The organism is Bradyrhizobium sp. I71, assembly GCF_022354745.1.
In the GTDB taxonomy this organism is placed as follows: Bacteria; Pseudomonadota; Alphaproteobacteria; order Rhizobiales; family Xanthobacteraceae; genus Bradyrhizobium; species Bradyrhizobium liaoningense.
This window is the reverse complement of record NZ_CP059398.1, coordinates 622,469-732,117: the sequence shown is the minus strand read 5'-3', so window position 1 is coordinate 732,117 and position 109,649 is coordinate 622,469. Positions and strand designations below refer to the sequence as shown.

Genomic DNA, 109,649 nt, shown 5'->3' with positions numbered 1-109,649 from the left:
TGAGGATTTCACGAAGAAATTCCCGCGGGGCCGGCCGGATCTCTCCGTCGTTGCGAGGTGCGCGCCCGTTTTCGATCCGCGAGACGGCGCGCAATCGCGATCCAATCGGTCCACCTGGCTGGCGTCACCAAACCCGGTGTTGCAGCTGATGGACTACATCACCGAGGCGGACGGGGGTATGGGGGAGGAGTTCGACGTCCTGTTTCCGCCCGACGTGCTGGCGCAATGGATGGTCGAGGCGGAGCTCTGCGACAACGATGTCGGCGGCCGTCTGCGCTACAAGTCGGCCGGATTTTACCAGTTCGATAATTCGCCGGAGAACGTCGTCAACAAGATCCTCGCGACCTGCGACGGATGGATGGTGGAGAATGGCGACGGCAGCCTGGCGCTGACGGTCGGCGTCTACCGGGATCCGGTCGAGCCGCCGCTGACGTCGGATCATATTCTGGGATGGAGCTGGCGGCGCGGCCAGGCCGACGAGGAGTCGGTCAATCAACTCGACGTCACCTATACCAATCCGGATCTTGCCTACACGACCGACCAGATTGATTCGGTCAGGGATGAGGCGGCGATCGCACGTGCCGGTATCGTGCGTGCCAAGCCGCTCGACCTGTCCTGGGTGCAGGATGCCGACCAGGCGGCGACACTTGCGGGGCGCGCGCTGCTGCGCCTCAATTCGGCGATGGCTGGAACATTCGTGACGACGCTCTATGGCCTCCGCTATCTGGGTCAGCGCTGGGTCCGGGTGCAGCTTCCCGCGGTGCGGGGGCTTGAGGATTGCGTCGTCGAGATCCAGGACCGCGGCGCGATCGATCTGGTGAACGGCCGCGTGACCTTCTCATGGAATCTGGTCGATCCCGACGCGTTGCTAGCCCTGCAATAGCAATCTGCTTTTTCCTGTAATCAAAGAAGGCCTGCCCGATGGCGTTGCTCAAGACTGCCGCTGAAATCTTTCGCCGCTACGTGACCGCCGGCGTGCCCGCGTCAGGGCCGAATCCGGTCGTCAAGGACGATGTCATCGCCTGGGGAACATTCCTCGAGACGATGCTCAATGCCGGTGCGGGCGCCGCTGGCCTTGCTTACGCCACGCTGTCCGCACTCAGCGCGGATCTGACCCACGGCGCCAATACGTCGGCTATCGTCTATAACGACGTGAGCCCGGGCAACAATGGCTTCTACGTCAAGTCCGGCGCCTCCGGTGCGGGATCATGGTCGCGCGTCGGCGATCTTCCCAGCGTGATCGTGCCACTGACGGTGACGGGCGGCACGGCGAACGCGATCGTTGCGACCGGGCCGGAGACGCCGCTGCAGCCGGGCCGCAAGCTGTTCCTGTTGACGCCGATTGCCAACAACACCGATGCGACCACGCTGAACTACAACAATCAGGGTGCGCTGCCGGTTCGCTCGGCGTTCGGGACCGCCCTGATCGGCGGCGAGCTGCTGATCAATTCGCCGATCCTGATGCTTGGCGCGGCCGATCACTTCACGCTGCTGTTGTCGACCAATGTCGACGCCGACGGCATCCTCGCCTCGGCTCAGGCAGCGCAGGTGGCAGCTGCGGATTCCGCGTCGGATTCCGCGGACAGCGCCACCCTCGCGCAAGGCTATGCGTTGGCGGCGGATCCAATCATCCGGCCGGCTTATGGGCCGGTGGCTTCGCCCTGGCCTTACTTCATCGGTGACAGCCTGTTCACCAATGCCCATGCATCGCCGGCGCTACCGGCATTGATTCAGGCGGCGAAGGGCTGGGGAACGATCGTCTCCAATGCCGTGTCCGGCGCGACCGTCGCCGACCAGGCCTCGATCTACGGCTGGCAACGGTCGCCGTCGGTCGCCAACCCGTCGTTCGTCTGGCTGCTCACCAACGATTGCATCCTCGACGCGAGCGATAACCGCAAGACCGAGCAGACGTCGCTGGAAGGCCTGCGGGCGCTGCTGTGCCATCTCGCCATTCCAACGGCAAAGCGCGTCACCGGCCAGGCTATGAGCGTGGCCGCCGGTGCATGGGGCAACATCGGCAGTACGCTGGATCCGGGCGGGACGACGACCACCACCAACGGCGCCGTCAAGCGCGCGACGGTCTTCGGCCGGCATGTCGTCGTCGCCGGTTGGGCCAATACGACATCTAACGGCATCGGCGCGGTGACTATCGGCAACTCCGACCACTCGGCGCCGATCGTCGAGAATACCATCTCCTTCAAGCGGCCTGCGATCCTGTCCAATTCGCCGGGCGGCTTCCCGACGCAGACGATCCCGTTCGTGCGGATCTACAAGAACGTCGGGATCGACGACAACTCGAAGCTGGAGGTCTCGGTCGCCAATCTTGCCCCTACCGGCGCCGGCAACGACATCTTCATCAGCTATGTGGCTGGCCTGTCCGGCGCGCAGAACGAGGCCATGCCGCTGGTGAACGTGTTCAACCTGCACCACTTCTCAGGGGTGGGCGAGTCGGCTCAGGGCACCAACGCGACGCGGCGCGATCGTTTGAACGTCGGCATAGCGAACATCGTCGACGAACTCGTCGGGCTCGGCTTGTGGGTCGTGCCGGTCGATGCCAAGAGCGTGCTGTGGGACACATCGCTGCTCGATACCGATGGCGTGCACCCGATCAATTCCGGCAACGCGGCGCTATCTACCGAAGCGGTGACCGCGCTCGACAGCGCGCAGAGCTACTACAAGAAGCGTCTGTCACAGCGAAATGCTGCCGACGTGATCGACACAATCGGTTCGAGCTTGGTCGTCCGCGGCGCGATGGTTGTCGAGGAGTTTCGCCGTGTCCTCAAGTCAGCGAATGCGGTCGGGTCGGGCTTTTCCGCTCACAACAACAACACCAACCAGGGCGTTGCGGCATCGACGTTGACGACACTGTCGTTCGGGACCGAGTTCTATGACATTGCCGGCGACTTTGCCTCGAGCACCTGGACGCCGGGGGCCCGCAAGATCGAGATTCGCGCGGCAGCGACATTCCAGGTGACTGTCGATCAGGCGCGATACGAGCTTTGGGTTTACAAGAACGGCGTCGCGCTTCATCGCCTGGATGCGAAGCACGCCTCTGGCACCAGCGAGCTGCAGGTTGGCGGCGTCGCGTTCGACATGGCAGACGAGGGCGATACGTATATCATTCGCGCCTATCAAACGTCAGGCGTTGGCGCCACGGTCGATGGGCAGAGTACCAAGACCTATTTCATGGGAACGAGCGCTCATTGACGCGCGCGACGGCTACTAGAAAAAGTGAATTCGTCCCGTCGCCTGGAGATATCCGACTATCGTCGCAGCCAGCGCGACAAGGATGCCAACGTCGAACAGGAACTCCTTAACGGCCTTGTTAATCTCCTCCTCAGTCGGTTCTGGCTCGTCCGGGTCGGGCGGCGTTTCCATCGAAGACATGGTGAGGAGTGGCCTTCTTGCCTCGCATGGCGGGAAGCTTCCCGCTGATATTTGTCGCACCGATTGCGGGGTGTGCGGCGCTCGACTTTTAGCTGCCGCAACCTACCCGGGCAATACGGAATAGCGCGCTGCTCGCTCTTCTTCGGCCATCCCTCAGAAAGGATTTCCCATGCCGCAATCGATCACGGCTGCGCAACTGAAGGCGATCGCCGGCGCCGGCGCGCGGTCCGACTTGGTCGCGGCGATCGTGCGTGGCTGGCCCAATGCAGTCGCCAAGGCCGGGCTGACGACGCGCCTGCGCGCGGCGCATTTCCTGGCGCAGATCATGACCGAGACCGGTGGCCTTCAGATCCTCGAGGAGAGCGGGGCCTATCGGGCCGCGCGGATCATGGAGATCTTCGGCGTCGGCGAGCACAGCGCGGCGGTGACCGCGACGGAGGCGAAGCGCATCGCGGCGCTGCCGGTCGCACAACGTGGTCCCGTGCTGTTCAACCGGGTCTATGGCGTCGGCAATCCGACCAAGATGCGGGAGTTCAACAACACCGGGCCGAATGACGGCTGGCTCTACCGCGGCGGCGGCATGATGCAGGCCACGGGCAAGAGCAACTACGCGAAGATGGCGAAGAAGACCGGACTGCCCCTGGTCGAGCATCCGGAGCTACTTCACCAGCCGGATTCGGCGTTCATGGCCGCCTATCTCGAATGGGCGCAGGATGGCCGCTGCAACGCGGCCGCCGATCGCGACGACGTTGTCGAGGTCCGGTGGATCATCAATGGCGGCAGGAACGGCCTTGCCGAATGCCGCAAGTACCTCGCCAAGGCCAAGCAGGCGCTGGCGGATTATTCGGCGGCGCCGGTCGCGTCTTTCGTCGCCATGGATCCGGCGGCCGAGCAGGACGCGGTCGCGGTCGAGACGCAGGACGATCCGGCGTCTGCACCGCCGAATGTGCAGCCGCTCGATCCTGACGTGCGCGGCGATCCTGTGCTCTATGACGTGCAGAAGCGTCTCAAGGCGCGCCGCTACTCGCCCGGCGTGCTCGACGGCCGCTGGGGCAGCGGCACCTCCGGCGCGCTCAGCGGCTTCATGAATGACCGCGGCCTGGCGCTGCCGCTGCCGACGTCGGTCGAGACGTTCCATGGCATTGCCGATCAGGTGCGCGATGAACTGACCGAGGCCGAGGCCGAGAACTGGTACCGGCCGGTCAGCGAAGCACGCGCCGCGGCGGACCCGAAGGTGGTGACGCAGCTCGCGCCAGAGGTGGTGCCGGCCAAGCGCAACTTCCTCACGGCGCTGTGGGGCTCGATCGTGGCCGCCGCGACGGCTGTCGTCCAGTGGGTGAGCAGCACCATCTCGGACGCATGGGACTTCTTCACCGATCATCGCGACATCGTCGACGATCACCCGGGCCTGGTGTCGACGATATGGGGACATGTGACGGCGTTGCCGGTCGAGATCTGGTGGCTGCTCGGGGCCGGCGGGCTCGCCTTTATCGCCTACAATTCCTGGCGCGCGATCAAGACCTCGACGCTCGCCGTGCAAACCGGAGAACGGCAATGATCTATCTCAGGGGCGCAATGGCCCTGCTTCGGGCCTCAGGCCTGGTGACAAAGCTTCTCGTCGCCGGCGGGCTGCTGCTGGCGGTCGTGACCGCATATGGCGTCTGGCATCACAAGGTTTACCGCTCCGGCTACGTTCGCGCGCTCGCTGACATTGCGGCCGAGGATAAGCGGGCGATCGGCGCCGCGACCGAGCTGCGCAAGACCTGGCGCGAATGCCGCGACCGCGGCGGACACTGGATCCAGAGCGAGGGGAGGTGCTCATGATCAGGATGATCCCGATCGTGCTGCTCGGCCTTCTGCTGGCGGCGTGCGGCCACGGCGGGCCGGCCTCGATTGCCGGCGGCGAGTGCAAGATCTTCGAGGCGCCGCAATACGAGGTGCGCGGCAAGCGGCAGTATGACCAGGACTGGATCGACAGCCAGGTCGAAGGCGGCGTCGGCGGCTGCCGCTGGAAGCGTCCGCAGCCGCGGCCGGCCTCGATCGACGCGGCGCCGGCGCCGCGGCCGGCAGTCGCAAAACCGGCGAAGCGCCGCGGCATCGTCGCGCGGATCCGCGATCGCGTGATGCCGGCGAAGGAATGGCCAGCAGCTGCGCCGCCGATCGAGCCGGCGCCGGTGGTCGTGCCTCCGCCTGCGCCGGCGCCGCGGCCGCCGCGCAGCGCGATCGACCGGCTGCTGTCTCCGCGCGACGACGATTGAAAGGTTAAGACGCAATGGACGCTGGTAGCTGGGCCATCCTCATCGCCGCGGGAGCTCTCATGTTGAACTTCGTCGACAAGATCTTTGGTGGCGGCTGGAAGCTTTCCAACCGTATTACCAAGCTGGAAACCGGCGTCGACGGTATCCAGGCCGAGATCCGTAAGCTGGTCGAGGCCATCGGCAAGATCGCCGACATGCGCGGCGACATCCGCGTGCTCGACACCCGTCTGCTAACAGCCGAGAAGGACATTCGCGAGCTCAGGCACGGTGATGGCTTCGTCCGCAACCGATCGCCGTCAGATCCTGGAATCAACCGGGAATATTGAGGCCGTGAACACCGCGACAGCGGCCGACGGCGGCCAACCCTAGAGAGCCCTGACATCAACGGATTGACCACATGCTTCGCCTCATTCTGGCGGCGCTTTGCTGCGCCCTGTTCGTCTCTCAGGCCGACGCTCGCCCGCGCCATGTGCGCGCCGCAACGCTTGATGCCGGCTGCAACGTCATTTTTCCGTGCGAGGTCGCTTCGGTCGCTGCACCGGCCCGGCCGGCGCGGCCCGGCGCGCGCATGGCAGCCCGGCCGGCGCAGATCCTGCCGCATCCCGCCGGCTGCCCGCGGCGTGCGTTCTGCGGCTGCGGCGCGGCGGTCCGGCTGTTCGGCAGCCCGGTCCGGTCGCTGTGGCTGGCGGCGGCCTGGTTCAAGTTTCCACGCGCGGCCCCGGCGCCGGGCACGGTCGCGGTGAGGCGGCATCATGTGTTCGTGCTCGAGTCCCATCTCGGCGGTGCGACCTGGCTGGCCTATGACGCCAACTCCGGCGGTCATGCCACGCGGCTGCATGCCCGCTCGATCGCCGGTTACGTGATCGTCAATCCGCGCGCGTCGCAGAGCGCATCAAGGCTTGCGGGCAGGGCGCTGTGAACGGTCCGGGGCAACGCATCCTGGTCGACGCGGCATCGATGCGAGGCGAGCTGCACAACGTGCTGCTGGCCGTGATCGTCATCGCTGCGCTCGCGTTCGTGCTGGTGGCGATCGAGTGGTTCGGATGGCGCGCGCTGGTGATGACGTTGTTGATCGCGGCGCCGGTCCTGATGTGTCTCGTCGTCGCCGGCATCGCCGTGCTCGGCCCGGTTTGAAAGTGGGGGATCCATGTCGATAGCAGCAATCGTTCTGTTCGTGCTCGCCGCCCTGATTACGGCGCTCGGCCTCGTGATGGCGCGGCGCGCACGTACCGGACCGCAATCGACGCTGGCCTCGCTGCTGGTGGCAGTCGGGATCCTGCTGGCCTTCGCGGGCGCGGCGTTCGCGCGCGACGGGTCGATGACGTGACCACGTCGATCCGCAAGCGCGTGTTCGGCTATCTCGACGCCGCGCGCGGACAAGGCGCCTTTCTCGTCTCCGGAATCTTCTGCGGTGACGCCGACGACATCGCTGACGAGATCGCGCGGGATTGGGATGCCGGCGATCGCGGCAAGCTGCAATGGTCTCCGGGCGAGAGCGCCCCGGAAGTTTCCGACATCGTGCCGCATGTCGAGGCGTGGTTGCTCGATGAGCGTGGTGACGCGTAACCCTGCGTTCGCCGCCGGACGATATCCGGCAATCCAGCCGAGAAAGGATCAGGCCATGGCCATCCGATGTAAGATGCGTCTCGACAACGTGTTTCGCCAGAACTGGGGAGGGATCAAGGCCTTCTTCAGCTGTGCCTATGACGAGAAGCTCGCCAAGGAAGATGCGTCGTTCCAGAAGGCGACGCCCACGGGCAATGCCGAGTACGTGATCGACAATCCGAAAGCCGCCGAGCAGCTCGTGATCGGCGAATACTACTACGTCGACTTCCATCCGGTCCCGAAGGACAAGGCCGCGGCGGAGGCAGTCAGTTCCTGAAGGGTGAGGGGCCTCGACGCTCCTCGCCTTCGATGTGATACCTCCAAAGACTTCAGCCCGGCGCGGGGTGCCCCTCGCGCCGGGCTTTTTATTTGAACGCGTCGGCGACCCGCGTCATCGCCGGGTGCGTCCGGTTCTTGATCTTGATCCAGTCTTTCGAGCGTCCGGCGTCGTAGCGCCGATCGCGCCGCTTGGAGACCAGGCCCTCGAGGCCCATCCGGACCGCCGCTCGGAACAGGTCGGGCCCGATCTCGCCGGCTTCGAACGGCGCGACGAACACGCCCTCCGGCCGCCCGCGCAGCAGCCGCGCCAGATTGGTCTTGCGCATCGTCAGCGGAAGGGCCCGCAGATCCTCGCCGCCGAGCGCGAGGATGTCGAAGGCGTAGAGCTGCACCTCCTCGTCGTGCCGGCGCGAGTGCAGGGCGTTGAAGTCGGAGACGCCGTCGACGCCGAGCACCACGGCCTCGCCATCGATGACGAACTGCTGCTCGCGGTTCTTCAGCGCGGCCTCGACGATCCACGGGAAGCGGGAGGTCCAGTCGTGGCCGTTGCGTGTGAATAGCCGGACGGTCTTGCCCTTGCGCTCGACGCGCAAGCGATAGCCGTCATACTTGATTTCGTGGATCCAGTCGGGGCCGATGGGAACGGTTTTGGCGGCCGTCGGCAGGCAGAATTCAAGCGCAGGAAGCATGCAGCCGATATAGGTGCAGCGGTCAGAAAAGCGAATCGGAAAAGAAGAAAGGGCCCCCTTGCGAGCGGCCCTCTCCATGAGTCTTTCGGCGGTTCAAAGGATTAGGTTTCACAAGGCCAGCCCCGGGAATGAAAATACCTAAGGATACAAACATCGCGCCCGGATAGTGCAATGAGAACATCGGTTTGTTTCAGGAGTATGTCGTCGTACGTTCAATGGCTGTTCCGAGAAAGGAACTGGCTGCATTCAGTGCAGCTTGGTCTCCTCGTCCACCTCGACAATGAAGCCTGGCGGCATGCGAGGCGCCTCGCCAGCGTCTGGAACGTTGCAGTGGGGGCATGGTGCGCCGGCCGCACCGCAGGGGCAGGAGCGAGGACCGTCCCACGGCAAGTCCGGATGCGCCTCGCAAACCCAGCCGACGTCATCGCAAGTCTTGCAAGCCATGATCAATGCACCCGGTGGTTCCTCCTCGATCTGCTTCCCGTGCAAGTGGTCGAGGATCTGGCCGAGATCGCGCATGTCTAGCATCTCGCCGCAAGTCGGGCACCGTATGAAGTGGTCGCGCTCGTTTTCAGGCGACCAGCCAAGCGGCTTTCCTTCGCGAAACATCATGCGGCACCCTGCAGCGGCAATGCGAGCTGCCTATCAAACCGCCTTGTGGCGTTGGCAGCAACGAAGTCCTGCAATGGGGACGAAACTTCCACATCTGTGTCCACAGCGCGCTGGGCCAGCGCGTCGGCCACGTCGGAAGTGGCATCACGCGACCATCCTTCGCCCGGATTGAAGCACACGATGCGGAGCGGGTAGGCGTAATGGCCAGAGAGCAGGCCTTGCAGCACGGTTTCGAGATCTGTGTCGGCTTCGTCGGTCTCTCGCCAGGCGCAGCCTGCGCGGGCGCCGAAATCCTCGAGCACCAGGTAGATGTCGCGATCGAGGCGGTCGGCCGGCACGATCGAGGGTGAGGAACGCATACGCTTACTCCGGTACAACAGGCGGAGAGCCGGCCCCGGCTAGGGGGGCGTTTGAGGGTAGGCCGGGGCCGCTCCGCCAGCTCGGCGGCGAGCCGGCGAATCACTCAAGCTGCTCCCCGCTCCCTGGTTCCAGATTTCTATGCCCTGCTAAGTTAAAGGTCCTGGTTTCCTTCCCGGAACTGAAATTGCGGCATCCTCGTTGAAGCCTCGTCGCTATCGATGACTCCAAGAGGTTTGCGATGACCCAGCGCCGATATCGAAGCAAGCAGACGCGCTCGCTTGAAGAGCGGATGGCCGAGCAGGCCGCTCGACTTAAGGACCAAGCCAGTCAGTTGCCTGCAGGCGCAGAGCGGGAAGCTATGCTTAAGCGGGCTCGAATTGCCGAAACGGGCGCCCATTTGTCCGACTGGATCACGTCGCCCGGCCTGCGGCCTCCGAAATAGCCCTAGGAACCTTCGCGCACTTTGGTACTTAGGAACCGCGCTCGCGCGGGGTGATTCGATGCTGGCAATGATCTTGCTCATGTCCACTCTGGGCGTCGTCACCATCGCTGTCGTGGTTGTGGTCTTCGAATGGCGCGCACTCATTGGATTTTGGCGCGCAAGGAAGAGCACCCGTAGTTCATGACGGACGGTGAGCCTATTCGCGCCTCACCCGGCGTGAGCAGATTCACATAGGGCTGGCCGAAAATCCGGCCGGACGTCGGCGCCTCGCCGGCCGCATTTGCTGCGGGATGATTGAGGGCGAGGTCAGACGCGCTACACCACTGACCAGTCTCGACATGGGTGGTTGTGGGGATGGATGGCGATCGGGCTCCCATGCAGAGGAGACGGCCCCGGCTCGGGAGGCGACAGATGTGGGCCGGGGCCGCTCCGCCGGCTCGCGGCGAGCCGGCGAATGGCAATCAACTAGCGGTTCCTCGGTTCCTATCAGTGGCCGAGCAGGTCGTTACCGGGCTGCAGCAGCCGCACCAAGGTGCCGCTTTCGTGCAGCTCGAGCCAACCCTTCTCGACGGCGTAATGCAGGCCGGCAATGAACTCGGTACCGCGGCCCTTTAGCGTGAACAGAAAGGGCGCGTTGATCTTCTCGATGTGGATGCGGCCGTCCTGGACCGGCTCGATGCTGGCCGCGATCTGGACGAGCTGGCGCGCGGCCGCTTCCGGGTCGGCATAGGGGCGGGCCTCGACGTGCTTCATGCGCCGATTCCTCGGTGAGCGCGCTGGATGTGCGCCTCGACGTCCGCATTGCTGATGGCCTCACCGCAGAAGCAGCGCGCTTGGCCGTTGCGGCTTTGGGTCGGCAGCTGGCAACCCGTGTCCCACATGCGATATTTCCACGCGGTAAAGTCGCGGTCCCGCCGCCAGATCTCGAACTGCTCCTCGGTCAGCGTCGGCGCGAGCCTGGCCCAGGCGGTCTCGAACTGTGCCCGAGCCTCCTCGAGGGAGGTCGCGCTGCCGGCCTGCAGGCTCGAGGTTCCCGGGTGAAAGCCAAGGGTCCAACCCCATTGATCGACGTTGTTTGGGACGCCGGAGCGCTTACCGATCTGGCCGATGCGGATGTCGCCGAAATAGACGTGCCAACTGTGGCGCTCATACGTATCGGGGCGGCGGGTGAGAGCGGGCATGGCGCCCCTTTATTGCACGTGAACGCAGAGAGAAACAAACAGGGTTTGTTGAACCCGCTAGTGCCTGCTGATTGGCTCAAACCGGACGATCTTTGTCGCGCCATCCCAGAGCTCCAGCATGCTTGTCTACAAGGCTGTTCTGCTTTTTGGCGGGTAGCCGTTCATCCTGTAAATCGAGGTCAAACCCGCCGGGTGATGTGTCCGTCGGGATCGATGAGATAAGCTCAAATGCGGACATGATCCCCGGCTCCAAAAACCTCGCCCTGCGCCGAGGCAGGAGCGAGATTAAGCCCGGTCTAGGTCGGTTGCTACCATCGTTGGCGGCTTGGACGCCATGCGTCGCGCAAGGGCATGTGACCCACCGGCGCTCCCTAGAAAACTCCCAGCATCTCCCGAGTGAATCTATCCTATCGAGATACAGCGGTAGGATGGTCCCTGCCGTAACTGTATCTCGAGAAATCTCCCGCCCATGTCCTTGCGAATTTGAGCAGAAGAATGTCGAGGCAGTGTGAGGCGTCCGGCACTGTGAACGATTATGCTTGCGACAATCTTCTTGAGCAGGACGGAGATGTTCACTCTTCTGACGTAGCGTCGGGCTTGGTCTGCCGAGAGGCCCTCGATTTCCACGACGAGACCTAGCAGGTCACTTCTTTGCCCCTCATTCACTTTGTCGAGCAATACCGGGTGAGCCATAAAGGCGAGAACCGTGATCTCGAAGTCTTTGTATGTCCAGGCCGAACGGCTGCAAGCGCCATTCAGCACGCGCTCGCAGACGAGAACCTGCACATTCGAAATGCTATGAAATATGACCTCGCTGCCGCAGTAGGCGCACGTGCACAGACCACCGAAGATGCTGGCAAGGTTATTTCCTTTGCGGCCGCGACGCGCGAGATTCTGCTGACGCGCAGCCTGCGCAGCGTCAAAAGTCGCCTTGTCTATGACGGCTGGGTAATAGTCGGAGATGGGAGCGCCGCTCGGGATTCCCTTCTTATGACCTGCCGCAAATGATTTCGGCTGATACTCACCGTAGGTGGCGCGGTTCCTGAGCATGTAGTCGATGGTGGTGTGGTCCCACTGTAGTGACTGGGTGAAGGTCGGCACCCTTTGCTCGTCGAGATAATTAGCGATGGCGTAGCTTCCCATTCCTCCGATCGCGAGCTCGAAGATCTTTTTCACTGTCTCGGCCCGGTCCGGCAAGAACACAAACGACAAGCGGTCGTCAGTGAGGCCAAGCCAGCTCGGAGCTGCTGAGATCTTCTTCTTGCTCTGTTTGGGCATTCTGGCCGTCGCTCTCGATTCGCTTCCCCGAGCATAGTGTCTTCTCGGTTCGACGGCGTTCGGCCCTGATGTCACCGTCGAGAGTTCCACTCCATTTCAAAAACTGATCACAGGGCTGTGAGGCCAAAACTACTAATCTTTTCTGCTAGTTGCGTCGCTTTTCGTGTTTGGAGGTTGCGTGATTTTTGTGCAACACCGGACGGAAAACGCGTTTCATAGGCCCGTTTTGGCGCGTTCTCTTGTTGTGTGTGCATGGGGCATCGATCATGTTGGCTGAGCGACGGAGGGGGGCATCCCGAGGTCGTCCCGTTTAGGTCTTTCGCTTAAGTCCCTCGCGTTCATGCGGGTGTGTCCGAAGGCGCGAAGGGACTCGGAGCGGTGATTTAGAGGGGGTTTGGGAATTGGCCGTCCGGTCAGTGACCTTCCCTGAAGAGCAACTTGGAGGTTTAACATGAAGTTGGTTAAGAGCCTTTTGCTCGGCTCAGCGGCGGGTCTGATCGCCGTGGGCGGAGCGCAGGCAGCCGATCTCCCCGTGAAGGCCAAGGCGGTCGAATACGTGAAGATCTGCTCCCTGTACGGAGCCGGGTTCTACTACATCCCGGGCACTGACACCTGCATCAAGCTGGGTGGTTATCTGCGCGCTGAAGTCGGTCTGAACACGAACAGCATCTACGGCATTCAGAACGGCGCACCCGCCGGCGCTCACAATCGCCTGAGCAACTACTACACGATGCGCGCTCGTCAGGATCTCAACATCGACACGCGCACCGCGACTGAATACGGCGTCGTCCGCACCTTCTTCGATGCGACGTTCTCCTGGACCACCGCTGGCTACGTCGGAACCGGCTCGCCCACGGGCGCGACCGCCGGCACCTTCACGTCGGCTGGTACCACCACCATCAACCCGACCGATGGCGGCACTTCGGGCGGCTCGCTCGGCGTGTACTACGCCTTCATCCAGTTCGCCGGCTTCACGATGGGTAAGGCCGTGTCGCAGTTCGACGCGCCCTGGACCAACTATCCCGGCAACAACATCGACAGCCTCGTCGGCGGCAGCGGCACGGTCACTGGTGTCAACCAGTTCACCTACACCGCTGACTTCGGTCAGGGCATTACGGCGTCGTTCTCGGCGGAAGATGCGACGGCTTACTATCAGGCTGGCAATCTCAACCTTGCCGGTATCACAGCGGCCGGCGTGCTCGGTGGTTCGTACGGCTCCAACGCCATCGGCGGCTCGCGTTCGCCGAACCTGGTTGCTATGGTCCGCGTTGATCAGGCTTGGGGTCTGTTCCAGGCGTCGGTCGCGGCGCACGACAACCACGTCGCTTACTACGGCGCAGACGAAACCACTGGCCACCCCGACGACAAGTGGGGTTGGGCGGTTCAGCTCGCTCTGTCGATCAAGAACATCCCGACCGGCGCGGGTGACACGATCAACATTTCGGGCGTCTACACCGACGGTGCGACCCGCTACAACTTCCAGAACCTCGCGGGTAGCTCATACTCCATGTACGGCGGCTCGAACGTCGCCTACCAGAGCATCGGCTTCGCCAATGCGCCGGACACCGTGTTTGTCGGCTCTGCAGCGACGGGCTTCAGCTCGCAGGAAACCGTCAAGACCTGGGGCTTCCGTGGTGCGTACACCCATAACTGGGATCCGTACTGGAACACCGCGCTCTACGGTGCTTATGCGCATGCGTCCTTCGGATCGCTTGCCAAGAACTTCCTCTGCGGCGGTGGCGGCTTCGCCGGCGTCTTGTTAACGCCGGGCGTTACCTCGTGTAACCCTGACTTCAACATCGGCCAGGTCGGTTTGATCACCCGCTGGACTCCGGTCAAGAACCTGACGTTCTCGGCCGACTTCAACTGGACCCGACTGGATCAGAAGTACGCAGGCGTGACCGGGCTGGTTACACCGGCTGCTAATGTCGCCAAGCCGACCGCGTCGTATGAGCTCAAGGACCAGGACTCGTTCACCCTGCTCCTCCGCGCTCAGCGCAACTGGTAACAACGACCTAAGCTTTAGAGCTCTCGGTGGGAGACTGCCGAGAGTTCTCCAGAGCCCTCGACGGGAGACCGCCGAGGGCTCTTGCATTTATGGATCACAAGGTCACGGTCAGGGCGAAGCATTCGGGCGAAGGCATCGCGGATCTATCAAGCAATGAAAGAGGCCGCCAACTGAGGCGGCCTTACTGCAACTTGCGGCGTCGCTTTTCGATAAGGGCGCGCTGCTCCTCGATGTCCTCTCGGACAACCTTCTTAAGGTCCTCCGTCGCCTTGTCCTCGTTGGCGTTCGGGTCCTTTGGTTCGTTCTGGGTTTCCTTGCCCATGCATCAATCGCAGCCTGTTGTGGTCGACAACGATTGATGCACATCAACGGTTCGGTTCCCGGTTGCGAATTAGGACACCTCCGGATTCAACTTAGGACACTAGGGGTTAAATACGGACAGTACCCGCTTATCGCACCGGAACGGCCAGTGAACAAATTCCCCCGTTTTTCCCCGTGTCGGTGTGTCACGTTTGGGGAATGTTCCGTGTCAAGGCGTCTCGAAATGCCTTCACCGGCCCCGCTAGATCGTTTTGATTCCAAAGGAATTTGGCGATTTTCGCGGGGCCGGCGAAGTTGCGCCCAGCCATTGGGGGATGGCTGGCCGCGCGCGAACCGGTCTGGGACGGGGAGGGGTGGGGATGTGACCGGGCCGCGTAACTCGTTGTCTCGTTCCTACTGATCTTTCGCGCTGGCGGTGGAGACCGCCGGCTTGGTATCGCCGAGCGAGACCCAGACGTTGGGATCGCTCTGCGACTGGCGCTTGACGAAGCGGTAGCCGGTCTCCGTCCAGGCAACGACGTTCTCGTTCTGATTGTCGAGAACGAACTCGCCCTTGTCGGTCTTCACCGTCAGCACCGCGTGGCCTTCGCCCTTCTTGTCGCGCACGACGGTGATCAGCAGGGCCTGGCGCGGCCATCCGGCGTCGATCAGCATCTTGCGCTTCAACAGCACGTAGTCTTCACAGTCGCCGTAGCCGTCTGATGGCAGCGACCACTTCTCGATCACGCCCCAGTGCTCCTGGTCGGTCAAAGGCTTGACGGTCTCGTTGACCCAGCGATTGACCTTGACGAGGTCGCGCCATGCGGCCTGCGACATCACGATGTCGCGCGGCTGCACCGGTGCGCCCTGGCATTGGGCGGCGTTGTCCGCGCAGAACTCGACCCAGCCGATCGGCGCACGCGTGGTGTCGCCGAGGCTCGCGTAGAGCAGACGGCTTTCGCCGGCCTGCGCCGCCGCGCTGATCCCGAAGAGCATGGCGACCAGCGCCAGCCTCTTCCCCTGTCCCCTGAAGTCAAACATTGCGGTCCCCGTTTCTTGTTGGGACCACATTTCGCACGGAGCTTTTGAGTTGCCGCTAAGTCAGTCAAGTCAAGTCGAGACGAATGCAAGTAAAAGGCGCGGCGAATTCGATCTATACTTGAATCGAATTCGAATAAAATTCGATATGACTGCAATCGATTCAAATTTTACCGATTAACTTGGAAACGCTGGCAGAACCGGCGTGCGCGCCGCTCCGCGACCGACGCGTTAACCGCAAGGCGGCGGCCGCGCGACGTGAAAAAGGCGGCGTCCGTATCCCGGAGGCCGCCTTCCAGCTTGGAAATAATGAGGTTTTCGCGTCCGCGCGCTTTACCGCGCGGTAACGCTCTCTTCGAGTGTCTCGATCGGCTGCTCGTGCAGGAACTCCAGCGCGAAGCCGTCTTCGAGATTTCGGACCACGCGGCCCTGGACCCGGCCGAGCAGAACCGTCGATTTCAGCGGCGGGCGGTTCTCCGCGGCGATCGCGGCGCCCGACAGCGAGAGGTCGATGATGCGGCACGTCATCTTGGTGCCGTCCTCGAGCGTCAGCACTGCGATGGGGTTGCGTGGCACGATACGGTCGTGGCGGCGGTCCTCCGGCAGATTGAGGATGTCGCGATTGGCGAGCCAGGTCAGCTGGGCCGCCAGCTTGTCGCGCTTCCTCGGTGTCGCACCGATCGTCATGGCGAAGCCGTTGTCGATGATGCGGGTGATCTTGCCCTCGACGCGGCCGATATGGTCGAGATAGGCGACGACGCGGTCGCCGACATTGCCGATGCCGGGCGCGAGCAAAGCGAGGCCGCCCGGCGACATGTTGATCACCTGGCAGGGGAATTCCCGTCGGTCCGGCAGCATGTAACGGCCGAGCAGGTGCACCTTCACCCGCTGGAAGCGCCTGCGCTCCTCGGCGGCCGGAAGAAATTTTTTGTTCGCCAACGCCATTTTCAACACCCGACCCCCCGCCCGGGCGGAGTCCGGGACGACCCTAAGGTGCGTAGGGTTAATGTCGCGTTAGGATTGGGCGCGGCGGCAACGGACAGACACGATGCGCTCGAAAAGCCACATCAGGGGCGGGCACGCCAGCACTGTCAGCGCGCCGAGGTCGAGCGCGACCGCGGCGGTCCCGGCCGATTTGGCGAGCCGCCCAGCCACCGCCGGCCCCAGCATCATGGTCGCATAGAAGAGGGTGTAGAACACGCCCATCCCGATCGCCCTGGTGTCCGGGGCGAGCACGCGGGCGGCGAGGCTCATGATCGGGCCGGCCGGATGGCCTCCGATCAGGCCGATCAGGATCAGGATGGTGATCACCGCGTCCGATCGCGGCAGCCAGGCCAGCAGTCCTGCCACGATGAGGCTGGCCCCGATCGCCAATATAAAGGGTCGCTTGAAGCGGTCGGCGAGATAGCCGCCTGCTGGCACAGAGATCACCGACAGCCACATCACGAGGCTGATCGCCGAGCCCGCCGCGGCGATGCTCCAGCCGCGCTCGGCCAATAGCGTCGGGCCGAACGAGAAGATCATGGCGAAGCCGACATTATAGAGGCCCCAGATGAGCCCTGCGACGATCACCGCCAGCAGCGCCAGCGGATCGAGCCGGCCCGAGCCGGCAGCGCCGGCGCCGGCTCCCGGCGGCGGCTGGTAGAACGTGATCAGCAGAATGCCGATCGCGGTCAGTGCGCCCACGGACAGGAATACGGCGCCCGCACCATGGGCGGTGCCGATCGCCGGCAGCACCAGCAGCGAGATCGCGACGCCGGCCGGCCAGGAATTGACGAAGATCGCCATCGCGGTGGCGATCTCCTTGCCCGCGAACCAGTCCGCGGCCATCTTGGTGAGCTGCACCGTCAGCAGCACGCCGCCGGCGCCGGAGGCGAGCCGGCCCGCCATCTGCCAGCCCCAGATGTCGGTGGTAGCCATCACGAGGCTGCCTGCCGTCATCAGCAGCAGCGCGGCGATGGTGGTCGGCTTGTCGCCGAGCGTGCGGCCGATCGCGCCGCCCGGCAGCGCCAGCACGACGCCCGGCGTGAAATACAGCCCGATCAGGATGCCGATATCGGCAAGGCCGACGCCGAAGGTCTGTTGCAGCAGCGGGGCGACCGCCGCGACACTCTGGAACTGGAACGCGATGGTGAGGCGCACGACGAACAGGATCGCAAGAATGCCCCAGCGATTGCGCAATGCCCCATCTCCCAAAAGTCTTGAGCGTGCGGTGAGGGGACGCCGGAGTCAATCGGCTGTGTCGTAACGCTGCGCCCTCACGCCGCCTTCGCCGCGCGCTGATACAGCAGGCACAGCAGCGCCAGCAGCACGGCGGCCGAGAGCCCGAGCGACCAATGGATCCCGATCGCCGCGCCTGCTACCCCGACCGTGATGCCGCTGAAGGCCCGCATGCCGAGCCCGGCCATGTTGTAAAGGCCGACGACGCGGCCGCGGATGTCGTGCGGCGCGTTCAGTTGCACCAGCGCCTGCGCCATGGTGTTGAAGGAGAGCTCGAAGAAGCCTGCAAAGAACAGCAGCGCAATCGCGACCGGATAGACCGGCACCAGTGCGAAGCCGAGCAGCGCCACGCTCCACAGCATCGCCAGCGTGATTGCGGTGCGCGGGGTGCCCTTCAGCCGTCCCCAGGATTCCAGTGCGATGCCGGCCAGCAGCGCGCCGGCCGCATCCGCCGCGAGCAGCACGCTGTAGGAGACGCCGGGATCGCCATGGCCGAGATCGCCGGCATAGCCCGGCATCTGGGCGTGATAGGCGTTGCCGATCATGAAGGAGGTGAGGCCGGCAAGCCACGTCATCGCCGACAGCACGGGCTGGGTGTCGATCGTGCGGATGGTGAGCACGATGTCGGCAAGGCCGCGCACCGCGAAGCGACGCGCCGCCACGCTCTTGTCCCTGACCGGGGCCCAGAACAGCCAAAGCAGCATCGGCAGATAGAACAGCGTGTTGAAGATGATGCCGTGCGAGGGACCGAGCGTCAGCATGATGATGCCGCCGACTGCGGGTCCGACCAGGATGCCGAGATAGCGCGCCATCGCATTCAGCCGCACCGCGCTCGGCAGATCGGCCGGGCCGACGAGGTCGTAGAGCAGAAGCTGGTTCGGCGTCTGCCAGAGCACGCCGGCGCAGCCATGGATCACCAGGAGCAGCATCGCGTGCCACATCTGGATCGTATCGGTCAGGAAGAAGAAGCCCCATCCGGCGGAGGCGACGATGAACAGCAGCATGCCGCACTGGATGATGCGGCGCGGATCGAACCGGTCGGCGAGGCCACCGACCGCGACGGAGAACAGCAGGAACGGCAGCCAGTGCGACAGCACGGCAAACCCGCCCAGCGTCGGCGAATGGAATTTCTGGAACACCACCCAATAGCTGATCACATGCTCGATATTGTCCGCCATCATCGCCAGCACGTAAGAGGCGAACTGGAGACGGTAGGGCACGGACTTCATCGCCGCAAACGATCCGGATGCGGCCATGGGATTTTGGGGGAGGGGGTTCACGGGATGACCAGAGTGGGACTCTTGGCGCCTTACACGTTCGCTGGCGACGGCTCAAGACTTTGCACGTGGACGAAGACCAGCCATGCCCTGCATGGTAGCCGTGACTTCGTCGCGCTATCGACCGTGCTCCGGCGCCGCAAATCGCGACGGGCGGACGAGCGACGTCCCGAACCTGAGCTCTCCTCACGTCTTGCGGCGGGTCCAGCTTTCCTGGGGTTCGTCGGCCCATGTGGTTCCAAGACCAAGCATCGTGATCCAGGTCTCGGCCAGCTTGCCGCCTTCGATACGATAGCTTTGCATGCCGGCGCGGCTGCGCTGCTCGCCGGTCGTGGGATCGGGCCAAACGAATGCAAATCGGAACCACGCGCGGTCAGTCGAGAAAGAGTGGTCATACACGACGACGCGGATTCCGGGCCGGTCTCGGTGCACGGTGTGCAATTCCGCAGCATACTCGTCCCGCGTGACGGTCCGGTCGCCTCTTTCGTCATGACGGATGTAATGCGATCCTACGCAGTCCGGGATGAGGTCAAATCGCCCCTCATGCCAAACCCGCTCCCAGCGATCGAAGAGCGCGCGTATATTGTCAGTCATGGGCTCCCCGAAATGGAATTGGTGCGGCACTGCTTGCGTCGTTGCAAGTATCTTGCCGAAATGCGGGCGCTTGCAGCGCAATGAGGGTGCGCCGGTCACATAGGGCACTTCCGCCTTCGCTGGCTGAGCTATGATAGCTTCGCGATACGCCCGCACCACAAATCACAACAGACGGGCAGCGAGGAAACAGCCATGGAATCCATCCGCGTCTGCACCCACGCAGGGCCGGGCTCAGAGCCCGTCATCCGCACCGTGCCGTGGCCGAAGGTCGGCCGCAAGGGCGCGCTGATCAAGGTCGGCGCCTGCGGGGTCTGCGGCACCGATTTGCATATTCTGAAAGGGCATTGGCCGAAGCCGCTGCCGTGGCCGTTCACGCTCGGCCACGAACTCGGCGGTGTCATCGTCGAATGCGGCGATGAATTCTCCGAGGATTTCATGAGCAAGCCGCTGACCGTCGGCTCGAAGGTGATGATCCCGCCGCTGATGCCCTGCGGCCGCTGCTACTACTGCATCCATTATCCGCAAGTAGCCAACAAGTGCCTGACTCCGGTCTATTACGGCCGCTATCTCGGCTTCGACAAGGCGCCGCACCTGTGGGGCGGCTGGGCCGAATACGTCTATGTCGATCTCGACATGCTGCCGGGCACCAAGATCTACAAGCTGCCCGACGACATGTCGTTGCGGTTAGGTGCGCTATCCGAGCCGCTGACCTCCTGCATCCGCGCCTTCAATCGCGCGACCCGCGCCGGTGGTTTCAGCTGGGGTGACACGGTGGTGATCCAGGGCTCCGGCCCGATCGGTATCTTGGCGGTCGCGGCCGCAAAGGAAATGGGAGCAGGGCGCGTCATCTGCGTCGGCGCGCCGGAGGAGCCGCGGCTCAAGCTCGCGCGTGAGTTCGGTGCGGAAGCCACGGTGAATATCGAGGAGCTCAAGTCGCCGCAGCAGCGCGTCGATCGCGTGAGGAAAATCGTCGGCGGCTTCGGCGCCGATCTCGTGATGGACTGCTCGGGCCATCCCACCGCCGGCCCCGAAGGCATCGAGATGCTGCGCGACGGCGGCACCTATGTCGAGATGGGCCAGTTCACCGACGCCGGCTCGATCGACACCTCCTGGCACCGCATCTGCACCAAGGATCTCAACGTGCTGGGATCCTGGGGTTTTACCGGCAACGATCTGCCGCTCGGTGTGGACATGCTGTATCGGACGCGCGACAAATACCCGTGGCTGAAGATGCAGACGATCTATCCGTTTACGGAAGAGGGCGTCGGACAGGCGGTGAGGGATGCGATGGCGATGAAGACGGTGAAATCGACCATCGTGCCGTGGCCGGAACTGGTGGAGTGAAGACGTGTAGCCCGGATGAGCGAAGCGATATCCGGGGCCTTGCTGATGATTCCCGCATCTCGCTTCGCTCATGCGGGCTACGCGTCGGAGTTTGGATTGCACGATGAAATGACAAACGAAGAGACTGACGACCCAAACCGACGCTCCCCCTTCAACGCCATCCGCGCGATCGACTACACCGTCATTTTCGTGCGCGACATGGCGGCGATGCGCCGCTTCTACGAAGACGTCCTCGCCTTCCCGCTGCTGCGCGAGCTGTCACCGAACTGGATCGAATACGGCTTGGGCGGCAACACGCTGGCCTTGGCGAGGCCGAGCCGGACTGCCTCCGATGCGCCGATCCCGGCGGGCAGCGCCTCGCTGCAACTGGCCTTCAAGGTCTCCGCCGCCGAAGTCGATCAATGCGCCGATGAACTCCTGCGGCAAGGCGTGGCGCTGCTGTCGCCGCCGACGGACCAGTCGTTCGGCCATCGCACGCTGTTCTTCCGCGATCCCGACGGCAATCTGCTCGAGGTGTACGCGGAGATCTGAGCGCACTACCGATGACGCCGAGCAAGTGGCCCGCTATGCGAGCTTGCGCGCCGCTGCGGTTGCCTTGTCGCCGGTGTTCGGCGTCCCGGTCGGCTCGATCAGCAGAAGATGAACCTCCTCGCGGGCTACCGGGCGATGTTCGACGCCTTTGGGCACGACGTAGAGTTCGCCCGGACCGAGGGTCACCGTCCGATCCCGCAGTTCGATGTCCAGATTGCCTTTGAGGACGAGAAAGAAATCGTCAGTGTCGTCGTGCTTGTGCCAGGTGAACTCGCCCTTCACCTTCACCACCATCACGTCGCAATCGTTGAAGGTCGTGACCGTGCGCGGCGACCAATAGTCCTGAAAAGTCGCGAGCTTGTCGGCAAGCGATATGCTATTTGTCATGTTTCACCCGTTGCTCTCTGGTGGGGCACGATTTGGGATTGCGAGGCGGGCGCGACAACACCGTCATTGCGGGGCGATCTTGCTGCCGTCGCGTATGCGGAGATCTCGGGTGCAACCGGCTATTTGACGCTCCCGGTCAGCATGGCCTGCGCCCAATCGGGGCGGTTGTTGGCGAGCGCGCGCGCCGATGCGGCGTCCCAATCATATTCGAGCGCCAGGAGTTCGACCTGCCAGCGCTTGTTTCGCTTCGCGAGTATCGCGTAGCGGGCGTGAGGCGAGCGATGTTCGAGTCTTGCGGCGATGGGAAGGTCCGCGAAGACCGGGCAGCCAACGCTTCCCGGATTGAGGACCAGACGGTCGCCGGGACCCTGAACGACCGCCTGCCGGTGGCTATGACCGCACAGCACCACGCGCGCTGCCAGTTCGCTCGCGAGGCGTGCCTCCAGAACGTCCCGGCGCGCCGGCACAAAACGGCCGTCGTCGAGCGATTCCTCCAGCAGGCACGTCGTGTCGTTCTCGGGCGTGCCATGGCAGGCCAGGATTCCGTCGTCCAGCCGCAACTGGGTGGGCAGGCCGTGCAGCGCGCGACGCTGCTCCGCTGTCAATGCGTTGCGGGCGAACAGGCCTGCCGGGGAGAGCTCGTCGTCCGGAAACTCCTCGATCCAGCGGTCATGGTTTCCGCGCACGGTCGGCAACGACAGCGCTTGCAGCGCTTCGAAGGTCTCTTTCGGCCACAACGGGCTGGTGACGCAATCGCCGAGGTTCACAATCCGATCGACGGCGCGCGCCTTGATGTCGGCCAGCACGGCCTCCAACGCAGCAAGGTTGCCGTGGATATCGGAAATGACTGCCAATCGCATCGTTGTGCTCTCCATCCCTTAGGGTCCGATCTCGGCTCAGTCGCCGCCAGATCCGGTTGCGCCGATGTTAATCAAGGTGGCCGCAAGAATCCGCTGCAACCTTCGGGCGCGGTGCTTTCCGTCAAGCCATGCAACATAGGCATGGCGATTTGCCGGCGCTTGGCGTAAAGAGCGCCCAGATCAAATCGCCAGCGTGCGGCCGGGCCGTTCGCCGCGCATGCAGCTCAGGTTCGCCGGATCACCGTTCCGCGCCTGAATCAACCAAGGTTCTCCATCTCGTGTCCCTTCCGGCCCTGACCCCGCCGCTCGCCCGCGCTTTGGCCGAGCGGAACTATGATTCACTGACCCCCGTCCAGCTCGCCGTGCTCGCTCACGAAGCCACCGGCCGTGACCTTCTGGTGTCGGCCCAGACCGGCTCCGGCAAGACTGTCGCCTACGGATTGGCCATCGCGAAGAATCTTCTTGATGACGCCGAGCAGTTCGGGCCCGCGGCAGCGCCGCTCGCCCTGATCGTGGCGCCGACCCGCGAGCTTGCACTTCAGGTTCAGCGCGAGCTGGCCTGGCTCTACGGGCATGCCGGCGGGCGCGTCGTCTCCTGTGTCGGCGGCATGGATCCGCGGCGCGAGCAGCGCGAGCTGGCCGCAGGCGCGCACATCGTCGTCGGCACGCCCGGGCGGCTCTGCGATCATTTGCGCCGTGGCCGTCTCGACATCTCCGAGCTCGCCGCCGTCGTGCTCGACGAGGCCGACGAGATGCTCAATCTCGGCTTTCGCGAGGACATGGAGTTCATTCTCGAGACCACGCCGGAGACGCGTCGCACCCTGCTGTTCTCGGCGACGTTTCCGCGCGGCATCGTCGCGCTGGCGAGGCAATATCAGCGCGACGCGTTCCGGATCGAGGTCGCCGGTGACGAGGGCGGTCACGCCGACATCGAGTATCGCGCGATCCGCATCGCGCCCGCCGACGTCGAGCACGCCGTCGTCAACGTGCTGCGCTTCTACGAGGCGCCGAGCGCGCTGGTGTTCTGCAGCACGCGCGATGCCGTCAGGCATTTGCAGGCGGCGCTGCTGGAGCGCGGCTTTTCCGTCGTCGCTCTCTCCGGCGAATTGACGCAGAACGAGCGCACCCTGGCGCTCCAGTCGCTGCGCGACGGGCGCGCCCGCGTCTGCGTCGCCACCGACGTCGCCGCCCGCGGCATCGATCTGCCGAGCCTCGACCTCGTCATTCATGCCGATCTGCCCAACGACGCCGAAGTGATGCAGCATCGCTCGGGCCGCACGGGGCGCGCGGGCCGCAAGGGCACGAGCGTCCTCCTGGTGCCGCCCGCACGTCGGCGGCGCGCGGAGCTGCTGCTCAATGTCTCCGGCATCGATGCGGCCTGGGGGACGGCGCCGCAGGCGGAGGAAATCCGCAAGCTCGATCACGCGCGCATGAAGGACGTGCTGTTCACCGAGGAGACGACGGCCGACGATCTGGTGCTGGCGCAGGCGCTACTGGCCGAACGCTCGGCGGAGGACATCGCCGCCGCGCTCGCGCGACTTTACCGCGCGCGGCTGCCGTCGCCCGAGGATATCATCGATCCCGGCGAGCGAGGTAGCCGGACGCGCGATGATCGCGGTCGCGACAAATCTCAAGGCGCGGATGGCGAGGATCGCCCAGCGCGGCTCCGACCGAAGTCTGGTAAAGCATCGTCGAAACACGGCATGGCGGAAGGCAGCGTCTGGTTCCGCGCCGCCATCGGACGACGCAAGAATGCGGAGGCGCGCTGGCTGCTGCCGATGATCTGCCGCCGCGGCGGCATCGACAAGAGCGACATCGGCGCCATCAAGATCATGGACACCACCACCGAGTTCGAGATTTCCGAGCGGGCCGCGGAGTCGTTCGCCGCCAAGATCAAGCGTCCGGACAAGGAAGACAGCATCCGCATCGAGCCGATGGCGGAGGCGCCGCGCCGGCCGGAAGCTTCGGAGGAGCGCTCTCACGCGCCCCGGCGCGAGGCCGGCGATCATCGTGAACGGCGCGACGATCACCCGCGCGAGGCAGCTGGATTCAAGCATCGCAGCAAGCCTCACGGCGATCGCGCGCCGAAATTCGCCGATGCTCCTTCCTTCGGAAACAAGAAGCACAAGAACAGGCCGGGCCACGCAGAGCCGTCGGTCACGCCGTGGCCCGCGAAGGGCGCGCCGGGAAAGAAGGCCAAGAAGAAGCGGCGAGGTTGATCGGTCACCGATCAACCCGGACTGCAATGATGACGCCGGATTGCACCGGCGACACCATCTGAAAAGGCAGGTGTGGGCTCAGCGGCCTCCGCCGCCACCACCACCTCCACCTCCGCCACCACCACCGCCGGCATCACGCATCGACGAGCTGTAGCGGGGATCGGTCTGCTTCATGTAGATCGGCGAGGTGTCGCGATGGATGACGGTGGTGGGTTTTCTGCCCACGTTCGGTGTCTCGATCAGGAAGCCGCAGCCTTCGAAGAAGGCGGTGTCGCAGTCATAGGTCCGGTACTGCGTCGCGGTGGCGCTGGTCGCGGTGAACGCGGCCGTCCCAACGCATGCAATCAGGGCAACTTTCGTCAATGTGAGCGTCATGGATATTCTCCAGCCTCGGTTCGCGAGACCGGAAGGGCTCGCACACACACACTTTCGACGGAGGCTGATCTGACTCGGTTCGAGGAGGCGGTTTCACGCCCGAGTGAGCCGGGGGCGGGATGTTACGTCGCAGCGAGGTCGCGCAACATATAGGTCGCGCCTTCTCCGTAGCAGGCCAGCTTCGCATGCAGCGACGCATCCGCCGCCACGGCACGAAAGCCGAGACGTTCCCACAGCGGCCGCGTGGCGTAGACCGAGACAAGTGCGAGCGCCGTGATGCCGGAGGCGCGCGCCAGCTCCGCGATCCCGGCAATATAGGCGCGCGCAACGCCGCCGCGCTGATCCGGCAGCACGGCGATATCGTGCACGTAGAGACAGTCTGCATCCTCGGGGAGTCGTTCCAGGAAACGATCGAGCGGCGGGATCTGATGCTGCTTCCAGGGATGCGCGAGCCCGTAGCCGGCGATCTCATCGCCGGCGACGAGCACGCGGCAGCCATCGGGATAGAGCCGCATCTTCTCCGCGAATACCTCGGGGCGTTCCGGAAGATCAGGATGGATCCGCGCCGCGATGGCGCTGATCGCGGGCAGATCGGATGGGTGCACGGGACGCCAGTGCGGCTTGTTCATGTCTCTTCGTCGTTCCGTCTCGGTTGGTCCAGTTTATTCCGCTGCGTTGGCGCGCGCAGCGAAAAATATCTTTCTGCGATCCGAGGAATACGAGGCCGCGTGAGGCGTCCTACCCATGCAAGCCAATTGCATGACAGGAGACATCATGACGTCCTCGATCCGCCTCGCGCTCGCGCTGGCAATATCGCTCGCGATCGTTCCCGCCGCCTTCGCCGCACCGCCGACCAAGACCGGCAAGACCGACAAGGGCAGTGTGCTCACCGATGCCAAGGGCATGACGCTCTATACTTTCGACAAGGATGCGGACGGCAAGTCGGCCTGCAACGGTCCATGTGCGACGAACTGGCCGGTGCTGAAGGCCGAGGCGGGCGACGCCGCCGGCGACGGCTACACCATCATCACGCGCGACGACGGCTCGAAGCAGTGGGCCTACAAGGGCAAGCCGCTCTACACTTTCGCCAAGGACCAGAAGCCCGGCGACATCACCGGCGACGGCTTCTTGAACGGTGCCTGGCATCTGGCGACGCCGTAACGGCGCTCTGCGCAAACACGGTGCGTCGGCCGTTGCACGCGACAGCCGGCGCGCTGCCGTGCCGTTATCTCGGATATTCGAGCTGCATCGCGACGAAGTCGGCCGTGCGCGGCCCGTAGCGCGCATCGATGGATTGCAGCGTCTGGTCCAGCGCTCGCGCCGGCGGCAGGTTGACGGCGGCCGGCGGCGTCTGCTGTGCCGGCCAGTCGGCCGCGATCCTGTCCGGCAGGATGCGGAGGCCGCTGCGGCTCGTCCGCGCCTCCGCCGTGGCGGCGAAGGTGAGCGCGTGCGAGCGATAGGTGCGGGACCACGCATCGGCGATCAGCGCAAGTGACACCTCGTCGATATCAGGCGTCAGCGCGATGCCGAGTTGCTCGCGGTTCCAGAATGCGAGCGTGTTGGCGATCGCCGTCAGTGCAAAGGGGCGTGTGAACTGGAAGGCTTCGCTGCGGTGGCGCGCATCCCATTCCGCAAGTCCGATGTCGCGGGCGACGGCTAGCGCCTTGGCGCGGCCGGCGATGGCCTCGACCAGGGTCAGGGCCATCGGCATGGACGCGGTGATGCCGGTCGTCGTCACGACGCCGCGGTCGACCACCAGCCTGCGGTCCGCGATATAGCGGATCGCGGGATGCTTTTGCAGGTCGCGCACGGAATACCAGTGCGTGGTGGCCCGGCGGCCGTCAAGCAGCCCGGTATTGGCAACGACCATGGCGCCGACGCAGACGCCGATGACGATCGCGCCCTTGCCGGCCTGGTCTTTGATCCACTGCAGGGCCACGGCATCGTCTTCGCGGCTCATCGCCGGCACGATGACGTAATCCGCGCCATCGGGATGCGCAGCATCGAACTCGGCGATCGTCGCATGCGGCTGCACTTTCAATGCGGGATAGAGTGCGACGGGTCCGGGCTGCGTCCCCAATGTGAGGACGTCGGCGACATCGGCGCGCGCGAGGATGCCGTACGGCATCAGATAGTCGGTGGTCTCGCTCATCTCGTTGATACCGACGATGGCGATCAGGGGACGCTTGCGCTTTGGCGGCTTCAACGCCGCAAGCGTCGCCTCGGTCTCGTCCTTGGATATCGCAGGCGCGGTCCCCTGAGCCGGCGGGCCAGGCAGCAAGAACAGCCAGGTTCCACCGATCGCCGCCAGCAGTGCCACGCAGCCGACGCCACACCACGCCAGAATGCGCCATATCATGATGGTGTCACCCGATCCTCGTTGCTTCACGCGAGGCGGAAGCTAACCGCTGGCAACGACATCAGGAATGACGCAGATCCGGCAAAATCGGCCATCCGCGCGTTGGCTTGTCGCGCCGCGGGCGGCGGAGACTATCTCAGCCCCTCGTACACCATCAGCCCGCGTGCGATCTGCAATTTGCGGATGGTGCGCGGCAGGAGTTTCTCCGGCTGGTGCAGATAGCGCCAGGAGGTGAGGGTGAAGGCGGAGAGCGTGCCGCATTCGTCGTCGAACGGCGCGAGCACGCCTGTCACGCTTACCGGCGTGTGCGGGCGGGCGTTGAAGGGGAGCAGCAGCAGTTCGAGATGCGCCTTGCTGCCGTCCGCGCGCACCGCGGTGACGCCGGCGATCGCGCCGAGCGTCTCGTCGGCAACGATTGTCGTGATCTCCTCGATCTCGCTGCGGCTCGCTTCAGTGAACAGCGCCGCAAAGCTCTGGTCCTTGAGGTCTGTTCCTGCGAGCGCGCAGACGCGCGTGCCGGCGACGCGAAACGGGAAGCCGAGGTTCGGCTCGCAGGACAGCACGAAGATGTCGCCGAGCAGGCCGCGGACCGCAGCCGGGTCGATGTCGGCCCGGTCAGGGGCCCGCGCAGTGCCGCGCTTCTTGTTCCAATACGCGAAGAACGCGCGGCTCGACGGATGTTTCATGTCTGAACGCTAACCCCCGGGCGCGACCTCACGGGACAAACCTGTCCCGCTTCAGTGCACCCGCGATCCCTTCTCTTGTTGTGCAGGAGGGGATTTGCAGCGTCCATGCCGCAGCGGCGTTTTCGGCCCTGTTGTGCCTGCCTTTGCGTCGTTAACGTTAAATTAACTATGCGCTTTGTGCCGGCCGCGTGCCTGTTATGGTGACCGCGGTCGCAAGCCTCGCCGCTTTCTCCAGGTTCTCGGCAAGGCCTGTACACAGGGCGTCAAACAGTTTGGTCACGGGCCGCGGGGAGGGGTGGGGATACTCCTTATCTCTCCGGCCACCGGAAGACCGACACGGACAGGCAGGGCTTTCCCAGGGCCCTGCCTTTTCCGTTTGTGCACTTGCGCAGGGACGGTAAAGGCGACTATCTCCAAGCCTACCGCTCCGATCGCGCCTGAAAGCGAAGCTGCCTTGGATTCCCCGCAAGATTCGTCACCGCAAGGTCCTCAGCCGGACTTGCCTGCCGTCGTCGAGGAGGCTCCGCGGGAGCCGATCCTGACGCTGCCCGCGGCGCTGACCGCCTATATCCTGCTTTTGGCGGTGATCCATCTGCGGGTGTTGCTGCCGCCGGAGCTCGAGAACTGGACCATCGACGTGTTCGGCTTCATCCCGAAGCGCTACGATTCCTCGCTGCTCAATCTGCAGATCCCGGGCGGGGCGGGTGCGAAGGTCTGGACTTTCGTCACCTATTCGCTGCTGCACGCCAATCTGACCCATCTCGGCTTCAACGTGCTGTGGCTGCTGCCGTTCGGCAGCGCGCTGGCGCGGCGCTTCGGCGCGGTCAGGTTCTTCGTCTTCCTGGCGGTGACGGCGGCGGCCGGCGCGCTGGCCCATCTCATCACCCACGAGCATGCGGTGGCCCCGATGATCGGCGCCTCGGCCTCGGTGTCGGGCGCGATGGCAGCGGCAATCCGATTCGCCTTCGTCCGCGGCAGCTTCCTGTCGTTCAGCCGTTCGGACGCCGATACCGCCGCAAAAGTTCCGGCGCTGCCGCTCTCGCGCGCGCTGCGCGACGGACGGGTGATCGGCTTCCTCAGCGTTTGGTTCGGCGTCAACATCATCTTCGGCGTCGGCGCGATCGGGATCGATTCCGAGACCACGAGCGTCGCCTGGCAGGCGCATATCGGCGGCTTCTTTGCCGGTCTGCTGCTGTTCGCCCTGTTCGATCCCGTGCCGCGCGTTCGAGGCGATGCTGCGGATGCGTCATCACAGGACATTTCAAACCGTATTTGAAGCGGCGCTTGCGGCGCGGCCCGAATTCATCCATCATTCCCGAGAACAATGTTTCGAAGCCGCAAGCTGCTAGCGACGACGCTTCGCAACGCGCCTGAGCGTGAAACCGGCGCCAAAACTGTTAGTTGAAGACTCGAAGAACAAGTTCGGATCGCCTCGAGGGCGGACGGCTCCGATTCAGGGAGGCTGCAATGACGGTACGTTCCATTCTGAACAACAAGGGGCACCAGATCGTGAGCGTCGAGCCCGACGCCAAGCTGGCCGCCACGATCAAGCTGCTCGCTGAGAAGAAGATCGGCGCGGTGCTGGTGATGAACCAGAGCCGACTCGAGGGCATCCTGTCGGAGCGCGACATTGTGCGCGTGCTGGGCGAGCGCGGCGCCGGCGTGCTGGAGGCGCCGGTCTCGGACGTCATGACCCGCAAGGTCGTGACCTGCAAGGAGACCGACACCGTGGCCGAGCTCATGGAGATGATGACGTCGGGCAAGTTCCGCCATTTGCCCGTGATCGACAACGGCAAGGTGGTCGGCCTGATCTCGATCGGCGACATCGTCAAGCGCCGGGTCCAGGAATACGAGTCGGAGCAGGAAGCCCTGCGCGACTACATCAAGACGGCCTGACCGGCCTCACAACTGACCTCATTCCTGTGCTTTCGGCGCGGTGCCCTCGGGCGCCGGCGCCAGCACATGGATGGCCTCCTGGATCGAATCCAGCGCGCGCTCGGCTGCACGGGTGCCGAAGGCGATGAGCTCATCGGCGCGGTGGAAGTCGAACCAGCCGATCTGGCCGACCCGTGGCGTGATCAGCATGTCAGGCGGATCGCCGGCGAGGCGGGCGCGGGTGATGCGGTCCTGCATGATGTTGAAGGCATCGACCATCACCGAGGAGATGCCGGGCCGCCCGCCGCCGCCGAAGAACTCGCGCTTCACGGTTTTCTCCGGCGAGAACAACCGCGGAAAGCGCCGCTTGACCGTCGTCTCCCCGGCCTCGGGCGCCACCGTCGCCGGCATCGCGCCGTGCGAATAGATCGTCGTGGAATGGGTGAAGATGTCGCTGGAAAGATTTGCGGCGATGACGATTTCGGCGCCGAGCGCCCGGGCGGCCGAAACCGGTACCGGATTGACCAGCGCGCCGTCGACCAGCCAGCGGTCGCCGATCAGCACCGGCGCGAAGATGCCCGGCAGCGCATAGGAGGCGCGCATCGCGTTGACCACGCGGCCGCGTGTCAGCCAGATCTCGTGGCCGGTGCGGACCTCGGTCGCCACGGCCGCGAACTTGATCGGAAGGTCCTCGATCTGGGTTTGGCCGCAGGCCTCCTCGAGCCGGATTGCGAGCTTCTCGCCGCCGATCAGGCCGGAGCCGTTGAGGCGGATGTCGAGATAGCCGAGGATGTTGCGCATGCCTTGCAGGCTGCGGCCCCATTCTTCCAGCGTGTCGAGCTGGCCGGCCGCATAGAGGCCGCCGACCACGGCGCCGATCGAGGTGCCGACCACGACGTCAGGCACGATGCCGTTGGCGAGCAGGGTCCTGATGATGCCGATATGGGCAAAGCCGCGCGCCGCGCCGCCGCCGAGGGCGAGGCCGATGACCGGCCGGCGGATGCTGCCGAGTCCCACCTTCTCGCCATTGGAGCCCCGACCCTTCAATCTGTCCAGCACCGAAACCCTCCTAACGCCGAGGCCAGCCCGTATCACCAGACTAGGCACCGCTGTTGCGCTCCGCCAGATCAGGGGTGAAGCATGGTTTATGCCGCTTTGCGAAGGGCACGGGGCAGGAGTATGGCGAGGGATGGTTGGCTCCGGGGTAATCACGTAAGCGTCAATCGGGTTCCAGCGGTCGCGCGCGGGGCCGTATTTCCTGGGGTTTCAGAGGCTTGAATTTGCCGCGTTTTCGGTGAAAAGCAGGAAGTATGACACGCGGGGGTGACGGCATCATCGGATGGCGGCGCAGCGGCAGGCTGCTGCCGGCGCTGATCCTTGCCGCGTGCCTCGTTACCTCAGGCCAAACTGCTGCGCAGGCGCAGCTTTTCTCCGATCGTCCGCCGCCGGTGCCGCCGGCATCGGTGCCCGACCCCGGCGGAGCCGTCAGCCTGGCGCCGCCCTCCGGCCTTGGCGCGGGACCCCCAAGCCTGCCGCCGACGCTGATGCAGCCCGCGACGCCCAGCATGCCGCCGCCCGCGGTCACGACCGTGCCACCGGCCGCCCCGCTGAACGCGGCCGTGCCCGGGCAGGGCGTGCTGTCGCTGACGGCGAAATACGGCAAGGACTCTCCGCCCATCACCAGCGGCCTGGTCTGGCGCGTGTTCGCCGACCGTCCCGACGAGAACGGCACCTTCAAGCTGATCCGCGAGGACCGCAACGCCACGCCAAACATCGTGCTGCCGCCCGGCAATTACGTCGTGCATGTTGCCTTCGGCCTCGTCAGCGCGGTGCGCACCGTCGCCCTGAAGGCGGAGACGGACCGCGAATCCTTCGTGCTGCCGGCGGGCGGCCTGCGCATCGAGGGCCGCGTCGGCACCAGCCGCATTCCGCAGAACCAGATCTCGTTCGCGATCTACAAGGGCAGCCAGTTCGAATCCGGCGAGCGCGCATCGCTGGTGCCGAACGTCGCCGCCGGTGACGTCGTGCTGATTCCGGAGGGCACCTACTACATCGTCTCCAACTACGGCGACGCCAATTCGGTGGTGCGCTCGGACATCCGCGTCCAGGCCGGCAAGCTCACCGACGTCACCATCACCCACCGTGCCGCCGTCATCACCCTCAAGCTGGTCAGCGACAGGGGCGGCGAGGCGCTCGCCAACACCGCCTGGTCGGTGCTGACCCCTGGCGGCGACGTCATCAAGGAATCGATCGGCGCCTTCCCGCGCGTCGTGCTCTCCGAAGGCGAATACCGCGCCATCGCCAAGAACGAGGGCAAGGTCTACGAGCGCGGTTTCAACGTCGTCAACGGCGTCGACGGCGAAGTCGAAGTCGTCGCGCGCTGAAGCATGATTCGGAAAAGTGCGCAGCGCTTTCCGAAAAGATCATGCTTGAACAACAACCTGAAGCGCGATGACGATTCACCCTGATCGCATCGCGCTTCTGAAGCGGCGCTGCGTGCAGCCTGACTTGACGCACCGCACGATCGTTCTCATCCAGCGCACGGACGTGCATCTCTTGTTACCGCCAGATCGGTCCGGGGTGCCGGGAGCAACCGCTCTTCGCCGCCGCACCCCGTGTTTTTGACCAAATGGCCTCTTGGGGACGGAGGAAACACCGCTGACCACGGCTTATTCCCGCACCGCGGCTTCGTCACACTCCGGCGCACGATACGAATTTCCGATCATCTATTTTATTCTCTTTCCACCGCACTGGGTTATATGTCGGTCATCCATCTAATGGGGGTAGCCGGAGCAGGCCTGTGCGTCTGCGAGACCGGCAAGGAGCAGGGACCAAGCCCGTCGGCATGTTCGAAGTGATCCTTACCAGGCGCAAGCGGTTTGGCTGGCGATGGCAGGTGTGCGACCAGTCCGGCAAGATATTTGCCGATGGCTTCGAGCGCACCCGGCCGTCTGCCAAATATCAAGGCGAGCGCGCGTTGTTCTTTCTGTTGTCGCAGGCCTATCTGCGCAACCGCTCCGCCGCGTCCAGCGAGGACTAGCGGCGCCAACGGGCAACAGGCTCACCTAGACGTCGACGACCAGCTTGCCCTTTGCTGCGTGATCGCGGATCAGCGCATAGGCGTCGCCGACATTCTCCAGCGTAAAATGCCTGGCATCGAGCAGCGGCACCAACTTGCCCGCCTCCACCAGGCGCGTCGCTTCCATCATGATCTCCCCATGATGCGCGCGCCCTTCGCCCGACAGCAGCGGCAGCAGCGTGAACACGCCGGAATAGGTTGCGGCGCGGAACGACAGCGGCGCAAGCGCGTGCGTCCCCCAGCCGAGCGCACTCACCACATGGCCGAAGCGGCGCACCGCTTCAAAGGAGGCGTCGAGCACCTTGCCGCCGACGGTGTCGTAGACGACGTCGAAGCCGCGGCCGCCGGTATGCCGCGCAACATAGGTTTCGACAGGCGTGTTGCGGTCGATGAACATGGCGCCAAAACCTTCGATCGTGGCGCGCTGCGCCGCCGAGCCGGTTGCGAACACGTTCGCTCCGAAGGCGCGTGCGATCTGGATCGCGACATGGCCGACGCCGCCGGCGCCGCCATGAATCAACACCTTCTGGCCGGCCCCTAGCGACGCGCGGTCGATCAGGCCTTCCCAGGCCGTGATGAAGATCAGGGGCAGGGCTGCCGCTTCCCGCATGGCGAGATTGGCGGGCTTCGGTGCCAGCAGGTCGGCATCGACAGCGGCGAATTCGGCCAGCGATCCCTGCACGCCGCCGACGCCTCCGGTCATGCCATAGACTTCATCGCCCGGCTTGAACCGCGTCACCTCGTGTCCGGCCTGCTCGACCACGCCGGCGAGATCGATGCCGGGAATTGCAGGCAGCGGATGCCGCGCATGCGGCGCCGTGCCGGCATGGATCTTGGTGTCGAGCGGATTGACCCCGCTCGCGCACACCCGGACCAGCACCTCGCGCGGGCCGATTCCGGGCGTGGAGATGGTCGAGAGCCGCAGCGGCGCGTTGTGCGCCTCCAGCACGGCTGCACGCATTGTCGATCGTTCGGTCATGATCGTTCCGCTCCATTGTCGCCCTCCTATATGCCCATGAATTTTTGCATGAAAAGCAACGACGATGTACGATCAACGTGCATTATTGCATGAGGGTTTCCGATGGACTGGAGCGATCTGCGCATCTTCCTGGCGATCGCGCGCGAAGGCACGCTCGGGGCTGCCGCGCGAAAGATCGGCCAGACCCAGCCGACCATGGGCCGGCGGCTTCGCGCGCTCGAACAGGCGTTGGGGCAGACGCTGTTCCAGCGCACCGCCGACGGCTTCGTCCTCACGGACGAGGGCACCGCCGTGCTGCGCCATGCCGAGCGGATTGAGGAGGAAGCGCTCGCCCTTCAACGTCACGCCTCCGGCGCGGAGACGCAGCTCGATGGCCTCTTGCGCCTGTCGTCGTCGGACTGGTTCGGGACGGTGATGCTCGCGCCGGTGATCGCCGCCTTCGGCAAGCGTCATCCGAGGGTGACCGTCGAACTCCTGACCGATGCGCGCCTCTACAGCCTGCCGCGCCGCGAAGCCGATCTCGTCTTCCGCATTAAGCCGTTCAGCGAGCCGGAGATTATTTCCAGGAAGCTGCTGCACATTCCTTACGCGCTCTATGGCAAGAAGGGCAGCAAGCCGCCGCGCGCCGGCGACGGGCGTGGCGTCCGCGTCGTGACCATGAACGTCGAATTCGCCGACATGCCCGATGCGGCCTGGCTGAAACGCGCGCTGCCCAACGCGGAAGTGGCTTCGCGCAGCAACAACAGGCAGGCGCAGGCCGAGCTCTGCGCGAGCGGCGGCGGATTGGCGGTGCTGCCGCGCCCGCTCGGCGACCGCGACCGTCGCCTCGTCGCGCTTGACATCGGTACGTCGCCGCCCGGTCGCGATACCTTCGTCGGCTATCACCGCGACCTCAAGCGCCTGGCTCGCCTGCGCGCGCTGCTGGACCTGGTGATCGAGCGGTTGGCGGGCACGCACCCGTAGCAGCCCGGATGGAGCCAACGCCGGGGCTACCAGACCTTGCGTTTCCCGTCGGGCAAAACACCCAAGCCATCGGTCAAGACGTCTCGCCGAAAATATTCCGCTTTACCGAAATTCGGAAACGGCGTATGTGTCGCCGCAACCCGGCCCATGGAAGAGGGGCGTATCGCGATCGTCACGAACGCGGGCCGGGCGGCGGTGGACGCAGATGGCGTTGGCGCGAACGGGCTTGCAGGGCGGGCAACCGTGAGCAGGGTCGTCGCGCATACGACCGGTGCCATCAGCGTACGGCAAAATCGTGTGGTCCTGGCGCCCGGGGTCTGTGCGCCAAGTCTTGCGGTGGCGTTGCGGCCCGACCGGGTTCGCACCGTCAGTCATTCGCAAGGCGACGGGGGCAATAGTGCATCGCTCCCCGGGGAGATCACGACATAAGCCGTTCCAACCACTGCGCAGGGAAGGCCGGGATGTCCCCGGTTGCCCTGTTACCCGCTATGCATCGAAGCGCACGCAGTTTGCGTCCGGCATGGCGGTCCACGGGAGCCAACCGGCTCCCGGCCTTCCCTGCGCCCTCTCCATTTGAGGGTGAGACATCGACGCAAAGCTCGGGTGGAATGAGCCGCGAGGATGCACAGCTGTGTCTGCAATTGAACTGCGAATTGGAGGGCGGCCCTGCCACCCACACACTCCGTCATTGCGAGCGCAGCGAAGCAATCCAGATTCTTTCCGCGGAGGGACTCTGGATTGCTTCGCTGCGCTCGCAATGACGGCGTTGAGACAGTGCATCCCAACATCGATCTCGTGTCCCGGACGCAGCGCGAAGCGGTGCTCTGCAGAGCCGGGGCCCATGCAACAGCGCGTTGCGGCATTGCGCCGCGTCCGGGACACGAGAGCATCGCCTTTGCACAACTGTCATAGTCTCTAACGCCCACTAACCAACGCCTGACTTAAAACTGTCATAATCGCCGAATGGAACCCGCGCCTGCGCGCTTTTTACACGTCGTTAAGCGCGTCTGCATTGGATGCGCCGGCAAAGTGCGTTGGGGACTGCCATGAATGCCGCGAAGAGGGTGTCGGGAAAACCGGCCACCGAAATGTTTGACGACATCCCGGTGCTTCAGCGCAAATGGCATGCGGCATTGAAGCCGGGCGAGCGGCTGCCGCGCTATGAGGACGTGATGCTCGGCAGCCTCGGACGGCTCGCCGATCACATCGCGCTGCTGAAGAACGACGGTGCGCTCGTACTGTCGCGCAGCGGACGCTACGTGCAGAAATGGCTCGGCGAGGAAGCCTGGGACATTCCCGTCGCCGAGCTGTCGCCCGATTGTGCCACGGCGCTGTCGGAAGCCGCGGCGAGCGCGCTTGCGACCGGACGGCCGCACCGGGGCAGAGCGCATTGCGTGCGCGACGGCATGGTCAGGACCTACGACGTGCTGGCGCTGCCGACGTCCTCGCGCTGGGGCGCGACGCTGGTCGGCGCCTATGTCAACGAGCGCGGCGCGCAATACAATCTCCTCGACGCGATCTTTTCCTCGACCGACGATGCGGTGGTCTCCCTCGTGATGCTGCGCGATGCGGGCGGCAAGCCGTTCGATCTTCAGGTCGTGCATCACAACAAGAGCGCGGGCGCGCTGCTGAAGGTTGCGAGCGGAAGCCTGTTGTGGCGGCGGATCGGCGAGGGCGGCACGCTGCTGGCCTTGCCCGAGGTGATGGAATTCCTGTTCAAGGCCGTTCTGAGCGGCCGCGGCGAGCACTTCGAGATCGAGAGCGAGGCACGCTACCTCAGGCTCAGCGCCACCGCCTTCGCCGACGTGGTTTCGCTGACGATCTCCGATGTCACCGCGCTGAAGCGGCGCGACGCCTCGTTCCGCCTGCTGTTCGACAACAATCCGATGCCGATGTGGGTGTTCGACGCGCAGACCAAGGCGTTCCTCAGCGTCAACGACGCCGCGGTCCAGCATTACGGCTACAGCCGCGCCACCTTCCTGCGCATGAAGCTGCACGAGATCTGGCCGGAGGACGAGTGGGACAGCCACGCCGAGGCACTGGAGCGCCTCGGCGACGCCTACCACTCCTCGCGCAACTGGCGGCATCTGCGCGCCGACGGCAGCGAGATCGAGGTGCTCACCTTCGGCCGCCGCGTCGCCTTCGACGACCGCGACGGCTACCTGGTGGCGGTGGTCGACATCACCGAGCGGCGCAAGGCCGAGGCCCGCATCGCCCATATGGCGCACCATGACGGGCTCACCGACCTGCCGAACCGCGAGTTCTTCCAGGAGCGGCTGAAGCAGGCGCTGGACCAGGCCGATGGAAAACGGGTCGGCGTGCTCTACATGGATCTCGACCTGTTCAAGAACATCAACGATTCCTTCGGTCATCCGGTGGGCGATCGCCTGCTGAAGCAGGTCGCCGAGCGCCTGACCACCGCGGTCCGCGGCGCCAATCTCGCGGCGCGGCTCGGCGGTGACGAGTTCGCCGTCATCTTGGCCGCCGACGTCTCGCCGAACGAGGCCAGCGCCTGCGCGTCCTTGCTGATCGATATGGTGAAGGCACCTTATGATCTCGACGGGCAGGAGATGGTGATCGGCGCCAGCATCGGCATCGCGCTGTCGCCGGGCGACGGCACGACGCCGGAAGAGTTGATGCGCAATGCCGACATGGCGTTGTACCGGGCGAAGTCCGATGGCGGTGGCGTGCACCGCTTCTTCGAGCGCGAGATGGACCTCCAGGCGCAGAGGCGCCGTGACATGGAGCTCGACCTGCGTCGTGCGTTCGCCAATGGCGAGTTCGAGCTGCACTATCAGCCGCTGGTGTCGATCGCCTCCGACCGCATCTCCGGCTTCGAGTCGCTGCTGCGCTGGCATCACCCCGACAAGGGCATGATCTCGCCGGCGGAGTTCATCCCTGTTGCCGAGGACATCGGCCTCATCATCCAGCTCGGCGAGTGGGTGCTGCGCGAAGCCTGCGCCGAGGCGGTCAAATGGCCAGCCGACGTCAAGGTCGCGGTCAATCTGTCGCCGGCGCAATTCCGCAGCCGCAACCTGGTTCAGGTGGTGATTTCGGCCTTGGCGCAGTCCGGCCTGTCGCCGAAGCGGCTCGAACTCGAAATCACCGAGTCGATCTTTCTGGCCGAGACCGAGGCCAATCTCGCGACCCTGCATCAGTTGCGCGAACTCGGCGTCGGCATTTCCATGGACGATTTCGGCACCGGCTATTCCAGCCTGAGCTATCTCCGCAGCTTTCCCTTCGACAAGATTAAGATCGACCGCTCCTTCGTCAAGGATCTGGCGCAGCGGCCCGACTGCGGCGCGATCGTGCGCGCGATCTCCGGGCTCGGCCGCAGCCTCAACATCACCACGACCGCGGAGGGGGTGGAGACTGAAGATCAGCTCGACTGGCTGCGCGCCGAAGGCTGCAACGAGGTGCAGGGATTCCTGTTCAGTGCCGCGCGGCCCGCGGCCGAGATCGGAAAGCTCCTCGCCGAATTCGGTGAGCGCACCTCACGGGCGGCGTAGTGCGGGCGGATAGCAGTCGTAGACAAGCGCCTTGAACGCGGGTGTGATGCGGCCGCGCTCGTTCTGGGTCTGTTGCATCATGAGGTAGACCATGTCGAGCTTGGGATCGACGCCGAAATAGGTGCCGCTCCCGGAGTCCCATTTCAGTTCGCCAAGCGAGCCCGGCGGCGGCGGTTTCGCGTTGCCGGGATCGGTCCGCACCGCAAGGCCGTAGCCATAGCCGAAGCCGTCGCCCGGGAAATAGAAATAGTCGCGTGCGACGCCGGAGCCCGGTCCGATGTGATCGGTCGTCATGGCCTTGAACGCGGCCGGGCTGAGATAGCGCCTGCCCGCGAACTCGCCGCCGTTGAGCAGCATCTGCGAGAAGCGTTGATAGTCGGTGATGGTCGAGAGCAGGCCGCCGCCGCCGGATTGCCATTCCGGATGGGCGAGGCGCTCGCGTTCGCCGGCAAGCAGGATGAAGTCGTTCGGCAGCGGCCGCGCCATCCGCGCAAGCTCGTCCTCGGTCGCGAGCACGAATTTGGTGCTGTTCATGCCGAGCGGGTCGAAGATGCGCTGTTTCAGGAATTGATACAGCGTCTGGCCCGAGACGATCTCAATGATGCTGCCGAGCACGTCGGTGGAATGGCCGTAGCGCCACAGCGTTCCAGGCTGCCGTGCCAGCGGCAGCCTGGCGATCCGGTCGGCGAACTCCCTGTTGTTGAAAGGACCTTCGAAGATGTCGGCCGCCTTGTAGGCATGCTCGACCCATTCGGCTCCGATATAGTCGTAGCTGATACCCGAGGTGTGCCGCAGCAGATCCTCGATATTGACGGGACGGACCGGGGCCACGAAGTCAAGTTCCAGCTCGCCGTGTGGATCGGTGGTCTGGAGGCCCACCTTGGTCTTGGCAAAGAGGGGAACGTATTTGGACACGGGATCGGTGAGCGCAAGCTTGCCCTCGTCGATCAGCATCATCGCGCCAAGGCACGTGATCGGCTTGGTCATGGAGTGGATGGAGAAGATCGTGTCCGGCGTCATGGCGAGGCCGGTCCTGGTGTCGCGCACGCCGAAGGTCTTCAGATAGACCGGCTTGCCGTGCTGCTGGACCAGGATCACCGCGCCCGGCAGCCGGCCGCTCGTCACCTCGTTGTCGAAAAACGCCGTGATGCGATCGAGCCCCTCGGATGAGGGAGCGGGAATATCGGCAGCACGGCTTCGCACCATCGCACCGGCGAGCATCGCGGCCCCGACAAGAAATTCACGCCGTCGCATCCGGGCTTCCTCCCCCGCCGGGATCTAAGCCGCGCAACGTTCGAGTCGTCAACAAGACATCGATTAAAAGCGCGTCACGATTTCCGAAAGGAACGGTCGCGGACGGTCCTCGCTCGGCTTGGTCGGCGTGCCGATATGGATGAAGCCGGCGAGCTTTTCGTCCGGCTTGAGGCCGAGCCCATCAAGCACGTCGCGGTCGAACGAGAACCAACCAGTCAGCCAGCAGGCGCCGTAGCCGAGCGCGGTGGCGGCGGTGACGATGTTCATGGCGCTGGCACCTGCCGACAACTCCTGCTCGAATGCCGGCACCTTCGGATGCGGCTTGGTGAAGCTGACGATGCCGATCACCAACGGCGCATCGGTGAGGCGCTTGCGCTCGATCTCGACGTCGGCCGCCGGCGCGCCGGGATTCTTCCGGGCGAAGACCCTCGCGATCACCTCGCCGGCACGCTGGCGGGCATCGCCCTCGAAGATGATGAAGCGCCAGGGCGCGAGCTTGCCGTGATCGGGCACGCGCGCTCCGATGGTCAGGATCGTCTCGAGTTCGGCCGGCGAGGGGCCGGGGCCGGTCATTTCGCGCGGCTTGACCGAGCGGCGGGTCTTCAGGAGTTCGATGGCGTCGGGCACTGCGATGTCCTCTTCGGCTGGTCGTCGGGCGTGCCATGCCGAGATAGGCATGCACGCCCGCAACCGGAAGCGAATTTAGATCGATTTCAGGGATCAGACGCCGCCACGCGCCCGCCGGACGTCCGGCGGGGTCGCCTCGTCGACGAGGGCGGCGATCGCCTCGGCGGTCGTCATCACCTTCTGGCCGTCGCTGCCGAGCCGGCGGACCGAGACCGAATGCGTCTCGGCTTCCTTCTTGCCGACCACGAGCAGCGCCGGGATCTTGGCCAGCGAATGCTCGCGGACCTTGTAGTTGATCTTTTCGTTGCGCAGATCGATCTCGACCCGAAGCCCGGCGCGCCGCGCCTGCTCGAGAACCTGCTTGGCGTATTCGTCGCCTTCCGAGGTGATGGTCGTGACCACCGCCTGCACCGGCGAGAGCCAGAGCGGGAAGTTGCCGGCATAGTGCTCGATCAGGATGCCGATGTAGCGCTCCATCGAGCCGCAGATCGCGCGGTGCACCATCACGGGCGGCTTCTTGCCGCCGTCATGGTCGATGTAGAACGCGCCAAATCGCTCCGGCAGGTTGAAGTCGACCTGCGTCGTGCCGCATTGCCAGTCGCGGCCGATGGCATCGCGCAGCACGTATTCGAACTTCGGCCCGTAGAAGGCGCCTTCGCCCGGGTTGATCTCGGTCTTGATGTGATTGTTCTGCGACTGGATCTCGCGCAGCACGGTGGCCATCACGCGCTCGGCGTGATCCCACATCGCATCGGTGCCGACGCGTTTCTCCGGCCGGGTCGAGAGCTTCACCGTGAGATCGCCGGTGAAGCCGAAGTCCGCATAGGTCGACAGGATGAGATCGTTGATCTTCAGGCACTCCTCGGCCAGCTGGTCCTCGGTGCAGAAGATGTGCGCGTCGTCCTGGGTGAAGCCACGCACGCGCATCAGGCCGTGCATGGCGCCCGACGGTTCATAGCGATGCACCACGCCGAACTCGGCAAGGCGCAAGGGCAGGTCGCGGTAGCTCTTCAGGCCGTGCTTGAAGATCTGCACGTGACCCGGGCAGTTCATCGGCTTCAGCGCGAACCAGCGCTTGTCCTCGGCTTCGTCGCCGGCCGACTGTGCCGCGAACATGTTCTCGCGATACCAGCCCCAATGGCCCGAGGTCTCCCACAGCACCTTGTCGAGGATCTGCGGCGCGTTGACCTCGTTGTAGTCGCCGGTGAGGCGGCGGCGCATGTAGGCGATCAGCTGCTGGAAGATGGTCCAGCCCTTCGGATGCCAGAACACGACGCCCGGACCTTCCTCCTGGAAGTGGAAGAGGTCGAGCTCGCGCCCGAGCTTGCGATGGTCGCGCTTCTCGGCTTCCTCGATCTGCTTGAGGTAGGCGTCGAGATCGTCCTGCTTGGCGAACGCCGTGCCGTAGATGCGGGTCAGCATCGGGTTGTTGCTGTCGCCGCGCCAATAGGCGCCGGCCACCTTCATCAATTTGAAGGCATTGCCGACCTTGCCGGTCGAGGTCATGTGCGGGCCGCGGCAGAGATCGAACCAGTCGCCCTGGTAGTAGATCTTGATCGGCTCGTTGCCGGGAATGGCATCGACCAGCTCGACCTTGAAGGCCTCGCCCTTGTCGCGGAACACCTGCTTGGTCTTCTCGCGATCCCAGACCTCTTTCGTGAACGGTTTGTCGCGCGCGATGATCTCGCGCATCTTCTTCTCGATCGCGGCAAAGTCTTCCGGAGTGAACGGCTCGTTGCGGAAGAAGTCGTAGTAGAAGCCGTTCTCGATCACGGGACCGATGGTGACCTGGGTGCCCGGCCACAGCGTCTGCACGGCTTCCGCCAGCACGTGCGCGCAATCGTGGCGGATCAATTCCAGCGCTCGCGGATCGTCGCGATTGACGAGCTCGATCTTGGCGTCGGCCTCGATCGGGTCGTTGAGATCGGCGAGCGCACCGTCGAGCGCCATCGCAACCGTGCGCTTGGCCAGCGACGGCGAGATGCCCTTGGCGATATCGAGGCCGGTGATGCCCTTGTCGAACTGGCGCTGGGCGCCGTCGGGGAAGGTGAGGGTGACTCTGGGAGCGGGAGTCACGGGCTTCAGATTGGAGAGGCTGTACTGGAAGCCGGACTCGGATTTGGGCTGGTCGGTCATTGCTTTTCTCCTGAGGCTCACTCCTGCGAACGAGCGCAGGTAAGCGGGAACGAGCGATATATCAGGCGATTCGGCCTGTGCAATCCGGCATTTCCAAGAAAGTGACGCGCAAAACCCGGGACATTGCACCAACTATCTCGAGCAGCGCCCTTCAACTGGCCGCAAGCCTGCTCTACATGCACTTGCATGGAAAAAGCCCCCGCCGCCGGCCGTTTCGCGCCAACCGCCTTGATGCTCGGCAATCTCGTCACCGGCTGCTCGGTGCTGGCGCCGGCGGGCATGCTGCCGGAATTGGCGACGGGACTTCAGGTCAGCATCCATGCGGCCGGGCTCCTGATCACGTTCGGTGCGGTCACGCTGTGCATCGGCTCGCCGCTGACGGCCTGGCTCACCAGCCGCATCGAACGGCGGACGCTGCTCGCAACGACGCTTGCGGTGCTCGCCTTCGGCAATCTCGCTTCGGCCTTTGCGCCCGACTACGCCAGCCTCCTCGTCATTCGCCTCGTGATGCTCGCGGTCGGCGCGCTCTACACGCCGCAGGCCGCCGGCACGGCAGCGCTGATCGTGCCGGCCGAACGGCGCGGCAGCACCATAGCATACATTTTCCTTGGCTGGTCTTTGGCGGCCGCCGTCGGCCTGCCGCTGATCACCTTCATCGCCAGCCGCTATGGCTGGCGCTCGGCCTATGGCGGGATCGGCGCGCTCGGCTGCATCAGCCTGCTGCTGTTGCTGCTGCGCCTTCCGGCGGGCCTGAAGGGCGCACCGGTAGATCTGAAGACATGGGCCGCGGTCGGCCGGAGCAGGACGATCCTGCTGCTGCTTGCGATCACGATGTTGCAGATGTCGGGGCAGTTCGTGGTGTTCACCTATATGGGCCCGCTGCTCAACAGGCTCACCGGCGCGGGTGCCGATGCGATCGGCATGGTGTTCGCGCTTTACGGCATCTGCGGCTTCCTTGGCGTTGTCATCGCGACCCGCATCGTCGACACCTCGGGGCCCTATCGCACCTCGTTGCTGTTCACCTGCCTGCTGTTTGCCGGGATGACCGGCTGGGCGCTCGGCGCCGGCTCGCTCGTCTTGATGGCGGGCGCGGTTGCGATCTGGGGACTCGGCTTTGCCTCGACCAATTCGATGCAGCAGGTGCGGTTGGTCGCGGCTGCGCCGCCGCTGGCCTCGGCGACAGTCGCGCTCAATAGCTCGGTCCTCTATATCGGCCAGGCGGTCGGCTCCGCCGTCGGTGGGCTGCTGTTTGCCCGCGAGCTCTTGCACACGCTCGGCTTCATCGCGGTCGGGTTCGTCGTGCTGTCGCTGATCCTGTTGGTGCTGACCCGGCCACGGCCGGCGGCTGCCACAACCGCCTGAACGCCGTCTTTCCTGTGCGCAAGGTGCTTGGCAAACCTCGCGGGAGAGCGTTAGAAGGCCGGTCATGGGGACCAAAGAGAGTTGACTGAGATGAGGATGATTCTGGCGGTTGCCGCGGTGCTCTATTCAGCTTCCGCATTTGCGCAAACCGAGAAGCCACCGATGGTCGGGGACAAGCCGCTGGTGCAGGTCAAGCCGAAGGGAACCAAAGAGGCAGCGGCCAATCCCGCCGCGGCAGCGAAGGGCAAGCCGCAGTCGATTGCCGTCCGGCTCCAGGCCTGCCTCGAGATCGACGACGGCACCAAGGATCGCCTCAACTGCTACGACGCCGTGATCCCGCCGGCGCCGAAGCCGAAGCCGGCGAAGGCCAAGGGCTACGCCGATTGCCGGTTCTTCAAGGAAGAGGACGAGCGGCTGGCCTGCTTCAACGGCTTTGCCGAGAGCATTCCGAAGCTGCCCAAGAACTGATATTCGCCAGGTCAGGGCTCAGTCGCTGATCGAGCTGAGCAATTGGGCCTAGCGGCTCGATGCGGATGGATTGGTCGAGGCGACGCGCGTGAGCGCGAGCGACGGCGTTGCGGACATCTTCACCAGCACGTCCTTGAGCGGATCCCGCGTCCAGGCGCGGGTCACGTAATCGCGATGTGTGATGCCGTCGCCGGTCTCCACGAACACCACGCTGCCGGGACGGAGCGGCCCGTCCATGTCCTCGGCGACGCTGATGCCCTTCTGCCGCAGCATGCTCATCAGCTCACGGTCGCGCCGCGCCGTGTAGCGGGTGTAGGAGCTGACGAAGAAGCCGGAACGGTGGCTCTCGATCCAGGAGGCGAACTTGTCGAGTTCGCCGTAGATGGCGTCGAGCAGCACCACGCCGCGGACACGGTCGCTGATGCCGCCGACCTCCAGGCTCCAGGCCGTCGGCAGGAAGCCGCCGCTGTAGCCGACGATCACGATCGGCATGTTGGCGAAGGCGCGCGCACTGTTCGGATCGCCGCTGAGGCGGGCGAGATGGTCGGCCGATTCCGCCATGAAGCGCTTGAACCCGCCCGGTTGCCAGAACTTGCCGGCGCTGGAATCGGCGGCATCGACGGCCATTTGCGGTGCAAGGAGCACGGCATTGGCGCCGGAATCGCTGATCTGCTTGGGCACCAGCTGACGGTCGCGCACGTCGCGCTCGAGCGTCGCGCCATTGCCGTGGAAGAACACCACGATCACACCGGGCTTGTGCACGTCGAAATGCTCGGGCACGTGCACCAGCACCCGGCTGTCGCTGTAGGTCTCGTCCTGCCAGAACACGCGACCGGAATAGCTGCGGTGGCCGCGGCGGTCGCCCTTGGAAATGTTGAGGAAGGGCGCATCGGAGGCGGGGTTGTTGCCGAAATAGGGGAAGGCCGACGACTTCATGCTGACGAGTGTCGTCAGGTCGTCGCGCGGCGGGCGCTTGTAGGGGACCTGCGGCTCGAGCGAAGCCACCTTGTAAGGCGCTTGCTCCGGCGGTTGTTGCTGAACGGCGCGCCTGGGCGAGAAGTCCGCCATCTGCCGTTGCAGGAAGCTTTCGCTCGCCGAGGGAAAGCGCTCCTTGAACTGCGGGGCGGGGAAGCGGTCCTCGAACGTGTCGCCGCTTGCCACGCGTGGGTTGGAGGTTTGCGAACTGGTTTTGGCGACGACCTGGACATTCGCCTGCGAGCTCGTTGCCAGCGCCGCTGGATCGGGCGCCTTGCCGCATTGAACCAGCGTCAGCGACAGCGGCACCAAGGCCGAGATCAGGCCGCCCCGGAGCGCACGCCTGCCCGCATCGGACGTTGTCCGATCGGCACGACAGTCAGCTCTCAGTCTCGGAACGGCCCCGAACATCCACCCATGACCCCAAGTCACGACATCAAGTCCGTCGGCATGCTTTCAGACAATTGAGCCGACTGGCTTTAGGCGACGTTAAGCGTCCGGAGAACTTCCCCACATCCGGAACGCTCAAAAGGACCATGCAATCGTGTCCTGATTGTGGGGAGCGCGAACGGGGAATTTCGGGGCAATCCAGGCGTCATTGTCCAAAAGCGTGGTTGGTCGGTGTTTTGGTACCCGCTACCGTTGCCTCATTTAACCCTTGTTAACCCTGCTTGAATTGACTGGGCCAAGCTGCACGATGGCCCACGAGGCGAGACGCCTGAAGTTAAGGACCCCGATGACGGCATCAGATGCGGGAACCGCAGCCTGGATGGGCCGGCTGACCGGGAGCGGGGCCGGGGTCTCCGTTCCGGTCGCAACCGCCATCGTCGTGGCCGACATGATCGGGGTCGGTGTCTTCACCAGCCTCGGCTTCCAGGTCAAGGACATCCCGTCCGGCTTCTCGATCCTGCTGCTCTGGACCGTCGGCGGCATCGTCGCGTTGTGCGGGGTGTTCGCGTACAGCGAGTTGGGCGCGATGTTTCCGCGCTCGAGCGGTGAGTACAATTTCCTCGGCCGCACCTATCATCCGGCCTTCGGCTTTCTCGCCGGCTGGGTGTCGGCCACGGTCGGCTTCGCGGCGCCGGTTGCGCTCGCGGCGATGGCGTTCGGCGAATACGCCAAATCGGTTGTCCCGGATCTGCCGCCGATCCCGCTTGCCATCGGCGTGGTGTGGCTGGTCTCGCTCGTGCAACTGACCGGAGTCCGGCACTCCTCGACCTTCCAGCTGATCTCGACCATCCTGAAGGTCGTCCTGATCATCGCCTTCCTGGTCGCCGGCTTTGTCGTCGGCGCGCAGCAGCCGATCGCCTTCACGCCGCAGCCGGGCGATCTCGCCCACATCGTCAGCGCGCCGTTCGCGATCGGCCTCGTCTTCGTGATGTATTCCTTCTCGGGCTGGAATGCCGCGACCTACATCATCGGCGAGATGAAAACGCCGCAGCAGAGCCTGCCGCGCGCGCTGCTTGTGGGCACGCTGATCGTGCTCGTGCTGTATGTCGCGCTGAACGCGGTGTTTCTCTACACCACGCCGGTGAGTGCGCTTGCCGGCCAGCTCGACGTCGCCAGCGTCGCCGGCAGCGCCATCTTCGGCAGCCTCGGCGGCCGGATCGTCGGCGCCATGATTTGCGTCGGCCTGATCTCCTCGATCAGCGCGATGATGTGGATCGGGCCGCGCGTGATGATGACGATGGGGGAGGACATTCCGGCCCTGCGCGTGTTTTCGAGGCGATCGGCGAGCGGTGCGCCGGCCTATGCCGTCCTGTTCCAGCTCGCCATCGCCAACCTGCTGTTGTTCACGCGCAGCTTCGAGGCGGTGCTCGACTTCATCCAGTTCGCGCTGTTGTTCTGCTCGTTCTTCACGGTCGCCGGCGTCATCAAGCTGCGCATCACCGATCCCGACCTGCCGCGGCCCTATCGCGCCTGGGGATACCCGTTCACGCCGCTCGTTTTCCTGCTCGTGACCGCTTTCATGATGTACTACCTCTTGACCGAGCGGCCGGTGCAGTCGCTCTCGGGAATGCTCGTCATGCTCGCGGGCCTGTTGATCTATGCTGTGTTCCGCAGGCGGCCGGCTGCCGCCGGCAACTCATCACACCGCGAATAGAGATGTTTCGACCCATGCGAATTGCGGCGCTCGCTCTTGCCCTGCTGGCTGCGGTCGTCTCGTCCGCGCATGCTGCCGACGCCAGCTTCGACGACACCGCGCGCTTCCTTGCGGGCATGCAGCCTTCGGCGGACTCGCCGCTGGTGCCGCTCACCAAGGATCCGGGCTGGCAGCGCCATGCAAAGTTCTTCGACGGCGCCTTCGCCCAGCTCGAACAGCGGCAGCTCTCCAATATCCGCAGCTGGGCCGACGCCAATCTCGCCGCGCCCCGGCCGACCATGTTCTACATGTTCAGCGGCCCGGATTTCCTCTACGCCGATGCCTTCTATTCCAAGGCCAGCACGTATGTGCTCGGCGCGCTGGAGCCGGTCGGCGCCGTGCCCGACCTGACGCGGCTGCCGCGTGGTTCGGTCGCCGCCGCGCTCTACAATGTCGAGCGTTCGCTCGGCTCGATCCTGAGCTTCTCCTTCTTCATCACCAAGCAGATGAAGGTCGACCTGCGCGCCAACCAGGTCAACGGCACCTTGCCGATCCTCTATGTCTTCCTCGCGCGCTCCGGCAAGACCATCCGCAATGTCGAGATGATCGCGCTCGACGACAAGGGCGGGGTGCATGTCGGCGACGACAATCCGGGACGAAACGCGACGCGCGGCGTCCGCATCACCTTCGCCGGCAGCGATGGGGAAGCGCGCACGCTGTATTATTTCTCGACCGATCTATCCAATTCCGGTGCGCGCGCCGCGGGCTTCCTGAAGTTCTGCGAGACGCTCGGGCCTGGCAACAGCCTGCTCAAGAGTGCGTCCTATCTGTTGCACTCCGGCAATTTCTCCGTCGTGCGCGACTGGCTGCTTGCCAACAGTGCCACCATCATCCAGGACGATTCCGGCATTCCGCTCGCGAACTACAACGCGCGGCAATGGCGGTTCTTCCCTTTCGGCCGCTATCTCGGTCCCATCGACGAATTCCCCGGCCGTTACCAGGAGCGCTATGCCGAACTGTTCACGCGCGCCCAGCCGATCGATTTCGGCGTCGGCTATCGCTGGCGGATGCGCGAATCGAATTTGCTGCTGTCGGTGAAGGTGCCGGGCAGCGAGGCTGCGCCGACTGCGGAGACCACTTCGGCTACCGAGCCGCCGCCAAGGCCTCCGCGCCCGAAGCGGCTGCGGCCGCCGGAGTCGATTCCGCCGTCACAGGGCCGTTTCTTCTGGTTCCGGTAGGCTATTGCCGAGGCTGGGCGTCAAGACGCCTGGGCCACGACGACCAGCACTTCGGCCTTCTGCCGGCCGAGGCTCCTGACCTCATGCGGCGTCTCGCCTGAAAAATACAGGCAATCTCCCCTGCCGAGGACGAGCTCTTCGCCATCGAGCTTGATCGCGATCCTTCCGTTGATGACGAACAGCAGCTCCTCGCCCGCATGCGAGGCGCGCGTGGCTGCCTTGTGCGGCGGGCTCAGCAGAAAAGGCTCCATCATCTTGCGGGTGCGACCGGTCGCCAGCGGGACCACGCCAAACGTGTCCTGGAACAGCGGCACACTGCCGTCCTGGCGGCGGAACAGCGTGTAGCGCGGTGCCGGCTCGGCGTTCGGGTCGAAGAAATTCGCGACATTGACCTCGAGCGCTGCGGCCATCCGCAGCAGGGCTGCGAGGGAGGGGATCTTGAGGTTGCGCTCGACCAGCGAGATGTAGCCGCGGGTGAGGTCGCTTTGCCTCGCAAGCTGGTCCAGCGTCAGGCCCTTGGCGATCCGCGCCTGGCGGATGTTGGCCCCGACCGCTGTCGCTTTGCTGACGTCAAGCACGCATGAGTCTCCCGAACTGCTGAAGCCTGTTTTGCAACAGAAGCCGCCGGACTGCCAGCCCGGCGGCCGGCAAGGCCCTGCGCCGGTCGCCGGCAAGCGTATTCCACTAGAAAACTCCTGAGCAGAAATTTCGAGCAAGGGCGCGGATATTATGAGCAGGTGAATTGGTATAACGCCGATATTCGCTGAATTTTGGTGCAAATCGTCCGCATTGCCGCGATCGTCGGCATTTGCCGCGTTCCGCGGCGTTGATTTCCAATAGTAAACATGATCGATTTTACCGTCGCGGCTGCCGATGGGCACCGCGACCGAGCCAACTGCTTTTCCCAGGCGCCGGTACCTTTTGGAGAGATCGATGACCGTAGCAGACGACGTAACCCTGAACGTAGCGCCGGACGAGGCGGCGAGCTTGCGACGGATCGTGTGGTCGAGCGTGATCGGCACCGCGGTCGAATGGTACGACTTCCTCATCTATGGCACGGCGACCGCGCTGGTGTTCAACAAGGTCTTCTTCGCCGCCGGCAACCCCGCGCTCGCCACCATCGCGGCCTTCGGCACTTACGCCGTCGGATTTCTGGCGCGGCCGCTCGGAGCTGCGATCTTTGGCCATTACGGCGACCGGGTCGGCCGCAAGGCGATGCTCGCGATCACGATCATGGTGATGGGCATCGGCACCTTCCTGATCGGCCTGCTTCCGACCTACCAGCAGATCGGCATTGCCGCGCCGGTGCTGCTGATCGGATTGCGCTTTCTCCAGGGTATCGGCCTCGGCGGCGAATGGGGCGGCGCCGTGCTGATGGTGGTCGAGAACTGCCCGACGCATCGCCGCGGCCTGCTCGGCAGCATGGTGCAGGTCGGCAACCCCATCGGCAATCTCGCCGCGATCGGCATGTTCGCGCTGGTGGCGAGCCTGCCGGAAAGCGACTTCATGACTTACGGCTGGCGCATCCCCTTCCTGATCTCGATCCTCCTGGTCGCCGTCGGTCTCTACATCCGCCTCAACATGGAAGAGACCGCCGCCTTCCGTCAGGTCCAGGCCAAGAAGGAAGTCGCAAGCCTGCCACTGCTCGAGATCTTCAGGCACCACCGCCGGCCGTTCTTCACCGCGGTCGGTCTGAAGATCTCCGAGATCGCCTATGCCAGCATCGGCGGCGTGTTTGTGATGTCCTATGCCACCGCCAATCTCGGCCTGCCGCGCGCGGTGGTGCTGAACGGGGCGTTCGCCGCATCGCTGGTCGCGCTGCTCGCTATCCCGCTGTTTGGCTGGCTGTCCGACCTGGTCGGCCGCAAGACGATGTTCTATGCGAGCTGTCTTTTCTCGGCGCTGTTCGCCTTCCCGCTGTTCTGGCTGCTCGATACCCGCGATCCGACGATCGTTGTCTGCACCATCGTGGTCGCGATCACCTTCGGTCAGATGGTCATGTTCGGTATCGGCGCGCCCTGGTACTCCGAGCTGTTCACCGCGCGGCTGCGTTACAGCGGTGCTTCGCTCGGGTTCCAGGTCGGTGCGGCCCTGAGCGGCGGGTTGACGCCGCTGATTGCGGCCTCTCTGATGGCCTGGAGCGGCGGCGCAACCTGGCCGGTCTCGCTGCTGCTCGTCGCCTGCGCCGCCATCACCGCGATCGCGACCACGTTCGCGCCGGAGATGGCGAACAAGGAACTGACCTGATCCCGCGGCGCCGCTGCCGGCGGCGCCACGGCTTCTCAAAAGGATTTGTCATGCTTGATACGATCAGCGCCGGTGCGGCGCAGGGCGCAGCACAGCTCGGCTGGACCGGCGTGGTGCGCTTCCTCCATCTCACCCCGCGCGCATTCCTGCCGATGCGCGCAGCCGAGACCATCACCCTCGTCGCCGGGAAAGGAATCGAGGGCGACCGCTACATGATCGGCAAGGAAGAGGGGTTTTATTCGCACAAGCCGGAAGAGGGCCGGCAGGTCACCCTGTTCGAACTCGAGACGCTGGTTGCGCTGAAGCGCGACGCCGGGATCGAGCTGGGCCCGGAAGAGCATCGGCGTAACGTCACGGTCGAGGGCGTGCCGCTGAATCATCTCGTCGGCCGCCGCTTCTGGCTGGGCGAGACCCTGCTGGAAGCGACGCGGCTGTCGGTGCCGTGCCGGCATATCGAGGAGATCACCGGCAAGGCGATCTTCGATCCCCTGATCAATCGCTCCGGCCTCAACTGCAAGATCCTGCAAGGCGGCGTCGTCAGGGTCGGCGATACCGTGCGGAATGCGGCATGAGCGCGCGACCGATCACGACGGTCAAGACGGTCGTCACCGGCATCGAGGAGGCGGGGGCAGGCATCAAACTGTTCACGCTGGCAGATCCCGACCGGTGGGAACTGCCGCCGTTCAAACCCGGCGCGCATATCGATCTGCATCTGCCGAACGGGCTGGTCCGCACCTATTCGCTGTGCAACGAGCCCGCGGACAACAAGCGCTATGTCATCGCGGTGAAGCGCGAAGCGGATGGACGCGGCGGTTCGCGGGCGCTGCACGACGAAATCGGCATCGGCGATGTCATCGGCGTGTCGCTGCCACGCGGCGGACTTGAGCCCCAAGCGCGCATCGCGCGCTACGTGTTCCTGGCTGGCGGCATCGGCGTGACGCCGTTCCTGTCCATGGCGCGGCATCTCGAACGAACGAAGCAAGCCGACTTCACGCTGCATCTGATCGTGCGTGAGGAGGTGCCGCTCGCCACGCATCTCGGCTCGCTGGTCGAAGAGGGGCGCATCATCGTGCATCGGACGTCCCGGAGCGGGCGTCCCGATCTCGCAGCGCTCGTCGGAGAGGGCGGATCTGAGACGATGGTCGCCTGCTGCGGCCCGGAAAGCATGACCCACGATTTCGAGCGGGTGACTGCAGCGTGGCCCGCTGCGAGCGTCCATATCGAGCGGTTCATCGCACCGCCACCGGTCATCGATCCCGACGCCAAGCCGTTCACACTGTCACTGGCGCGCTCGGGCGCCGAGATCGAGGTGCGGGCCGGCCAGACCATGCTGGCCGCATTACAGGAGGGAGGCATCGACATCGCGACATCCTGCTGCGGCGGCATCTGCGGCGCCTGCAAGGTCGGATGGATCGAAGGCAAGCCGGTTCACCGCGACCGCATCCTGTCGCCGTATGAACGCGAACGCTATCTCATGGTTTGCGTGGCGGGCTCGGATGCCGAGCGGCTGGTGCTGGATCTCTGAGCTACCAATGCACGCTCTGGCTCGGCACGATGAACGTCGTCGTGCTTGGCTGTGTCGCGAAGCTCCTCGCCAGATACCAACCTGAGCCGAGGACGAGCGCGAGCAGCGCGATGACGGCGAGCAGGTCGATGGTTCTGGGATCGTGTCCTCTGTGAGCGAAATTCGGACCATGCCGGTAGTGAAAATGAGGGCTGATTTTCCAGCGCATTGTTGTTTCCTCCCGTGGGAGCATCGAAACAACGCGAGCGGAAAGTGCCGGTTCCGGCCAGGGCGGCGATGCACCAGCACCGCAGCCTCCATCAGGGTGCATTGACCCCGCGCCAGCGGCCGTAGCGCCAGGGCAGATACCAGCGTGCGCCTTGCGGCGCGGCGAGGGGCACGTTGTCGATGCCGGACGTGCCGAAGGGATTGCAGCGGAGCAGGCGCGCGAGCGTCATCCAGCCGCCGGCCCAGAGCCCGAACCGTTCGATTGCCTCATCGCCGTAGACGGAGCATGTCGGCAAGTGCCGGCAGTTGTAACCGACCAGGGGCGACAGCGTATGCCGATACAGCCAGATCAGCGCACGCCCAAATCTGCGGGGCAGCCGGAGCGCACCGTCGACAGGGCTGGAACAATGCTCGCAGGCTGAATGCTTCATGTGCGCTTTGCTGCGACCTTAAGCCAGGGGTTGCCCGGTTCCGGCGCAGGGAACCGTAAGCTGTTGTTTGCACGCCCTATTTTGCGTGCTTTTTGGGAGCAGTGCAGCAAGTATCTCTGGACGAGCTGTATTCCCCCGGATACCATTTTTGTGACGTTCATGTGTAGACTCATTGAACGCGCAAAACGGGGCTTGCCTGAATCGCCTTGGGGCTTGGGGAAGGGACCAGTTTGAAACGTCTGACGTCGCTCAATCTTCGCGGCTGGTTGCTGGTGGGAACCGCCGTCTGTGGCGTTGCGCTGGCTGGCGCCGTCGCGACTTTCGGGTCGTCGGCCCGGGCAGGCAATACCCTCGAAGAGCGCAAGCTGCCGATGAAGTTCAGCTGGGTCGCCTGCGAGCCGAACTGCCGTGGCTGGGTCAGCGCGGTCGGCATCATCACCGCCGATACGCCAAGGGAATTCGAAGAGTTTTCGCGCGGGCGCCAGCTCGGGGGCGCGACCGTCGTGCTCGATTCGAGCGGCGGGTCCGTCAATGACGCGATCACCCTCGGCCGGCGCTTCCGCAATCTCGGGCTTTTGACCACGGTCGGCGTCAGCCTCCGCGGCGGGCCGTCGACCCGCCCGGCGGTCGCGCCGGAGGCCTATTGCGAATCCATGTGCGTGTTCCTGCTGCTCGCCGGCAAGAAGCGCTACGTGCCGGAAGCCGCCCATGTCCGGGTCCACCAGATCTGGATGGGCGACCGGGCTGACGATGCCAAGGCGGCGAGCTACAGCGCGCAGGATCTGATGATCGTGGAGCGCGACATCGGCCGACTCGCCAAGTACACGTTCGACATGGGCGGCGCCGGCGACTTGCTGTCGCTTGCGCTCAGTGTTCCGCCCTGGGAAGACCTGCACGAGCTCGATCCCGGCGAGCTCAAGCTCACCAATCTGGTCACGACCGATCTCGTGGCAGATGTGCTCCCGCATGTGGATATTTCAGCGCCGGCCATGGCGGAGCTGGCACCGAAGACGCAGGCCAGGTTCGGCGCGGAACCGGAGCAGGCGCAGCCTGCCAAATCGACCAAGACGGCGGAAGCCCTGGTGCCGACGGGTGGCGTGGCCACGCCGGCTGCGGCCACGCAGAAGTAAGCTCCCCGCACGGTCGTTCCGAGGCGTCGCGAAGCAACGAACGCTGAATCCAGATGTTGTAGCGCATGATTTCCGGGCTCGCCTTTGGGCGGTCCGGAATGACATCGGCTTGGGATCAGCCCTGCGCAGCGGCCGGCTGCTTGGCCTTGGCTTCGATCTGGCCGATGGCATCGACCACGGCATCGAAGGTCAGAAGCGTCGAGGCATGGCGCGCCTTGTAGTCGCGGACCGGCTCGAGGAACTTGATTTCTTCCCATTTGCCTTCGGGAGGCGCACCGTTCTCCTTCAGCATCTTGCGAACGGTTTCGCGTAACTCACGGAGTTCGCTCGCAGTCGAGCCGACCACGTGACTTGCCATGATGGATGAAGAGGCTTGGCCCAAGGCACACGCCTTCACGTCATGCGCGAAGTCGGTGACGGTATCGCCATTCATCTTGAGGTCGACCTTCACGGTCGATCCGCACAGTTTGGAGTGGGCAGTGGCGGAGGCGTCGGGGTCCGACAGCCGCCCGAGGCGCGGAATATTCCCGGCCAGTTCGATGATCCGCTTGTTGTAGATGTCGTTCAGCATGTGATGGAGTCCAACACGTCCACAGCCACTTCCGGGCCGGATCGGCCTTGGCGGGCGCCGCCCACGGTCCTATATAGAGACGGAACTGGTGGAAAAACAGTCCAGCGGTGCGGTGGCGGTGATCCAGATATGCGCTGCCGGCGTTATCGCCTCAGGACTTTCCGCCGAAACTTGTTCTGTTCAGGCGTCCGGCGGCTTCGCCGCCCCGTCTGCCGGTGACACTCCGGCCGCAAGGCCGTCGAACGGAGTCGATATGGACGCTGCAATCAAATCCATCCGCCCCAACAAGCCCGCCGACCGGCAGCCCGAGAGCCGCCCGGCCGAGCTTGATCCTGCAGAATTCCTTGCTGCCGCCGTTCGCGCTGACCAGCCGCGCCCGGCACGCGCCGAGGCGGAAGCCGCGGTGAAGACATTGCTCGCCTATATCGGCGAGAACACCGAGCGCGAGGGCCTGCTCGACACGCCGCGCCGGGTCGTCGAAGCTTTCGACGAGCTCTATCAGGGCTACCACCAGTGCCCGGCCGAGGTGCTCGACCGAACCTTTGGCGAGACCGCCGGCTATGACGACTTCGTCCTGGTGCGCGACATCGAATTCACCTCGCAGTGCGAGCACCACATGATGCCGTTCTACGGCAAGGCGCACATCGCCTATACGCCGGTGGAACGTGTCGTCGGCCTGTCCAAGCTTGCGCGCCTGACCGACATCTTCGCCCGCAGGCTCCAGACCCAGGAGCACCTGACGGCGCAGATCGCAGCGGCCATCGATGAGATCCTCAAGCCGCGCGGCGTCGCGGTGCTGATCGAGGCCGAGCATACCTGCATGTCGGTGCGTGGCGTCGCCAAGCATGGTGCCTCCACCTTCACCAGCCGCTTCACCGGCATGTTCCGCGACAATCCGGCGGAGCAGGCCCGTTTCCTGTCCCTGGTGCGAGGCACGACGCGCTGACCTCGCAAAGTAAACTCGCGAGGGTCCTGTGTCCGCTCACTCCCATGAGATCGAAGAAGGTCTCGCCTTCCTGCCCAGGTTCGATGCGAGCGGGCTCGTGACCTGCGTCGCGACCGACGTCGCCACCGGCGATGTGCTCATGGTCGCGCACATGAACGAGGAGGCGCTGCGCAAGACGATCGCGACCGGCGATGCCTGGTATTTCAGCCGCTCGCGCAATGCCTTGTGGCGAAAAGGTGAGACCTCAGGTCAGACCCAGCGCGTGGTCGAGATGCGCACCGATTGCGACCAGGACGCGGTCTGGATCCGGGTCGAGCAGGTCGGCGCGGCCTGCCATACCGGGCGCCGGTCCTGCTTCTATCGCAAGGTCGAAGCGGAGGGCGGCGGCGCCAGGCTCGTCTTCGCCGATACGGAGCGGCTGTTCGATCCGAGCGAGGTCTATAAGAAGTAACCCTCGCCATTTCGGGCGGCTCGAAGAGCCGACCCGGAAGATTCCGGGTTCATCGCTGCGTGACACCCCGGAATGACGCGGAAAGCCAATTAACCCCGCATTAACCATGCCTGTCCCACGGTGAGACGACGGGCGCCGAATTGCCGGCGTCGCTCAATGCCGCGCGGGGCGGGCACTTCATCATGTCGATCGACAATTCCAGTGCCACGCAGACGGTCGGACTCGATCCGTCGCGCGCGCGTGTCGCCGGTGCGATCAAGCAGGCCTCGAATATCTCCGGCGTCAGCTTCCAGTACATGCTGACCACCGCCAAGATGGAATCGGATTTCGATCCGACGGCGGGGGCCACCACCTCGTCCGCGCACGGACTCTACCAGTTCATCGACCAGACCTGGCTTGGCACGGTGAAGGAAGCCGGCACCCAGCTCGGCTATGGCAGCTACGCCGACGCCATCACCAGAACCTCGGCCGGTACCTACACCGTCGATGATCCCGTGATGAAGCGGTCGATCATGAAGCTGCGCGACGACCCCGAAGCCGCCTCCAGCATGGCGGCGGCACTGACGCAGTCGAACAGCTTCAAGCTCACCGGCCTGCTCGGCCGCAGGCCGTCCGACAGCGAGCTCTATATGGCGCATTTCATGGGTGTCGGCGGCGCGGCCAGGCTGATCGCCAATGCCGAGGACAATCCGCAGGCGGTCGGTGCGCGGCTGTTTCCCAACGCGGCGTCCGCCAATCGCTCGATCTTTTACGCCAAAGACGGCCGCGCCCGCAGTGTCTCCGAAGTCTATTCGGTGCTCGACGCGCGCTACGCCAGTGCGGCCAATTCGAAAGTGACGCGCAGCGCGATGGCGATGTATGGCGACACGCCGTCGACCACCGAGGTCGCGAGTGCGATCGGCGTGCAGCCGAGGGCGCCGGTGATCGACAATGCCGTCTATCTTCAGACCTTCCCGAACACACGCGCCGCGACGCCCGTCAGTGCGACCTCGCCGACGACGCTCGCGGACAATGCGGCGGGCACGCCGGTGTTTCGTTCGATCTATCAGCCCGGCGATGCCACGCAGCCGGTCTCGACCACGGTGCAGAAACTATGGGGCAACAACGCCTCGCTCACCTCGGTCGCGTCGGCGACGCCGGACCTGCGGCCGCCGCAGCCGCTCGATCTCTTCAGCGATCGTAGCGGCACGTTCTCGAGTTAGTCGCCGTCTCGTGTCCCGGACGCGCTGCAGCGTGAAACGCTGCTGCGCTGGGCCGGGACCCATGCTGCGTGCCCCTCTCCCGAAGGCGGGCCCGACTCCTCGGCGCATTCGCCGAAGGCGTGCGTTGCTGTCGGCGCACGTGTGGGTAGTGCTTTTGTTCCATTAACAAAACGTCAATAAAACCAGTCAGTTATGGTGAACGCTTTGTTAAGCGTCATGGTTTATTTTGTGTTGCAGGTGACGAGCCGTCACTCTTTTCGTTTGTTTGTGTAAGCCGGAAGCAGGATGATTGTTCGGCAGTTCATTAATTGGATCAGGACGGCGCCCGCAGGCGAGCGGGCCGAGGCGACACGGGCGCTGGCGCGGGCCTGGCTGATCTCAGACCTTTCTGCAGACGACCGCATCGCCGCCGAAGGCGCGCTTCTGATGCTGCTCGACGATCCCTCGCCCCTGGTGCGGCAGGCGATGGCCGAGGCCTTTGCCCGCAGCGCCGAGGCGCCGGCCGCAATCGTGCGGGCGCTGTCGACGGATCAGCCGACCGTCGCGCTGCCGGTGCTCGAACATTCCCCGCTGCTGATCGACGCCGACCTCGTCGACATCGTCGCGACCGGCGACGAAGACGTGCAATGCGCGGTGGCCCGCCGCATCGCGTTGCCGGTATCGGTGTGCGCCGCGATCGCCGAAGTCGGCTGCGCAGCTGCCGCATTGGAGCTGATCGAGAATCCCCACGCCGAACTCGCCCCGTTCTCCTGGGACCGCATCGTCGAGCGCCACGGCCATCTCGCCGCGATCCGCGAGGCGATGCTGGTGCTGGAGGATCTGCCGGCCGCAACGCGCGCGGCGCTGGTGGCAAAGCTCTCGCAGACGCTGGCGCAATTCGTCGTGGCGCGGAACTGGCTCAGCGCCGACCGCGCGGACCGCATCACGATCGAGGCACGTGACCGCTCCACCATGAACATCGCGGCGCGCTCGCGCGGTGAGGACATGCAAGGCCTGGTCAGGCATTTGCGCATCACCGGCCAGCTGACCGCGGGGCTGATCCTGCGTGCACTGCTCTCGGGCAATCTCGATTTGTTCGACGCGGCCCTCGCCGAACTCGCCGATCTGCCGCTGGCGCGTGTCTCCGCGCTGCTGCACGATCGCGGCGGCAATAGCCTGCACGCGCTGCTCCGTCGCGCCGGGCTTCCGGAGGCGACGTTCGCGGCGTTCCAGGTCGCGCTCGATGCCTGCCACGAGCAAGGCTTTGTCGATAGCGACGACGGCGCGGCGCGGCTGCGCCGGCGCATGGTCGAGCGCGTGCTCACCCACTGCGAGAGCGACCGGGGCGTCACCGAGCCGCTGATGGTCCTGCTGCGCCGTTTTGCCACGGAATCGGCACGGGAAGAGGCGCGGCTGTTCTGCGACGAGCTCGTCGCGGACGATGCAATCGATCCGCTGTACGACGACCTGATCGCGGCGTAACGAGATGCCGCAGGGTGGGCAAAGGCGCGAAGCGCCGTGCCCACCATCTATCCGCGCAGCTCAAAATCGATTGCTGGGCACGCTTCGCTTTGCCACCCTACGATACTGCCCGTGTGGATGAAGCAGCCTCACATTCCGTCATTGCTTCGTCGCAAGTGCTGCGCGCGATGACGAGGAGAGAGCTGGACCTTACTCCACCGGCGCGATGCTCGGGGCCAGGATGACCTCGAGATGCTCTGGGCGGTCGCGGTTGACGTTGGCGAGATAGTCGTCGGCGACCTTGCGCAGGCGGCGGCTGAGCTCGGCGGAGACGCTGAGGCTGTCGAGCCTGGTGTTCTCGTGCACGATGGCGAGAATGGCATTGATGTGGTGCGTGAACAGCTCGGCCGGCACCTTTTCGAGATCAGGCGCGTGCTCGATGACGCGGCACAGGCTCTCGGCGATTCCCGCTGCCGAAGGAAAGCCGAACGTCGCCGCATCGCCCTTGATGTCGTGTGCGGCGTGGAACAGCTCGTCGCGCAGCTTCTTCGTGAAGCCGTCCTTCTGCACGGCGGCCCAGGCGGTGGACAGTCTCTGGACCTCGATTGCCATCCAGTCCTTGAACTCGCCGGAGAGGCTCGCGAGCGCTTGTTCGGCGCGGCCGACCGGATCGTCCATGTCCTGTTCTTCGACGCGGCGCAGGACCTTGCGCAGCGGGTTGGGCTGAGTGATGACGTGGTGCGTGGCGAAGGCCTTGACCTCGATGTCCTTTGCGCTGTTCTTCGCCATGATACCTGCCTCGCCTGAAGACGTTGCGCTAGATGGAGGAGCGGGCCTTGTCGAGCAGCGAGGGCTGCTGCAGCACCTCGTGCTTTTCGCCGACGCGGCGCTCGGGGCCCATATAGGCGGAGTTGGTGTTGCGGCGCCGGTCCGGCCCGAAATAGGTCTTGGTCTTGATGAAGGGGCGGGGATTGGCGACCACGTTGAGGATGCGCTGATAGAGGCCCTTGGCCGAGATCGGCTTGGCCAGGAATTCGGTGACGCCGGCATCGCGCGCGACCGTGACGCGACGCTTCTCGGAATGGCCGGTCAGCATGATGATCGGTGCGTAGGGGTTGCCCTTCGATTCGGGCTGCCGGATCATCTGCGCAAGCTCGAGCCCGTCGAAGATCGGCATGGCCCAGTCGGTGATGACGATGTCGGGCACGTAATGGCTGTACATTTCGAGGGCCGTGGCGCCGTCCTCGGCTTCATAGACCTCGCGCGCGCCGAAGGAATGCAGCAGCGTCCGCAGGATGCGGCGCATGTGCGGATTGTCGTCGCAGACGAGGAAGCGAAGCTTGTTGAAGTCGATGCGAAACATGACGCCCGGGCCAAAGCGGTCAACCTTCGTTAACCATATCGTGCCGGGAGTTAACGAAGGGTTGCGATCGGGGCTCCGGAGGCGTTGCGGGGCGGACGGTTCAGTAGCCGAACTGCTCGCGCAGGATACGCTCTTCGAGGCTGTGGCCGGGATCGAACAGCATCCGCATCGAGATGGTCCTGTCTGAGAGCACCTCGACGCGGCGGACGTCGCGGACCTCGTCGTGGTCGGCGACCGCCGCGACGGGACGCTTCTCGCCCTCCAGCACCTCGATCACGACATAGGCCGTGTTGGGCAGCAGCGCGCCGCGCCAGCGGCGCGGGCGGAAGGCGCTGATCGGTGTCAGTGCCAGCAGCGCGGCGTTGATCGGCAGGATCGGTCCCTGGGCGGAGAGATTATAGGCGGTGGAGCCCGCCGGTGTCGCCACCATGATGCCGTCGGCGATCAGCTCGGACATGCGCTCGCGCTCGTCGATCAGGATCCTCAGGCGCGCGGCCTGGTAGGTCTGCCGGAACAGGGCGACCTCGTTGATGGCGTGGTGCAGATGCACCCGGTCGTGCATGTCGGTCGCGCGCATCAGGAGCGGGTTGATCTCGGATTCATGCGCGGCCTCGAGCCGCGCCCGCAGATCGTGCGTCGAGTACTCGTTCATCAGGAAGCCGACCGTGCCGCGGTGCATGCCGTAGATCGGCTTTCCCGTGTGCATGTTCTGGTGCAGCGTCTGGAGCATCAACCCGTCGCCGCCGAGCGCGACGACGATGTCGGCATCCTTCGGGTCGCAATTGCCATAGTCCCTGGTGAGCTGGCCGAAGGCGGCCTGCGCCTCGCTGCTCGGGCTGGCGACGAAGGCGATCCGGTCGTATCGCGAGGGCTTTGTCATGGCTTCCCGGGCAGGTGCCGCTGGCTCGAGTAAGTTCCGCCGGGCTCGTCTATACGAGGTGGGCCTGCATTGTCGAGGAGGACCGCCCTCCAAAGCTGACGGAGACTGTCGCTCCGGGTGATTTGACCCTCTGCGGCCTGTTCAGGCCCGCCAGACCAGGGATTCCCCAAAGCGTCGCAATTCCGGGCTAACCTTTCTGTCCTCACCGGCTGTCACGGCCGGGCAGGGAGAACGATCATGGTCACGAATTTGCCGGCGCTCCGTCGAACGGTCCTGATGCTGGCGGTCTCGGCTTTCGCGCTTGCTGGAGTTGCGCGCGCGGACGATCCGCCGAAGCCGCCCCCGGAGACAACTGCCCCGTCCGGGCAGAAGGGCAGTCGCGGCGGTGGTCCGCAGAACGCGTCGCAGGCGTCGCCATCGGCGGCCGAGCTGCACCGTCTCCCGCCGGATTCGACCACGAAGCAGACGCTCGATCTGCCCGGCCGAACCCTCAATTTCGCCGCGACGGCCGGCTCGATCCGCGTGTTCGACGGCAAGGGCGAGCCGCTGGCCGACATCGCCTACACGTCCTATCAACTCGATGGTGCCGACCGCGCCACGCGCCCCGTGACGTTCCTGTTCAATGGCGGCCCCGGCGCGTCCTCGGCGTGGCTTCAGTTCGGCGCGGCCGGGCCATGGCGGCTGCCGCTCGATGGCGAAGCCTTGTCGCCCTCGGCCTCGCCCGAGGTGAAGCCGAACGCGGAGACCTGGCTCGACTTCACCGATCTCGTCTTCATCGATCCCGTCAGCACCGGCTACAGCCGATTTGTCGCCAGCAGCGAGGACGCGCGAAAATCCTTCTACTCCGTCGACGGTGACGCCAATTCGATCGCGCTCGTGATCCGCCGCTGGCTGGAGAAACATGATCGGCTGACCTCGCCGAAATACGTCGCCGGCGAAAGCTATGGCGGCATTCGCGGCCCGAAGGTCGTGCGCCAGTTGCAGCTTCAACACGGTGTCGGCGTCAGGGGACTCATCATGGTGTCGCCGTTGCTGGATTTTCGCGAGTTCACCGGCACCAGCCTTCTGCAATATGTCGCGACGCTGCCGAGCTATGTCGCGGTGGCGCGCGAGGCCAAGGGACCGGTCAAGCGCGCCGACCTCGCCGACGTCGAGGCTTACGCGCGCGGCGAGTTCCTGGCCGACCTCGTCAAGGGCGAGGCGGACAAGGAAGCCACCAATCGCCTGGCCGACAAGGTCGCCGAACTCACCGGCATCGACCAGGCGGTGAGCCGCAGGCTGGCCGGCCGCTTCGACGTCGGTGAATTCCGCCGCGAGTTCGACCGCAAGAACGGCAAGGTGACGGGACGCTACGACGCCTCCGTGCGTGGCTTCGATCCCTATCCGGATTCCAGCAGCTCGCGCTTCGGCGATCCCTCCGGCGATTCGCTGCAGGCGCCGCTGACGAGCGCAGCGGTCGACGTGCTGACGCGCAAGCTCAACTGGCGGCCCGACGGCTCCTACGAAGTCCTGAACGGCGCCGTGGAAGGCCACTGGGACTTCGGCCGCGGCATCAACCCGCCGCAATCGGTCTCCGAGCTGCGCCAGATCCTCGCCACAGATGCGAAGCTGAACGTCCTGGTCGGGCACGGGCTGTTCGACCTCGCCACGCCCTATTTCGGAACGAAGCGGGTGCTCGACCAGCTGCCGGCCTTCGTGACGCAACGCGTGAAGTTCGTCGTCTATCCCGGCGGCCACATGTTCTACTCACGCGACGGATCACGGCAGGCGTTCCGCAGCGAGGTCGAGCGATTGATCAGGGAGTAGGCCTTCGTTTGCGCGGCGGATATCGGCGGGCGATTTCCTTCGCCACGACGCGCTCCGGCTTCACGTTCGCGCCGGCGATCCAGATGTCGCTGATCTTGCCGCGCTTGTCACGGATCCGGCGCACCGGCTCGCCATGGCTCGAATAGCCGGCCGCCCAGGCCAGCTTGCCGCTGTCGCGGCCGGTGACTTCGATCTCGGCGGCATCCATGAAGGGATTGCTGAACTGCGGATTGGCGACGAGCACACGGTTGCCCGCGGGGACGAGATCGGTCGCGCCCCAGATCGTCCACCATCGGCCGGTCCAGTCGCGCACGCGGCGGTCGGGTGCGCCGCGAGTCTTGAAGGTGCGCAGGATCTGCATCGCGCCGTCCATCCAGAACGGGGCCGCGCCGTCGATGGAGTTGCTGAGGATGCTGATCGCGAGCTCGCAAGCGGGAATGGAGCAGGTTCGGGAGATGTAGCCCTGGAAACCGCCGCCATGGCCGAACCAGTCCCAGCCGTCGGTCTTGCCGGCATTGACGCCCAAGCCGTAGTAGGTCTCGAAGCTCTGCGGGATGCGCCAATGGTGTCGCGTCATTTCGCGGCGGCTCGCGACCGACAGCACGCTCTTCTTCGCGTTGGGTGCGAGCTGCGCGAAGAAGCGGGCGGTGTCGGCGGCGGTGGCGACGAAGCCTGCGGCGGATGCCATCGCATGTGCGGGATTGTTGCCGGGGATCACGCAGCGTTCGCCCAGCGGGACGATGCGCGTATGACCGCACGCGAACGGCGTGCCCCTGGCAAGCGGTGCATTCGGCTCGGTTTCGCGCAAGCCCGCAGGTTCGATGATCTCGCGCTTGATCCAGACCGGGTAGGGCTCCCCGGTCACCGCTTCGATCACGAGGCCGATCAGCCCAAAGCCGTGATTGGAATATTTGAAGCGGGTGCCGGGTTCGATTGCGGTCGGCAGCGTCAATTCGGCGAGCAACTCTTTCGTGTCGAGATAGGGGCGGCTGTCGATGAACTGGCCGGAATCGGCGCCGTCGCGCGTCAATCCCGCGCTGTGCGACAGCACTTGCGCGATCGTCGTCTCGGCGACGCGCGGGTGCAGGCCGCCGACATAATCACCCACGGGATCGTCGAGCCGGATCTTGCGCTGTTCGCGCAGCTTCATGATTCCGGCCGAGGTGAAGCTCTTGGAGTGCGAGGCGATGCGGAAGCGGTGGCGTGGGGTGAGCTTCTCGCCGGTATCGAGATTGGCGAGGCCGAACGCATGCTCGGCGACGACCTCGCCGCGATGGGCGAATGCGACGATGACGCCGGGCTGCTGGATTGTCGTCAGTTGAAATTCGATCCAGGAGCCGATGTAGTCGATCGCGGATCGCAGCCACGTGTCCATTGCACACCAATCTGCAGGGAAGATTGGTGGCGGAGGCTAGCCGAGAAAGCGGAACGGGCACAACCCGAAAGGTTGTGCCCGTCGACTTCGTTCAAGGATGCGATGTCTCAGTAGACCAGCGTCGCGCCGGTCGGCTTGTCGAGCGCTGCGGCAAGCGAGCGATACTCCGAGCTGTCGGTGCCGGCAAGCGAGGCGATCTTGTTCAGATGATACTGCGCCTGTTCGCGGTTGCCCTGTTCGAGCTGCCAGAGGCCGTAATACTGCCAGGTGCGGACGTGGTTCGGATCGTCCTTCAGCGCCAGCTCGTAATAGACCTTCGACGACTGGTAGTCGCCGAGCTTGCGATAGGAGTAGCCGATCAGATTGGCGACGTCGGCGACGTCGTCGCGCTTGAGCGACTTCAGCTGGCCGATCGCGCCGGTGTAGTCGTGGTTGTCGTAGATCGCGGTGTAGGCGGTGCGATAGGCGGCGAGGAACTTGGGATCGCTGACGGAAGAGCTCTTCTTCTTGCCCTTCTTGGTCGATGAGTCCGAGCTCGGCGGCGGCGAAGGGGAGTCGCCGCCCGCGGCATAGGCGCTGGACAGCACCGGTGCGGCCGCCAGCGACATGGCGACCAGTCCCGGCACGACAAGCATTGAGAGTTTGCGCATCTAAATTCTCCCGTATGGAACGTGGCGATCCTACACGATTGCCTGAAGACCGAAACACCCGTCTGGCGGAAACATTCCCGCTTCGCACGATCTGTTCGCCCAGCTGCAGATGACAAACTTGTCATCGAGATGAACGGAAGCCTGCTAGGGGCTTCAGACTGGGTTCAGTGCGTCGCCTCTAGGTTCCGACCTACGATCGAAGGGTAGGCGAGAGGGCGCCGCCTCGAGATCCTTCCAAGAGGAGACCATCATGCTGAAGACCATTTCCGCAGCCTTGCTCGCAGCTTCCGTGATCGCAGCCCCGGCCTTCGCCGCCGAGGCCGGCAAGACCACCACGACCGCCCCTGTGATCAAGGCGGACCAGAGCCAGACCAAGGCGTCCACCACCGCCGCGAAACCGGACGCCGGCGTCAAGGCCGACGCCAAGGCTGATCTCAAGGCTGATCTCAAGCCTACGGACGGCAAGGCCACCGACGCCAAGGTGGATGCCAAGGTCGATGCCAAGTCGAAGGCGATGAATGCAAACGCCGCGGTCACCACCCGCGAGCACAAGACCGTGCGCAAGGATCGCCATCATCACAAGCAGGTCACGGCCAAGGAGTCGCAGAAGGCGCAGCCGGACGTGACCAAGCCGGCGGCATCAGACCAGCGCAACTGACGGCTGATCCCGCGCGGCGGCATCCCTGGCATTGCCCCGCCGCCGCGCGCGGACTTCAGGCCCGGTCCGTTCGCCCAGTCTCGTGCGAAAGCCCGAGGTGCCGGCGGCGGGCCGGTGCGCTGCTTGCGCCGCGGCAAGCGAATTCCCTTCGTGCAGGCTTGGGGCTAGAACGTCTCCCTGATCTGATCGAGCGGAGAGCGGGGCCTGTGGGGCGGTTGGCGAGATGTGCGGTGATATTGGCATTGCCCTTGGCGCTTGCGGCCTGTTTCGGCAGCGACGGTGACCGTCCAACGCTGATGGGCGGGACCCAGGCCGGCGGGCCGCAGCCGTTTCCCGACAATTTCCGGAGCGACACGCTGGCCCTGATGCGGACCTATCTCAACAATCCGGTCGGCGTGCGCGACGCCAGCATGGCCGAACCGGTGCAGCGCGAAGTCGGCGGCCGGCAGTTCTATGTGAGCTGCCTGCACTTCACCCCGCGCGAGACCGATGGCAGCTACAAGGCCATGCGCGAACGGGCCGTGATCTTCGTCAACGGCCGGGCGGACCGCGTGGTCGACCGGACCAGCGATCTGTGCGCCAGTGCGGTTTACGCACCCTTTCCGGATCTGGAAAAGATGACGCGGTAGCGCAAAGCCCGCCTTCATCGCCTGTTGTTAGACAGACGCAGCCGGAGCCGCTGGATCACATTTCGGCGAGCTTTGAACGGGGTGATTTCCTCTTGAGACAAATCGTTGCGCCAAGCCTTGTGCACGCGACAAAAACAGTTAGCTCAAGGTGGTGTGACGGAACAAAATCGCGTTGTTGCCACCCCGTCACAGTGACGAACGATCAACGTTCCGGCATCGCCGCGAAGCAACCCAATTCACGCCACGTTGTTTCCTGAGTGTCGTTATGAAAGAACGGGGATGATCATGAGATCGATTTTGCTGGGTGCAGCCGCTGTGCTTGCGCTGGCCGCGCCGGCCGCCGCCGCGGACATTCAGCCGCGCACCTACGCGAAGGCTCCGGCCTATACGCCGCCGCAGGTCATTTACAACTGGACCGGTTTCTACATCGGCGGCCATGTCGGCGGCGCGTTTGCCGGCGACAGCAGCTTCCAATCCAGCGACGCTCGCTTCATGGGCGGCGTGCAGGGCGGCTTCGACTACCAGTTCGCGCCCAACTGGGTGGTGGGTATCGAAGCTCAGTATTCCTGGCTGCCGACCAACAACAACGGTGCCACCTTCCCGCTGGGCACGCAGGTGACCTCCAACACCGATCAGATCGGGTCTGTGACCGGTCGCATCGGCTACACCTGGGGACCGACGCTGCTATACGCCAAGGGTGGCTATGCCTGGCGTAATAATGGCCTCGGCGTGAACGTCGCCGGGGTGCCGCAGGCCTTCACCACCACCGGCAACAACAAGGACGGCTATACCGTTGGCGCCGGCCTCGAATACATGTTCGCGCCGAGCTGGTCGGCCAAGGCCGAGTACCAGTACTACAATTTCGGCAGTACCACCTTTACCTCCGGCCCGGCCGACATCGTCGGCGCTCGCGGCCGGGAGGACGAACATACCGTCAAGGTCGGGGTGAACTACCGCTTCGGCTGGGGCGGTCCGGCAGGCTCCCGCTACTAACTGCCAGCGGCGATTGAAGACCCGACAAAGGCCGGCTCCGCCGGCCTTTGTTTTGCCGGTTTGTCAGCCGGTTGTTTGCTTTGCGTGAACCATCTGGCGCGTCATTTGCTTGCAAATGGTGGCTGGCGCGCCTTCTCACGCGCGTCATGGGGCCGGGGTAAAGCAAAAATAATTTTTGCGATCTACGGAACTCGCGCTCCGGAACGCGTTATATGACAATTATCGGGCTGGTGGGACGACGGACATGCGTATCTTGGTGTCGGCAGTGGTGCTCTCAAGCTTCTCCTTCCTGCCGTGCTCTGCACAGACAATCCTCAAATCCGAGCCTCTGATGCTGGCACCTTATGAGGTGGCCTTCGTCAAGGACGCTTCCTGTCCGTCGGGCAAGGTGATGAAGGTCACTGGCGCCATCCGTGGGTTACATCGCCGCAAGGCCTGCGTGGCCATGCCGGGCGAGCAGGCTTCGCTGGCGGCCGCGACGCCCTGAGCCCCCGCTCCGGTTTCGTGCCGGAACTCAGGAATTCAGCTCAAGCTCCATCCTTGCCTGCTGGTCGGCCTCAGCCTTGTTCTTGGCGGGGTCTTCGCCCTGTGCTGCCTGGCACGGGGCGATCTCGTAGCCGTTGTCGAGCACCCGGCGCGGTCCCGGCCGCTCGTCGTCCGTAACCACGTCCACGACGAGACCGCTTCGCTGCGCGAGCTTCCAGACGTCCGACTCGCTCGGATAGGCCTTGCTGATCTGGGCATCGTTGCAGAACAGGGCGTAGGGCATTCTTCCCGCTCCAAGAAACCCGATTAACGAGCTTGCCCGGTCAGGGGTTCCGGCCCGCCGCCAGATCACGGGGCCGTGATCGGCCGCCGCCGGCCTTGAGTCCTTAACGAGTCCTGAATCCCGGAAAAAAGAATCCCTGGGACTCGTCGGCCGGAATCAGCGGATGTTTTCCACCATGACGAGCGACCTGAACACATCCTGTGGGCACATGCTCCTGCCGCTCACGCTGGCGCTGCTCGGCGCCTGCGCGGCCAATCTCTGGCTGGTCTGGTCCTGGCTGTAGGCCTTTGACCGGGCCCTATTTTTTGGCCGGTGGGCCGGCGTCGCGGATGGCGGCACGCAATCTGGTCAGGGTCGCCGTACAGTATTCCTCACGCTCGCGCTCGAAGCGCTCCTGATGCTTCCGGAAATTGGCAAGGCGAGCCTGCATTTCGGTGCGGAAATCGCCGCTTTCCCGCGCCGTGAGAGGTGCGGACCGGGGCGGAAGCGGAACTTTCGGCGGCTCGACCTCGACGGCGGCCGCCTCCATGGCGACGATCTCCAGCGCGACGGGCGAGCCAACCGCGGGCGCATCCGGCTGCAGGACGTCATCCTTCCTGCCGGTCACCAATTGGACGAAGGCCAGTGTCTGCGCGATCAGTGCGTCGCGCTCCCTGATCCATTTCATGATCCACCTCAGCCGCGCTCATTCCAGCAAAGCGGCCGCATCGAATCAAGAAGGTTCGAAAAGGATTGCATATTTTTCCCGATCGCCCGACATTGAGTGAATGGCTGCGGGAGAAGAACGGTCGGACGAAGTGGAGGGGCTGAGGCTCATCCGCGCGTTCCTGTCGCTGCCGCCCGACAAGCGGGCGGAGGTGATCGCGTTCGCGGAAGAATTGGCGCGTGCCCACGCGCTGTCCACGGAGGGCAGGGAGGCCTCGCCGCGGTGAGCGCTACCGCTCGCGGGGATTGACGTTGGGCTCAAACGGCGCGCCGACCACCCGGACTGGAGCCTGGATCGATGTCCGGGCGACGTCGATCACGGCTCTCTCGGCGACGCGCTTTTCAGGGGCCGGCACCAGCTCCGGCTCGAACAGCGTCAAAGTGCCGGCCACGGCGCCACAGCACAGCATCACTGTCACCAGCAGAATGATGTTTCGGTTTTCTTCCCTGATCCGCATGGGTCAAGAACGAGTAACGCACGTCTTTGGTTCCGGTCCGGCATTCATCGACCTATCGTGCCAGCAGAAAACCCATTGCGATCGCGAACAGCACGGCCGTCATTACGACGGCCGCAACCGCACCGGCGGCGATCCTGGCTTTCTCTTTGACCGTGGTGGAGCGCATCGTACACGCACGCTACCTCATGTTGAACTCGGATCCAGATTATGATCAGTAGCGGCGCCTGCGATGCGCCGCGGCCAACATCCACTCCTGAATGTCTGCCTATGAACGAGGACGTCAGCGACGGCTGGGCCGCGTCCGCGGCTGCCTGGATCGTCGAGCAGGGGCAAGATGGCGACTATGGTCGCCGTTTCGTGCTGGACGCGCCGATGAAGGAGCGCATCGAAGGGCGTGGCTTCCGCAATGCGCTCGACGTCGGCTGCGGGGAAGGGCGCTTCTGCCGCATCATGCAGCGGGCCGGCATCCGCACCACCGGCATCGATCCGACCGAGGCGTTGCTCGCGCGCGCCCGCGAGCTGGACCCGGACGGCGACTACCGGCTCGGCCGCGCCGAGACGATGGAGGTCGATGCGAGCTTCGATCTGGTCGTCAGTTATCTCAGCCTGATCGACATGCCCGATCTCGATACTGCGATCGCAAGGATGGTGGCGGCGCTGCGCCCGGGCGGTACGCTGCTGATCGCCAACCTGACGAGCTTCAACACCGCCGGCCAGCCGGACGGCTGGACACGCGACGGCGAGGGCGAGATGCGCTTCGCCATCGATCACTACATGGACGAGCGTCCAATCTGGGCCGCCTGGCACGGCATCCGGATCCAGAACTGGCACCGTCCGCTGAGCACCTACATATGACCCTGTTGCTCGATCACGGTCTGCAGTTGCGTCTGTTCGTCGAGCCGCAGCCGACAGGCGGCAGTCCCGAGCAGGTCGCCCGTCATCGCCGCGTGCCCTTTTTTCACGTCATGGAATGGCAGAAGCCGGCCTGAGGGAAAGGTAGCTATTTCGGCGGCGACGCATCGCTCGTACACTGCTTGCGACTTGGCTCGAGGCTCGTCCGATGATCTCCTGTCGTCCTCCCGTGCTCGCCCATGAACGTTTCCTTGCCGACCGCGAGAACCTCGCAGGCCTCGATCTCGCCGCACGGTTCGAGCGCATCGAGCGGACCAACCTTTGGGGCGCGGCCACTTCGGTATCCGGCCTCGGCTCGGAGGATCCCGCGACCGCCGCGATCCGCGAGGCGCTTCCTGCGCTGCTGCAACGGCTCCGCGTGCGCTCGCTGCTGGATGCGCCCTGCGGCGATGCCGGGTGGATTGGCCGGCTCGAGCTCGATGTCGATTACACCGGCATCGACATCGTGCCATCGCTGATCGAGGCCAACCGTCGGCGTGTCGCAGACGGCGCTTCGCCTGGCCGGTTTCTCGTCGCCGACATCACGCGCGATGCATTGCCGCTTGCGGATCTCATTCTCTGCCGCGACTGCCTGGTGCATCTGAGCTTTGCAAACATCGATCGCGCCCTCGCGAAATTTCGGATGAGCGGGGCGTGCTTCCTGCTGGTCACCACCTTTCCCGAATGGGACGGCAACCGCGATTGCGAGGACGGCGACTGGCGGGCGCTCAACATGGAGAAGGCGCCGTTCAACTGGCCCGCGCCGGACACGCTGATCAACGAGCATTGCGAGGAGGGCGGTGGTGGCTGGCGCGACAAGAGCCTCGGGCTCTGGCTGCTGGATCAATTGCCGAATGCGAAGCCCGATAGCGGCTCGAATAGCAGCGCGCTCAAGACTTCGAACTGAAACTGCAGTCAAGACGTGGTGCCGGCTGAGGGGATTGAACCCCCGACCTTCGGTTTACAAAACCGCTGCTCTACCGCTGAGCTAAGCCGGCGACGCTTGAAAGCAGAGCGGGGCCCGGCATATGCGCCGGTGTCCGCCCGGGCGTCGCAATATCAGACTTGGTCGGAAAGTGCCAGAACCCGCGATGATGGATGCAGGCACGAAACAGGCGGCCCGAAGGCCGCCTGATCCATCGCGCTCGCGCTCGTTGACCTACTGGCAGATGTGCTGGCGGCCGTCTTCGCCCTTGAACCAGGTCCCGGGCGTACAGACGAAGCCGTTGCGCTGGGCGTAGGTGCGGTTGTCCCATCCACGATTGTTCCAGCCGCGGTCCCACGAATTGTCATAGGCGTAGGAATTGTCCCAGGCGCGGAATGGGGCGGTGGCGATCGCGCCAGCGGTGCCGATCGCGGCGCCGGCAACGCCCGCTGCGACGTCGGTCGGCCAGAAGCCGGTGCGGCTCCTGTTCCAGTCGTTATTCCAGTCGCTATTGGTCTGACGATAGGACGCGCGGCGATGACGATAGCCGCTATCGGTGTAGGGGTTTCCCGGGCCGAGGTTCTGGCAGTTGGCGTTGGGGAATTGCGCCGCGCAGCGGCCGGGATTGGTGACGACCGCCTGCGCCATGGCGGAGCCTGCCAGCATGGTCGCTGCAATCGCCGTCGCCCCGAGAAGCTTGATGTTCATGGCTGTTCGCTCCCATCTTGTTGACGGGGGCTAAACGCCGAAGGCGCAGGACGTTCCGATGCAACCGTGGGATTTTTCGCAGCTGGACAGTCAAACGGATGTGAGCACGGCAGCGTTGTTCCGGCGGCGGAGCCTTCGCCGTTAACACTTCGCTAGCTCGCTTTGCGGCATTTGAGCGGCGCGCAACCCTTACACATTAGGCTTACCGGAAATTGGTGAGCAGGCCTTAACCCTCTCTGCGTGGCGATCGGTTAGGTTGTCGCCGGATAATCGGGGTCTCCTCATGCGCGCCGTGGCGCTCGCCGCCTTTCTGATCGGACTGCCTGCGACGGCGTTTGCCGGCGAGGGCTTCGATATCGTCGTTCCCGGCCGCCCCGGGGTGCCGATCATCATCAACAACATCGACGCGTCCTATAGCGTGGTCGAAGGCGTCTGGGGTCTGGGCAAGAACCAGCAGGTGCAGCCGACGATCTATGGCGGACGCTATATCGCTGATCGGCAGCCCGACCATGTCGGCCATTACTATCCGACGCTCGGCCTGCGGCCCGGCTACGGTCGGCTCGAGGTCGAGCCGCCCGCGAACCGCAAATTGCCGAAGCCCGCCGAGAGCTATCACCAGAGTTGGGGCGCGTCGTCCGCGCCGCTGCCGGCGCAGATGGACGCGCCCGTCGACCCACCGCCGGTGATCTACGCGCCCGAGATCAACGATCGTCCTCGGCCTCCTCGTCCGCGGCCGCGTACAGAGCTACCCGGCAGGCCGCCGGGTTGAGAAACGTGACAATCCAAAAAAACGGAAATCAACAGGAGAGAGTAATGCGTCAGATGATTTCGGGACTGGTCGCGGCAGCAGCCGTGACGTTCGCCGCCACCGCGCCCGCCGCCGCCTGCGGCTTCACCACGTGCGCGCCGGTTGCGCCGGTCTATTCCGGCTGCAACACTGGCTGCGGCGGCTATGGGTATGGCTACGGCTACGGTTATGGCGCCTATGAGCGTCTCGTCGAGCCGACCACGCAGTATTACTACGTGAACCAGGGCCCGACCTATACCGGTCCGGGCGCGTTCGCGCCGTATCCGACCTACCGTGAGGACGCGGTCGTTGCGCCCGCCAATTACGGCTATGGCTATGGCTATCGTGCCGCTGCGGTCGCGCCGCCGGCCGCTTACCCCTATCGCCGCCCGTACTACCGTCCGTACCGCTATGGCTACGGCCCCCGCTACGGCTATCTGCCGCGCGTGCACTACGGCCACGGTCCGCGCTATGGCTACGCTCATCGCCACGCGCCGCATTACTATGGCGGTCACCGCGCGCTGCGCCGCTATCACTGATCTCTGATCGGCTAAAGCCCAACGAGGCGCCCGTCCGCGCGATGCGGGCGGGCGTTTTGTTGTGCTAGCGCTTCATCAGGCCGAGCCGGCTCGCGCCGACATAGAGCGCGAGCACGGCGGCGTTCGAGACGTTGAGGCTCTTGATCTCGCCGGGCATGTCGAGCCGCGCCACGACGCTGCAGGTCTCGCGGGTCAATTGCCTGAGGCCCTTGCCTTCGGCGCCGAGCACGAGTGCAAGCGGCTCGCGCAGCGCGACATCGCTGATATCCTCGCTGCCTTCGCTGTCGAGGCCGACGGTCTGGAAGCCGCGCTCGTTCAGCGCCGTCAGCGCGCGGGCGAGGTTCTGCACCGTGACCATCGGGACCAGTTCGAGCGCGCCGGAGGCGGCCTTGGCCAGCACGCCGGTCGCTTCCGGACTGTGCCGCGCCGTGGTCACGATCGCCTTCACCGCGAACGCCGCGGCCGAGCGCAGGATGGCGCCGACATTGTGGGGGTCGGTGATCTGGTCGAGCACCAGCACCATGCCTTCCTGCTCCAAGGTCTCGATATCGGGCGAGGGCAGGGGATCGGCCTCGGCCAAGAGGCCCTGGTGCACGGCGTCGGGCGACAGCAGCCGGTCGATCTCCTGGGGCCGCACGATCTCCGGCGCCACGCGGGTCTCGATGTTCTCGTCCGCAAGGCGCCTTGCGGCGTTCTCGGTCAGCGTCAGCTTGCGGATCCGGCGCCGAGGGTTGCCCAGCGCCATGGTGACGGTGTGCCAGCCATAGAGGATGACGGGGCCGTCGAGCTGCGAATCACGGTCGCGCCACGCCGAGCGGCCGGCCGATTTCCCGGGCCGATTGAAGGGCTTAGCCCCGCTGCGAGCCCCCTTGGGGCCGAACTTTCGATCCTTCATGGGCTCGCTTCTGTCATGGGTTCCGGAATATGGCAATTTCGGTGGCTGCGAGGGCGATTTTAGCTGTTTGCCTCGGTTGACTTTGCCCCACCGCATCGCCCATAAACGCGCCCGGTCGCGCCCCGATCCGGGTTGTCGCGGCCTTCACGTTCCATGGCCGACTTCGGTCGCCGGCAAGGTCCGGCCCGATTGTGCTGCCGTCGAGCGGGGGAGTGTCCCGAGTGGCAAAGGGAGCTGACTGTAAATCAGCCGCCTCATGGCTTCGCAGGTTCGAGTCCTGCCTCCCCCACCACGCTTCGCCCTTCGGGCTCCGCGTGGCGCAGCCACGTGAGGTCCGAAGGGCAAAGCGTGGTGTCCGGCGAAGCCCGTAGGGCGAAGACGGACTGAAGCCGCCTCAAGTCGCTACCCCATCATCTCCCGCACCATCGGCACCACCTTCCGCCCATAAAGCTCGATGCTCCGCATCAGCTTCTCGTGCGGCAAAGGTCCTGCCGAATACTTCAACTGAAACCGCGAAATGCCGAGCGCCTTCGCGGTCTTCGCGATCTTCCGCGCCACCGTTTCCGGCGAGCCGACATAGAGCGAACCATGCTCGGCCTCGCTCACGAACTCGTCGCGCCCCATCGGCGGCCAGCCGCGCTCCTTGCCGATGCGGTCGCGCATGGCCTTGTAGTCGGGCCAGAGCTCCTCGCGCGCCTGCACATCGGTCTCGGCGACGTAGCCCGGCGAATGCACGCCGATCGGCTTGGCCGGGCGGCCGAACTCCCTGAAGGCGCGGTGATAGAGATCGACGTAGGGCGCAAAGCGCGCAGGATCGCCGCCGATGATCGCGAGCATCAAGGGCAGGTCGTAATGCGCGGCGCGGACTACCGATTGCGGGCTGCCGCCGACGCCGACCCAGGTCTTCAGCGTGCCGTTCTCGACCGGCGGATAGACCAGCTGATCCCGCAGCGGCGGACGCAGCTTGCCTTCCCAGGTCACCGGCTGCTGCGACAAGAGCGCGGCGAACAAATCGAGCTTCTCCTCGAACAGCTCTTCATATTTGCGCAGGTCGAAGCCGAACAGCGGAAAGGATTCCGTGAACGAGCCGCGGCCGAGGATCACCTCGGCGCGTCCGTTCGAGAGCGCGTCGAGCGTGGCAAAGCGCTGGAACACGCGGATCGGATCGTCCGAGGACAGCACCGTCACGGCCGAGCCGAGATGAATGCGCCGGGTGCGCGATGCGATCGCCGCGAGCACCGTCTCGGGCGAGGAGATCGCAAAATCGGAGCGGTGATGCTCGCCGAGGCCGATGAAGTCCAGCCCCAGCTCGTCGGCCAGCACGGCTTCGTCCACGATGTTGCGGATCACCTGCGCATGCGTGATCAAGGCGCCGGACGCATTTCTCGTGACGTCGCCAAAGGTATCCAGTCCGAATTCAAGCGGTGCGGTCATCGATCAGGTCTCTGTGGGAGGATCGGCCAGATCTAAGGGACCGCGGCCCGGTCACAAGCGCACCTGCGGAAATGCTCGGTTTCCGTTTGCGAATTCTATCGCGCGATCCTCACCACCATCTTGCCGAGCGCAGCGCGCGCCTGCATCGTCTTGAACGCCTCGCGGAAATCCTCGAAGGCGAAAACCTGGCCGACCACGGGCTTCAGCTGGCCGTTGGCAAGCCAGCCCGTCAATTGCGACATCAGGCGCGTCTGCTCGTCGGGCTCGCGCGTTGGAATCTGCGCAAGGTCGACGCCGAGCAGGGCGCCGCCTTTCAGCAGCGGCAAGTTGAACGGCAGCGCGGGGATGGCGCCTGCGGCAAACCCGACCACGAGATGGCGGCCGCGCCAGGCGATGGAGCGAAAAGCCTGCACAGAGATCTCGCCGCCAACGGGGTCGAAGATCACGTCGGCGCCGTGTCCTCCGGTCAAGTCCTTCAGCGTGTCGCGCCAGCCGGCCTGCGTGTAGTCGATCACGGCGTCGGCGCCGTGTGCCTGCGCGAACGCGCGCTTGTCCGGCGTCGATGCCGCTGCGATCACGCGAGCGCCGAGCAGCTTGCCGATCTGGACGGCTGCGATTCCCGTACCGCCAGCCGCGCCAAGCACGAGAAGTTGTTCACCTGCGCAGAGCGAGGCGCGTGCACTGAGCGCATAGAGCGCGGTCAGATAATTGGCGCGAAACGAGGCGGCGACCTCGGCCGCAACGCCGTCCGGCAGGGAATGGAGCGCTGCGGGGCTGACGACGATCTCCTCAGCAAGCGCGCCCGACCGCGTCATTCCCATTACTCGCATGCCCGGCTGGTAGCCGTCGGGTGCGTCGGGTGCGTCGGTCACTACGCCCGCGAACTCTGTCCCGGGAATGAATGGCAGCGGATCTTTGGTCTGATAGCGCCCCTCGATCTTCAAGCCGTCGACAAAGCCGATTCCAGCGGCTTCGACGCGAATGCGCAACTGGCCGGGCTCCATGGATGGGGCCGGGACGTCCTTCAGCTCGATCTGATCGATGGGGGCGTATTGCTCGACTACGACGGCTTTCATGTCGAAGCTCCACTGTTCCAGTTATCCTGACACGTCCCGCGACCAGCCTCTTGCGTCTACCGCCACATCCCGCGCATCTTCGCCCCGATGTCGATCTTCGGCCCCTGCGCTGCGGTGCGCGCAGCACCTGCTGCAGCCTTCGGCCAGGCGGTGCGTTCGAACAGATGGACCAGCTGCTCCGGGATGAAGCGGGTGCGTGAGGCGTAGACGTGGCGATCGCCCTTGGCGGCCTGGCCATGGGTGAAGAAACGCTGGGGAACGACGAGGTGGAGATCGTCCTTGGCGCGGGTCATCGCGACGTAGAGCAGGCGGCGCTCCTCCTCGATCTCGGCGCTGGTGCCGGCGCCGAGATCGGACGGCATGCAGCCGTCGACGACGTTGAGCACGAACACCGATTTCCACTCCTGGCCCTTGGCGGAATGGATGGTGGAGAGGATCAGATAGTCCTCGTCGCGCAAGGGCGGACCTGATTTATCGCTGGTCGCATCCGGCGGATCGAGCGTCAGCTCGGTCAGGAACTTTTCGCGCGAGGCATAGCCACTCGCGATCTGCTCGAGCTGCATCAGATCGGCGCGGCGCGTCTCGGAATCCTCGTGGATGCGATCGAGATGCGGCTCGTACCAGAGCCGCACGCGCTCGAGATCGACCGGCCATTCCGAATAGCGCAGATTTTCGACCGTGCGGACGAAGTCGGTCCAGTCGTCGCCGGTGCGCGCCGGCACCGGGAGCCGGCCGAGCGCGGCTAGCGGATCGGTGCTCTCCGCGATCTGGTCGAGCACGCGCTGTGCGGTCGCGGGGCCGATGCCCGGCAACAGATGAAGGATGCGAAAACCGGCGACGCGGTCGCGCGGATTTTCGGCAAAGCGCAACAGGGCCAGCACGTCCTTGACATGTGCGGCGTCGAGAAATTTCAGCCCGCCGAACTTGACGAAGGGAATGTTGCGGCGCGTGAGCTCGATCTCCAGCGGACCCGAATGCGAGGAGGTGCGGAACAGCACCGCCTGGTGCTTGAGCAACGCGCCTTGCTCGCGGTTCGCCAGCACCGCCTCGACGATGTAGCGCGCCTGGTCGGCCTCGTCGTGCACGGTGACGAGCTGCGGCTTCTGCCCGGAGGCGCGCTCGGTCCAGAGATTTTTCGTGAAGCGTTCGCGGGCGAGGCCGATGACGCCGTTCGCCGCCGACAGCACCGCCTGCGTCGAGCGGTAGTTGCGGTCGAGCGTGATCATCTCCGCGCGCGGCGAGAAGCTTTGCGGAAACTCCAGGATGTTGCGCACGGTGGCGGCGCGGAACGAATAGATCGACTGCGCGTCGTCGCCGACCACGGTGAGGCCGCGCCCGTCGGGCTTGAGTGCCAGCAGGATCGAGGATTGCAGGCGGTTGGTGTCCTGGTATTCGTCGACCAGCACGTGATCGAAGCGACCGCCGATCTCTTCCGCGATCAGCGGATCGCTCATCATCTGCGACCAGTAGAGCAGCAGGTCGTCGTAATCGAGCACATGCTGGGCCTGCTTGGCCTCGACGTAAGCGGCGAACAGGCCCTTCAGCTCGGCGGCCCAGCCGCTGCACCAGGGATAGTGCACCCCCAACACCTTCTCGATCTCCATCTCGGCGTTGACGCAGCGGGAGTAGATCGAGAGGCAGGTGCCCTTGGCGGGAAAGCGGCTCGCGGTCTTCGACAGTCCGCGCTCGTGCCGCACCAGGTTCATCAGGTCGGCAGAGTCCTCGCGGTCATGGATGGTGAAGGCGGGATCGACGCCGATCCGCTCGGCATATTCGCGCAAGAGCCGCGCGCCGATGCCGTGGAAGGTGCCGGCCCAGGTGAGCGCATCGCGCATGATCGCGGCATTGTTCTCGCCGAGCACCTTTCGGGCGATGCGCTCGACCCGGCCGGCCATCTCCGCCGCCGCGCGGCGCGAAAACGTCATCAGCAGGATGCGGCGGGGGTCGCTGCCTGCGACGATCAGATGCGCGACGCGGTGGGCCAGCGTGTTGGTCTTACCGGAGCCCGCGCCGGCGATGACGAGCAGGGGAGCGCCCACGGTCGAGCCCTCGACCACGCCATGCTCGACGGCGCGGCGCTGCTCCGCATTGAGCGTGTCCAGATATGTCGCCACGAATCGCCCCGGTGAAAGGAGGAGAGTCGGCGATCCCGGCGCGAATCGCAATGCGGCTGGACGGAACCGGAATTAGGATTTAGGGGGAAGATGGCCCCCAGTTCCAGCGCACCCCATGCCCGACATGACCGAGCTCAAGCCCGACCAGTTCGAGATGCGACGGCTGGAATCGCTCAGCAACACCATTTTCGGTGTCGGCATGACGCTTCTCGCCTATGATCTGCCCAAGGCCGCCGTGTTCACCAGCGCGCCGGACTGGAACGATCTTGCCCGGGTCTATTCGGGCAAGCTGATAGGCTTTGCGCTCAGCTTCATCATCGCCGGCGTGTTCTGGATCAGCCATCACCGGCGGCTGGCGCGCCAGCCGGTCGGCAGCCGCGGCGACGTGATCCTCAACCTGTTCTTTCTGCTCTCGATCGTGCTGCTGCCGGTCACCAACGGGCTCTACACCAATTACGGCATGAGCAGCGCCGTCGCCGTGCTCTACGGCTTGCATTTGACCGCGATCGCGGGCCTCAACGCCTGGCTGTGGTGGAGGATCCTGGGCGGCTGGCGCCAGGAAATCATGGCCGCGCTGTTTCCGCTGCTGGTGTTCATCCCGGGCACGATCGTTGCGGCGTTCGCGCCGCACGTCGCGCCCTTCTTGTGGTTCATCGCCTTCGGCGGAATCGTGATCCAGCGCTTCTACAATCCGCGGACCGGGCCGGACGCCTAACGCGCGATGCGATCAGGATGAATCGCCGTCGCGCTTCAGGTTGGTGTTTCCGCGCAAACGCGTTCCGCGTTTGTCGCGAGGGAAAACCGCTGCGCACTTTCCCGGATCTTCAGCTCACCCCTCCGTCGCCCCGAACCCATCGGCCGGCACGTAAAGCTTGACCGGCCGGATTTCGTAGACCGCGGTCGGATTGACCGCACGCAGCTTCCGCGCCGCCGCGATTGCCTCATCCTCGGTGGCGCATTGCATCAGGTGGAAGCCCAGAAGCTGTTCCTTGGTCTCGGCAAACGGCCCGTCCAGCACCATTCCCGCGCCAGGGCCGCGCAAGGTGCGGGCCTTTCGGGTCTCATCCAGGCGGGCCGCCGGTCCAAACTGTCCGCTTGCCCGGAGGGGCGCCTGAACCTCGATGACTTTGGCCACGACTGCGGCGTCCTGCTCCGGCGTCCAGGACAAGATCTCGTCTTCCACGTGGTAGGCCAGGATCGCGTAGAGCATCGTCACCTCTTTCTTTGCACAGGTCCCAAGGACGTAGCACGGCAGCCCGTCCCGACAATCCCGAGACGAATATTGCGTGCCCGGCAAGGCGGCGAAACGGTTCTGAAACCCGATTGCGCCCCTGCCACGTGAACGCCGCCGGAACGGGTCGCGACTGATGGACCATAAACAAAAGGCTTTTGCTGGAGGCGGCAATGTCGGGACATACCATCAAGATCATCTGTGACGCGCGGCGGGCGGGACAGTCGGAGCCGGCCGATCTGCACGACCAGGCCGGTCATCACCGCTATTACGGCAGCTCGGCCGAGAACGGCGGCGAGCGGATCGTGGAAAGCCGGCGCGGCAAACGGCCGCGCGCGCTCAACATCTGCGGCTTCTGAAGCCTTTCGGCGAGCCGGTCGTTCATATGATCGTCCTGCAATTGTCGATCGCGGCGATGCCGTTCCTGCTCGCAATCATGAGCCGGACGGTCAAGGCGGTCCGTCCCGTGCCTTCTGACGAGCCTCCTCACGGTGCTGCTTGGCGGGAGCCGCACCGTGCGGTCGTGGCCAGGTGCCTCGGCATGCTGATCGCCGCCGTCGCGCCGCATGAGCGGCTTCGCGCCGGCCGACCGGCTTCCAGTTTGAAAGAAATCGCAAGGAAAAGGCGCGGCGGGGAGGCCCCGTCGCGCCCGATTTCTTGCTCGCTGGTCCAGGGCTGAGAGCGCCCCGATGCCAAGCCTTTAGTCAAAGCTCAGCGGGCGATCCCAGCGAGGTGACAGCGCTTGAGATAAGACACTGGATCACCTCCTTTCGTTGGTTTCGGGAAACATCAATATAGGCAAGCTTGCCGCCGCTGTTAAGGGCGGCGGGTCCGGAGGAACCGGGGCGGTCCGCGAAGCCCGTGAGGGCCGAGAAAGCGACCTCCTCGGCAGTTGAGACCGCCGCCCGGCCGTGTTAGGGGATCGGCCGACGCGGGTGTAGCTCAATGGTAGAGCAGCAGCCTTCCAAGCTGAATACGAGGGTTCGATTCCCTTCACCCGCTCCAACATCCGCAGCAGAATACACTTGTGGGACAGGGCGTTACGCGACCCGTGCGAACTAATCAAGGGTCGGTCGTGTGACGAAAAAGCGCGTTTGGGGCGCTCTTGGGGCGCAGCTCGTGTCATCAGCCTGCGAGGCTGAATGCGAGGATGAAATCAGTCGAAACTAGTATCAATGCTCGTTCTGGAGCTTGCTGCCGCGCGATGCTGTCTCGTCGTGATGCTTCAACGGATGCATGTTGAAGCTATTGGTCAAAGCCCATGTCGCCGCCTACACCATGAAGGATGAGACGTTCGTGGCGGCTCATGAAGATAAGCGCACCAAGCACTCCCCTGAGCAGATGGCGAAGTGGGCTGAGGAGAAGCAGGCGCAGATCAAAGCACGGGCAGACGCGGAGGCCGCGAACAAGGACGCTCGACAAGAAGATGTCAAATCGCGTTGGATAATCCGGCGCATCGGTAGACTTCACGCCTGAAGAGGTTTAGTCCATTCGCGGCCATATCATGGCTGGTGACCGCCACGGCGCTCAGGCCGAGGGGCGCAATGCTACGATCAACGCCATTCAGCGTCAGCTTGAGGCTGATGGCGTGAAAATTGGGCATGTCAGCGAGTCCGACGGCGGGAAGTCGAAAAGCCTTTACGTCAACGTCGACGGCAAGACGGTCCGCGTCTCCGATCACGAATTGCCGATGACGACTCAGTGCGAGCACAACCGAGGCCGTGGTCCTTCCGGAAGTGGGGATCGTGAGGTTGTCGTGCTGGACAAATGGCGAGGGCGGCCGTTCCACGCGCAATCTTGTTCCTGAAGGCCCGCGTCGGCCCGTAGCTGGGCGGCGGCAAGGTCCTTGGCGGCCTAGGGCTACGGCTCTTGGTGAGCAAGCCTTTGATTAAGTCTTCTCTGGTGAAGGAGCCGCCCGAGAACAAGATGCGCCGCATTCTCCAGTCGAACGTTGACGAGGCGAAGACGAAGGATGAGTTGGAGAGGGCGGAGCGGCAGTTGGCAAAATTTCAAGCTTGCCCAGAGCGCTAGATTTTTGCCCTTGCTTCCATCGGGGTAAGGATCGTGTCGGCGGGAACTTTGCAGGTCAGGACGAGTTTCCTGCGAAAGTTGTCATCGCTGGTGACGAAATGATCCGCCCCGTAATACTCGTGCCCCCAAAAGGCCTGGGCATCGCCAAGCATGTTCTTCCATTTTCTGCCCTGCGTAGATGATAGATTATCCACGTCTGCTCCATGAGCTGCGGCGTACTCAGACCAAGATGCCGAGTGTCGTGGGAAGAGCGCTTCAAAAATCTGCTTTTCTCTAGCGGCGGCTTCCTCCGACCCATAGATCGCGTGGTCCCAAAAACTGATGTCTTGTCGCCCTATGGGTTTTAGCAGGTCGACCGAACCGAACCCGAGCGAACGCATTCGTTCTTTAAAGTCAGCGATGTTGTTCAGGTAGACGCCACCCGGCTGCCGCTCGGAGGCACCAGAAGCGACCATCGAAAGGGCAATTTTCTTGGCGTCGGCGGCCTCGATAAGTGCCAATACATGCACCTTTGCAGGCTCGTCGTTCTCGATGGCGATCAGACAATTCATATCGAGCGTGAATGACTTCATGTGCCCGATCTCACAAAGGGCTAAGTCCGATCTTTAGGTTACGCGAAATTTCTCTTGTTTCCGACGTAGAGGGGTCTTTGTACCCAGATTTCCGGGGCGCTCCTGGGGCGCATAATTCCGGTAGCGGCGGTGTTTCGTGGTGATTTTCGGTGATGTAGAATCAACCGTTACCTTGCTAAAATCGTGAGAATTTAAGTGGTTTGGTGATTGTCGGTGATAGCCAATGATATGGGACGGACGTGACTTCCAAGCTGAATACGAGGGTTCGATTCCCTTCACCCGCTCCATCCCGATCCTGTTGCTCCGGGTCCAAAGGGCCGCGCGGCGGCGCTCGCGGAGAACATTCCAGGCGCGATTGGCGTGGTGATTTAGCGACCTCGATTGGCAAGCGCGATGATGGCGCGGCCGACCTGAATTAGCAGCGACGGCGCCAGGCTGCAGCCCATGATGACGGCCCACATCGCCGCCGTCGGGGGGGTGACGTGCAAGACCTCCGCCATCAGCGGCCAGTAGGGAGGAACCGCGAGCAGAGCGCCGCAGAGGCCGACGGCAGCCCAGATCCATGGATTGCGCGTGACTTCGTTGGCGACGACGCCGGAGCGGCTGCTGCGCATGTCGAAAACGTGCCAGAGTTGCGCGAATGCGATCGTCAGGAATGTGGTGGTGACCACTGCCTCGCCGGTCCAGCCGGCCGAAAGCGCCAGCCCAAGCGCCGCGAAAGTTCCGCCCGCCAGCGGAATGCTCTGCAGCACGATCGTTGTCCATTGCCGGCGACCGAGGATCGGCTCCTTCGGATGGCGCGGCGGCCGCTCGAGAATATCGCCTTCTCCCTCGCCCATTGCCAGTGCGAAAGCGGGGAATACGTCGGTCACGAGATTCAGGTACAGGATCTGCAACGGCAGGATCGGCAGGGGCAGTGCCGCCGCGATCGCGATCCCAACAACCATGACCTCGCTGATGTTGCAGGACAGAAGGTAAGCGGCGGCCCGACGGATATTGCCGAAAATGACTCTGCCTTCCCGAACCGCCTTGACGATCGTCGGAAAGGCGTCGTCGAGCAGGATCATCGCCGCCGCCTGGCGCGCGACGTCCGTTCCGCGCAGGCCCATGGCCACGCCGATGTCGGCCTGCTTCAACGCCGGTGCATCGTTCACGCCATCCCCCGTCATCGCGACGATTTCACCGGACGCCTGATACGCGCGTACGATCGCAAGTTTCTCCACCGGGCTGACGCGGGCGAAGATGCCAACGCGCTTCAGTTCCTGCGGATGCTTTGCGATGAGATGCTCGACATGGCGGCCTTCCGCTACATGGTCAGCCTCGAGCCCGATCGCACGGCCTATGCTGCGGGCCGTGACGGCATGATCGCCGGTCACCATGACGACGCGGATGCCGGCATGACGGCAATCGCGGATCGCCTGCGGAACGTCGGCGCGCGCAGGGTCTTCCAGGCCAACGAGGCCCACGAATACCAGCTCGCCATAGGGCTCAGCATCTGCGGATGTCGCCAGTTTGGTCGCGCAGGCGAGCACGCGCAGGCCGTGCTGTCCGAGCTCGGCAATCCGCCCGCTCCATAGACGGCGCGCGGCTTCGTCCAGTGTCGTCTCGCCGTTCTCGGTGAGCATGCCGGTGCACGCCGCGAGCACATGCTCCGGTGCCCCCTTCACGGCATAGAAATACGCGCCGCCGTGCTGGTGCACGGTCGCCATCATCTTGCTTTCGTTGTCGAAAGCGTGCTTGGCCGCGATCGGAAAGCCGTGCAGCAGTTCGCGGCGATTCAAACCTGCCGCCCGGCCAGCCTGCAGCAGCGCCACTTCCATGGGATCACCGCTATGGGCTACTCCCCCATGGCCAAGCGAGGCCTCGTTGCAAAGTACCATTGTATGCAGCAGCCGCTGGAGCAGCGCATCGCCGGCAAGCTCCTCCGCGCCGGCCTTTTCGACTTCGCCGGATTCGACCCACAACCGCCGCACGGCCATCCGGTTCTCGGTGAGCGTGCCGGTCTTGTCGGTCAGGATCACCGTGGTCGCGCCCAATGTCTCGACCGCGGAGAGCCGCTCCAGAAGTGCATTCTGGCGGGCCATGCGCCACATCCCGCGGGCGAGCGCGAGGGTGGCCACAATCGGCAGGCCCTCGGGAATGGCGGCCACCGCGAGCGCGATCGACGATTCCACAACCAGGAAAGCGTCTTCTCCCTTCGCCATTCCAACCGCCGCGATCACGACGGTCAGTAGCCCGACCGCCCAGACGAGCTGCCCGGACAACCGTGCGAGCCTGCGTTCAACCGGTGAGCTCTCGGGCTCCGCGCCTTCGACGAGGTGAGAGATCCGGCCGAGTTCGGTCCGGGAGCCCGTCGCGACGACGACGCCAAGACCACTGCCGCGCGTCACGGCCGTGCCCTTGAACAGCATCGATGTGCGTTCGGCGATCCGCGCATCTTCGGCGGCCGGCTCGGACGACTTGTCGACCGGCACCGACTCGCCTGTCAGGGTCGACTCGTCGGCCGCAAGCCGCGAGGCTTCCACGATGCGCAGGTCAGCCGAGATCGCGTCGCCGGCCTCGACGAGGAGCATGTCGCCGGGTACGAGGTCCTCCGCCGGGAGCACGCGCGTGTGACCGTCGCGTCGCACGCGAGCCGATGTCCGGCCAAGCGCGCGCAGGGCCTCGATCGATCGCGCCGCCCTGATTTCGGTCAGGAAGCCGATGAGGGTGTTGAGGACGAGAACGGCGACGATCGCCACGCCTTCCGCGAGTTCGCCGAACCAGAAGGCGAGCGCAGCGGCTGCCGCCAGCAGGTAGACCACCGGGGTCTGCAGCTGGTGAAGAAGTATGGTCAGGGCGCTGACCCGCTTCCTTGCAGCGATCGCGTTCGACCCGAAGCGGATGCGGCGCTCGGTCGCCTCGCGTTCCGCGAGGCCTTGCTCCGGCTCGACCTGAAGCGCGCGAAGGATTTCGCTCGCCGGCAACGAATGCGCGGTCGCCGTTGTCAGTCCAACTTCATGCATCAAATCGCTTGTCGGCATCAGAACCTGCGCCTCTTCCCGGCTATCTCTGAAACATCTGGTGAGCGACGTCAGGACCGACAGCGCCGGCCCATGCGGCCGCGATGACCAGCACGAGGCCGGGGATCAGCCGCAGCGCGAAGGAGCGCCCGCCGCTGACCCAGCCGACCACGATCTTGCTGAGCGTGTTTGTCGACAGCGCCGCCAGAATCGGAGTCACAGCGTCGGCGGAGTTGATCTTTCCCAAGGCGGCGAGGGTGGCTGTGGCGACGGCTGGCGAATGCGTGTCGGCGAGCCCGGCTACGGCCGCGCTGACCAGCAGGCCGGTTTCCCCGAACGCGTCCCGCAGGCCGGCAGAGAGCACGAGGACGCCGGAGAGCGTCAAGGCCAGCAACAAGGCCGTCGGCAGGCTGAAAGCACGTCCGAGCTGGAGCTCGGCGGCGCTCGTCTCTCGCATGCCCTTGACCGTGAAGATCGCGCCATAGAGACCTGCCGCGGCACCGGCACAGAGGAGCGGAATCATCAGACTCTGCAACGTAGCGAGATTTGTCGCTGCGAGCACCGCGACGAGCTGAACGATCGTTGCGACGGTCGAAAGCGTTGCGCCGGCCGTGGCGGCGCCAAGCAGCTCCGGTGCCTTGCGAGCCCGCGCCCCCATCGCTCCGATCGTGGCCGTGCTGGAGACAAAGCCCGAGGCGAAGCCTGAGACAGCAAGACCGCCTCTTGCGCCGAGCAGGCGTATTGCAACATGCCCGGCGGCGCCGATGGCCATCACCAGAATGACGATGATCCAGATCGCGCGTGGATTGAGCGCGCCATAGGGGCCGACCGGCCGATCCGGAAGCAAGGGTAGGACAACGAGCGTGGCGGCGGCAAAGATCAGGCCGTCCTTGACCTCGCCTTCGCTGAGCACCTTCCGGACGAAGTCGTGCAATGCCGCACGGCCTGCAAGCAGAATGGCCAGAATGACGGCAACGCCCGCGGCCAAAAGGGGACGCTGGGTGGCCAGTCCGCCAAGCAGAACCGTCAGGATGAGTGCGGTCTCCGAAGTCAAGCCGGGATCGTCGCTCCTGGACCGGAGATAGGCGATCGCGGTCATGGCCATGATCCCGGCAGTCACGAGCGCCAGCAGGCCCTTGCCGCCGATCATGACGCTGACGGCACCGGCGAGTGATGCCGCGGCAAAGGTACGCAGCCCGGCAGGCGAGCGCCCCGGTCCCTCGCCCTTGCGGCGTTCTCGCTCGAGACCGATCAGGAGCCCGATGCCGAGTGCAACGATGATGGCGATGACGTCGGGGCTTAGGCTCGGCTTCAGAAAATCCATCATGTGTACTGCACGGCGTCACGTTCTTGTGCTTGTGGCGGTGCTTCGATCGCGACTGCTGCCCAACCCCGCCGGATTCGTATCAACGTCATGGTCACCGCCGGCAGCAATAGATCAAGTGCCACGCCCGCTGGCTCGAGAAAAGGGAGGCCGAGGACGACAGCAATGAACGGCAGCATCGCATGCATCCGCCGCGAGCGTGCCGGAGATGCGACAGCAGATCCCGGCACGGTATCCACTTTGAGTTATCTCCTGCAAGGACCAGCGGCTTGGAACTATCGACGAGGCCGCCGCCAGGCCGCTTGATTTCGGTCAATCTGACGGCCGCAGAGATGTCGCAAGCTCGCGAGGTCGTTGAACGTGGCTGAGAATGTTGCCGCCGCACGGGATTTCGTTCGGGCGCATTGGATAGAACCCGAGATGTCGCGGTCCGTGAGTGGCAGGGATTCTCGTTTTCGCCCCGCATACGCCAGTTGCGCCCCAGCCTTGCAATGATCCCTGTGAAGGAGCGCTTGCGAATTGGTGTTTCTTCATCTCTGCGGTTGATCCTGCTCAAACAACGGTGCTGGTTTCGGGAGAGAGTAACGTTCCGTCAGCTGTGGGACCAAACCATGTCGTTTGAGCGGGTCTTGCGATGGACCCTGGTTGCGATTGCAATCACAGGATTGGCCGCGGGTATTCTTGCGCGAGCCGTCGGCCGCCTCGATCTGGCCGATCTCGCATGGGCGCTCGGCACTGCGCCCGTGATCGGCGGACTGGCGGTCTCGATCGTCAGGGACCTGCTGGGCGGCCGTCTGGGCGTGGACGCGATTGCGCTGCTGTCGATGAGCGCGGCGCTGGCGCTGGGCCAGCCGCTTGCCGGCGCCGTCGTTGCGCTGATGTATTCCGGCGGCAATGTGCTGGAGGACATCGCGATCGCGCGGGCGGAGCGCGACCTGCGATCCCTGGTCGATCGGGCACCGCGGCAGGCTCATCGCAAAAGCAACGAGCGGATCGAGGAAGTGCCGATCGAGGAAGTCGCAGTCGGCGAACAGCTCCTGGTGCGGGCAGGCGAGATTGTGCCTGTCGACGGTATCGTCGGCTCGGTCTCGGCCACGATCGACGAGTCTGCGGTAACAGGCGAACCCATTCCGGTCGAGAAGACACGCGGCAGCGCAGTGCTTTCGGGCTCACTCAATGCGGGTGAGACCTTCGAGTTGACCGTGACCGCGCCGGCTGGCGAGAGCACCTACGCCGGCATCGTGCGCATGGTGACGGCGGCCCAGACGGCGAAGGCTCCCTTCGTGCGAATGGCCGACCGCTATGCGCTGATCTTTCTGCCGGTGACGCTCGTCATGGCCTTCGTGGCGTGGCGCATCTCCGGCGATCTGACCCGTAGCCTTGCTGTGTTGGTGGCGGCGACGCCTTGTCCGCTGATCCTGGCCGCACCGGTCGCCTTCATCGCCGGCGTGGCGCAAGCCGCCCGCCGCGGCATCTTGGTCAAGGGCGGAGCGGCGCTGGAGGCGCTGGCGCGCGCGCACACCGTCCTGCTCGACAAGACCGGCACCCTGACCGTGGGAGGGGCGCGGTTGCTCTCCGTCGAGGTCGCGCCGGGGCAGGACGCGGACGAGGTCCTGACGCTTGGGGCATCGCTCGAGCAAGCCTCGCATCATGTGCTCGCGAAGGCGGTCGTTGCTGCCGCCGTCGATCGCGGTCTCAAACTGAGGCCGCCGGAACATGTCAAGGAGACCATGGGGTCGGGCCTGAGCGGCCTGATCGATGGACGCCAGGTCACCGCCGGCTCGCGAGAGATGCTTCTCTCACATGCCGAGCTATCGCCGTGGGAACTGCGCGCCATCCGGCGCGCCTCGTGGCGTTCGGCGTTGATCGTATTCATTGCTGTTGATGGGCGTTCAATCGGCGCACTGCTGCTGGCCGACGAGCTGCGGCCCGATACGCCACGCGCGATCCGGCTGCTGCGCGATGCCGGCATTGTGCGGATGGTGATGGTCACCGGCGATCGCGCCGCAGCGGCGCAGGCAATCGGTGCGGCGCTCGACCTTGATGCCGTGCTGGCCGACCGCGTTCCTTCGGATAAGGTCGAGGCGGTGCGTACCGAACAGCGCCAGCATCCGACCATCATGGTCGGCGACGGCATCAATGACGCCCCGGCGCTGGCCGTGGCCGACATCGGGGTCGCGCTCGGCGCTCGCGGCGCGAGCGCCTCGTCCGAGGCCGCGGACGTGGTGATTCTGGCGGACCGGCTCGATCGGGTTGGCGAAGCGATCGTGATTGCACAGCGGGCGCGGCGTATCGCCGTGCAGAGCATTGTCGTCGGCATGGGGCTGTCACTGGTGGCAATGGTCGCCGCCACTCTTGGCTGGCTCGATCCCGTGCCCGCGGCGATCGTCCAGGAGGTGATCGATGTTGCGGTCATTTTGAATGCGCTGCGGGCGCTCACTCCGGCCCTGGTCAGGGGCGGCCCGCGCATCACGACGGAGCAAGGCTTGTCCTTGCATCACGATCATCAGGCCCTCTTCAAGGATCTCGACCGCCTGCGCGAGATCGTCGACGCGCTGGACGACGTGACGCCCGAATCCGCCGCGGCGTTGATCGGGGAAGCCCACCGCCTGGTTCAGAATAGCGTCGTGATGCACGAGCGCGAGGATGAGGACAGCGTCTATCCAAAGCTTGCGGAGGTTCTGCGCGACCGCCATGGCCTGTCTGCCATGAGCCGCGCGCATCGCGAGATCCTGCACCTCGCCCGGCTGCTCGCTCGGATCGTCGAGGACATTCCGTCTGAGAAGATCGACCGCTATCTGGTCCGGGACGCTCAGCGGGTCATCGAGGCGATTGAAACGTTGGTGCGCATGCACACGGCTCAGGAGGAGGATATCTACGAAGCCGTGGCGGCATAGGCGACAGCTCGATATGCGGGCGGGCTAAGGTTGATCTGGAGGGATTCCTTGCTCCTCCTGTCGCTCGAATATGGAAGTGTACCGGCGAAGCCGGTCTTTGCCGGTCTTTCCGTCCTTGGCGTAGAGCGCATTGTAGACAATGCCCATGACGATGCTGTAGCTGAGCAGCATCATCAGAGAGAACAATGCCGGCGAGATGCCGAGCCCTGCATCGAGTGCAAAGAAGCCGAGGCCGATGATCGGGAAGAATACCAGTCCCATGATGATCCATCCGAATACTCCGAATACCGCACCCTTCGTCACCCCAGTCTTGCCGGGTAACCGCTGATAAGAGTATCCGAAAACAAGCCCGACCAATGTGGAACCGTTCAGGAATGATAGCGCCCACGGCACAATGGGATCGACGGCGCTCCCCACCAAATGACTGAGCGTTGCCTGGAGATTGTCGTAGGGCTGAAACGATGGAAGCAGCCCTTCGCGAGATTTGAGATACATCAGCAGCGAATGGGCGATACTGCCGGCAATACCTGCGGCAATCGACTTCCAGATCCGATCGATTGTTAGTCGAGACATCGGCAGCGCATCCGGAGACCCAGTAGCTGGCCGGAAACTTGGCTCCCTGTTTGCTCCGGCCCTTGCCGCGCCCGGTAGTCTCGGGCGCTTATTGACGTTCGGCAGACAGCTTGTCGCGATTGGCCTCCATGCAAGTTCGGGTCTGGCGCGAACCGTGTCCCTTGTTGGCGCAATAGATCTGGATGTCTTGCGTGCATAGCGCGGCGACAGGACCGGTCTGACCAAATGCTGAAGTCGCAACTGTAACTGCGACGAGCAGCATTCTCATCGCGGTACCCCAGTTCAGCGAAACACCTGTCGAAGCCTGCCCGCAGTTCGATCCATTTGTCTTGACGTGGATCAACGCTGGAGGGGTTGCCAGGCAGGAGAAGCTGGCCTCCCACAAGTGCCTTGTGGCTTCTGATGTGTGCAGCATTGAGTCAGCTCAATGCGACACGGCTCGATCGGCTCCATTGTGCCCTGCGATCGGTCACGCCGATGTCGGCATGAGACAGGGCCCACATGCAAAATCTAAAGCGGGCATTTTGGGGTAGTCTGGCGGTTCTCGTCCTGCTCTGGCTGGTTGCGGAACCCCGTCCATTCGGGACCGGTCCCTTTTTCCCGCTTCGCGAGAGGATGGTGCAGTTAAGCGGCGTCCTGGCAATCGGTTGCATGAGCATGGCGATGATCCTCGCACTGCGACCGCGCTGGCCGGAGGCGTGGCTCGGCGGCCTCGACAAAATGTACCGCTTGCACAAATGGCTCGGCATCACGGCCCTTGTGACGGCCATTGTTCATTGGCTATGGGCCAATGGCCCGAAATGGGCAGTCGGCTGGGGTCTATTGGCGCGACCGGAGCGTGGCGCGAGGCCCATCATCGAGAATCCCATTGAAGCCTTCTTTGCCAGCCTGCGCGGGTTGGCGGAGGGGCTCGGCGAGTGGGCATTCTATGGGACTGTGGTGCTGATCGTTCTGGCACTCGTTCAGTGGTTTCCCTACCGGCTGTTCTACAAGACGCATCGGCTTATCGCCCTCGCGTACCTCGTGTTGGTCTTTCATGCCGTCACTCTGATGAAGTTCAGCTACTGGATGTCCCCGCTCGGCTGGATCATGGGCGGGCTGCTTGCCTGCGGCACATGGGCGGCCGTTCTTGCGCTCCTGCGACGCGTGGGCGCTGGGCGGCAGGTCAATGGCAGGATCACCTCTCTGAAATACTATCCCGGCGTCAGAGCAATCGAGACCGAAATCGAGGTGCCGCACGGCTGGCCGGGACACAGACCGGGCCAATTTGCCTTCGCCACGTCGGACACCTCGGAGGGCGCCCATCCCTACACGATCGCGTCCGCTTGGAGGGCTGAAAACCCCAGGATCACCTTCATCACCAAGGAACTGGGCGACCACACCAGCCGGCTGCGGGAGAAGCTCCGCGTCGGGCAGGAAGTAAAGGTGGAAGGGCCCTACGGTTGCTTCACTTTCGACGACGATTGCGCGCACCAGATCTGGATCGGCGGAGGCATTGGCATCACGCCTTTCGTCGCCCGCATGAAGGAACTGGCCATGCAGACGGGGACTCCCGCTTGCACCATTGCGCCGACGGTTCACCTCTTTCACACCACGGCTGATGTCGACGAGGAGGCGCTGGGAAAGCTTGCAGCGGATGCGCACTCGGCTGATGTACGCCTGCACGTTCTTGTCGACGCCCGTGATGGACGACTGAGTGGCGAGCGCATTCGCGAAGCGGCGCCGGAATGGCGCACGGCGAGCATCTGGTTCTGTGGCCCGACCGCCTTCGGTGAAGCGCTCAGGCGAGACTTTGCCACGCACGGCTTTCCTGTCGGCGACAGGTTCCATCAGGAAATCTTCGCGATGCGATAGCGCAGAGGTCGAACCTGGCGCGCACTTCGCTGGCGGAATGCCAGAATGCTGTGCCCTGCGGCGAGCTGGAGGAAGGCGACGCCAGCATAGTCATCTTCCGCTTGCCCCAACAAGATGACCGAAATCCAGTCGGGATGCTGGCCGCTGTTGAGCCGGAGGCAAGCATCCAGCGTCGGCGCTGCTATTGTTTTGGAATCGCATCAAGAGAGTGTCTCCGTCCCTTGCTGGGGCAGAGACGGCAGGCGGATCGCAAGACGAGCGCCATCTCAAAAGCACCCGGTCCTATTGCTTCAGCCGGGCAATCTCAAATACAAAGGCGGCCTGGAAGATTGGTCCGCTCATCGTTCGAACCTCGATCGCCATGTGCTGGCGCTCATCGAGTGGGGGAAGGTCCTTGGCCAAATCGCCTAACGCTCTTGCAGCTTCGATCTCGGCCGCCTTCTGATCGGCGAGATCAAGGCCCTCTTCGTCGGGGTAGAGATCCTGGCCGTCTCTAATGTCGAAGTAGTACCGGGTCATCACGGCGCTCCCTCTGCAGGCGGGAGCGCGCGTGGTCTCTCAGCCACCGACGCCCATGGTTGGCTGATGTCGGTGATACCTGAAAATATGGGGCAAGAGGTCCGATGTTCCAAGCTAATTCTTCTTCGGTCCCGGCTCGTGTGGAGGTGGGGGAACTCATGGTCGAACGATGAGTTGACTTGGATTGGCTTGCGAGCGGCCGCGCCCGAAGATGCCATGAGCGCAAGCACTGTGGTGGCCAGCCACGACGATCGATCAAGCTGCTTGCAAGCGCTATTCGCCTCAGACAATCAGGCAATGTGACCGGCAGGCGCCGCGTTCACTCAATCGAAGGACAACGAAATGAGGACGAATGACAATCGCACGGCTCGTGCCAAGCGCGAGGCCGACAAGCTGTTCAAACAGGTCGACACGACGAAGACGAAGCAGCCGAATGACTATGAAATGGCGCAACAGTCGTTTCAAGACAACCGCGAGCGCTTGAAGGCGGAGCGCTTGGCTCGGGAGGCCAAGTCGCCTGGTCGACGCAAATAGGGACGTGTTCGGCAGTCCTGCTGTTTCGACGTCAGGGATGGAGAGCGCTCATCAGTGGGCGAGGAGCAAATCCTCAGCGGAAATGCCGACAGTTGAAACGCGCGATGCGCGCACGATCAATGAGGCTGCCGACCCCAATCGGTCCGCCTATCGGGCGAGGCTGGAGAGCGGGAGGATGATCACAGCGGTCAGGCCGTCATCGAGCCAGGAATACCGTATTGTCCCGTTATGACGGTGGACTGTCGTCTCGATCAAAGTGGATCCGAACCCCCTCGTTTCGGGTTGGCTGACCCGCGGCCCGCCGGATTCATTCCATGTCACCTCCAGACGATCGTCATGGATTGACCATCCTACACTGACCTGTCCTTCGTCGCGGCTCAGCGCACCGTACTTGGCGGCATTGGTGGCGAGCTCATGAAAAACGAGGGCCATGCTGTTGCTCGCATGATCGCCCAGCGCAACGTCGGGCCCCTCTGTCGAGACGCGCTCATACGGCTTGAGGATGGTCTCCATCAGCTGCTGAAGCCCGACCCGCAATATGGTGTCGTGCGCAAAGGGCCGCCTGACAAGCTGATTGGCGTTCGCAAGTGCAAGGAGTCGCCCCGACATCTTGGCCACCAACTCCTCCTTGGTGGTCGCGGTGCGCGCGGTCAGTCGCAGCATGCCGTCCGTGATGGCGAGAAGATTCTTGATGCGATGGGACATTTCACGCGTGAGTTGCTCTTGCTCCTGCAAAGCTGCCTGAACGACTTCCTCGGCCTGTATCATTCGGATCGCCACGCTCGAGAAGGCGGCAAGCTCGGTCAGGACACGTACATGTTCCAGGGAGAAGAAGCCCGGCTCCGAACCGACGACCCAGAGCGTTCCTGCGCCGCCATCCTCGGCAGGCCGTCGCAAGTGCAGGGGGACGAGCAGGACCTCTGGGATGGTGATGCCTGCGCTCCTGATCCAGCCGTAGACCGTCTCCGGATGCTTCATCAGGACTGGAGCATTTTGCTGCAGCGTCACCCCGCAAGGGCTGTAATCAAGCGGGGTTCGTGTTCCTTCAAACGCCGCGAGAGCCCCATGAAGTCCAAACCACCTGAACTCGCGAACCTCGTGCTCCAGGAGGGAAATACCCGCCGATTCCGCTCCGCAGGCCTCCATCGCAAGCCGCACCAGGCGAGGCAGCACCGCTTTCGGATTATCGGCCATGTCATCGGCCAAGTCCCGAAACGCAAGCTTCTCGCGCAGATAGTCGGGCGGCTCCGAGGCCCTTCTTGCGAGTTCATCCGTGATGATGATGTCTGCGAGGTCGTGGGGGGCTGGCGCCATTTCTTGTGGTCTCTGGAACCTAGCTCGAACGGGGGACTTGGAAAGAATTGGTCTCATCTCAGGAGCGGGCAGTTGAAGATCTTGATCGTCGAAGACGAGCCCCTCATTCTCATGGATGTTGAAGTTCAACTCCTGGAAGCAGGGTACGAGGTGGCCGTGGCAGAGAACGCCGATGTTGCCGTCCGGATGCTGGCGCAGAGCATGTTCGACCTGCTGTTAACCGATATCGACATGCCCGGTTCCATGGATGGACTGCAGCTGGCGAGCGCGGTGAGAGATCGATGGCCGCCCGTCAGATTAGTCCTGATGTCGGGCAAGAGGCATCCTCACGTAACCGAAATGCCCTCGCAAGCGCGATTTCTCAGCAAGCCACTGCAACCAACTGAACTGATGAAGGCCGTGGCGATCTGGTAGCGAGGCAAAGCGCACGAGGACAACGATGCTGCCTCGCTTCTGGCCGTCCGGGCCCTCATCCCAAGGACGCTTGCCGCGCGCATCGCGATCCCATGCTCACTCCTTCGGGCGGCCTGTCGCTTCATCCGCGTTTTCTTTTGTGCGGATGACCTTGATCTGATTCCGGGAGAGTTCCTCTTTGTTGCTTTAAGGCGCCGCCGGCCAACAGGCCGAAAGCGAAACGGTAATGAGCTCTCGTCACTTCCGATAGCATGGATCCGGGGCGCCGTCCGTTAATTCTGCAGGGGTTGATCGCCAGCGTACGTCGGGAAGTCGCGTGCGTTCAGCCCACGCGCGACCGCGATACTCCGGGTGCTGAACCGGCTGGAGCCGCTGCCGTGCGCAAACGCGACCAGACCACGGGCATTTTCCGGCAGCGTCAGCACTCCTGCCAGCCCCAGCGTCGGCATGAGAACGTCGAGCGATTGATCGCGTTTCATGCACCGCCCCCCGGTCTGGTCAGCCCTGTAGATTCCTGAGCGGCGCCGGAAGATGGGCCATCAACTTCTCGAATTCGCCGGGATCCAGCTTCTCCCACAGCACTTCGTAGACGCCGCGGGCTGCGCCGAGCGCAGTGAGCGGGAACTGCGGCGGAAGCTCCCTGGCGACATGTGCCGCAAATTCCTCGACATGCCGTTCCTTGGTCGGCGTTGCCGCCAAGCGCCAGCCCTCGTAGTAGATACCGCGCACCATGATCGGCAGCTGAGCCCCGAGCTTGACCACCACCTCCGGCGGCAACCGATCGCGCAACGCATGCAGAACGGCTCGCAATGCGCTGTAGGCCTGGTGGCGGTTCTCCAGGGCCAGCTGCTCGTCGATGGCCTTGAGCCAGACATTTATTTCCTGGACCGAATGGTCCAACGCAGTCACACCCGTGGACATGCTCATGATGTTGCTCCCGGACCAGAGACCGATCGTTGATTATTCGCGGGCTCGGGCTGGCCTGCTTTGACGTGCCGCAAGGTTCCCACGGCGGATTGCCAATCGGATCGGGTTGATCTCGCGCAAAGTTTTGGGCGTGTCGTGTGCTCAGAATGTCCCTCCGATAGGAGGAGCGCGACCATGCAAACCCCGGCTCAAATCGAGTTCGAGCACGTGACGGCGTCCCCGAAGCTGCGAGCTGCGATCGACGGGCACATCGCCGAGCTGGAAAAGCGCTACGGTCGAGCGACCGCGGGTCGCATCATCGTGAGAGGCCCTGGTGATCGTCACAAGACGGGCGGTCAATACCAGGTGAGCATCCGCCTGTGCCTTCCCGAAGGGCGCGAAGTCAATGTCGGGCGGACGCCCAAGCAGGACGAGCGGTACGCCGATCTGACCTTTGCGGTGGACGATGCATTCAAGCGCGCCCGTCGGCAGCTGCAGGACCAGGTGCTTGTGATGCACGGCCAGACCAAGCTCCACGAAGGAGAGCCGGTTGGGACCGTCGTGCGTATCGATCCCAGCGGCGAGTTCGGCTTTCTGGAAGGGACCGACGGCCAGGAGGTCTATTTCAATCGTAACAGCGTTGTGGAGGGGCGCGCGAGCATCGCCGTCGGCTCGCGTGTCAGCTTTGTTGAGGATCTCGGAGAGAAGGGACCACGGGCCAGCACGGTCAGGGTTCTGAACAAGCACAGCCTGCGGACGTAGGTGCTCCATCACTGAATTGTGGAGTGCATGATGGTTAGTAGCTGGATGCCTCGGGCAGCATTGGCCCGGAGCGATCGGCTGCGCCCTGGGGCTCGAAGCTCGAGACTACCGTGAAGGATTTGGCCCGGCCGTTGTTCCCGATGGCGAAAGCGCGCATGGGCGGGCGTGTGAGGTCAGCGCACGGCTTGCTGCACAACGGTAGGAACCTTCATCGCTAGCCTGAGTTGGCCGCACGGGCAGGGGCCGAGAGTCACACGAGGCCAATCGTGCAAGAAGACGTGCGCGTGCACAGCACCGCGCAGATCGCGGGTCATCCCATTCATCCGATGCTGGTGCCGATCCCGATCGCGTGTTTTGTCGGGGCGCTGCTGACCGACATCGCCTATGTCGTCAGCGCCGAGATCATGTGGGCGGATTTTTCGGCCTGGCTTCTTCTCGTCGGCGTCATCTTCGGCGTGCTGGCGGCCATCGCGGGCCTGATCGATTTCCTCGGTAACCGGCTGGTGCGGGCGCAGGCGCCGGCCTGGCCGCATTTGATCGGCAATGCGGTAGTGCTGATCCTGGCGATCTTCAACACGATGATCCACATGCGCGATGCCTGGACCTCGGTGTGGCCGGTCGGGCTGGTGCTTTCGGCGATCACCGTGCTGATCCTGCCTGTCACGGGTTGGCTCGGCTGGGCCATGGTTTATCGCCACGGCGTGGGAGTTGCGCGATGAAGCACTTCTTCCCCCACGCGCTGCTGTGCTCGTCGCTGCTGTTTCTGGCCGGCTGCAATGACGGCAGCGGTGATCCCAGGGCGCAGGTAGGCGCCAACCCGACACTTCCCGACATCCAGCAATATTTGGTGCCGCCGATCCATATCGCCCCCATCGTCGGCTGGAAGAAGGACGAGACGCCGACCGTCGCGCAAGGTTTGCAGGCGAAGGCTTTCGCCACGGGCTTGCAGCACCCGCGCTCGCTCTACGTGCTGCCCAATGGCGACGTGCTGGTGGTGGAATCCAAGGCGCCGAAGGGCGCCCCGATCAAGCGGCCCAAAGAGATCGTGATGGGCTTCGTCGAGTCCTGGGCGACCTCCGGCGGCGATACCGGTGTGAGCAATCGCATCACGCTGCTGCGCGACAGCAATGGCGACGGTGTGCCGGAGACGCAAAGCGTGTTCCTCGACCATCTCAATTCGCCGTTCGGCGTCGCGCTGGTCGGCAACGATCTCTATGTCGCCAACACCGACGCGATCGTCCGATATCCCTACACGGAAGGGGATACGAAGATCACCGCGCCGGGCACGGTGCTGACGCCGCTGCCGGGCGGACCGATCAACCATCATTGGACCAAGAGCCTGGTGGCGAGCCCCGACGGCTCGAAGCTCTATGCCGGCGTCGGCTCCAACAGCAACATCACCGAGAACGGCATGGAGGCCGAGCACAATCGCGCTGCGATCCTCGATGTCGATCGCGCCAGCGGCCGCTGGCGCGTGTTCGCAAGCGGTCTGCGCAACCCTAACGGCCTCAGCTTCGAGCCGCAGACCGGCGCGCTGTGGACGGTAGTGAACGAGCGCGACGAGCTCGGCCCCGATCTCGTCCCCGACTACATGACCTCGGTGAAGGACGGCGGCTTCTACGGCTGGCCCTACAGCTATTTCGGCCAGCACGTCGATCCCCGCGTCAAGCCGGAGCGGCCGGATCTCGTCGCCAAGGCGATCGTGCCGGACTATGCCCTGAGCTCGCATGTCGCACCGCTCGGGCTCGCCTTCAACACCGGCGCCGGTCTGCCGGCCGCCTATCGCGGCGGCGCGTTTGTCGGCGAGCACGGCAGTTGGAACAGGCATGTGCTCAATGGCTACAAGGTCGTGTTCGTGCCGTTCACGGACGGCAAGCCGAGCGGTCCGGCGCAAGACGTCGTCACAGGCTTTCTCAACGGCGACAACCAGGCGCGCGGCAGGCCCGTCGGCGTCGCCATCGACAAGACCGGCGCGCTTCTGGTCGCAGACGACAGCGGCAACACGGTCTGGCGGGTGAGCGCGGCGCATCCGCAGCTGACGCAACGTTAGATATCGAGAACGGGAGGAGTTCGACAATGGGCCTTGCTCAATATGCCATCGTACCGGTGCAGGACGAATGGGGCGTGCTGCATGACGGCGACGTCAAGAGCCGATACGCCACCAAGGAAGCCGCCTTCGAGTCGGCGGTGGCCGCGGCGTCCCTGGCCCTTCGCGAGGGACATGAAGTCCATGTCAGCGTGCCCGGCCGCGAAGCCGGCGACAACGCGCTCGGTGTGTAGAGCGCCTCGCCGCAGAACGGCGTTCGAGAGAAGGAGGCCGCGATGACCAAGCTCCGTGAGCAGAACGGCGTCGAGCCGCCCCGGTCCGAGGACGACATCCAGCGCGAGCAGCTCGGTCCGCGCGGCGTGCCCGGTGCGCCTGACCCGGCCAAGATGACGCCGCAGCGGGACAAGAAGACTCCGAAGCACATCGATCCCGGCCACACGTCCTGACAATCGCTCTGCGGCTGGCGCCGCGGTGCCATTCGGAACCGACATTCCCGCTCGGCCCGTATACCGGGTATGACGTGCCGCCGGGCGCGATCTGCGCCTGGCGGGCAGGCGATTGGAATGCGGTTCTTGAAATCTGACGGCAGGCTCATCGGCGTCCTGCTGGTGCTCGCGATCACGCAGCTGGTCGGATGGGGCACGATCGGGCTTCCCGCCATCGTCGGGCGTGATCTCGCGGCCGATCTCGGCATGAGCCTGCCGGCGGTGTTCGCCGGGACATCCGTTCTCTACGTCTCGATGGGGCTGTGCGGCCCGTTGCTCGCCAAATCGTTTGCGCGGCATGGCGCGCGGACGGTCATGATGGTCGGTACGATCGTCACTGCGCCGGGCTTCGTGCTGCTCTCGCTCGCGCGCGAGCCGATGCTTTATTTCGCCGCGTGGATCGTGCTCGGCATCGCCGGCAGCGCCACGCTGTCGACCGGCGCCTATATCATGCTGAACGAGGTCGCGGGGCGGCGGGCCAAGAGCGCGATCGGCGCGCTCATGCTGGTGACGGGCCTGTCCAGCAGCATCTTCTGGCCGACCACCTCGTTCCTGAGCGGCCATCTCGGCTGGCGGTGGACGTGCCTCGTCTACGCGGCGATGATGCTCGTCGTCAGCCTCCCGCTCTATGCTTTTTTCGCGCCACGCCGGATCGTCGCAAAGGACGATGGCGCCGAACCGGCCAGGCGGTCGCCGCCGCCTGCGATTCCGAGGAGTACGTTCGGCCTCGTCGTCGCCGCGATCACGCTGAACGCCTTCGTCAATTTCGGTATCAGCGCCGTCCTGATCGAGCTCTTGCGGGCGGAGGGGCTGACGCCGGCGCAGGCGCTCGCGTTCGGCTCGATGCTGGGCGTGATCCAGGTCAGCGCCCGCGGGCTGGATTTCCTCGGTGGCGGGCGGTGGGACGGGATCACGACCGGGCTCGTGGCGGGCACCGCGTTGCCGGTCGCCATGCTGCTGCTGATGATGAGCGAGGGCTCCACCTGGGCGGTCGCGGTGTTCATCCTGCTCTACGGCGCCGGCAGCGGCGCGATGGCGGTGGCGCGGGCGACCATCCCGCTCGTGTTCTACGACCAGGCCGAGTTCGCCAAGGCCATGTCGATGATCGCGCTGCCGCTCAATCTGGCATCGGCGGTCTCGCCGCCGCTCCTCGTCGGCCTGCTGACCCAGTTCGGCAGCCGCGGGGCGCTCGGTCTCACCTTCGTCTTCTCCTGCGCCACGGTGCTGATCCTGGTCCTGCTCGGCCGCCGGCGGCCGCGGGTGGTCGCGGCGGGCGCAACCTGAGACCGCGAGGCGAAATTCGCGGTGCGGAAAGTTGCGGGCAGGAATTGGCGCCGCTGCCCGGCAGGGGATGGCCGTATGCCGTCAGTGCAGTGCTCAGGGCGCGAAAATAGTGTATCCGCAGGGAGCGCGGCCTTTCGATCTCGCCGCCGCGCCAAGATCAGTTCCCCGGAGGAAATCGATATGTCGGCCTTGCCGCTCTCAGGCATCAAGATCCTTGACCTCACCCGCGTGCTTGCCGGGCCCCTGTCGGCCCAGATGCTGGGCGATCTCGGCGCGGAGGTGATCAAGATCGAGCGGCCGGGCACCGGCGACGACGCGCGCGCCTTCGGGCCTCCTTACCTGACCGACCCCGAGGGCAAGGCCAACAACAACAATTCGTTCTATCTCTGCGCCAACCGCAACAAGAAGTCCGTCACCGTCAACATCGCCAAGCCGGAAGGGCAGGCGATCGTCCGGGAGCTCGCCAAGGACGCCGACGTCTTCATTGAGAACTACAAGGTCGGCGATCTCAAGCGCTACGGCCTCGACTACGAGACCATCAAGGCGATCAATCCCGGCATCATCTATTGCTCGGTGACCGGCTTCGGCCAGACCGGGCCGTATGCGCCGCGTGCCGGCTATGATGCCATCCTGCAGGCGATGGGCGGATTGATGAGCGTCACCGGCCATATCGACGGCGAGCCGGGCGAGGGCCCGATGAAGGTCGGCCCGTCGATCGTCGACTACATGACCGGCATGAACTCCTCGATCGGGATTCTCTCGGCGCTCTACCATCGTGATGCCAATGGCGGGCAGGGACAGCACATTGACGTCTGCCTGTTCGATACCGTCATCGCATCCTTGTCGCACTGGCTGCAGATCTATCTCGTCAACGGCAAGACGCCGCCGCGCCGCGGCACCTGGGGCAATGGCGGCATGCCGGCCGGCGTGTTCCGCTGCGCCGACGGCGAATTGATGCTGGTGGTCGGCAATGACGGCCAGTTTCAGCGCACCTGCGCCGTCCTCGGCGAGCCCGAGCTCGCTAACGATCCGCGCTTCGTCAAGAACAACGATCGCGTCGTGCACGGCAAGGAGATCATGGCGATCTTCGCCGGCCTGTTCCTGAAGAAACCGGTGGCCTACTGGCTGGAGAAGCTGGAGGAGGCCGGCGTGCCGTCAGGTCCGATCAACAATTTCGAGCAGGTGTTTTCCGATCCGCACGTCCAGTCGCGCGGCATGCGGGTGAAGGTCGACCACCCCTTCAAGCCCGATCTTTCGCTGGTCCGCAACGCGCTGACCCTCTCGGAGACGCCGATCCAGACCTACCGCGCCCCGCCGCTGCTGGGGGAACATACCGAAGAAGTGCTCGGCGGCAAGCTCGGCTATGATGCCGGCAAGATCGAGACGCTGAGGCAGCAGGGGATCATCTGAAGCATGATCCTCCGGAAAAGTGCGCAGCGGTTTTCCGAAAAGATCATGCTTTGAACAACAACCTGAAGCGCGATGACGATTCAGCCTCATCGCATTGCGCTTTCGCCGGAGGGAGCGCGAGCCTCGGCGCGCCATTGCGACAGCCGAGGACCCGCGCGGGATGCTGGGGCTTGCCTGAAGCTTGCGCGCAATCCCCAAATAATCCCGGTCCGTAGTCGCACAGGCTTCCCCTTCGCGCGAGACTCTGATTCGATCCCTCCACTTGAGTTCGGGAGGGAAGTGAATGTCCTACACGATCGGGTTCCAGGCCAAGGACCAGAAGGCCATTCTGGCGACCGAGGCGGCCACCGCCAATCAGGCCGTCGCCATCGTTGCTGCGCTGCGGCAGAGCGCCGACGAAATAAAGTTCATCCGCTCGCCGCAGGAAGGCGAGATGGGCATCGAGATGTTGCTGCTGCTCGCCAAGGAAGAGGCCGAGGAGATGCCGCAGCGGATATAGGCGCTGTCGCCGCTACCCGGACTTCCGAGGTCTTGCCGCAAGCCGGACCAACTCGCTCGGCTTGCGATCGATGTTCATTGATCAGCGCGAATCCCGCGCCAGCGCTCTCGGCTTTGCGTCGACCTTTCCCGCCGTCAGCGCCATCGTCGCGACGCTGACCACGCGCGCGACCACGTCCTCGACGTCGTCGAGGTCGCATTTGCCTTCCGACAGCTTCGTCAGCCGTTCGCTCTCGCGGATGGTGTGGTGCGCCATCGCGAGCGCGAAGTTGAGGCCCCAGTAGATATCGACCTCGCTGCGCTCGGGCAGGGCGCGGCGCATCGCGCCGGCGAATTTCCGCAAATGGTCGATCTCGCGGTTCTTGATGCGGCGGATCGGCGGCACCGATTCGATCGAGGCGCGGATCATGAAGCGCGCGGCGGTGGAGCGCTGGTTCGCCGGGCCGAGGCAGCCGCGCAAGGTCGGCCCGACCAGCGCGCGCAAGATCACCTCGATCGGCGCGCGACCGCCGCCTTGCTCTTCCGCCGCCTTCAATTCGCGCAGGCGCTCGCGGTTGGTGGCGATCGAGCGTGTGACGAACAGCTCCGCGATCAGCTCGTCCTTCGAGCCGAAATGATAGTTCACCGCCGCCAGGTTGACATTGGCCTCCGCGACGATGTCGCGCAGCGTCACGTCGCCGAAGCCGCGATCGGCATAGAGCCGTTCGGCGGCGGCGAGAATGGCAGACCTCGTATGATCGCTGGCCATGATTGGGACACCTCGTCATTCCGGGGCGCGGCGCAGTCGCGAACCCGGAATCTCGCGCCACTATTTCGGGATTCCGGGTTCGACGCTTCGCGTCGCCCCGGAATGACGCATGGGGCTGCAAAGCAGTCGAGGGAGTTGCAATTCAAACAGTTGTATGAAACTATCGTTTGAAGGCCGGGAAAGTCAATCCGCAATCAGGACTCATTCGCAACTGTGATGGGTTCCGGTGCGCCTCGCAGCTTCGCGCTTGCGGGCCGCGTTCGGCGGGAGGACAGTCCGGCGCAAAAGGGTTTGCGAGAGAGAAAACGAGGAGCGTCCCATGGATTTTGATCTGTCCACCAAGCAGAAGGAATGGCTCGATCGCGTGCGGTCCTTCATGGCCAAGCACGTGCGTCCGGCGGTGCCGATCTACGACCAGCAGGACAAGAACGGCGACCGCTGGAAGGTCATCCCGATCCTGGAAGACCTCAAGAAGAAGGCGAAGGCCGAAGGCCTCTGGAACATGTTCATGCCGCCGAACGAGCATGAGGATGATGAATTCCGCGGTGCGGGATTGACCAATCTCGAATACGCGCTCTTGTCCGAAGAGATGGGCCGCATCACCTGGGCCTCCGAGGTGTTCAACTGCTCCGCGCCTGATACCGGCAACATGGAGGTGTTCATGCGCTACGGCACCAAGGAGCAGAAGCGCAAATGGCTGCGCCCGTTGATGGACGGCGAGATCCGCTCCGCCTTCCTGATGACGGAACCGGCGGTCGCCTCGTCCGACGCCACCAACATCGAGACCCGCATCGAGCGCGACGGCGACCACTACGTCATCAACGGCCGCAAATGGTGGTCATCCGGTGTCGGCGATCCGCGCTGCAAGATCGCGATCCTGATGGGCAAGACCGATTTCAAGGCGGCCAAGCACCAGCAGCAGTCGCAGATCCTGGTTCCGCTCGACACCCCCGGCATCAAGGTCGAGAAGATGCTGCCCGTGTTCGGCTTCGACGATGCGCCGCACGGCCATGCGCAGGTGCTGCTCGAGAACGTGCGGGTGCCGAAGGAGAACATCCTGCTCGGCGAAGGCCGCGGCTTCGAGATCGCGCAGGGCCGTCTCGGTCCGGGTCGCATCCATCACTGCATGCGGACCATCGGCAAGGCCGAGGAGGCGCTGGAGAAGATGGTGAAGCGGCTCACCTCGCGCACCGCCTTCGGCAAGAAGATCGTCGAGCATTCGGTGTGGGAGCAGCGCATCGGCGAAGCCCGCACCAACATCGAGATGACGCGCCTTCTGTGCCTCAAGGCCGCCGACATGATGGACAAGGTCGGCAACAAGACCGCGCAGGCCGAGATCGCCATGATCAAGGTCGCCGCGCCCAACATGGCGCTGAAGATCATCGACGAGGCGATCCAGGCGTTTGGCGGTGCGGGCGTGTCGGACGAGGCGGGCCTTGCCAAGGACTACGCCCACATCCGCACGCTCCGTCTCGCCGACGGTCCCGACGAGGTGCACAACCGCGCCATTGCCAGGCTGGAAGTTCGGAAGTATGCCAACTCTCCCAATCACTAAGCGGGGGAGCCCTGCGGCGCTCCCGACTTGAAGAAACGACAGGACATGATCCAATTGCGGTAACCGCTTGACGCAAGTGCGTCAGCGGTTACCGATTAGGATCATGTTCGGACTGAAGAGGGAGCGTCACCGTGGCTGACGGCGTCAGGAAAGACGAGGAGTTCTCGGGCACCAAGCCGGTCGAGGAGCGTCATCGCTTCGACGAGCTGCGGCTCGAGGCGTGGATGCGCGAGAACGTCGAAGGCTTCGAAGGCCCGCTGGTCGTGCTCCAGTTCAAGGGCGGCCAGTCCAACCCGACCTATCGCCTCAACACGCCGAACCGCTCCTACGTGATGCGCAGGAAGCCGTTCGGCAAATTGCTGCCCTCGGCGCATGCGGTCGACCGCGAATATCGCGTGATCGCCGCGCTCGGCAAACAGGGCTTTCCGGTCGCGCGCGCCTATGCGCTGTGCCAGGACGACAGCGTCATCGGTGCCGCCTTCTACATCATGTCGATGGAGGAGGGCCGGGTGTTCTGGGATCCGACGCTGCCGAGCCAGGCGCCGGACGACCGGCGCAAGATCTTCACCAGCAAGATCGAGACGCTGGCGAAGCTCCACATGTTCGATCCTGTTACGATCGGCCTCGGCGATTTCGGCAAGCCCGGCAACTATTTTGCGCGCCAGATCGACCGCTGGACCAAGCAGTATCGGGCCTCCGAGACCCAGCACATTCCCGAGTTCGAGAAGGTCGCCGAATGGCTGCCGAAGACCGTGCCGGAGCAGGCGCGCGTCTCTATTGTCCACGGCGACTATCGCCTCGACAACATGATCTTCCACGCGACGGAACCGCGCGTGCAGGCGGTGCTGGACTGGGAGCTGTCGACGCTTGGCGATCCCATGGCCGACTTCACGTATCTCTTGATGCAGTGGATCATGCCGGGCCTGGAGGGCGCCGACCTCAAGGCGCTCAACATCCCGAGCCTTGAAGAGGCCGCGCAGATCTATTGCAACGTCACCAAGATGACGGTGCCTGATCTCAACTGGTACTTCGCCTACAACCTGTTCCGCCTCGCCGGCATCACCCAAGGCATCGCCGGCCGCGTCCGCGACGGCACCGCCGCCAACGCCAAGGCGCTGGAGTCAGCCAAGCGCACCGTGCCGCTGTCGAAGGCGTCGTGGGAATACGCGCAGAAGGCGGGCGCGGTGTAGGACGACAAAAGCGCGGGCCGACGTGGCCGCGCTTTTCTTGTATCTGAACGCTCGCCTCTCGTGTCCCGGACGCGGTGCAGCACGAAGTGCTGCTCCGCAGAGCCGGAACCCAGTCACGTCGCTAAAGTATTCAGTTCATCCGTGAGATCGCGCCAGTCCGGATTGAGCTCTTCGATCAGTTTGAGCTTCCACGCACGTCGCCAGCGCTTTAACGAATGTTCGCGTGAGCGTGCTTCGAGTACCGACTCAAACGCTTCGAAATAGACGAGCAGTGTCACGTCATACTGCCGCGTGAATCCGGGGATGAGCTTGGCCTTGTGCTCGCCGATTCGGCGGACGAGGTCGTTCGTAACGCCGATGTAGAGAGTGCCGTTTCGTTTGCTTGCAAGGATGTACACGAAGTAGGGCATGGTCGTGCCATCTCGGCCGGAGATGCGCTCAAGAGTTGCATGGTTCGATGCCTTCGCCAAGCGTTCTGGGTCCCGGCTCTGCGGAGCGTCACTTCGTGACGCACCGCGTCCGGGACACGAGATCCGGGTTCGTGGCTTCGACGATTTCGCTGCGCTCAGCTCGGAGCGGCAAATTAGTCCGACGTGAAAAGCCTCTGACCATACTCTCGTGTCCCGGACGCGGTGCAGCACGAAGTGCTGCTCCGCAGAGCCGGGACCCAGTCACGTCGCCGATATTGCCTACGCGTTCTTACAATACGCGATCAGCCTCTCCACGAAGCCTGCGCATTTCTCCAGCTCGGCCATCTCCACGAACTCGTCCGGCGTGTGCGCCTGCGCGATCGCGCCCGGGCCGATCACGACAGAGGGGATATCGGCGATGTCGGCGAACAGGCTCGCCTCGGTGCCGAAGGCGACCTTGGCGTGGTCGTTGCGCCCGGCGAGGCTCTTGGCCAGCGTGACGATCGCGGCGTCGGCGGCCGTGTCGAGGGCGGGGTAGTCGAGGATCTCCTCGAAATCGATGCCGCACTCCGGATGTCTTGCCTTCATCGCCGGCTCGATCTCGGCCTTGGCCCAGGCGACGATTGCATCCGTGACCTCGCGCGACTCCGTGATGCCGATGCCGCGGCATTCGAAATCCACCGTGCAGGTGTCAGGCACGATGTTGAGCGCGGCGCCGCCGTGGACGATGCTGGTGAGCAGCGTCGAGTGCGGAACGTCGTAGAGGCTGTCGTTTGACCGCGCGGCCGCAAGCTTCTCGGCGCGGCGGCGGATCTCGACAATCAGCTCGGCGGCATATTCGATCGCGTTGACGCCGTCGGGCGCGATCGAGGAATGCCGAGCGAGGCCGCGAAAGGTGGCGCGCACGCCGTGCTTGCCCTTGTGGCCGATGATGACCTGCATCTGCGTCGGCTCGCCGATGAAGGCGCCGAGCGGCTTGATCTTCTTCTTCGCGACCTCGCGCAGCATCGGCCGCACGCCGACGCAGCCGATCTCCTCGTCATAGGAGATCGCCAGATGAATCGGTGTCTTGAGCCCGGCCTCCAGCATCTCCGGCACCATGGCGAGGCACACCGCGACAAATCCCTTCATGTCGGTGGTGCCGCGGCCATAGAGCTTGCCGTCGCGCTCCACCAGCTTGAAGGGATCATGGCTCCAGTCCTGGCCCACGACGGGCACCACGTCGGTATGGCCCGACAGCACCATGCCGGGACGATCCTCCGGCCCGATCGTGACCCACAGCGCGGCCTTCTCGCCGGTCTCGTCGACGATGCGCTCACCCTTGATGCCGAACGCGGCAAGATAGTTTTCGATATGGGCGATCAGGGGCAGGTTGGTGCGGTCGCTGATGGTGTCGAAACCGACGAGGTCGGCGAGGAGTTTTCGGATCCGGTCGGGTCTTGAGCTTGGCATTGTCTCGTTCTGTCGGGGGAATGGAGGCTGAAACGCTTGCAGGAACCATACCAATGTGGCGCCCGGTCGGGCAAATCAACATCGCAACCGTCATTCCGGAGCGATGCGCAGCATCGAGCCCGGGATCCATCGGGCCGCATCACCCGCGGTGACATGGATTCCGGGTTCGCGCCTTCGTCGCGCCCAGGAATGACGAGGGAAGAGCTACCAGACCTTGCGTTGCCTGTCGGGCAAAACACCCAAGCCATCGGTCAAGACGTCTCGCCGAAAATATTCCGCTTTACCGAAATTCGGAAACGGCGTATGTGTCGCCGCAACCCGGCCCATGGAAGAGGGGCGTATCGCGATCGTCACGAACGCGGGCCGGGCGGCGGTGGACGCAGATGGCGTTGGCGCGAACGGGCTTGCAGGGCGGGCAACCGTGAGCAGGGTCGTCGCGCATACGACCGGTGCCATCAGCGTACGGCAAAATCGTGTGGTCCTGGCGCCCGGGGTCTGTGCGCCAAGTCTTGCGGTGGCGTTGCGGCCCGACCGGGTTCGCACCGTCAGTCATTCGCAAGGCGACGGGGGCAATAGTGCATCGCTCCCCGGGGAGATCACGACATAAGCCGTTCCAACCACTGCGCAGGGAAGGCCGGGATGTCCCCGGTTGCCCTGTTACCCGCTATGCATCGAAGCGCACGCAGTTTGCGTCCGGCATGGCGGTCCACGGGAGCCAACCGGCTCCCGGCCTTCCCTGCGCCCTCTTTCATCGGGGGTGAGACAACCAAGCAAAGCTCGGGCGAGATGAGCCGCGAGAGCGTGAAGGTGTGTCTTCGGACGAGGTTCAGATCGGAAGAGCGATGCACGCCGCCCCACACTCCGTCATTGCGAGCGCAGCGAAGCAATCCAGAGTCTCTCCGCGGAGGGATTCTGGATTGCTTCGCTGGGCTCGCAATGACGGCGTTGATGCAGTTGCGCGCGAACACTCCGCTCTCGTGCCCCGGACGCAGCGCAGCGTCTCTTCGGCGGTGCGCTGCAGAGCCGGGGCCCATGTTGCGGCGACCCGTGTGGCGTCCTGGGTCCCGGCTCTGCGCAGCAGCGTAAGAACGCTGCAGCGCGTCCGGGACACGGGATCCCAATTAAACCGGCTTGCCCGTATACGGCATCGACGCCGTGAGGCCGCCGTCCACCGGGAATGCCTGGCCGTTGACATACGAGGCTTCGTCGCTCGCCAGGAACAGTCCCATCGCCGCGAGCTCGTGCGGCTGGCCGGGGCGCTTGAGCGGATTGAGCTGGCCGATCTTGTCCTGGGTGCCGCGTTCCTTGGCGCGGTCGAAGATCGGCTTTGTCATGCCCGTCTCGATCAGGCCGGGGCAGACCGCGTTGATGCGCACGCCGGTGCCGGTGAGCGAATAGGCCGTGGTCTGCACCAGGCTGATCACGCCGGCCTTGCTCGCGGCATAGGGATGACCGCTGGCGCCGGCCTTGAGGCCTGCGACGGAGGCGGTCAGCACGATCGCGCCGGACTGCTGCTTGACCATGTGCGGCATCGCGTATTTCACCGCGAGAAACGGCCCGATCAGGTTGATGCGCAAGATCTCCTGCCAGTGCTCCACCGTCTGCTCGGCGAGCGGAACGAGTCCGCCGGAGATGCCGGCATTGGCCCAGATCACGTCGAGCCGGCCATGCGCCTTCACCGCCTTGTCGATCACGGCGATGACGTCCTTTTCGGAGCCGGCATCCGCGATCATGGCTTCCGCGATGCCGCCGGCCTTCTTCACCTCCTCGACGGTCTCCTTCACGGCCTCGGTGCGATCGACCGCGATCAGCTTGGCCCCTTCCTTGGTGAACAGCAGCGCAGCCGCGCGACCGATGCCGCTGCCGGCGCCGGTGATGATGACGGATTTGCCTTGCAGGCGGCCCATGCGTTTCTCCCTTGTGGTGCCCCGCGCGGCGCTTGCCGCGCGGCGGAATTTCAAACAAGATTTCAAACGGTAAAGTGTCTTGAGGCAC

General features: G+C 64.5%; 119 protein-coding genes, 3 tRNA genes and 1 pseudogene (1 of these 123 cut by a window edge). 65 read left to right on the top strand and 58 right to left on the bottom strand.

Annotated elements, in window-relative coordinates:
* The 11 genes from FJV43_RS03580 to FJV43_RS03530 form a co-directional block, all read left to right on the top strand.
* On the top strand, window positions 1–883 hold the 3' portion of the coding sequence (locus FJV43_RS03580) for a phage tail protein (RefSeq protein ID WP_239624675.1). Its footprint begins 584 nt before the window's first position; 883 of the gene's 1,467 nt are visible here — the last part of the coding sequence; the start codon falls outside the window, past its left edge; the stop codon is at window positions 881–883.
* A 38-nt stretch (window positions 884–921) separates the two neighbouring features.
* The gene (locus tag FJV43_RS03575) at window positions 922–3,207 is read left to right on the top strand and encodes a hypothetical protein (protein ID WP_239624673.1); all 2,286 of its coding nucleotides are present in this window, start codon (window positions 922–924) and stop codon (window positions 3,205–3,207) included.
* Between the two features lie 349 nt (window positions 3,208–3,556).
* Complete coding sequence (locus FJV43_RS03570; RefSeq protein ID WP_239624672.1) at window positions 3,557–4,945, top strand: hypothetical protein; 1,389 nt, start codon at window positions 3,557–3,559, stop codon at window positions 4,943–4,945.
* Window positions 4,942–5,211 (top strand): hypothetical protein, encoded by a 270-nt coding sequence (locus FJV43_RS03565; RefSeq protein ID WP_239624670.1) that lies wholly within the window; start codon window positions 4,942–4,944, stop codon window positions 5,209–5,211. The genes FJV43_RS03570 and FJV43_RS03565 overlap by 4 nt, the downstream gene beginning before the upstream one ends.
* Window positions 5,208–5,645 carry a hypothetical protein gene (locus FJV43_RS03560; protein WP_239624669.1) on the top strand — a complete coding sequence of 146 codons (438 nt, stop codon included), beginning with the start codon at window positions 5,208–5,210 and terminating at the stop codon, window positions 5,643–5,645. Before FJV43_RS03565 ends, FJV43_RS03560 begins: the two co-directional genes overlap by 4 nt.
* 59 nt (window positions 5,646–5,704) lie before the next feature.
* The gene (locus FJV43_RS03555) at window positions 5,705–5,971 is read left to right on the top strand and encodes a hypothetical protein (protein WP_239624667.1); all 267 of its coding nucleotides are present in this window, start codon (window positions 5,705–5,707) and stop codon (window positions 5,969–5,971) included.
* A 71-nt stretch (window positions 5,972–6,042) separates the two neighbouring features.
* Window positions 6,043–6,564: a hypothetical protein gene (locus tag FJV43_RS03550; RefSeq protein WP_239624666.1), complete on the top strand. Its 522-nt coding sequence runs from the start codon at window positions 6,043–6,045 to the stop codon at window positions 6,562–6,564.
* A complete protein-coding gene (locus FJV43_RS03545; protein ID WP_239624664.1) occupies window positions 6,561–6,779 on the top strand; it encodes a hypothetical protein in 219 nt (72 codons plus the stop codon). Before FJV43_RS03550 ends, FJV43_RS03545 begins: the two co-directional genes overlap by 4 nt.
* A gap of 13 nt (window positions 6,780–6,792) precedes the next feature.
* Window positions 6,793–6,972, top strand: coding sequence for a hypothetical protein (locus tag FJV43_RS03540; protein WP_239624662.1), 180 nt, complete (start codon window positions 6,793–6,795; stop codon window positions 6,970–6,972).
* Complete coding sequence (locus tag FJV43_RS03535; RefSeq protein ID WP_239624661.1) at window positions 6,969–7,211, top strand: hypothetical protein; 243 nt, start codon at window positions 6,969–6,971, stop codon at window positions 7,209–7,211. The genes FJV43_RS03540 and FJV43_RS03535 overlap by 4 nt, the downstream gene beginning before the upstream one ends.
* Window positions 7,212–7,266: 55 nt before the next feature.
* Complete coding sequence (locus FJV43_RS03530; protein WP_239624659.1) at window positions 7,267–7,527, top strand: hypothetical protein; 261 nt, start codon at window positions 7,267–7,269, stop codon at window positions 7,525–7,527.
* A gap of 88 nt (window positions 7,528–7,615) precedes the next feature.
* Here FJV43_RS03530 and FJV43_RS03525 read toward each other — a convergent pair whose 3' ends face one another.
* From FJV43_RS03525 to FJV43_RS03490, 7 genes are all read right to left on the bottom strand, one after another.
* Entirely contained in the window at window positions 7,616–8,218 is a 603-nt protein-coding gene (locus tag FJV43_RS03525; RefSeq protein ID WP_239624657.1) for an RNA ligase family protein, read from the bottom strand.
* Between the two features lie 246 nt (window positions 8,219–8,464).
* On the bottom strand, window positions 8,465–8,830 hold the full coding sequence (locus tag FJV43_RS03520) for a hypothetical protein (protein WP_239624655.1): 366 nt from the start codon (window positions 8,828–8,830) through the stop codon (window positions 8,465–8,467).
* Window positions 8,827–9,189 (bottom strand): hypothetical protein, encoded by a 363-nt coding sequence (locus FJV43_RS03515; protein WP_239624654.1) that lies wholly within the window; start codon window positions 9,187–9,189, stop codon window positions 8,827–8,829. The genes FJV43_RS03520 and FJV43_RS03515 overlap by 4 nt, the downstream gene beginning before the upstream one ends.
* Before the next feature lie 929 nt (window positions 9,190–10,118).
* Window positions 10,119–10,385: a hypothetical protein gene (locus FJV43_RS03505; RefSeq protein ID WP_239624651.1), complete on the bottom strand. Its 267-nt coding sequence runs from the start codon at window positions 10,383–10,385 to the stop codon at window positions 10,119–10,121.
* The gene (locus tag FJV43_RS03500; RefSeq protein ID WP_239624649.1) at window positions 10,382–10,813 is read right to left on the bottom strand and encodes a hypothetical protein; all 432 of its coding nucleotides are present in this window, start codon (window positions 10,811–10,813) and stop codon (window positions 10,382–10,384) included. Before FJV43_RS03500 ends, FJV43_RS03505 begins: the two co-directional genes overlap by 4 nt.
* 76 nt (window positions 10,814–10,889) lie before the next feature.
* Window positions 10,890–11,051 carry a hypothetical protein gene (locus tag FJV43_RS03495; protein WP_239624647.1) on the bottom strand — a complete coding sequence of 54 codons (162 nt, stop codon included), beginning with the start codon at window positions 11,049–11,051 and terminating at the stop codon, window positions 10,890–10,892.
* Between the two features lie 164 nt (window positions 11,052–11,215).
* On the bottom strand, window positions 11,216–12,091 hold the full coding sequence (locus tag FJV43_RS03490) for a recombinase family protein (RefSeq protein WP_239624646.1): 876 nt from the start codon (window positions 12,089–12,091) through the stop codon (window positions 11,216–11,218).
* A 451-nt stretch (window positions 12,092–12,542) separates the two neighbouring features.
* Here FJV43_RS03490 and FJV43_RS03485 point away from each other — a divergent pair, with 451 nt between their 5' ends.
* On the top strand, window positions 12,543–14,099 hold the full coding sequence (locus tag FJV43_RS03485) for a porin (protein WP_239624644.1): 1,557 nt from the start codon (window positions 12,543–12,545) through the stop codon (window positions 14,097–14,099).
* A gap of 181 nt (window positions 14,100–14,280) precedes the next feature.
* On the opposite strand, the gene FJV43_RS03480 is transcribed toward FJV43_RS03485, so the two are convergent.
* The 6 genes from FJV43_RS03480 to FJV43_RS03455 all read right to left on the bottom strand — a co-directional run bounded on the left by FJV43_RS03480 (window position 14,281) and on the right by FJV43_RS03455 (window position 19,636).
* Window positions 14,281–14,421 carry a hypothetical protein gene (locus FJV43_RS03480; protein ID WP_239624643.1) on the bottom strand — a complete coding sequence of 47 codons (141 nt, stop codon included), beginning with the start codon at window positions 14,419–14,421 and terminating at the stop codon, window positions 14,281–14,283.
* 392 nt (window positions 14,422–14,813) lie between these two features.
* The gene (locus tag FJV43_RS03475; RefSeq protein ID WP_239624641.1) at window positions 14,814–15,440 is read right to left on the bottom strand and encodes a transglutaminase-like cysteine peptidase; all 627 of its coding nucleotides are present in this window, start codon (window positions 15,438–15,440) and stop codon (window positions 14,814–14,816) included.
* Between the two features lie 330 nt (window positions 15,441–15,770).
* Entirely contained in the window at window positions 15,771–16,382 is a 612-nt protein-coding gene (locus FJV43_RS03470; protein ID WP_024340745.1) for a PilZ domain-containing protein, read from the bottom strand.
* A 69-nt stretch (window positions 16,383–16,451) separates the two neighbouring features.
* A complete protein-coding gene (locus FJV43_RS03465; protein ID WP_239624640.1) occupies window positions 16,452–17,618 on the bottom strand; it encodes an MFS transporter in 1,167 nt (388 codons plus the stop codon).
* A 77-nt stretch (window positions 17,619–17,695) separates the two neighbouring features.
* Window positions 17,696–18,886, bottom strand: coding sequence for an MFS transporter (locus FJV43_RS03460; RefSeq protein WP_239624638.1), 1,191 nt, complete (start codon window positions 18,884–18,886; stop codon window positions 17,696–17,698).
* Window positions 18,887–19,120: 234 nt separating this feature from the next.
* Window positions 19,121–19,636, bottom strand: a complete 516-nt coding sequence (locus tag FJV43_RS03455; protein WP_239624636.1) for a nuclear transport factor 2 family protein — start codon at window positions 19,634–19,636, stop codon at window positions 19,121–19,123.
* 84 nt (window positions 19,637–19,720) lie between these two features.
* On the opposite strand from FJV43_RS03455, the gene FJV43_RS03450 reads away from it, so the two are divergent.
* Both FJV43_RS03450 and FJV43_RS03445 read left to right on the top strand, forming a co-directional pair.
* The gene (locus tag FJV43_RS03450) at window positions 19,721–20,872 is read left to right on the top strand and encodes a zinc-binding dehydrogenase (protein ID WP_239624634.1); all 1,152 of its coding nucleotides are present in this window, start codon (window positions 19,721–19,723) and stop codon (window positions 20,870–20,872) included.
* A gap of 108 nt (window positions 20,873–20,980) precedes the next feature.
* Window positions 20,981–21,403 (top strand): VOC family protein, encoded by a 423-nt coding sequence (locus tag FJV43_RS03445; protein ID WP_239624632.1) that lies wholly within the window; start codon window positions 20,981–20,983, stop codon window positions 21,401–21,403.
* Window positions 21,404–21,436: 33 nt separating this feature from the next.
* Here FJV43_RS03445 and FJV43_RS03440 read toward each other — a convergent pair whose 3' ends face one another.
* A complete protein-coding gene (locus tag FJV43_RS03440; protein WP_239624631.1) occupies window positions 21,437–21,790 on the bottom strand; it encodes a cupin domain-containing protein in 354 nt (117 codons plus the stop codon).
* A gap of 119 nt (window positions 21,791–21,909) precedes the next feature.
* On the bottom strand, window positions 21,910–22,650 hold the full coding sequence (locus FJV43_RS03435) for a metallophosphoesterase family protein (protein WP_239624629.1): 741 nt from the start codon (window positions 22,648–22,650) through the stop codon (window positions 21,910–21,912).
* A 278-nt stretch (window positions 22,651–22,928) separates the two neighbouring features.
* Between FJV43_RS03435 and FJV43_RS03430 the strand changes: the two genes are divergently transcribed.
* Window positions 22,929–24,869: a DEAD/DEAH box helicase gene (locus FJV43_RS03430; protein ID WP_239624628.1), complete on the top strand. Its 1,941-nt coding sequence runs from the start codon at window positions 22,929–22,931 to the stop codon at window positions 24,867–24,869.
* Window positions 24,870–24,947: 78 nt separating this feature from the next.
* Here the strand turns inward: FJV43_RS03430 and FJV43_RS03425 are convergent, their stop codons facing one another.
* A complete protein-coding gene (locus FJV43_RS03425) occupies window positions 24,948–25,244 on the bottom strand; it encodes a hypothetical protein (RefSeq protein ID WP_239624626.1) in 297 nt (98 codons plus the stop codon).
* 122 nt (window positions 25,245–25,366) lie between these two features.
* On the bottom strand, window positions 25,367–25,873 hold the full coding sequence (locus tag FJV43_RS03420; protein ID WP_239624624.1) for a GNAT family N-acetyltransferase: 507 nt from the start codon (window positions 25,871–25,873) through the stop codon (window positions 25,367–25,369).
* Between the two features lie 145 nt (window positions 25,874–26,018).
* Between FJV43_RS03420 and FJV43_RS03415 the strand changes: the two genes are divergently transcribed.
* Window positions 26,019–26,405, top strand: coding sequence for a hypothetical protein (locus FJV43_RS03415; RefSeq protein WP_239624622.1), 387 nt, complete (start codon window positions 26,019–26,021; stop codon window positions 26,403–26,405).
* A 64-nt stretch (window positions 26,406–26,469) separates the two neighbouring features.
* Here the strand turns inward: FJV43_RS03415 and FJV43_RS03410 are convergent, their stop codons facing one another.
* A complete protein-coding gene (locus tag FJV43_RS03410; RefSeq protein ID WP_239624621.1) occupies window positions 26,470–27,603 on the bottom strand; it encodes a DJ-1/PfpI family protein in 1,134 nt (377 codons plus the stop codon).
* A gap of 131 nt (window positions 27,604–27,734) precedes the next feature.
* Window positions 27,735–28,289: a PAS domain-containing protein gene (locus FJV43_RS03405; RefSeq protein WP_239624619.1), complete on the bottom strand. Its 555-nt coding sequence runs from the start codon at window positions 28,287–28,289 to the stop codon at window positions 27,735–27,737.
* Between the two features lie 454 nt (window positions 28,290–28,743).
* Between FJV43_RS03405 and FJV43_RS03400 the strand changes: the two genes are divergently transcribed.
* Window positions 28,744–29,565, top strand: coding sequence for a rhomboid family intramembrane serine protease (locus FJV43_RS03400; RefSeq protein WP_061882822.1), 822 nt, complete (start codon window positions 28,744–28,746; stop codon window positions 29,563–29,565).
* A gap of 191 nt (window positions 29,566–29,756) precedes the next feature.
* A complete protein-coding gene (locus FJV43_RS03395) occupies window positions 29,757–30,185 on the top strand; it encodes a CBS domain-containing protein (protein ID WP_239624618.1) in 429 nt (142 codons plus the stop codon).
* Between the two features lie 18 nt (window positions 30,186–30,203).
* Here FJV43_RS03395 and FJV43_RS03390 read toward each other — a convergent pair whose 3' ends face one another.
* Window positions 30,204–31,223: a patatin-like phospholipase family protein gene (locus tag FJV43_RS03390; RefSeq protein ID WP_239624613.1), complete on the bottom strand. Its 1,020-nt coding sequence runs from the start codon at window positions 31,221–31,223 to the stop codon at window positions 30,204–30,206.
* Between the two features lie 251 nt (window positions 31,224–31,474).
* On the opposite strand from FJV43_RS03390, the gene FJV43_RS03385 reads away from it, so the two are divergent.
* Window positions 31,475–32,548, top strand: a complete 1,074-nt coding sequence (locus FJV43_RS03385) for a hypothetical protein (RefSeq protein ID WP_239624611.1) — start codon at window positions 31,475–31,477, stop codon at window positions 32,546–32,548.
* A gap of 416 nt (window positions 32,549–32,964) precedes the next feature.
* The gene (locus FJV43_RS03380) at window positions 32,965–33,204 is read left to right on the top strand and encodes a hypothetical protein (RefSeq protein ID WP_239624609.1); all 240 of its coding nucleotides are present in this window, start codon (window positions 32,965–32,967) and stop codon (window positions 33,202–33,204) included.
* A 25-nt stretch (window positions 33,205–33,229) separates the two neighbouring features.
* Here the strand turns inward: FJV43_RS03380 and FJV43_RS03375 are convergent, their stop codons facing one another.
* Entirely contained in the window at window positions 33,230–34,222 is a 993-nt protein-coding gene (locus FJV43_RS03375; protein ID WP_239624607.1) for a zinc-dependent alcohol dehydrogenase family protein, read from the bottom strand.
* A gap of 102 nt (window positions 34,223–34,324) precedes the next feature.
* Between FJV43_RS03375 and FJV43_RS03370 the strand changes: the two genes are divergently transcribed.
* Both FJV43_RS03370 and FJV43_RS03365 read left to right on the top strand, forming a co-directional pair.
* Entirely contained in the window at window positions 34,325–35,185 is an 861-nt protein-coding gene (locus FJV43_RS03370) for a LysR family transcriptional regulator (RefSeq protein ID WP_239624605.1), read from the top strand.
* Window positions 35,186–36,231: 1,046 nt separating this feature from the next.
* A complete protein-coding gene (locus FJV43_RS03365; RefSeq protein ID WP_239624604.1) occupies window positions 36,232–38,694 on the top strand; it encodes an EAL domain-containing protein in 2,463 nt (820 codons plus the stop codon).
* Here the strand turns inward: FJV43_RS03365 and FJV43_RS03360 are convergent.
* The 3 genes from FJV43_RS03360 to thrS form a co-directional block, all read right to left on the bottom strand.
* Complete coding sequence (locus FJV43_RS03360; protein ID WP_239624602.1) at window positions 38,680–39,948, bottom strand: serine hydrolase domain-containing protein; 1,269 nt, start codon at window positions 39,946–39,948, stop codon at window positions 38,680–38,682. The two genes, FJV43_RS03365 and FJV43_RS03360, sit on opposite strands and share 15 nt — an antisense overlap.
* A 63-nt stretch (window positions 39,949–40,011) precedes the next feature.
* A complete protein-coding gene (locus tag FJV43_RS03355; protein WP_197967649.1) occupies window positions 40,012–40,575 on the bottom strand; it encodes a nitroreductase in 564 nt (187 codons plus the stop codon).
* A gap of 93 nt (window positions 40,576–40,668) precedes the next feature.
* Entirely contained in the window at window positions 40,669–42,711 is a 2,043-nt protein-coding gene (gene thrS / locus FJV43_RS03350) for a threonine--tRNA ligase (RefSeq protein ID WP_239624601.1), read from the bottom strand.
* A 186-nt stretch (window positions 42,712–42,897) separates the two neighbouring features.
* On the opposite strand from thrS, the gene FJV43_RS03345 reads away from it, so the two are divergent.
* Together FJV43_RS03345 and FJV43_RS03340 are read left to right on the top strand one after the other, a co-directional pair.
* Window positions 42,898–44,073, top strand: coding sequence for an MFS transporter (locus FJV43_RS03345; protein ID WP_239624599.1), 1,176 nt, complete (start codon window positions 42,898–42,900; stop codon window positions 44,071–44,073).
* 90 nt (window positions 44,074–44,163) lie between these two features.
* Window positions 44,164–44,541 (top strand): hypothetical protein, encoded by a 378-nt coding sequence (locus FJV43_RS03340; RefSeq protein WP_239624597.1) that lies wholly within the window; start codon window positions 44,164–44,166, stop codon window positions 44,539–44,541.
* Window positions 44,542–44,589: 48 nt separating this feature from the next.
* On the opposite strand, the gene FJV43_RS03335 is transcribed toward FJV43_RS03340, so the two are convergent.
* Complete coding sequence (locus FJV43_RS03335; protein WP_239624596.1) at window positions 44,590–45,927, bottom strand: alpha/beta hydrolase; 1,338 nt, start codon at window positions 45,925–45,927, stop codon at window positions 44,590–44,592.
* Window positions 45,928–46,252: 325 nt separating this feature from the next.
* Between FJV43_RS03335 and FJV43_RS03330 the strand changes: the two genes are divergently transcribed.
* A complete protein-coding gene (locus FJV43_RS03330; protein WP_239624594.1) occupies window positions 46,253–47,620 on the top strand; it encodes an amino acid permease in 1,368 nt (455 codons plus the stop codon).
* A gap of 2 nt (window positions 47,621–47,622) precedes the next feature.
* On the top strand, window positions 47,623–48,837 hold the full coding sequence (locus FJV43_RS03325) for a hypothetical protein (RefSeq protein ID WP_239624592.1): 1,215 nt from the start codon (window positions 47,623–47,625) through the stop codon (window positions 48,835–48,837).
* A 20-nt stretch (window positions 48,838–48,857) separates the two neighbouring features.
* On the opposite strand, the gene FJV43_RS03320 is transcribed toward FJV43_RS03325, so the two are convergent.
* On the bottom strand, window positions 48,858–49,415 hold the full coding sequence (locus tag FJV43_RS03320) for a cupin domain-containing protein (protein WP_239624591.1): 558 nt from the start codon (window positions 49,413–49,415) through the stop codon (window positions 48,858–48,860).
* 355 nt (window positions 49,416–49,770) lie between these two features.
* On the opposite strand from FJV43_RS03320, the gene FJV43_RS03315 reads away from it, so the two are divergent.
* Genes FJV43_RS03315 through FJV43_RS03305 form a run of 3 tightly spaced genes read left to right on the top strand, consistent with a single transcriptional unit; the run spans window position 49,771 to window position 52,609 of the window.
* Window positions 49,771–51,084, top strand: a complete 1,314-nt coding sequence (locus FJV43_RS03315; protein WP_239624589.1) for an MFS transporter — start codon at window positions 49,771–49,773, stop codon at window positions 51,082–51,084.
* A gap of 50 nt (window positions 51,085–51,134) precedes the next feature.
* Window positions 51,135–51,656, top strand: a complete 522-nt coding sequence (locus FJV43_RS03310) for an MOSC domain-containing protein (RefSeq protein ID WP_061880570.1) — start codon at window positions 51,135–51,137, stop codon at window positions 51,654–51,656.
* A complete protein-coding gene (locus FJV43_RS03305; RefSeq protein ID WP_239624588.1) occupies window positions 51,653–52,609 on the top strand; it encodes a PDR/VanB family oxidoreductase in 957 nt (318 codons plus the stop codon). Before FJV43_RS03310 ends, FJV43_RS03305 begins: the two co-directional genes overlap by 4 nt.
* 1 nt (window position 52,610) lies before the next feature.
* On the opposite strand, the gene FJV43_RS03300 is transcribed toward FJV43_RS03305, so the two are convergent.
* Both FJV43_RS03300 and yidD read right to left on the bottom strand, forming a co-directional pair.
* On the bottom strand, window positions 52,611–52,817 hold the full coding sequence (locus FJV43_RS03300) for a hypothetical protein (protein ID WP_239624586.1): 207 nt from the start codon (window positions 52,815–52,817) through the stop codon (window positions 52,611–52,613).
* 91 nt (window positions 52,818–52,908) lie between these two features.
* Window positions 52,909–53,247 (bottom strand): membrane protein insertion efficiency factor YidD, encoded by a 339-nt coding sequence (gene yidD / locus FJV43_RS03295; RefSeq protein WP_239624585.1) that lies wholly within the window; start codon window positions 53,245–53,247, stop codon window positions 52,909–52,911.
* Window positions 53,248–53,477: 230 nt separating this feature from the next.
* Between yidD and FJV43_RS03290 the strand changes: the two genes are divergently transcribed.
* Window positions 53,478–54,377 carry a hypothetical protein gene (locus tag FJV43_RS03290; RefSeq protein WP_239624583.1) on the top strand — a complete coding sequence of 300 codons (900 nt, stop codon included), beginning with the start codon at window positions 53,478–53,480 and terminating at the stop codon, window positions 54,375–54,377.
* 115 nt (window positions 54,378–54,492) lie between these two features.
* Here the strand turns inward: FJV43_RS03290 and FJV43_RS03285 are convergent, their stop codons facing one another.
* Window positions 54,493–54,948 (bottom strand): iron-sulfur cluster assembly scaffold protein, encoded by a 456-nt coding sequence (locus FJV43_RS03285; RefSeq protein WP_024340718.1) that lies wholly within the window; start codon window positions 54,946–54,948, stop codon window positions 54,493–54,495.
* Window positions 54,949–55,201: 253 nt separating this feature from the next.
* On the opposite strand from FJV43_RS03285, the gene folE reads away from it, so the two are divergent.
* The 4 genes from folE (at window position 55,202) to FJV43_RS03265 (ending at window position 59,008) form a co-directional block, all read left to right on the top strand.
* Window positions 55,202–55,894, top strand: a complete 693-nt coding sequence (folE, locus tag FJV43_RS03280; RefSeq protein WP_197967643.1) for a GTP cyclohydrolase I FolE — start codon at window positions 55,202–55,204, stop codon at window positions 55,892–55,894.
* A 28-nt stretch (window positions 55,895–55,922) separates the two neighbouring features.
* Window positions 55,923–56,345: a phosphoribosyl-AMP cyclohydrolase gene (gene hisI, locus FJV43_RS03275; protein WP_239624581.1), complete on the top strand. Its 423-nt coding sequence runs from the start codon at window positions 55,923–55,925 to the stop codon at window positions 56,343–56,345.
* A gap of 140 nt (window positions 56,346–56,485) precedes the next feature.
* Window positions 56,486–57,547, top strand: coding sequence for a lytic transglycosylase domain-containing protein (locus FJV43_RS03270; RefSeq protein ID WP_239624580.1), 1,062 nt, complete (start codon window positions 56,486–56,488; stop codon window positions 57,545–57,547).
* Window positions 57,548–57,832: 285 nt separating this feature from the next.
* Window positions 57,833–59,008, top strand: coding sequence for a DUF2336 domain-containing protein (locus FJV43_RS03265; RefSeq protein ID WP_239624578.1), 1,176 nt, complete (start codon window positions 57,833–57,835; stop codon window positions 59,006–59,008).
* A gap of 189 nt (window positions 59,009–59,197) precedes the next feature.
* On the opposite strand, the gene FJV43_RS03260 is transcribed toward FJV43_RS03265, so the two are convergent.
* From FJV43_RS03260 to FJV43_RS03250, 3 genes are all read right to left on the bottom strand, one after another.
* On the bottom strand, window positions 59,198–59,776 hold the full coding sequence (locus FJV43_RS03260) for an Hpt domain-containing protein (RefSeq protein WP_239624576.1): 579 nt from the start codon (window positions 59,774–59,776) through the stop codon (window positions 59,198–59,200).
* Between the two features lie 28 nt (window positions 59,777–59,804).
* Window positions 59,805–60,350 carry a response regulator gene (locus tag FJV43_RS03255; protein WP_008549760.1) on the bottom strand — a complete coding sequence of 182 codons (546 nt, stop codon included), beginning with the start codon at window positions 60,348–60,350 and terminating at the stop codon, window positions 59,805–59,807.
* 100 nt (window positions 60,351–60,450) lie between these two features.
* A complete protein-coding gene (locus FJV43_RS03250; protein ID WP_028180047.1) occupies window positions 60,451–61,230 on the bottom strand; it encodes an NAD kinase in 780 nt (259 codons plus the stop codon).
* A 237-nt stretch (window positions 61,231–61,467) separates the two neighbouring features.
* Here FJV43_RS03250 and FJV43_RS03245 point away from each other — a divergent pair, with 237 nt between their 5' ends.
* Window positions 61,468–63,036 carry a peptidase S10 gene (locus tag FJV43_RS03245; protein WP_239624575.1) on the top strand — a complete coding sequence of 523 codons (1,569 nt, stop codon included), beginning with the start codon at window positions 61,468–61,470 and terminating at the stop codon, window positions 63,034–63,036.
* On the opposite strand, the gene FJV43_RS03240 is transcribed toward FJV43_RS03245, so the two are convergent.
* Window positions 63,026–64,411: a serine hydrolase domain-containing protein gene (locus FJV43_RS03240; protein ID WP_239624573.1), complete on the bottom strand. Its 1,386-nt coding sequence runs from the start codon at window positions 64,409–64,411 to the stop codon at window positions 63,026–63,028. The genes FJV43_RS03245 and FJV43_RS03240 overlap by 11 nt on opposite strands.
* Before the next feature lie 107 nt (window positions 64,412–64,518).
* Window positions 64,519–65,061: a tetratricopeptide repeat protein gene (locus tag FJV43_RS03235; RefSeq protein ID WP_239624572.1), complete on the bottom strand. Its 543-nt coding sequence runs from the start codon at window positions 65,059–65,061 to the stop codon at window positions 64,519–64,521.
* A gap of 250 nt (window positions 65,062–65,311) precedes the next feature.
* Between FJV43_RS03235 and FJV43_RS03230 the strand changes: the two genes are divergently transcribed.
* From FJV43_RS03230 to FJV43_RS03215, 4 genes are all read left to right on the top strand, one after another.
* Window positions 65,312–65,719, top strand: a complete 408-nt coding sequence (locus tag FJV43_RS03230) for a hypothetical protein (RefSeq protein WP_239624570.1) — start codon at window positions 65,312–65,314, stop codon at window positions 65,717–65,719.
* Between the two features lie 233 nt (window positions 65,720–65,952).
* Window positions 65,953–66,348, top strand: a complete 396-nt coding sequence (locus FJV43_RS03225; protein WP_239629828.1) for a hypothetical protein — start codon at window positions 65,953–65,955, stop codon at window positions 66,346–66,348.
* A gap of 285 nt (window positions 66,349–66,633) precedes the next feature.
* A complete protein-coding gene (locus FJV43_RS03220) occupies window positions 66,634–67,341 on the top strand; it encodes an outer membrane protein (RefSeq protein WP_239624569.1) in 708 nt (235 codons plus the stop codon).
* A 244-nt stretch (window positions 67,342–67,585) separates the two neighbouring features.
* The gene (locus tag FJV43_RS03215) at window positions 67,586–67,828 is read left to right on the top strand and encodes a DUF6719 family protein (RefSeq protein WP_239624567.1); all 243 of its coding nucleotides are present in this window, start codon (window positions 67,586–67,588) and stop codon (window positions 67,826–67,828) included.
* A 27-nt stretch (window positions 67,829–67,855) separates the two neighbouring features.
* On the opposite strand, the gene FJV43_RS03210 is transcribed toward FJV43_RS03215, so the two are convergent.
* Both FJV43_RS03210 and FJV43_RS03205 read right to left on the bottom strand, forming a co-directional pair.
* Window positions 67,856–68,110, bottom strand: a complete 255-nt coding sequence (locus FJV43_RS03210) for a hypothetical protein (protein WP_239624566.1) — start codon at window positions 68,108–68,110, stop codon at window positions 67,856–67,858.
* 298 nt (window positions 68,111–68,408) lie between these two features.
* Complete coding sequence (locus FJV43_RS03205; protein WP_239624564.1) at window positions 68,409–68,777, bottom strand: hypothetical protein; 369 nt, start codon at window positions 68,775–68,777, stop codon at window positions 68,409–68,411.
* 100 nt (window positions 68,778–68,877) lie between these two features.
* Here FJV43_RS03205 and FJV43_RS03200 point away from each other — a divergent pair, with 100 nt between their 5' ends.
* On the top strand, window positions 68,878–69,042 hold the full coding sequence (locus tag FJV43_RS03200; protein ID WP_239624562.1) for a hypothetical protein: 165 nt from the start codon (window positions 68,878–68,880) through the stop codon (window positions 69,040–69,042).
* 3 nt (window positions 69,043–69,045) lie between these two features.
* Here FJV43_RS03200 and FJV43_RS03195 read toward each other — a convergent pair whose 3' ends face one another.
* Window positions 69,046–69,273 (bottom strand): hypothetical protein, encoded by a 228-nt coding sequence (locus tag FJV43_RS03195; protein WP_194393277.1) that lies wholly within the window; start codon window positions 69,271–69,273, stop codon window positions 69,046–69,048.
* A gap of 267 nt (window positions 69,274–69,540) precedes the next feature.
* On the opposite strand from FJV43_RS03195, the pseudogene FJV43_RS03190 reads away from it, so the two are divergent.
* Together FJV43_RS03190 and FJV43_RS03180 are read left to right on the top strand one after the other, a co-directional pair.
* Window positions 69,541–70,262 (top strand): annotated as a pseudogene (locus FJV43_RS03190) (class I SAM-dependent methyltransferase).
* Window positions 70,263–70,333: 71 nt separating this feature from the next.
* Window positions 70,334–71,071 (top strand): class I SAM-dependent methyltransferase, encoded by a 738-nt coding sequence (locus FJV43_RS03180; protein WP_239624556.1) that lies wholly within the window; start codon window positions 70,334–70,336, stop codon window positions 71,069–71,071.
* A 16-nt stretch (window positions 71,072–71,087) separates the two neighbouring features.
* Here FJV43_RS03180 and FJV43_RS03175 read toward each other — a convergent pair.
* Window positions 71,088–71,162 (bottom strand) — tRNA-Thr (locus tag FJV43_RS03175).
* Between the two features lie 161 nt (window positions 71,163–71,323).
* A complete protein-coding gene (locus FJV43_RS03170; protein ID WP_239624554.1) occupies window positions 71,324–71,797 on the bottom strand; it encodes a hypothetical protein in 474 nt (157 codons plus the stop codon).
* A gap of 283 nt (window positions 71,798–72,080) precedes the next feature.
* Between FJV43_RS03170 and FJV43_RS03165 the strand changes: the two genes are divergently transcribed.
* Both FJV43_RS03165 and FJV43_RS03160 read left to right on the top strand, forming a co-directional pair.
* Window positions 72,081–72,566, top strand: a complete 486-nt coding sequence (locus FJV43_RS03165) for a hypothetical protein (protein ID WP_239624552.1) — start codon at window positions 72,081–72,083, stop codon at window positions 72,564–72,566.
* 44 nt (window positions 72,567–72,610) lie between these two features.
* The gene (locus FJV43_RS03160; protein ID WP_239624550.1) at window positions 72,611–73,123 is read left to right on the top strand and encodes a hypothetical protein; all 513 of its coding nucleotides are present in this window, start codon (window positions 72,611–72,613) and stop codon (window positions 73,121–73,123) included.
* Window positions 73,124–73,187: 64 nt separating this feature from the next.
* Here the strand turns inward: FJV43_RS03160 and rlmB are convergent, their stop codons facing one another.
* A complete protein-coding gene (gene rlmB / locus FJV43_RS03155; RefSeq protein WP_239624549.1) occupies window positions 73,188–74,018 on the bottom strand; it encodes a 23S rRNA (guanosine(2251)-2'-O)-methyltransferase RlmB in 831 nt (276 codons plus the stop codon).
* Between the two features lie 206 nt (window positions 74,019–74,224).
* On the opposite strand from rlmB, the gene FJV43_RS03150 reads away from it, so the two are divergent.
* A tRNA-Tyr gene (locus FJV43_RS03150) sits at window positions 74,225–74,310 on the top strand.
* A gap of 110 nt (window positions 74,311–74,420) precedes the next feature.
* Here the strand turns inward: FJV43_RS03150 and FJV43_RS03145 are convergent.
* The 3 genes from FJV43_RS03145 to FJV43_RS03135 all read right to left on the bottom strand — a co-directional run bounded on the left by FJV43_RS03145 (window position 74,421) and on the right by FJV43_RS03135 (window position 78,642).
* Entirely contained in the window at window positions 74,421–75,452 is a 1,032-nt protein-coding gene (locus FJV43_RS03145) for an LLM class flavin-dependent oxidoreductase (protein WP_239624547.1), read from the bottom strand.
* A 95-nt stretch (window positions 75,453–75,547) separates the two neighbouring features.
* Window positions 75,548–76,528 (bottom strand): NADPH:quinone oxidoreductase family protein, encoded by a 981-nt coding sequence (locus tag FJV43_RS03140; RefSeq protein ID WP_239624545.1) that lies wholly within the window; start codon window positions 76,526–76,528, stop codon window positions 75,548–75,550.
* Window positions 76,529–76,584: 56 nt separating this feature from the next.
* Complete coding sequence (locus FJV43_RS03135) at window positions 76,585–78,642, bottom strand: ATP-dependent helicase (protein ID WP_239624543.1); 2,058 nt, start codon at window positions 78,640–78,642, stop codon at window positions 76,585–76,587.
* Window positions 78,643–78,766: 124 nt separating this feature from the next.
* On the opposite strand from FJV43_RS03135, the gene FJV43_RS03130 reads away from it, so the two are divergent.
* On the top strand, window positions 78,767–79,357 hold the full coding sequence (locus tag FJV43_RS03130) for a TMEM175 family protein (RefSeq protein ID WP_239629826.1): 591 nt from the start codon (window positions 78,767–78,769) through the stop codon (window positions 79,355–79,357).
* Between the two features lie 114 nt (window positions 79,358–79,471).
* Here FJV43_RS03130 and FJV43_RS03125 read toward each other — a convergent pair whose 3' ends face one another.
* Window positions 79,472–79,852, bottom strand: a complete 381-nt coding sequence (locus tag FJV43_RS03125; protein ID WP_061880604.1) for a YciI family protein — start codon at window positions 79,850–79,852, stop codon at window positions 79,472–79,474.
* Window positions 79,853–80,046: 194 nt separating this feature from the next.
* On the opposite strand from FJV43_RS03125, the gene FJV43_RS03120 reads away from it, so the two are divergent.
* The 5 genes from FJV43_RS03120 to FJV43_RS03100 all read left to right on the top strand — a co-directional run bounded on the left by FJV43_RS03120 (window position 80,047) and on the right by FJV43_RS03100 (window position 81,680).
* Complete coding sequence (locus FJV43_RS03120) at window positions 80,047–80,232, top strand: hypothetical protein (RefSeq protein ID WP_091889314.1); 186 nt, start codon at window positions 80,047–80,049, stop codon at window positions 80,230–80,232.
* A gap of 26 nt (window positions 80,233–80,258) precedes the next feature.
* A complete protein-coding gene (locus FJV43_RS03115) occupies window positions 80,259–80,552 on the top strand; it encodes a hypothetical protein (RefSeq protein ID WP_345946149.1) in 294 nt (97 codons plus the stop codon).
* Between the two features lie 252 nt (window positions 80,553–80,804).
* Window positions 80,805–80,878 (top strand) — tRNA-Gly (locus FJV43_RS03110).
* 231 nt (window positions 80,879–81,109) lie between these two features.
* Complete coding sequence (locus tag FJV43_RS03105) at window positions 81,110–81,349, top strand: hypothetical protein (protein WP_239624541.1); 240 nt, start codon at window positions 81,110–81,112, stop codon at window positions 81,347–81,349.
* Between the two features lie 28 nt (window positions 81,350–81,377).
* Window positions 81,378–81,680 carry a hypothetical protein gene (locus tag FJV43_RS03100; RefSeq protein ID WP_239624539.1) on the top strand — a complete coding sequence of 101 codons (303 nt, stop codon included), beginning with the start codon at window positions 81,378–81,380 and terminating at the stop codon, window positions 81,678–81,680.
* A 220-nt stretch (window positions 81,681–81,900) separates the two neighbouring features.
* Here FJV43_RS03100 and FJV43_RS03095 read toward each other — a convergent pair whose 3' ends face one another.
* The 4 genes from FJV43_RS03095 to FJV43_RS03080 all read right to left on the bottom strand — a co-directional run bounded on the left by FJV43_RS03095 (window position 81,901) and on the right by FJV43_RS03080 (window position 86,981).
* Entirely contained in the window at window positions 81,901–82,476 is a 576-nt protein-coding gene (locus FJV43_RS03095; RefSeq protein WP_239624537.1) for a hypothetical protein, read from the bottom strand.
* 368 nt (window positions 82,477–82,844) lie between these two features.
* Window positions 82,845–85,481 (bottom strand): cation-transporting P-type ATPase, encoded by a 2,637-nt coding sequence (locus FJV43_RS03090; protein ID WP_239629825.1) that lies wholly within the window; start codon window positions 85,479–85,481, stop codon window positions 82,845–82,847.
* A gap of 40 nt (window positions 85,482–85,521) precedes the next feature.
* Window positions 85,522–86,805: a DUF4010 domain-containing protein gene (locus tag FJV43_RS03085; protein WP_239624535.1), complete on the bottom strand. Its 1,284-nt coding sequence runs from the start codon at window positions 86,803–86,805 to the stop codon at window positions 85,522–85,524.
* A complete protein-coding gene (locus FJV43_RS03080) occupies window positions 86,802–86,981 on the bottom strand; it encodes a hypothetical protein (RefSeq protein WP_239624533.1) in 180 nt (59 codons plus the stop codon). The genes FJV43_RS03085 and FJV43_RS03080 overlap by 4 nt, the downstream gene beginning before the upstream one ends.
* A gap of 432 nt (window positions 86,982–87,413) precedes the next feature.
* Between FJV43_RS03080 and FJV43_RS03075 the strand changes: the two genes are divergently transcribed.
* Window positions 87,414–89,699: a heavy metal translocating P-type ATPase gene (locus FJV43_RS03075; protein ID WP_239629823.1), complete on the top strand. Its 2,286-nt coding sequence runs from the start codon at window positions 87,414–87,416 to the stop codon at window positions 89,697–89,699.
* Between the two features lie 24 nt (window positions 89,700–89,723).
* Here the strand turns inward: FJV43_RS03075 and FJV43_RS03070 are convergent, their stop codons facing one another.
* Both FJV43_RS03070 and FJV43_RS03065 read right to left on the bottom strand, forming a co-directional pair.
* Window positions 89,724–90,272: a DUF6789 family protein gene (locus tag FJV43_RS03070; protein WP_239624531.1), complete on the bottom strand. Its 549-nt coding sequence runs from the start codon at window positions 90,270–90,272 to the stop codon at window positions 89,724–89,726.
* A gap of 88 nt (window positions 90,273–90,360) precedes the next feature.
* Window positions 90,361–90,687, bottom strand: coding sequence for a hypothetical protein (locus FJV43_RS03065; protein WP_239624529.1), 327 nt, complete (start codon window positions 90,685–90,687; stop codon window positions 90,361–90,363).
* 86 nt (window positions 90,688–90,773) lie between these two features.
* Here FJV43_RS03065 and FJV43_RS03060 point away from each other — a divergent pair, with 86 nt between their 5' ends.
* Window positions 90,774–92,126 carry a ferric reductase-like transmembrane domain-containing protein gene (locus FJV43_RS03060; protein ID WP_239624527.1) on the top strand — a complete coding sequence of 451 codons (1,353 nt, stop codon included), beginning with the start codon at window positions 90,774–90,776 and terminating at the stop codon, window positions 92,124–92,126.
* Between the two features lie 282 nt (window positions 92,127–92,408).
* On the opposite strand, the gene FJV43_RS03055 is transcribed toward FJV43_RS03060, so the two are convergent.
* Window positions 92,409–92,645: a hypothetical protein gene (locus FJV43_RS03055; protein WP_028182355.1), complete on the bottom strand. Its 237-nt coding sequence runs from the start codon at window positions 92,643–92,645 to the stop codon at window positions 92,409–92,411.
* A 342-nt stretch (window positions 92,646–92,987) separates the two neighbouring features.
* Between FJV43_RS03055 and FJV43_RS03050 the strand changes: the two genes are divergently transcribed.
* Window positions 92,988–93,179 (top strand): hypothetical protein, encoded by a 192-nt coding sequence (locus FJV43_RS03050; RefSeq protein WP_239624525.1) that lies wholly within the window; start codon window positions 92,988–92,990, stop codon window positions 93,177–93,179.
* A gap of 147 nt (window positions 93,180–93,326) precedes the next feature.
* Here the strand turns inward: FJV43_RS03050 and FJV43_RS03045 are convergent, their stop codons facing one another.
* Complete coding sequence (locus FJV43_RS03045) at window positions 93,327–94,493, bottom strand: HWE histidine kinase domain-containing protein (protein WP_239624524.1); 1,167 nt, start codon at window positions 94,491–94,493, stop codon at window positions 93,327–93,329.
* Between the two features lie 72 nt (window positions 94,494–94,565).
* Between FJV43_RS03045 and FJV43_RS03040 the strand changes: the two genes are divergently transcribed.
* A complete protein-coding gene (locus tag FJV43_RS03040; protein ID WP_239624522.1) occupies window positions 94,566–94,907 on the top strand; it encodes a response regulator in 342 nt (113 codons plus the stop codon).
* Between the two features lie 272 nt (window positions 94,908–95,179).
* Here the strand turns inward: FJV43_RS03040 and FJV43_RS03035 are convergent, their stop codons facing one another.
* Together FJV43_RS03035 and FJV43_RS03030 are read right to left on the bottom strand one after the other, a co-directional pair.
* A complete protein-coding gene (locus tag FJV43_RS03035) occupies window positions 95,180–95,386 on the bottom strand; it encodes a hypothetical protein (RefSeq protein ID WP_239624520.1) in 207 nt (68 codons plus the stop codon).
* A 19-nt stretch (window positions 95,387–95,405) separates the two neighbouring features.
* A complete protein-coding gene (locus FJV43_RS03030; protein ID WP_239624519.1) occupies window positions 95,406–95,834 on the bottom strand; it encodes a DUF2267 domain-containing protein in 429 nt (142 codons plus the stop codon).
* Window positions 95,835–96,008: 174 nt separating this feature from the next.
* Between FJV43_RS03030 and FJV43_RS03025 the strand changes: the two genes are divergently transcribed.
* From FJV43_RS03025 to FJV43_RS02990, 8 genes are all read left to right on the top strand, one after another.
* On the top strand, window positions 96,009–96,575 hold the full coding sequence (locus FJV43_RS03025) for an HPF/RaiA family ribosome-associated protein (protein ID WP_239624517.1): 567 nt from the start codon (window positions 96,009–96,011) through the stop codon (window positions 96,573–96,575).
* A 266-nt stretch (window positions 96,576–96,841) separates the two neighbouring features.
* Complete coding sequence (locus FJV43_RS03020; RefSeq protein WP_239624515.1) at window positions 96,842–97,294, top strand: DUF2231 domain-containing protein; 453 nt, start codon at window positions 96,842–96,844, stop codon at window positions 97,292–97,294.
* Window positions 97,291–98,625, top strand: a complete 1,335-nt coding sequence (locus FJV43_RS03015; RefSeq protein WP_239624514.1) for a sorbosone dehydrogenase family protein — start codon at window positions 97,291–97,293, stop codon at window positions 98,623–98,625. The genes FJV43_RS03020 and FJV43_RS03015 overlap by 4 nt, the downstream gene beginning before the upstream one ends.
* Before the next feature lie 26 nt (window positions 98,626–98,651).
* Window positions 98,652–98,855, top strand: coding sequence for a hypothetical protein (locus FJV43_RS03010; protein WP_061030115.1), 204 nt, complete (start codon window positions 98,652–98,654; stop codon window positions 98,853–98,855).
* Between the two features lie 42 nt (window positions 98,856–98,897).
* The gene (locus tag FJV43_RS03005) at window positions 98,898–99,068 is read left to right on the top strand and encodes a hypothetical protein (RefSeq protein ID WP_239624512.1); all 171 of its coding nucleotides are present in this window, start codon (window positions 98,898–98,900) and stop codon (window positions 99,066–99,068) included.
* Window positions 99,069–99,185: 117 nt separating this feature from the next.
* Window positions 99,186–100,391 carry an MFS transporter gene (locus FJV43_RS03000; RefSeq protein WP_239624511.1) on the top strand — a complete coding sequence of 402 codons (1,206 nt, stop codon included), beginning with the start codon at window positions 99,186–99,188 and terminating at the stop codon, window positions 100,389–100,391.
* A 180-nt stretch (window positions 100,392–100,571) separates the two neighbouring features.
* Window positions 100,572–101,801: a CaiB/BaiF CoA-transferase family protein gene (locus tag FJV43_RS02995; RefSeq protein ID WP_239624509.1), complete on the top strand. Its 1,230-nt coding sequence runs from the start codon at window positions 100,572–100,574 to the stop codon at window positions 101,799–101,801.
* A 283-nt stretch (window positions 101,802–102,084) separates the two neighbouring features.
* On the top strand, window positions 102,085–102,300 hold the full coding sequence (locus FJV43_RS02990) for a hypothetical protein (protein ID WP_239624507.1): 216 nt from the start codon (window positions 102,085–102,087) through the stop codon (window positions 102,298–102,300).
* A gap of 81 nt (window positions 102,301–102,381) precedes the next feature.
* Here the strand turns inward: FJV43_RS02990 and FJV43_RS02985 are convergent, their stop codons facing one another.
* Window positions 102,382–103,047, bottom strand: coding sequence for a TetR/AcrR family transcriptional regulator (locus FJV43_RS02985; protein ID WP_131867512.1), 666 nt, complete (start codon window positions 103,045–103,047; stop codon window positions 102,382–102,384).
* Between the two features lie 319 nt (window positions 103,048–103,366).
* Between FJV43_RS02985 and FJV43_RS02980 the strand changes: the two genes are divergently transcribed.
* Entirely contained in the window at window positions 103,367–104,602 is a 1,236-nt protein-coding gene (locus tag FJV43_RS02980) for an acyl-CoA dehydrogenase family protein (RefSeq protein WP_239624506.1), read from the top strand.
* Window positions 104,603–104,733: 131 nt separating this feature from the next.
* Window positions 104,734–105,792: a phosphotransferase family protein gene (locus tag FJV43_RS02975; RefSeq protein WP_239624504.1), complete on the top strand. Its 1,059-nt coding sequence runs from the start codon at window positions 104,734–104,736 to the stop codon at window positions 105,790–105,792.
* A gap of 113 nt (window positions 105,793–105,905) precedes the next feature.
* Here the strand turns inward: FJV43_RS02975 and FJV43_RS02970 are convergent, their stop codons facing one another.
* The 3 genes from FJV43_RS02970 to FJV43_RS02960 form a co-directional block, all read right to left on the bottom strand.
* On the bottom strand, window positions 105,906–106,202 hold the full coding sequence (locus FJV43_RS02970; RefSeq protein ID WP_239629822.1) for a GIY-YIG nuclease family protein: 297 nt from the start codon (window positions 106,200–106,202) through the stop codon (window positions 105,906–105,908).
* 279 nt (window positions 106,203–106,481) lie between these two features.
* Window positions 106,482–107,654 (bottom strand): acetylornithine deacetylase, encoded by a 1,173-nt coding sequence (gene argE, locus FJV43_RS02965; protein WP_239624503.1) that lies wholly within the window; start codon window positions 107,652–107,654, stop codon window positions 106,482–106,484.
* A gap of 1,121 nt (window positions 107,655–108,775) precedes the next feature.
* Window positions 108,776–109,561, bottom strand: coding sequence for an SDR family oxidoreductase (locus tag FJV43_RS02960; RefSeq protein ID WP_028182362.1), 786 nt, complete (start codon window positions 109,559–109,561; stop codon window positions 108,776–108,778).
* Between the last annotated feature and the right edge of the window lie 88 nt (window positions 109,562–109,649).

Bases quoted from the DNA above. Each gene is read 5' to 3' on its own strand.
- FJV43_RS03575 (WP_239624673.1), top strand. From the start codon at position 922: ATGGCGTTGCTCAAGACTGCCGCTGAAATCTTTCGCCGCTACGTGACC.
- FJV43_RS03570 (WP_239624672.1), top strand. From the start codon at position 3,557: ATGCCGCAATCGATCACGGCTGCGCAACTGAAGGCGATCGCCGGCGCC.
- FJV43_RS03565 (WP_239624670.1), top strand. From the start codon at position 4,942: ATGATCTATCTCAGGGGCGCAATGGCCCTGCTTCGGGCCTCAGGCCTG.
- FJV43_RS03560 (WP_239624669.1), top strand. From the start codon at position 5,208: ATGATCAGGATGATCCCGATCGTGCTGCTCGGCCTTCTGCTGGCGGCG.
- FJV43_RS03555 (WP_239624667.1), top strand. From the start codon at position 5,705: ATGTTGAACTTCGTCGACAAGATCTTTGGTGGCGGCTGGAAGCTTTCC.
- FJV43_RS03550 (WP_239624666.1), top strand. From the start codon at position 6,043: ATGCTTCGCCTCATTCTGGCGGCGCTTTGCTGCGCCCTGTTCGTCTCT.
- FJV43_RS03540 (WP_239624662.1), top strand. From the start codon at position 6,793: ATGTCGATAGCAGCAATCGTTCTGTTCGTGCTCGCCGCCCTGATTACG.
- FJV43_RS03530 (WP_239624659.1), top strand. From the start codon at position 7,267: ATGGCCATCCGATGTAAGATGCGTCTCGACAACGTGTTTCGCCAGAAC.
- FJV43_RS03525 (WP_239624657.1), bottom strand. From the start codon at position 8,218: ATGCTTCCTGCGCTTGAATTCTGCCTGCCGACGGCCGCCAAAACCGTT.
- FJV43_RS03520 (WP_239624655.1), bottom strand. From the start codon at position 8,830: ATGATGTTTCGCGAAGGAAAGCCGCTTGGCTGGTCGCCTGAAAACGAG.
- FJV43_RS03515 (WP_239624654.1), bottom strand. From the start codon at position 9,189: ATGCGTTCCTCACCCTCGATCGTGCCGGCCGACCGCCTCGATCGCGAC.
- FJV43_RS03505 (WP_239624651.1), bottom strand. From the start codon at position 10,385: ATGAAGCACGTCGAGGCCCGCCCCTATGCCGACCCGGAAGCGGCCGCG.
- FJV43_RS03500 (WP_239624649.1), bottom strand. From the start codon at position 10,813: ATGCCCGCTCTCACCCGCCGCCCCGATACGTATGAGCGCCACAGTTGG.
- FJV43_RS03495 (WP_239624647.1), bottom strand. From the start codon at position 11,051: ATGTCCGCATTTGAGCTTATCTCATCGATCCCGACGGACACATCACCC.
- FJV43_RS03490 (WP_239624646.1), bottom strand. From the start codon at position 12,091: ATGCCCAAACAGAGCAAGAAGAAGATCTCAGCAGCTCCGAGCTGGCTT.
- FJV43_RS03485 (WP_239624644.1), top strand. From the start codon at position 12,543: ATGAAGTTGGTTAAGAGCCTTTTGCTCGGCTCAGCGGCGGGTCTGATC.
- FJV43_RS03480 (WP_239624643.1), bottom strand. From the start codon at position 14,421: ATGGGCAAGGAAACCCAGAACGAACCAAAGGACCCGAACGCCAACGAG.
- FJV43_RS03475 (WP_239624641.1), bottom strand. From the start codon at position 15,440: ATGTTTGACTTCAGGGGACAGGGGAAGAGGCTGGCGCTGGTCGCCATG.
- FJV43_RS03470 (WP_024340745.1), bottom strand. From the start codon at position 16,382: ATGGCGTTGGCGAACAAAAAATTTCTTCCGGCCGCCGAGGAGCGCAGG.
- FJV43_RS03460 (WP_239624638.1), bottom strand. From the start codon at position 18,886: ATGAAGTCCGTGCCCTACCGTCTCCAGTTCGCCTCTTACGTGCTGGCG.
- FJV43_RS03450 (WP_239624634.1), top strand. From the start codon at position 19,721: ATGGAATCCATCCGCGTCTGCACCCACGCAGGGCCGGGCTCAGAGCCC.
- FJV43_RS03445 (WP_239624632.1), top strand. From the start codon at position 20,981: ATGACAAACGAAGAGACTGACGACCCAAACCGACGCTCCCCCTTCAAC.
- FJV43_RS03440 (WP_239624631.1), bottom strand. From the start codon at position 21,790: ATGACAAATAGCATATCGCTTGCCGACAAGCTCGCGACTTTTCAGGAC.
- FJV43_RS03435 (WP_239624629.1), bottom strand. From the start codon at position 22,650: ATGCGATTGGCAGTCATTTCCGATATCCACGGCAACCTTGCTGCGTTG.
- FJV43_RS03425 (WP_239624626.1), bottom strand. From the start codon at position 25,244: ATGACGCTCACATTGACGAAAGTTGCCCTGATTGCATGCGTTGGGACG.
- FJV43_RS03420 (WP_239624624.1), bottom strand. From the start codon at position 25,873: ATGAACAAGCCGCACTGGCGTCCCGTGCACCCATCCGATCTGCCCGCG.
- FJV43_RS03415 (WP_239624622.1), top strand. From the start codon at position 26,019: ATGACGTCCTCGATCCGCCTCGCGCTCGCGCTGGCAATATCGCTCGCG.
- FJV43_RS03410 (WP_239624621.1), bottom strand. From the start codon at position 27,603: ATGATATGGCGCATTCTGGCGTGGTGTGGCGTCGGCTGCGTGGCACTG.
- FJV43_RS03405 (WP_239624619.1), bottom strand. From the start codon at position 28,289: ATGAAACATCCGTCGAGCCGCGCGTTCTTCGCGTATTGGAACAAGAAG.
- FJV43_RS03395 (WP_239624618.1), top strand. From the start codon at position 29,757: ATGACGGTACGTTCCATTCTGAACAACAAGGGGCACCAGATCGTGAGC.
- FJV43_RS03385 (WP_239624611.1), top strand. From the start codon at position 31,475: ATGACACGCGGGGGTGACGGCATCATCGGATGGCGGCGCAGCGGCAGG.
- FJV43_RS03375 (WP_239624607.1), bottom strand. From the start codon at position 34,222: ATGACCGAACGATCGACAATGCGTGCAGCCGTGCTGGAGGCGCACAAC.
- FJV43_RS03370 (WP_239624605.1), top strand. From the start codon at position 34,325: ATGGACTGGAGCGATCTGCGCATCTTCCTGGCGATCGCGCGCGAAGGC.
- FJV43_RS03365 (WP_239624604.1), top strand. From the start codon at position 36,232: ATGAATGCCGCGAAGAGGGTGTCGGGAAAACCGGCCACCGAAATGTTT.
- FJV43_RS03360 (WP_239624602.1), bottom strand. From the start codon at position 39,948: ATGCGACGGCGTGAATTTCTTGTCGGGGCCGCGATGCTCGCCGGTGCG.
- thrS (WP_239624601.1), bottom strand. From the start codon at position 42,711: ATGACCGACCAGCCCAAATCCGAGTCCGGCTTCCAGTACAGCCTCTCC.
- FJV43_RS03345 (WP_239624599.1), top strand. From the start codon at position 42,898: ATGGAAAAAGCCCCCGCCGCCGGCCGTTTCGCGCCAACCGCCTTGATG.
- FJV43_RS03340 (WP_239624597.1), top strand. From the start codon at position 44,164: ATGAGGATGATTCTGGCGGTTGCCGCGGTGCTCTATTCAGCTTCCGCA.
- FJV43_RS03335 (WP_239624596.1), bottom strand. From the start codon at position 45,927: ATGTTCGGGGCCGTTCCGAGACTGAGAGCTGACTGTCGTGCCGATCGG.
- FJV43_RS03330 (WP_239624594.1), top strand. From the start codon at position 46,253: ATGACGGCATCAGATGCGGGAACCGCAGCCTGGATGGGCCGGCTGACC.
- FJV43_RS03325 (WP_239624592.1), top strand. From the start codon at position 47,623: ATGTTTCGACCCATGCGAATTGCGGCGCTCGCTCTTGCCCTGCTGGCT.
- FJV43_RS03315 (WP_239624589.1), top strand. From the start codon at position 49,771: ATGACCGTAGCAGACGACGTAACCCTGAACGTAGCGCCGGACGAGGCG.
- FJV43_RS03310 (WP_061880570.1), top strand. From the start codon at position 51,135: ATGCTTGATACGATCAGCGCCGGTGCGGCGCAGGGCGCAGCACAGCTC.
- FJV43_RS03305 (WP_239624588.1), top strand. From the start codon at position 51,653: ATGAGCGCGCGACCGATCACGACGGTCAAGACGGTCGTCACCGGCATC.
- FJV43_RS03300 (WP_239624586.1), bottom strand. From the start codon at position 52,817: ATGCGCTGGAAAATCAGCCCTCATTTTCACTACCGGCATGGTCCGAAT.
- yidD (WP_239624585.1), bottom strand. From the start codon at position 53,247: ATGAAGCATTCAGCCTGCGAGCATTGTTCCAGCCCTGTCGACGGTGCG.
- FJV43_RS03285 (WP_024340718.1), bottom strand. From the start codon at position 54,948: ATGCTGAACGACATCTACAACAAGCGGATCATCGAACTGGCCGGGAAT.
- folE (WP_197967643.1), top strand. From the start codon at position 55,202: ATGGACGCTGCAATCAAATCCATCCGCCCCAACAAGCCCGCCGACCGG.
- FJV43_RS03265 (WP_239624578.1), top strand. From the start codon at position 57,833: ATGATTGTTCGGCAGTTCATTAATTGGATCAGGACGGCGCCCGCAGGC.
- FJV43_RS03260 (WP_239624576.1), bottom strand. From the start codon at position 59,776: ATGGCGAAGAACAGCGCAAAGGACATCGAGGTCAAGGCCTTCGCCACG.
- FJV43_RS03255 (WP_008549760.1), bottom strand. From the start codon at position 60,350: ATGTTTCGCATCGACTTCAACAAGCTTCGCTTCCTCGTCTGCGACGAC.
- FJV43_RS03250 (WP_028180047.1), bottom strand. From the start codon at position 61,230: ATGACAAAGCCCTCGCGATACGACCGGATCGCCTTCGTCGCCAGCCCG.
- FJV43_RS03245 (WP_239624575.1), top strand. From the start codon at position 61,468: ATGGTCACGAATTTGCCGGCGCTCCGTCGAACGGTCCTGATGCTGGCG.
- FJV43_RS03240 (WP_239624573.1), bottom strand. From the start codon at position 64,411: ATGGACACGTGGCTGCGATCCGCGATCGACTACATCGGCTCCTGGATC.
- FJV43_RS03235 (WP_239624572.1), bottom strand. From the start codon at position 65,061: ATGCGCAAACTCTCAATGCTTGTCGTGCCGGGACTGGTCGCCATGTCG.
- FJV43_RS03230 (WP_239624570.1), top strand. From the start codon at position 65,312: ATGCTGAAGACCATTTCCGCAGCCTTGCTCGCAGCTTCCGTGATCGCA.
- FJV43_RS03220 (WP_239624569.1), top strand. From the start codon at position 66,634: ATGAGATCGATTTTGCTGGGTGCAGCCGCTGTGCTTGCGCTGGCCGCG.
- FJV43_RS03215 (WP_239624567.1), top strand. From the start codon at position 67,586: ATGCGTATCTTGGTGTCGGCAGTGGTGCTCTCAAGCTTCTCCTTCCTG.
- FJV43_RS03210 (WP_239624566.1), bottom strand. From the start codon at position 68,110: ATGCCCTACGCCCTGTTCTGCAACGATGCCCAGATCAGCAAGGCCTAT.
- FJV43_RS03205 (WP_239624564.1), bottom strand. From the start codon at position 68,777: ATGAAATGGATCAGGGAGCGCGACGCACTGATCGCGCAGACACTGGCC.
- FJV43_RS03200 (WP_239624562.1), top strand. From the start codon at position 68,878: ATGGCTGCGGGAGAAGAACGGTCGGACGAAGTGGAGGGGCTGAGGCTC.
- FJV43_RS03195 (WP_194393277.1), bottom strand. From the start codon at position 69,273: ATGCGGATCAGGGAAGAAAACCGAAACATCATTCTGCTGGTGACAGTG.
- FJV43_RS03180 (WP_239624556.1), top strand. From the start codon at position 70,334: ATGATCTCCTGTCGTCCTCCCGTGCTCGCCCATGAACGTTTCCTTGCC.
- FJV43_RS03170 (WP_239624554.1), bottom strand. From the start codon at position 71,797: ATGAACATCAAGCTTCTCGGGGCGACGGCGATTGCAGCGACCATGCTG.
- FJV43_RS03165 (WP_239624552.1), top strand. From the start codon at position 72,081: ATGCGCGCCGTGGCGCTCGCCGCCTTTCTGATCGGACTGCCTGCGACG.
- FJV43_RS03160 (WP_239624550.1), top strand. From the start codon at position 72,611: ATGCGTCAGATGATTTCGGGACTGGTCGCGGCAGCAGCCGTGACGTTC.
- rlmB (WP_239624549.1), bottom strand. From the start codon at position 74,018: ATGAAGGATCGAAAGTTCGGCCCCAAGGGGGCTCGCAGCGGGGCTAAG.
- FJV43_RS03145 (WP_239624547.1), bottom strand. From the start codon at position 75,452: ATGACCGCACCGCTTGAATTCGGACTGGATACCTTTGGCGACGTCACG.
- FJV43_RS03140 (WP_239624545.1), bottom strand. From the start codon at position 76,528: ATGAAAGCCGTCGTAGTCGAGCAATACGCCCCCATCGATCAGATCGAG.
- FJV43_RS03130 (WP_239629826.1), top strand. From the start codon at position 78,767: ATGACCGAGCTCAAGCCCGACCAGTTCGAGATGCGACGGCTGGAATCG.
- FJV43_RS03125 (WP_061880604.1), bottom strand. From the start codon at position 79,852: ATGCTCTACGCGATCCTGGCCTACCACGTGGAAGACGAGATCTTGTCC.
- FJV43_RS03120 (WP_091889314.1), top strand. From the start codon at position 80,047: ATGTCGGGACATACCATCAAGATCATCTGTGACGCGCGGCGGGCGGGA.
- FJV43_RS03115 (WP_345946149.1), top strand. From the start codon at position 80,259: ATGATCGTCCTGCAATTGTCGATCGCGGCGATGCCGTTCCTGCTCGCA.
- FJV43_RS03105 (WP_239624541.1), top strand. From the start codon at position 81,110: ATGTTGAAGCTATTGGTCAAAGCCCATGTCGCCGCCTACACCATGAAG.
- FJV43_RS03100 (WP_239624539.1), top strand. From the start codon at position 81,378: ATGGCTGGTGACCGCCACGGCGCTCAGGCCGAGGGGCGCAATGCTACG.
- FJV43_RS03095 (WP_239624537.1), bottom strand. From the start codon at position 82,476: ATGAAGTCATTCACGCTCGATATGAATTGTCTGATCGCCATCGAGAAC.
- FJV43_RS03090 (WP_239629825.1), bottom strand. From the start codon at position 85,481: ATGCATGAAGTTGGACTGACAACGGCGACCGCGCATTCGTTGCCGGCG.
- FJV43_RS03085 (WP_239624535.1), bottom strand. From the start codon at position 86,805: ATGATGGATTTTCTGAAGCCGAGCCTAAGCCCCGACGTCATCGCCATC.
- FJV43_RS03080 (WP_239624533.1), bottom strand. From the start codon at position 86,981: ATGCTGCCGTTCATTGCTGTCGTCCTCGGCCTCCCTTTTCTCGAGCCA.
- FJV43_RS03075 (WP_239629823.1), top strand. From the start codon at position 87,414: ATGTCGTTTGAGCGGGTCTTGCGATGGACCCTGGTTGCGATTGCAATC.
- FJV43_RS03070 (WP_239624531.1), bottom strand. From the start codon at position 90,272: ATGTCTCGACTAACAATCGATCGGATCTGGAAGTCGATTGCCGCAGGT.
- FJV43_RS03065 (WP_239624529.1), bottom strand. From the start codon at position 90,687: ATGCTGCACACATCAGAAGCCACAAGGCACTTGTGGGAGGCCAGCTTC.
- FJV43_RS03060 (WP_239624527.1), top strand. From the start codon at position 90,774: ATGCAAAATCTAAAGCGGGCATTTTGGGGTAGTCTGGCGGTTCTCGTC.
- FJV43_RS03055 (WP_028182355.1), bottom strand. From the start codon at position 92,645: ATGACCCGGTACTACTTCGACATTAGAGACGGCCAGGATCTCTACCCC.
- FJV43_RS03050 (WP_239624525.1), top strand. From the start codon at position 92,988: ATGAGGACGAATGACAATCGCACGGCTCGTGCCAAGCGCGAGGCCGAC.
- FJV43_RS03045 (WP_239624524.1), bottom strand. From the start codon at position 94,493: ATGGCGCCAGCCCCCCACGACCTCGCAGACATCATCATCACGGATGAA.
- FJV43_RS03035 (WP_239624520.1), bottom strand. From the start codon at position 95,386: ATGAAACGCGATCAATCGCTCGACGTTCTCATGCCGACGCTGGGGCTG.
- FJV43_RS03030 (WP_239624519.1), bottom strand. From the start codon at position 95,834: ATGAGCATGTCCACGGGTGTGACTGCGTTGGACCATTCGGTCCAGGAA.
- FJV43_RS03025 (WP_239624517.1), top strand. From the start codon at position 96,009: ATGCAAACCCCGGCTCAAATCGAGTTCGAGCACGTGACGGCGTCCCCG.
- FJV43_RS03015 (WP_239624514.1), top strand. From the start codon at position 97,291: ATGAAGCACTTCTTCCCCCACGCGCTGCTGTGCTCGTCGCTGCTGTTT.
- FJV43_RS03010 (WP_061030115.1), top strand. From the start codon at position 98,652: ATGGGCCTTGCTCAATATGCCATCGTACCGGTGCAGGACGAATGGGGC.
- FJV43_RS03005 (WP_239624512.1), top strand. From the start codon at position 98,898: ATGACCAAGCTCCGTGAGCAGAACGGCGTCGAGCCGCCCCGGTCCGAG.
- FJV43_RS03000 (WP_239624511.1), top strand. From the start codon at position 99,186: ATGCGGTTCTTGAAATCTGACGGCAGGCTCATCGGCGTCCTGCTGGTG.
- FJV43_RS02995 (WP_239624509.1), top strand. From the start codon at position 100,572: ATGTCGGCCTTGCCGCTCTCAGGCATCAAGATCCTTGACCTCACCCGC.
- FJV43_RS02990 (WP_239624507.1), top strand. From the start codon at position 102,085: ATGTCCTACACGATCGGGTTCCAGGCCAAGGACCAGAAGGCCATTCTG.
- FJV43_RS02985 (WP_131867512.1), bottom strand. From the start codon at position 103,047: ATGGCCAGCGATCATACGAGGTCTGCCATTCTCGCCGCCGCCGAACGG.
- FJV43_RS02980 (WP_239624506.1), top strand. From the start codon at position 103,367: ATGGATTTTGATCTGTCCACCAAGCAGAAGGAATGGCTCGATCGCGTG.
- FJV43_RS02970 (WP_239629822.1), bottom strand. From the start codon at position 106,202: ATGCCCTACTTCGTGTACATCCTTGCAAGCAAACGAAACGGCACTCTC.
- argE (WP_239624503.1), bottom strand. From the start codon at position 107,654: ATGCCAAGCTCAAGACCCGACCGGATCCGAAAACTCCTCGCCGACCTC.
- FJV43_RS02960 (WP_028182362.1), bottom strand. From the start codon at position 109,561: ATGGGCCGCCTGCAAGGCAAATCCGTCATCATCACCGGCGCCGGCAGC.